Source organism: Pseudomonas sp. 14P_8.1_Bac3, assembly GCF_025466085.1.
Classification (GTDB): Bacteria; Pseudomonadota; Gammaproteobacteria; order Pseudomonadales; family Pseudomonadaceae; genus Aquipseudomonas.
In genome coordinates this window covers 115,344-229,319 of record NZ_JANLOD010000074.1, presented here as the reverse complement: position 1 = coordinate 229,319, position 113,976 = coordinate 115,344, and the positions used below count along the sequence as shown (strand labels likewise).

Sequence of the window (113,976 nt, the reverse complement as noted above, 5' to 3'; positions counted from 1 at the left end):
ATATCCGGTGGATGCAAAAGATGATTCTGACTTGCGTCATGCGGCGCAGTCCCGAACGGACTGCGACCTTAAATCGAGGGCAAAAAAAAATCCGGAAATCCTCACTTGCGTGGGCCTTCCAGACTTTTAAAACTGCTACAAAAATGGTGGGTCGTGTGGGATTCGAACCTACGACCAATTGGTTAAAAGCCAACTGCTCTACCAACTGAGCTAACGACCCGCTGTGTGGTGGCGCGTATAATACTGATTTTTAAAGGTTATTCAACACCTTATTTGAAATAAATCAGAAATAAGGCGTTGGATCGCTGATTCCGGCCGTCGCGAAGCCTTCCGCGCGCAATCTGCAGCTGTCGCATTTACCGCATGCGCGGCCATTATCGTCGGCCTGATAGCAGGACACGGTCAGACCGTAATCAACGCCCAGCTTCACCCCCGCCTGGACGATTTGCGCCTTGCTCAGGTTTTGCAAAGGCGCCTGGATACGGAAACCATTACCCTCTACGCCGGCCTTGGTCGCCAGGTTGGCCATGCGCTCGAAGGACTCGATGAACTCGGGGCGGCAGTCCGGGTAGCCGGAGTAATCCACTGCGTTCACCCCGATGAAGATGTCACGTGCGCCAAGGACTTCGGCCCAACCCAGTGCCAGGGACAGAAAAACGGTGTTTCGAGCAGGTACGTAGGTCACCGGAATGCCTTCGCCCGCCTCCTCCGGCACGTCGATGCTGCTGTCGGTCAGTGCCGAACCACCGATGCCGTTCAGGTTCAATCCAATCACCTTGTGCTCGACCACACCCAGGTCCCGGGCCACACGCTCGGCGGCGTACAACTCGGCGTGAGAGCGCTGACCGTAATCGAAGCTCATGGTGTAGCAGCGATAGCCTTCGGCCCGAGCCATGGCGACCACCGTCGCCGAGTCGAGGCCGCCGGACAGCAGGATGACCGCACGTTTTTCGGCAGTGTTCAGTTGATCAGTCATATCAGCGCCCCGGTTCGTCATTCCAAAGATATTTATGCAGCTGCAATTGCAAACGCACTGGCAGGTTGTCCGCCACCACCCAGTCAGCCAGGTCCCGAGCATTCAGGTCATGGTGACTTGGCGAGAACAACACTTCGCCGGCGCGCCGGTCCAGACCGTATTGAATCAGCTTGGACACCGCCCAGTCGTAGTCTTCCCGCGAGCAGATGACAAACTTCACCTGATCGTTGGGCGTGAGCAATTCGATATTTTCGTAGCGATTGCGCTGCGCTTCCTTCGAACCCGGAGTTTTCAGGTCGACCACGCGACTGACCCGGGAATCTACCGCCGAGATATCGAGCGCACCACTGGTTTCCAGTGACACTTCGTAACCGGCGTCGCACAACTGCTTGAGCAAAGGGATGGCATTAGGCTGCGCCAACGGCTCACCGCCGGTAACGCAGACATAACGCGGGCGGAAGCCGGCCACTTGTTCGAGAATGTCGTCGAGTGTGCGGACCGTGCCGCCAGAGAACGCGTAGGCGCTGTCGCAGTATTGGCAACGCAATGGGCAACCGGTCAGGCGCACAAAAACAGTGGGCAGCCCGGCAGTCCGCGTTTCACCCTGCAACGAGTAAAAAACTTCGGTGATTCTCAATGTGTCTTGCATAGTCGCCACGGGCGTAACAGCTAAACAGGCTGTCCGCCTCCGTCAGGCACTTCAAGGAACCCCGCCAACGCGCAGATCCCAAAAAGCGTGTTTCATAAAAAGGGCGTGAATTCTAACGAAAAAACCCGCGACAAGCGCGGGTTTCTTCGAAACGGGTCAAACAGGCTTACATTTTTTGCAGATCGCGTTGGGCCAACTGAGCGGCGGACGTGCCCGGATATTGGGACACAACCTGTTGCAGAATTCCTTTGACCTTGTCGAGATGACCGAGGCGGCGTTCTACATCAGCCAGCTTGTACAGCGAATCAGGCACTTTGTTGTGCTTGGGGTACAGCTGCGAAACCTTGGCGAATGCCTGACCTGCACCTTGCAGATCGCCTTTGGCCAGGTTCACTTCGCCCAGCCAGTACTGAGCGTTGCCCGCGTACTGACTGTTCGGGTATTTACGCAGGAAAGCGGTAAAAGCCTGGCTGGCCTTATCGAAATCCTTGGCTTTGATCAGGTCGAAGGCTGCATCGTAATACAGCTTTTCCTTCGCCGGATCAGCCGGTTCGCTACCCGCGGCCGGGGCTTGAGCGGCGGTGGCCGCACCTGCACCCGCTGCTGCGCCGGGGGCGTTGAGATCGCCACCGGTGGAAGAATTCTCGGAAGTCGCGGCTGGTGCAACGCCGGATCCTATGCGCCGATCAAGATCCTGGTATCGCTCCAGGTTTTCCTGCTTCATGCGCGCTACGTCGTTTTGCAGAACTTCGATGATGCCTTGTTGGCGCGAGATCTGCTCCTGCATCGATTGCAGTTGGTTGAACAGCTCGCCCTGTGCCGAGACAGGGGCCGAAACCCCTCCCCCGGCATAGGCGCCGTTCGTACCGTAACCTGCAGGCGGATAGCTGCTCCCGCTATTGTCATAGCCGGAGTTGTTCTCGACCACAGGAACCGCAGCCCACACCGCAAGCGGTGCGAGACTGAGAGCCAAAACAGTTACAGCACGACGGCACGTTCGCATGGCGAATTACTTACGCAGTTCGACGCGACGGTTTTGAGCCCAGGACTGCTCGTCGTTGCCGGTAGCAACTGGACGCTCTTCGCCGTAGGAAACCAGTTCCAGCTGAGCTGGGGAAACACCTTGCAGTACCAGGTAGCGCTGAACGGCTTTCGCACGACGCTCGCCCAGTGCCATGTTGTACTCACGAGTACCACGTTCGTCGGTGTTGCCTTCCAGAACAACGCGAGCGCCGTTTGCTTTCAGGTCTTTGGCGTGAACGTCCAGAGCGCGCATGGCTTCTGGCTTCAGGTCCGAGCTGTCGTATTCGAAGTAGAAGGTGGTGATTGCGCGCAGAGCAGCTTCTTCGCTCAGGGAGCCATCAACAGCACCAGTGTTTGCGCCGTAACCAGCGTTTGGATCAACAGCGCCTTCACCGGCATTGTCGCCGCCTTTGGACGAGCAACCTACAGCTACAGCCATGGCCAGAGCCAGCGCAGCAAATTTACCAAACTTCAGCATTTCCATCGTGAAACTCCTAATGAACCCCAGTGTGTTAAGTAAAACGTATAGCGCCGCGTCAGTTCAGGTAAGGGGACCAGGAAGGTTCTCTGACTTCGCCTTGTGCGGTAGGAAGCGGGAGCCTTACGCGTCCATTAATGGACACGAGCATCAAGACTCCCCGGCCCTGCTGGCGGGTGGCGTAGATTACCATGGTGCCGTTGGGCGCAACAGTAGGCGACTCGTCCAGAGTGCTATCAGTGAGGATTTTTACGCTACCGCGCTGCAAATCCTGGGCCGCCACCTTGAAATTAGTGAAACCGTCCTGGCGGTGAATCATTACCAGGGTCTTTTCATCAGCCGACAGCTTGGGGTTGGCGTTGTAGTTACCGATAAAGGTCACACGCTCCGCACCGCCACCGCCCACGCTGGTTTTGTAGATCTGAGGCTTGCCGCCACGGTCCGAAGTGAAGTAGATGGTCGAACCATCCTTGCCCCAGAACGGTTCGGTGTTGATGCCGGGACCGTTGGTAACGCGCGTGATCTGACGCGAACCCAGGTTCATCACATAAATGTCCGGGTTGCCGTCTTTCGACAATACGAACGCCAGGCGATTGCCATCCGGCGACCAGGCAGGCGCGCCATTCAGGCCTTCGAAGTTTGTGATTTGCTCACGGCGACCGGTGTCGATGTTCTGCATGAAGATACGCGGACGCTTCTGCTCGAACGACACATAAGCGATGCGCTTGCCGTCCGGTGCAAAACGCGGCGACAGGATCGGCTCGCGCGATTGCAGCAGGGTCACGGCGCGGGCACCGTCATAGTCGGAACGTTGCAGCGTGTAGCGCGTGTTCTTCTCGGAGAAACGCTCTGCCGTCACGTACAGCAGACGAGTCGAGAACGCACCTTTGATACCGGTGAGTTTTTCGAACGACTGGTCAGAGATGTAATGCGCCATGTCGCGCAACTGATCGACACTGCCCGACACGCTGCCGGTCAGCACTTGCTGCTCGGTGGCGACGTTGAACAAAGCGTATTGAACCTGCAGGCGACCGCCCGCTGGAGCAATGCTGCCGACCATGACGTACTGGGCGCCCAGCGCCTTGAAGTCGCGGTAGATGATTTCGCTGGCCTGGCTCGGCTGGCTGATCATGTTCTGCTTTGGAATCGGCGAGTAGTAACCCGAGTTGCGCAGGTCGTTACCGATGATTTCGGCCATGTCGTCCGGCAGCACGCTACCGCCCTGGTTGCCGAACGGCACAACGGCAATCGGGGTGGCCCGATCGCTGCCGCTGGTGACCAGAATGTTCTTTTCATCTGCCGCCGCTATCCCTGCCATGCAGCAGATCACGACCAGCATTCCTCGAAGAAGGTTTCTCACAAGGCTAGATCCTCAGGTGTGAATGTCATCTTGAATGAACGATACGGAGCGAAATCGCTCGGCTTCATTCCCTGCATTTCTGTCAAACGTCCAATATTCTTGACCGCGGCAACTGCCGATGCGTCAAACGGACCGTCACCACTGGACTTGGAAACGCTGACCGAAGTCACCGTACCGTCCGGCAACATGCCGATTTGCAGAACGACCGTCATGCCTTTGCGTGCCGAAGGAGGGCGAGCCCAGCCTTCTGCTGCACGAGCACGAATCAGGTCATCGAAACTGCCCGCGACTTCGTCACCCTGCTCATCCGCCAAGGCCTGCTGACGCTGCGGCGTGTCGGAAAGCAAATCTGCCAGGGCCTGGGCCTTTTTCTCTTCGGCGGATTTACGTGCCGCATCCTGCGATTTCTTCTTCGCAGCATCGGCAGCAGCTTTCTTCTTCGCGTCTTCGGCGACTTTCTTCTTCGCCTCTTCAGCCTCAGATTTCTTCTTGGCGTCTTCCGCGGCTTTCTTCTTCGCGTCTTCGACGATCTTTTTCTTCGCTTCTTCAGCGGCCGCTTTTTTGGCCTCTTCTTCAGCAGCCTTCTTGGCTTCTTCTTCAGATTTCTTCTTGGCTATATCAGCCAATTGTTTCTCTTCTGCCTTCTTGGCTTCGGCGGTCTTCTTGGCTTCATCGGCTTTCTTGGCTTCATCAGCCTTTTTCGCCTCTTCCGCTTTCTTGGTCTCGTCGGCTTTCTTGGATTCTTCGGCTTTTTGAGCCGCGTCTTCCTTCTTTTGTTCCGCGGCTTTGATCGCTTCCTGCTCGATCAACTTCTGCTCCATCTGCTCGACTTCGGTCTGGCGCGCGGCGGATTTCTTCGCCTCACCCGCAATCTTCTGATTGGTCTGGGTGGTCGCCTGACTTTTCGACTTCAGTTGGTACAGGGTCGCCTGGACAATCGGCTTGGCCGGCGGCAGCTCCGGTGTGAAGGCAAAACTGACGAACAGCATGCCGAACACCAGCACGTGCAAGACAATCGCCCAGACACTAGGCCAGAAGTAGCTTTCCGAGGCTGTTGGCTCTCGCTGTTGCTGCATCAGGGCGCCTCGGTAATCAGGCCAACGTTACCGACGCCGGCTTTTTGCAGCCCGCCCATCGCGCCCATGACGGAACCGTAGTCGACGGTCTTGTCACCGCGGATGAATACCTGGGTGCGCTTGCCGCCTTCAGTGCCGGCGCGAATGATCTTGGTCACGGCGTCAGTCATCTGCGGCAAGGTCATTGCCTTGTCCTGCTGCTTTTGCGTGTCGACTTCGCTGCCAAGGTTCCAGTAGTAGGTCTTGTCAGCCTTGATCGAAATGGTCAGGACCTGAGTGTTGTTGTCCTGCGGCAAGGCTTCGCTGGAAACCTTGGGCAGATCAACTTTCACGCCCTGATTGAGCATCGGCGCGGTCACCATGAAAATGACCAGCAGTACCAGCATCACGTCGATGTAAGGCACCACGTTCATCTCGGCGACCGGCTTGCGCTTTTTGCGAGCTCGAGCGATTAAAGCCATTGGAAATTACCTGCTTATTCTTCGCTGGTGTGCACTTTGCGGTGCAGGATCGCCTGGAATTCATCGGCGAAGGTGTAGTAGCGGCCGATCAGCGTTTCGCTGCGAGCGGCAAAACGGTTGTAAGCGATAACGGCCGGGATGGCGGCGAACAGACCGATCGCGGTAGCAATCAGGGCCTCGGCAATACCCGGTGCCACGGTGGCGAGGGTCGCTTGCTGGGCAGTGGCCAGACCGCGGAAGGAGTTCATGATCCCCCAGACCGTACCGAACAGACCGATGTACGGGCTGACGGAACCGACGGTGGCAAGGAACGGCAGGCTCTGCTCGAGCTTTTCTTCTTCGCGGGAGATGGCGACGCGCATGGCGCGGGCCACGCCCTCCATGACCGCTTCCGGGTCAACGCCTGGCTGCTGGCGCAGACGGGAGAATTCCTTGAAACCGGCGCGGAAGATCTGCTCGACGCCCGAATCAGGATCAGGGTTGCTGCCGGCCTGACGGTAGAGTTTGGACAGGTCGATACCGGACCAGAAGCGCTCTTCAAAGCTCTCCAGGGCACGTCGACCGGCACGCAGCAAGTTGCTGCGCTGAAAGATCATGATCCATGAGGTCACCGATGCGGCTACCAGGATCAGCATTACCAGTTGCACCACGATACTGGCATTGCTGACCAGGCTCCACATGGAGGAATGGTCGACGACGTTAGCTTCCACGCTTTATCTCCTGCTTTGAGTGTGTACCCGCGCCGCTCACGTCGGCAAAGGCCGCACGTAAAGCTTCGGGAATGGCCCGGGGTTTCAAACTGTTAGTGCGCACACAGGCCACCAGAAACTGCCCTTCACAGAGCAGCACATTATCCGTGGCTCGCCTGACCTGCTGCTTAAAGCGCAGGCTGACCCGGTTCAATTCGATTACTTCAGCGCTTACCAGCAGTTCGTCGTCCAGTCGCGCCGGCGCGTGGTAACGCGCTTCGCTGGAATGCACGACAAACAACAGGTCCTCTCCTGCCAGCTGGGATTGGGCAAAGCCCAGCTCCCGGAGCCGCTCGGTTCGAGCCCGTTCCATAAACTTGAGGTAATTAACGTAATACACGATGCCGCCCGCATCGGTGTCCTCGTAATAAACGCGACAACGATGTGCGAACGGCTCAAGCCCGTTTTGCGCGCGCATACTCTAGTGCTTACTCCTCAGGTTGCCAATCCGCCCAGGCAACTGTTTTTCATGGTTCTGCGGCTTTACTCGTGAAAGCACGGTCCTAGGACAGCACAATGCCCGAAAAATCAGCGCGCAAAAGTTAATTAATCGTCCACGGCATCGAGGAACTCGTCTACCACGGGCATCTCGCCCAATCGTGACGGAATATTTAAGCCAAAATGCAGGTAAGCATGCCGGGTGACGACCCGCCCCCGCGGGGTGCGCATGATGTAACCCTGCTGGATCAGGTACGGCTCCAGCACGTCTTCGATGGTGTGACGCTCTTCGCTGATCGCCGCGGCCAGGCTGTCGACGCCGACCGGCCCACCGTCGAACTTCTCGATCATCGTCAGCAGCAAGCGCCGGTCCTGATGATCGAAGCCACGCTCGTCGACATCCAGCAGGTTCAATGCCAGGTCGGCAATCGGTTTGGTGATGTGCCCCTTGGCGCGCACTTCGGCGAAATCACGCACCCGACGCAACAATCGGTTGGCGATCCGCGGCGTGCCACGGGCACGGCGGGCGATTTCGAAAGCGCCTTCCGGGTCCAGCGGCAAGCCGAGGATGGTCGCCGAACGACTGACGATCGTCGCCAGGTCGGCGGTGCTGTAAAACTCCAGGCGCTGGACGATGCCGAAGCGATCACGCAACGGGTTGGTCAGCATCCCGGCTCGCGTCGTCGCCCCCACCAGCGTGAACGGCGGCAAATCCAGCTTGATCGACCGTGCGGCCGGCCCTTCGCCGATCATGATGTCGAGCTGGAAATCTTCCATGGCCGGGTACAGCACTTCTTCGACAATCGGCGACAACCGATGGATTTCGTCGATGAACAGCACGTCGTGCGGCTCAAGATTGGTCAGCAGCGCGGCCAGGTCACCGGGGCGTTCAAGAACCGGGCCCGAGGTGCTTTTGATCGACACGCCCATTTCCTGGGCGATGATGTTGGCCAGGGTGGTCTTACCCAGACCCGGCGGGCCAAAGATCAGCGTGTGGTCCAGGGATTCGCTACGCCCGCGGGCGGCCTGGATGAACAACTCCATTTGCTCGCGAACGGTCGGCTGGCCAATGTACTCCGCCAGGCTGACAGGACGAATCGCCCGGTCCTGAACTTCCTCGCGGTCGCGAGGGCCAGGCGTGGCGGTTATCAGACGATCAGCTTCAATCACTTAGATCATTCCCTTCAGGGCACGACGAATCATGTCTTCACTGCTCAAACCTTTCTCCTTGATCGCGGAAATCGCCTTGCTGGCTTCCTGGGGCTTGTAACCCAGGGAAATCAGCGCGCTGACCGCGTCATTTTCGGCGGTGGCCACCGGTGCGATATCCGGGCCTCCCGGCTGGTTCGGCACCAGGGCGAACATCGCCGGCACGGTTTCCCAGGCCTTGAAACGATCCTTGAGTTCCACCAGCAACCGCTCCGCCGTCTTCTTGCCCACGCCCGGCACCTTGGTCAGTGCCGAGGTGTCCTGGGACTGCACGCAACGGACCAGTTCATCGACTTCCAGGCTCGACATCAGGGCCAGCGCCAGTTTCGGTCCCACACCATTGAGACGGATCAACTCGCGAAAAAAGTCTCGCTCCCGCTTGCTGGCGAAACCATAGAGTAACTGCGCGTCTTCGCGTACGACCAAATGGGTGTGCAACGTCAGCGGTTCACCGACCGACGGCAAGCGATACAGCGTGGTCATGGGCACTTCCAGCTCATACCCCAGACCGTTTACATCCAGAATCAGGTGCGGCGGCTGTTTTTCAGCCAGAGTGCCGCGCAAGCGTCCAATCACGTTTCAGATCCTTGAGCGTTGGCCAGAGCGGTACTGGCGACTGACAGAACAAGGGTTTTGCGCCGACAACACAGGCGCAAAACCCTCATTCCGTAAAAATGATTGCTGATGCTATCAGAGACGCAGGCGTCCGCCACGACTGCGTGCCGTGCCCAAGCCATGAGGCAGCAGACTGGAACGGGTATGAGCATGGCAAATGGCAATGGCCAGGGCGTCCGAGGCGTCGATTTGCGGTTTGCTGGTCAGTTTCAGCATGTGCATGACCATCATCTGCACCTGCTCTTTATTGGCCGCGCCGGTACCGGTCACGGCCTGCTTGACCTGAGTGGCGGTATATTCGGCGATTTCCAGGTTTTCTTCGGCGCCGGCGACGATGGCTGCGCCACGGGCCTGACCGAGCTTCAACGCCGAGTCGGCGTTGCGGGCCATGAAGACCTTTTCGATGCCCATGGTGACTGGCCCATAGGTCTGGATGACTTCACGCACGCTGCGGTAGACGATTTGCAAACGCTCGTGCAGCTCGCCGGAGCCGGTCCGGATACAACCCGACGCCACGTAGACGCAGCCACGCCCGGTATCGCTTACCACGCCGTAACCGGTGATGCGCGAACCGGGGTCGATACCAAGAATTAATGTCATAACACCTGCGGGCTATAAAGGTAGGAGCAAGCTTGCTCGCGATGGACGTTAACGATAACGCGGACTACCTGAATCAACGCAGCGCTCTCGGGCTCATCGCGAGCAAGCTCGCTCCTACAGGGGAAGTGCCCTCAACCGAGCTGGGCAGCCACCGACTCCGGAATATCCGCGTTGGAATAAACGTTCTGCACGTCATCCAGATCTTCAAGCATGTCGATCAGCTTGAGGACTTTCTCCGCACCTTCCAGATCAAGCTCGGCGCTGGTGGTCGGCAGCATGACGATTTCTGCGTCATCACCTTTGAAACCGGCGGCTTCCAGCGCGTTACGCACGGAATAGAAACCGGCAAACGAGGTGAACACGTCGATTGAGCCGTCTTCATGGGTGACCACGTCGTCAGCGTCGGCTTCCATGGCCGCTTCGATCAGAGCGTCTTCATCAACGCCCGGCGCGAAGGAGATCTGGCCCTTGCGTTCGAACAGATAGGCCACGGAACCGTCGGTGCCGAGGTTACCGCCGCACTTGCTGAAGGCATGGCGAACAGCTGCAGCGGTACGGTTGCGGTTGTCGGTCATGCACTCGACCATCACCGCCACGCCACCCGGACCGTAGCCTTCGTAAGTCAGCTCGACCATGTCGTCGGTGTCGGCCGCACCGGCACCGCGGGCAACCGCACGATCAATGATGTCGCGGCTCATGTTCGCACCCAGCGCCTTGTCCAACGCTAGGCGCAGACGCGGGTTGGAGCCCGGATCACCGCCACCCTGCCGGGCGGCGACGGTCAGCTCACGAATCCACTTGGTGAAAATCTTGCCCTTCTTGGCATCCTGACGTTCTTTGCGGTGCTTGATGTTCGCCCACTTGGAATGACCCGCCATATATCGCTCCGAATTTTCTTTGAAACGTTGCCCGCCGCGCACCATGCGCCCGCCAGCAATACAAAATCTCGACCTAAACAAAAGGCGCACCCGGAGGATGCGCCTTTAGGGTCAGCCTTACTCGGCCTTAGGCGTTTCGCGCAGACGAATGTGCAGTTCGCGCAATGCCTTGGCATCGACCACGCCCGGTGCTTGCGTCATCACGTCGGCAGCACTCTGGGTTTTCGGGAAGGCAATCACTTCGCGGATCGACTGGGCACCGGTCATCAGCATCACCAGACGGTCCAGGCCGAAGGCCAGGCCACCGTGCGGCGGCGCGCCGTATTTCAGGGCGTCGAGCAGGAAGCCGAATTTTTCTTCCTGTTCCTCTGCGGTAATGCCCAACAGACGGAACACGGTCTGTTGCATTTCCTTGCGGTGGATACGGATCGAACCGCCGCCCAGCTCGGTGCCGTTCAGGACCATGTCATAGGCACGGGACAGAGCGGTCGCCGGGTTGGCTTCCAGTTCTTCCGGGGTGCACTTCGGCGCGGTGAACGGGTGGTGCAAGGCACTGAAGCTGCCGTCGTCGTTTTCTTCGAACATCGGGAAGTCGACGACCCACATCGGCGCCCACTTGCAGGTCAGCAGGTCGAGGTCGTGACCGAGCTTGATGCGCAGCGCACCCAGGGCTTCGCTGACGATCTTGGCTTTGTCGGCACCGAAGAACACGATGTCGCCGTCAACCGCGCCAACGCGATCAAGGATCGTGTTGAGCTTGTCTTCAGGGATGTTCTTGACGATTGGCGACTGCAGGCCTTCGACGCCTTTGGCGCGCTCGTTGACCTTGATGTACGCCAGGCCCTTGGCACCGTAGATGCCGACGAACTTGGTGTAGTCGTCGATCTGCTTGCGCGGCATGCTCGCCCCGCCTGGAACGCGCAGCGCGGCAATGCGGCATTTCGGGTCGTTGGCCGGGCCGCTGAACACCTTGAAGTCGACTTCTTTCAGTTGATCGGCAACGTCCACCAGTTCCAGCGGGTTACGCAGGTCCGGCTTGTCGGAACCGTAACGGCGCATGGCTTCTTCGAAGGTCATGTGCGGGAAGTCGCCGAACTCCAGATCCAGCACTTCCTTGAACAGGTTGCGGATCATGCCTTCGGTGAGGCCCATGATGTCTTTTTCATCGAGGAAGCTGGTTTCGATGTCGATCTGGGTGAATTCAGGCTGACGGTCGGCACGCAGGTCTTCGTCGCGGAAGCACTTGGCGATCTGGTAGTAACGGTCGAAGCCGGCCACCATCAGCAGTTGCTTGAACAGCTGCGGCGACTGCGGCAACGCAAAGAACGAACCGGCGTGGGTACGACTCGGCACCAGGTAATCGCGAGCGCCTTCAGGGGTCGCACGGGTCAGGATCGGCGTCTCTACGTCGAGGAAGCCGTTCTCGTCCAGGTAGCGGCGGATACTGGTGGTCATGCGCGAACGCAGACGCAGCTTCTCGGCCATCTCCGGGCGACGCAGGTCAAGGAAGCGATAGCGCAGGCGGGTTTCTTCGCCGACGTCAGAGAATTCGTTCAGTGGGAACGGCGGCGTTTCCGACTCGTTCAGCACTTCCAGTTCGTAGCCCAGCACTTCGATCATGCCCGACGCCATGTTGGCGTTGGTGGCACCGGCCGGACGCAGGCGGACCTTGCCGGTGATCTTGACCACGTATTCGCTGCGCACGCGGTCGGCGGCGGCGAAGGTTTCAGCGCGGTCCGGATCGAACACCACCTGGGCCAGACCGTCACGATCACGGATATCGAGGAAAATCACCCCACCGTGGTCACGGCGACGGTGAACCCATCCGCAAAGGGTAATTTCCTGGCCGTCCAGGCTTTCGTTCAGTTGGCCGCAATAATGGCTGCGCATCATGGTCGTGGTTTCACTTCTCGTAATTCGAAATTCGGTTGGAGGCCCTGCACACTGGATGATGCAAGAGCTCGCACGTGTCGTTCAACTCAGGTTCCAGACCCTAGTCGGCTTTGTCGCCACCGGCCAGATTCTTCTTGGAGCCGGTCTTGAAATCGGTTTCGTACCAGCCGGTGCCGCTCAGGCGAAAGCCCGGCATGGACAGCATCTTCTTCAGCTCTGGCGCCTGGCAGGCAGGGCAGTCGACCAGCGGTGCTGCGCTGATCTTTTGAATGGCTTCCAACTGATGACCACAGGAAGCACATTGATAGTCGTACATCGGCATGGGGGTTGTCTCGGCGATCAGATTGCTACCGCACACGCTGGGTCTTGCGGCAAAGAGCGGGATTATATCCATTAAATGCGGCCTGTGCAGCCGTAAGACTGCACAGGCCGACACTCGTTGGCGCTACGCCATGACGCTGGCGCGCTCTTCCTTCAGGCTGTGCACAACGCAGACAACCCGTACCAGTCCGCTGAAATTCTTTACCCCGCCGTGGCGCAGGTGCACTTCACGATCCACGTGGGACAGCAGGGCACTGACCGAACAGCAGTTGACCCTCGCCATTTCCCCTAAAATATTCCAATACACCTGCTCGAGTCGCAAACAGGTGGCAAAGCCGTTCAAACGTACCGATCGTGATAATGGCCGGGCCAGGCCCATATCGAATTCACTGACAAACGGATCGACCCTTACATCCTTTAGCGGACCCGCCCTCCCTTCATTTAACCTGCCTTCATAAACCATACCGCTGACACTCCTTTGCCATACTGGTTTCTATAAGAGCCATGTTGCGGGCTTTATAAAAGCGCAGGCGCAAAGTTATATCCAGATGACTTTATGACCATCAACGTAGGATAAGCCAACAACTTGCGGCGGATCGTGGAGCCCGTCCTAGTCAGGACAATTTCCTACAGCACGGGCTGCAAATTCTTTCGAGGAACAGTCACTGACTCGATAGAGCACGAACAACGCCTGATCAGCGTCGTCCGTGCAACGAAACGCTATCAATCCAGCAGTGCACGCAGCATCCACGCCGTTTTCTCGTGGACCTGCATGCGTTGCGTCAGCAAATCAGCCGTAGGCTCGTCACTGACTTTGTCGAGCAAGGGGAAAATGCCCCGCGCTGTCCGCGTGACGGCTTCCTGACCGTCGACAAGTTGCCTGATCATGTCTTCCGCACTGGGCACTCCCGCTTCCTCCTTGATGGAGGACAGGCGCGCATAAATGGAATAGGCACCTGGCGCCGGAAAACCGAGGGCACGAATGCGCTCGGCAATGGAATCGACCGCCAGGGCCAACTCGTTATATTGCTCCTCGAACATCAGGTGCAGCGTCCGAAACATCGGACCGGTGACGTTCCAGTGGAAGTTATGGGTTTTCAAATAAAGTACATAAGTGTCCGACAACAGACGTGAAAGTCCGTCGACGATGGACTTGCGATCCTCTTCACTGATACCGATATCGATTGCCATGTTTTTCCCCTAAAGGTGATGAACAGGTGATGAATTTCATCCGACAAGTGCAGGACCACTCTAGCAAGCCTGCCGCGCCACCGCAGCCCGGATAGCCTCTGCGACCTGCGACAAATCGCCCCCGATGCACCGCTGGACTCCCTGATTTGAGTAGCCGCAAGCTTTGCTGTTAAATAGACAGCGTGTCGCCAGCGCCTATTTTTCCGGGCGCTGCGCATAGGCTGATACCGGGTGCGTGCTCAACGCCTCTTATTGTTCCGAAGCGAACCGTGCCCGATCAGCTCTTCCTTGTGATCCGTCTTAACGTGAGTTAATCAAAATGTTGAAAATCGTCCACCTGCTAATGGGCGCAGCGGCCCTGCTGCTGTCCGTCATCCCTAGCCTGCGATCCGAAGCTGTTCCTTACCTGCAACAACCCGATGCGCTGTACCTGGCCTTTTTCGGCCTGCTCAACCTTACCCTCGCTCCGGTCATCCCTCACTGGAACAAAGGTCCACGTCATCAACTGCAAAACCTGGTGAGCGCCCTGCTGGTGCTGGCTGTTGTTCTGCAAACCTTGACGCTGCTGGCGCCGATGCCTGTCATCGCCGGTCAACCTGCCGTTCTGTTCAGCCTGGTGGCTGCGCTGATTGCCGTTCTTCTGCATTTGGCCATCAGTTTCTACAAATCTTCCCCGGCCACCGCTTCGCCAAGCTACGACATGAGCAACCGCGATACCGGCACCGTCAAGTGGTTCAACACCTCCAAAGGCTTCGGGTTCATTTCCCGTGATTCCGGTGATGATATTTTCGTGCATTTCCGGGCCATTCGTGGCGAAGGTCACCGTGTTCTGGTCGAAGGCCAGCGCGTGGAGTTCTCCGTCATGAATCGTGACAAGGGCCTGCAAGCCGAAGACGTGATCGCCGCGCTGCCGCGACGCTGATCCAAGGCAAAAAAAAACCGCGAGCAGCCTGGCTGTTCGCGGTTTTTTTTGCCTGCTCTTTTAGTAATGGGGCGGCGGCGCTTCTTCTTCAAAGGTTTCGAACTGACCGGCCATTTCTTCCTGGCGCTTGAGCAACGCGGCCATTTGCAGTTGCAGACGCTCGACGGCGCGCTGCTGCGTGGCCAGCACGTCACTCAATGCCTGGATGGTGTCATCCTGAAACGCCAGCTGGCTCTCCAGATCGGTAACGCGCTCTTCCAGGCTCATGCTTCAACCCTCCAGAAACGTGAAGTCATCGGTCAATACCAGCCGCAGCCGTTCGCGTATCGCTGCGATCTGCCCGGCCGTGTACGGTTTGGCTGGATGCTTGCCCCACACCGGGGCTGGCCAGGCGGCGTCTTCGCGTTTGCGCACGATGACATGCATGTGCAACTGACTGACGACGTTACCCAGGGCCGCGACATTCAACTTGTCCGCGTCGAACGAATCCTTGAGCAGCTCCGCCAACGCAGTCGTTTCCTGCCACAGCTGCTGCTGGTCGGCGACATCCAACTGAAATATCTCGCTGATATCGTCGCGGCGCGGCACCAGGATGAACCAGGGGTAGTTCGAATCGTTGGACAACAGCAACCGGCTGAGCGGGAAATCCCCGATCGGTAGCGTGTCTTGTTGAAGTCGTGGATCTAAAGCGAACACTGCGCGCACTCCCGGCTGCTCATCATTTTCAGCTTAGCGCCCATCCCGAGGGACGGCGTACCAAGCGACAGGACGGCAGCATACCTGCGAACGTCGCCGGCTTCACGACGAACCGTCGGAGCATAATCATCATCGACAACCCACCGTGCGCATGCTCCGGCATGAAACATTTTTCCTCCGGGCGCACCATTACAGAACCGCCAGCGACGGCAGAAACACCGAAGTGACCGGCAAACCGAGGCCTGTTCACATTCTGCAACAGGCACCACTGTATGAATTCAGCACAGCATTTAAGATTTTTTGCACCAAAACCGCACAGTAGGTCTACGCTCAGTGCGTCGGGCATCCGCCATTTACTCACTGACGGGGTGAACCGGTAACGTTTTTGGTTGTCGCGCAGTCGACCAGTGAGGTGCAACACGATGCAAACCATGGCGTCAAGCCCCTTCAAAAGGTGCTTGTAACCCCCGGTTTTATGAGGTTTTTACGGTAACAGCCAGGCGTTCAGAAAAAAAAACAGCGAATTGCTGATTTGTGCACGCTTGTTGCATTCCCACTCACATCGCCTTCAGAGCGTCCGCGGGAAGTGGAAGCCTCAAGGCAATAAAAACAGCGGCAGGGTTGCCCGATGGAGATTCAAACGTTTTGCCAAGGACTCTTTTTACCGATGCTCAAGCCCTGGAAAACAGCGATGAAGTTGTCATTCCGATTGCATTGGGGCTGTAAATTTGCGACATCTACCAAGCCATTTGCGACAGGGTCGTAAAGAAGCTGAAAGGTTAGATACGCAAGTATCGCCAACATGGTCGGCGTGATATAAGTTTGCGCCGACACAAAAAGAAAGAGCCGCCCAGATAATAAAACAGGTGGGACGGCAGTACTCTTCTAAAACCAAAGGAGCAAATCACGATGCGCGTGATGAAGTGGAGCATGATCGCACTGGCAGTTGCAGCAGCAGCCAGTACTCAAGTGGCTACGGCCGCACCTTTCGTAAGTGACCAGGCTGAAGCCAAAGGTTTTGTTGAAGACAGCACGCTGAACTTGCTGGTTCGCAACTACTACTTCAACCGTGACAACAAGAATGGCAACAACGACCAGAAAGACTGGACCCAGGGTATCTGGGGCAACTACAGCTCCGGTTACACCGCTGGTACCGTAGGCGTCGGCGTTGATGCTTTCGGTTACCTGGCCATTAAACTGGACGGTGGCGACGGCACTGGCGGCACCGGCAACATGAGCCGTGACGCTGATGGCCACGTTAACGATAGCCAAGGCAAAGCCGGCGCAGCCATTAAATTCCGCGTATCGAAAACCGAGCTGAAAGTCGGCGACATGCAGCCAAGCACTGCTCCAGTGTTCGCTGTTGGCGGCTCCCGGATCCTTCCGCAAACTGCCAGCGGTTTCCAACTGCAGAGCAGCGAAGTCAAGAACCTTGACCTCGAAGCCGGTCACTTCTACTCGTCGACCAGCCAGGACCGTAACGCACGTGACGGCGATCTGTGGTCGCAATACGGCAACGTGAGCGCCAAGTCCATCGACTACTTCGGTGGCAAGTACGGCATCAATGACAACCTGAGCGTATCGCTGTACGGCGCAAAACTGGAAGACATCTGGAACCAGTACTACGCCAACGTGAACCTCACCACTCCAATCAGTGGTGACACGTCGCTGAACACTGACTTCAACATCTACCGCACCACCGATACCGGTGATTCGCGTGCCGGTGATATCAGCAACACCACGTTCTCCCTGGCGACCGCGCTCTCGTTCCTGAAAGCACACACCATTACCCTGGCCTTCCAGAAAGTTAACGGCGATACCCCGTTCGACTACATCGGTGTGGGCAAGAACAACCGCGGCGGCGACTCGATCTTCCTCGCCAACTCCATCCAGTACTCTGACTTCAACGGCCCGGAAGAGAAATCTGCCCAGATCCGTTACGATCTGAAAATGGCTGAGTACGGCGTTCCAGGTCTGAGCTTCATGACCCGTTACGTATCTGGCTGGGGAATCGACGGCACCAAAATGGACGCCACCAGCCCTTATCGCGGTTACGGCTACGGCGAAGACGGCAAGCACCACGAAACCAACTTCGAGGCCAAGTACGTAGTTCAGTCTGGCCCGGCAAAAGACCTGTCCTTCCGCATTCGTCAAGCTTGGCACGTTGCCAACGCTGACCAGGCCGAAGGCGACGTGAAAGAGTTCCGTCTGATCGTCGACTACCCGCTGTCGATCTTGTAATCGCATCCAGTTAGTTTGCGATAACAAATAAAAAGGCCCATCTTCGGATGGGCCTTTTTCGTTGCCTGTTTATGGCTTACTGCACGGCGGATTCCTGAACCACGCGAATCACCCGCTGTGGAAACGGAATATCGATACCGGCTGTCTTCAAGCGGTCGCGGGACTGTTCGTTGAACATGAACATCACATCCCAGTAATCCGCCGTCTTCACCCACACTCGCAAGGAAACAGTGATCGAACTGTCGCCCAAGGTGGAAATGACCGCCTGCGGAGCCGGTTCGGCCAGAATGCGATCGTCTTTGGCCAGGTCCAGCAACACTTCACGGGCTTTCTGCAGGTCCGCCTCGTAATCCACGCCCACATCGAACACAACCTTGCGTGTCGGCTGACGGTTGGTGTTGGTGATGATGCCGTTCGACAAGTTACCGTTAGGCACGATGATGGTTTTGTTATCGCCTGTGCGCAGCACAGTGTGGAAGATCTGAATGCTGTCAACGGTCCCGGCAACGCCTTGGGCTTCGATCCAGTCACCAATACGGAACGGACGGAACAGCAGAATCAGCACGCCACCGGCGAAATTCGCCAGGCTGCCCTGCAATGCCAGGCCAATGGCCAGGCCCGCGGCACCGATCGCGGCAACGAACGACGTGGTTTCCACCCCGATCATCGAGGCCACGCTGACGATCAGCAACACCTTGAGAATAATGTTCGCCAGGCTGCTGATGAAGCCTTGCAGCGCCAGGTCCGCGTTACGCAGCGCGAGCAGACCGCCCAGCTTTTGCGTCACTTTGTTGATCAGCCACCAGCCGATGGCCAGGGTGATGATCGCCAGCAGCACACGGCTGCCGTATTCCATGATCATTGGAATCCAGGCTTGGGAGGCCTTGACCAGGTTGTCCACTTCAGCATTCAAGTCCATCTACATTCTCCTGATTTCCGGCCATCCGGCGCTCGAAACAATAAGCGGCAGAAAGGATGCTCCCGTCAGGGGGCAGCCTTTCCGCCGCTGCTTGGGCCTCGGACGCCGAAAGCGCCGAGAGGTTCCCGCTTGAAAGGTCAGTCGCGGAAGTTGTTGAACTGCAGCGGCATATCAAAGGTCTTGGCGCGCAGGGCCGCGATGGCTTCCTGCAAATCGTCGCGTTTCTTGCCGGTGATACGTACCTGCTCGCCCTGAATGGCCGCCTGAACCTTCAATTTGGCATCCTTGACGTGAGCGACGATTTTCTTCGCCAGCTCTTTGTCGATGCCTTCCTTGAGCACGGCTTCCTGCTTCATCAGCTTGCCCGACGCATAGGCGTCCTTGACTTCAAGGCACTGCACGTCGATCTTGCGCTTGACCAGCGCCAGCTTGAGGATCTCAATCATCGCTTCGAGCTGGAAATCGGCTTCAGCGGTCAGGTTGACGGTCAGGTCTTTTTCCTTGAACTCGAAGCTGCCCTTTCCTTTCAGGTCATAACGACGATCGAGTTCCTTGACGGCGTTCTCGACCGCGTTGGTGACTTCGTGTTTGTCCAGTTCGGATACCACGTCGAACGACGGCATGTAATCTCTCCAATAAAGGGCGCGCTCGATCGAGATGGAGCACGCCTGGCTTGCGGTTAAAATCCGCGCTGATTATAACGGGTCTTTCCCATCATTCACTGCGAGCCTCCGATGCACGCCTCAAACAGAGCAAAAAGCTGATGTCCACCACCTGGCATGTTCTCGGCGTCGGCAGCCTCGGCACCTTATGGGCCACACGCCTGGCGCGGGCCGGGGTGCCGGTTCGGCTGCTGGTGCGGGATGCCACGCGTCTAGAGGCTTATCAAGCGGCGGGCGGTCTGACGCTGGTGGAACACGGCGAAGCGACAACCTGGGACATCCCCGGTGAGACCGCCGACGGCAATGAGCCGATCAACCGCCTGTTGGTAGCCTGCAAAGCCTACGACGCCGAGCAAGCCGTCGCCCGACTGGCACCGCGCCTGGCCCCGAGCGCCGAGCTGATTTTGTTACAGAACGGCCTGGGCAGTCAGGACGCCGTCGCTGCCCAAGTGCCGCAGGCACGCTGCATTTATGCATCGAGCACCGAAGGCGCGTTTCGCGATGGCGACTGGCGCGTGGTGTTCGCCGGCCACGGTTACACCTGGCTGGGCGATGCCGGCCATCCCGTGGCGCCCATCTGGCTCGATGACCTGAGCGCCGCCGGCATTCCCCACGAGTGGAGCACCGACATTCTTACCCGGCTGTGGCGAAAACTCGCGCTCAACTGTGCGATCAATCCGCTGACGGTACTGCACGACTGCCGCAACGGCGGGCTACAGGATCATCATTGCGAAGTCGCCACCCTGTGCGGCGAACTGACCGAATTGCTCGAACGCTGCGGTCAACCGGCCGCCGCCGAGGCTCTTCAGCATGAAGTCGAACGAGTGATCCATGCGACGGCCGCCAATTATTCCTCGATGTACCAGGACGTCGCCAATCAGCGCCGGACCGAAATCAGTTACCTGCTGGGCTATGCCTGCAAAGTGGCCACGCGCCACCAATTGAACCTGCCTCACCTCAATCAGTTACAAGCACGGCTGATCGCCCATCTGCACAGCCTTGGATTGCCCAGCGACTGAGCAGCGGCTACGCTGGCCACTTGTTCCTTTGTAGCGATATCACTGATGCCATTGCGCCAGCGCCTTGAAAACCTACCGGTCGGCCAGAAACTACTGGCCGCCCTGCTGGTGTTGTTGACCACCGTTCTACTGGTCGCCAACCTGACGTTCATTAGCGCCGCGTATTACATTTCCCAGGAAAGCATGGCGCCCCAGGCCCTGCAGACCATCGGCCGACTGGTGTCCAACCCGAGCCTGGTGTCCGAAGCGTTGCAATCGCCGCAAAGCGCCGAACGCCTGCTCAATGAACTCAACAGTTATTCACCGCTACGCGCCGCAGCGTTGTATGACGGCAAGGGCGAGCGCCTGGCGCAGTTGCAACATGGCGACAAACTGAAGTTGCCCGACCGCTACCGGCACATCGAATCCTGGCAAGCCACCGAATTCCGCAGCAATCAGCTAATCACCCTGCCCCGCCCCGGCACCGCGCCTGGCCACTTGTTGCTGGTCGCCAGCAGCGAGTTGCCGGTGGCGTTCTACACCGGGACCCTGACCGCCAGCCTCGGCATCCTGATCTTCAGTGTGCTGTTATGGCTGGTGATCGCCCGGCAGATCAAACGGCTCATTACGCGGCCAATCCATCAGCTCGAAGAGCTGTCCCGGCAAGTGACCCGGGAAGAGAACTATGCCCTGCGCGCTTCCCGCGGCAATCACGACGAAATCGGCAGCCTGGCCGAAGCCTTCAACACCATGCTGTCGCGGATCGAGGCACGGGAACAGCAACTGAAACGGGCGCGGGATGACTCTCAGGCCGCATATGACCAGGCCCAGGGGCTGGCCGAGGAAACCCGGCACACCAACCGCAAACTGGAACTCGAAGTCCAGGTGCGCAGCAAGATCGAAAAGAAACTCACCGGGTTTCAGAATTACCTCAACAGCATCATCGATTCCATGCCGTCGGCGCTGATCGCCCTCGACGAGCAGCTCTACGTGACGCAGTGGAACCAGGAGGCCAGCGCCCTCTCCGGCACGCGCCTCGACGAAGCACTGAATCAGCCGATCTTCCTCGCTTTCGAACCGCTCAAGCCATTCCTGCCGCAGCTCAAGCAAACCGTCGAGCAGCACACGGTGGCGAAGATCGAGCGCGTGACCTGGCTGAAGGATGACGAGCCGAAACACTACGCCTTGACCTTTTATCCGCTGATGGGGGGTGCCGGGCGTGGCGTAGTAATCCGCATCGATGACATCACCCAGCGCCTGTCCCTGGAAGAAATGATGGTGCAGTCGGAAAAAATGCTCTCGGTCGGTGGCCTCGCCGCCGGCATGGCCCACGAGATCAACAACCCGTTGGGCGCGATCCTGCACAACGTGCAGAACATCCGTCGACGCCTGTCCCCGGAACTGCCGAAAAACCTCGAACAGGCCGAGCAGGTCGGCATCGAGCTGGACACCGTCAACCAATACCTGAAGGCACGCGAGGTGCCGCAATTGCTGGACGGCATCCAGCAGGCGGGCGCCCGGGCGGCGAAAATCGTCACCCATATGCTCAGCTTCAGCCGCCGCAGCACCCGGCAAATGGCCCCGTGCGACCTGCCGGCACTGATCGATCAGGCCGTGGAAATCGCCGGCAACGATTTCGACTTGGCGATCGGCTTCGACTTCAAGGGCCAGGCGATCATTCGTCAGTTCGATCCGGCGCTGGGCCCGGTGCCCGGCACCGCCAACGAACTCGAGCAAGTGCTGCTCAACCTGCTGAAAAACGCCGCGCAGGCCATTCACCAGCGCGAAGACGACCGCGAGCCGGGGCGCATCATCCTGCGCACCAAACTCAATCCGCCTTGGGCGGAAATCCAGGTCGAGGACAACGGCATCGGCATGAGCGAAAGCGTGCGCAAACGCACCTTCGAACCGTTCTTCACCACCAAGGAAATCGGCCAGGGCACCGGCCTTGGCCTGTCAGTCTCGTACTTCATCATCACCAACAACCACAAGGGTCAGATGGAAGTGCAATCGACCCTGGGCCAGGGCACCTGCTTCACCTTGCGCCTGCCATTGGCGAGCACTCCGCTCGTTTCTCAAGAATTCAATCAGCTATCGAGGTAACCATGGGCTTTCGCTTGTCGAAGATCTACACCCGCACCGGCGACAAAGGCGAAACCGGACTCGGCGACGGCCGCCGCGTGCCCAAGGACCACCCACGGATCGAAGCGATTGGCGAAGTCGACACATTGAACAGTCAGTTGGGCGTGCTGCTCGCCGGACTGGAGAAGGCGGGAATGGACGAAGTGATCGCGGTGCTGGCGCCCTGTCAGCATCGGTTGTTCGACCTGGGTGGCGAATTGGCGATGCCGGAATACCAGGCGCTGAACGTCGCGGAAATCGAACGCCTGGAAGCGGCGATCGATGTGTGGAATGAAGAGTTGGGGCCGCTGGAGAATTTCATTCTGCCCGGTGGTTCGCTGCTGATTGCCCAGGCCCATGTATGCCGCAGCCTGGCGCGCAGCGCCGAGCGACGGTGTCAGCAGTTGAATGCGCTCGAACCCCTGGCCGGAGTCGGGCTCGCCTATATCAATCGGCTGTCGGACCTGTTGTTCGTGGTGGCGCGGGTGATTGCCCGGCGCCAGGGGGTGGCGGAGATTTTGTGGCAGCCGGCGGCGAAGCCCGAGCATTAAGTGGCGCCGGCCACGCCCCCATTGCGAGCAGGCTCGCGCCCACAATGGGGCCGGCCGCTAAACCAATGAATCCGGCCAGAACGCCCGAATCCCCGCGACACCCTGAGCGCCCACCGCCCAAGCCTTCTGCTGCTCTGCCGGCCCGACACCGCCGAGCAAGAACACCGGTTTGCTGAAACCTTCGATCAACACCGAAGCCTGCTCCCACCCCAGCGCCGGAGCTCCCGGATGCGTCAAGGTCGGCTGCACCGGCGACAGGGTCACGAAGTCCACGCCCATCTGCTCGGCCAGCGCCAGCTCTTCAGCGTTGTGACAGGACGCCGCGAGCCAGCGTGACGCCGGCAGCGGGCGGCCAGCCGCCGCGTACTTGCGCAACTGGGCCGAGGTGATGTGCCAACCGGCGGACGGGAAATCCCCCAGCCATTCGAACGGCCCCTTGATCATCAACTGCGCCTTGCCGGCGCACAGCCCTGCCGCGTCCACCGCCAGATCGCGGTATTTCGGGTCGTAGCCGTTGGGTGCTCGCAACTGGATCAGCTTGATGCCGCTCGCGATGGCTTTCTGGATCCCGCGCAGCAAGGCCGGGGTTTCCAGATCTTCGGGGGTAATCAGGTACTGCGCCGGCAACCGTGCTGCCGCAACGATCGGCTGGTTGGCGGCCGGAAATTCGTAGGACAAAAGATCCCGCGGCGCTACCCACTCCAACGGCTGGCCTTCGGCGCCGTGAGGCTCGCCACCGAAGTCCGAGACTTCCCAGACATCCAGCAACACCTGCTTGTCCGGATAATCATGGCGAACCTTGATCAGCGGTCGTGCGGCATTGACCACAATGCCCAGCTCTTCATGAAGCTCGCGGGCCAACGCCGTCTCGACGGATTCGTCCGCCTCGACCTTGCCCCCGGGAAACTCCCACAGACCGCCCTGGTGCTGAGTGTCGGCACGGCGGGCGATGAGGATCCTGCCGCTGTGATCGCGTATCACCGCAGCGGCCACGTGTACTCGTTTCACTGCCCGACCTCCTCCAGACCTGCCTTTTGCCAGGCCTTGAACGCTGGCCATTGGTAGATCGTTTCAACATACGCCTCGTCTGCCGCCGGCAGTTTCACCTGATAAGTGCGCAAACGAACGGCAATCGGTGCGAAGAACGCATCGGCGAGGGTCGCACGGCCAAACAGAAAAGGGCCGGATTCTGTCGCGGCGGCGCGACACTCGGCCCACAAGGCCAGCATGCGCTCGATCTCCGCCTGGACGTCGGCCGGGTTCGGCGACAGCTGTGCGTCGCGACTCAGGTCGAACGGCATGTTGCCGCGCATGGCGAAGAAACCAGCATGCATCTGCGCACACGCCGAGCGTGCCTGGGCGCGAGCGGCGACATCCTTGGGCCAAAGGCCGGCGTCGGGGAATTGTTCGGCCAGGTATTCGGCAATCGCCAGAGAATCGGCGATGGTGCCGTGTGCTGTTTTCAGCAGCGGGACTTTACCGGTCGGCGAATGCTTGAGAAGACGTTCGCGGGTGTCCGGTTGGTTCAGCTTGATGAGTTCTTCGGTGTACGGGGCGCCGGTCAGGTCGAGGGCCAGAGCGCCGCGCAGGGACCAGGAGGAATACAGTTTGTCGCCGATGATCAGGTGCAGGCTCATGTTCGGGACCTTCAGATATAGGGACAAGCCAGTCTAGTGGGTGACTGATAATCCGCCATCGCGAGCAGTCTCGCTCCCACAAGGGCAACGCAAAAACCTGTGGGAGCGGGCTTGCCCGCGATGGGGTCGACTCGGTCTTAAGTACGGTACTCGGCGTTGATTTTCACGTACTCGTGGGACAGGTCGGTGGTCCAGATGGTTTCGCTGCAATCGCCGCGACCCAGTTCGATACGAATGGTGATCTCTTCCTGCTGCATCACCGCGGCGCCCTGGGCTTCGGTGTAGGTCGATGCGCGCGCACCACGACTGGCGATGCACACGTCGCCGAGGAACACGTCGATCTTGCTCACGTCCAGATTTGGCACACCGGCACGGCCAACGGCGGCGAGGATGCGGCCCCAGTTCGGATCGGAAGCGAACAGCGCAGTCTTGATCAGCGGCGAGTGAGCCACGGTGTAACCGACGTCCAGGCACTCCTGGTGATTGCCGCCGCCGTTGACTTCGACGGTAACGAATTTGGTGGCGCCTTCGCCATCGCGAACGATGGCCTGAGCGACGTCCATGCACACTTCAAACACAGCCTGCTTGAGCTTGGCGAACAGCTCACCGTTCGCGGAGGTAATTTCCGGCAAGGCGGCCTGACCGGTGGCGATCAGCATGCAGCAGTCGTTGGTCGAGGTGTCGCCATCGATAGTGATGCGGTTGAACGATTTGTTGGCGCCGTCCAGCAGCAGGTTTTGCAGCACGTCGCGGGAGACTTTGGCGTCGGTGGCGATGTAGCCGAGCATGGTCGCCATGTTCGGACGGATCATGCCCGCGCCTTTGCTGATCCCGGTGACGGTGATGGTCACGCCGTCATGCTGGAACTGGCGGCTCGCGCCTTTGGGCAGGGTGTCGGTGGTCATGATGCCGGTGGCGGCGGCTTCCCAGTTGTTGACCGACAGGTCGTCGAGGGCGGCTTGCAGCGCGCCTTCGATTTTCTCGACCGGCAGCGGCTCGCCGATCACACCGGTGGAGTACGGCAGCACCAGGCTGGCATCGACGCCGGTCAATTCAGCCAGCTTCGCGCAGGTGCGCTCGGCGGCGGCCAGGCCAGGTTCGCCGGTCCCGGCGTTGGCGTTGCCGGTGTTGGTCAGCAGGTAACGCACCGGGCCTTGCACACGCTGCTTGGCCAGGATCACCGGCGCGGCGCAAAAGGCGTTCAGGGTGAACACGCCGGCGACCGTGGAACCTTCGGCACAGCGCATGACCACGACATCCTTGCGCCCCGGACGCTTGATGCCGGCCGAGGCGATACCGAGTTCAAAACCGGCAACCGGGTGCAACGTTGGCAAAGGACCAAGACCAACAGCCATGAATGCGCTCCTTAATAAATGATGTCAGCACCGCTTTCAGGAAGAACGGTGGTGTAAATGGCAAAACGCCGCGACGGCTGATGCCGGTCGCGGCGCGGGTATTTCAGCGATTGAAACGGGTTTTACTGGATCTGCCCGTGGCAATGCTTGAATTTCTTGCCCGAACCGCAGTAGCACAGCTCGTTACGGCCCAGCTTCTGTTCGTTGCGGACCGGCGCGGTGGCGAGGGCAACATCGACCTCTTCACCGAGCAGTTCCGGCTGTTCCAGACCTGGCGCTTCGTCGTGCTGGAACTGCATGCGCGCGGCCAGTGCCTCGGCTTCCTGACGCAGGCGTTGCTCTTCTTCGATCGGGTCTTCGCGGCGAACCTGAACGTGCGACAGCACACGGATCGAGTCGCGCTTGATCGAATCCAGCAACTCGGAGAACAGCGTAAACGACTCGCGCTTGTACTCTTGCTTCGGGTTCTTCTGGGCGTAGCCACGCAGGTGGATACCATGACGCAGGTGGTCCATGGTCTGCAGGTGGTCTTTCCACAGGTCATCCAGCACACGCAGAACGATTTGCTTCTCGAAGGTGCGCAGCGCTTCGGCGCCGGCCTGGTCTTCTTTCTCGTTGTACGCCGCGATGAGCTCCTGCATCAGCTTCTCGCGCAGGGTTTCTTCATACAGGTGATCGTCTTCGTCGAGCCATTGCTGGATCGGCAGCGAAACACCGAAGTCACTCTGCAACGCTGACTCCAGACCGGCCACGTCCCACTGCTCAGGCAACGACTGCGGTGGAATGTGCGCGCTCACGGTGGCGTTGAGCACGTCCTGACGGAAGTCGGCGATGGTTTCACCGATGTTGTCGGCGGCCAGCAACGTGTTACGCATGTGATAGATCACTTTACGCTGTTCGTTGTTGACGTCGTCGAACTCCAGCAGTTGCTTGCGAATGTCGAAGTTGCGGCCTTCAACCTTGCGCTGGGCCTTCTCGATGGCGTTGGTCACCATGCGGTGCTCGATCGCTTCACCGGACTGCATGCCCAGGGCTTTCATGAAGTTCTTCACCCGGTCAGAGGCGAAGATGCGCATCAGGCTGTCTTCCAGCGACAGGTAGAACCGGCTGGAACCGGCGTCGCCCTGACGACCGGCACGACCACGCAACTGGTTGTCGATACGGCGCGATTCGTGACGCTCGGACGCGATCACCTGCAAACCACCCGACTCGAGCACTTGCTGGTGACGCTTCTGCCAGTCGGCCTTGATCTGCGCGATCTGCTCCGGCGTTGGCTCTTCCAGCGAGGCGACTTCCACTTCCCAGTTACCGCCCAACAGGATGTCGGTACCACGACCGGCCATGTTGGTGGCGATGGTCAGTGCACCCGGACGACCGGCCTGGGCAATGATCTCGGCTTCTTTTTCGTGGAACTTGGCGTTGAGAACCTTGTGCTCGATCCCTTCCTTCTGCAGCAGCGCAGACATGTGCTCGGAGGTTTCGATGGTTGCAGTACCTACCAGCACCGGACGGCCCTGGGTCATGCACTCCTTGATGTCGTTGATGATCGCCGCGTATTTCTCTTCGGCGGTCAGGAACACCAGGTCGTTGTAGTCTTTACGCGCCAACGGCTTGTTCGGCGGGATCACCATGACCTGCAGGCCATAGATCTGATGGAATTCGAACGCTTCGGTGTCGGCAGTACCGGTCATGCCGGACAGCTTGTTGTACAGACGGAAGTAGTTCTGGAACGTGGTCGAGGCCAGGGTCTGGCTTTCGGCCTGGATGTTCAGGTTCTCTTTGGCTTCGATCGCCTGGTGCAGACCTTCGGACAAACGGCGACCCGGCATGGTACGACCGGTGTGCTCGTCGACCAGGACAACCTGACCGTCCTGCACGATGTATTCAACGTTACGGTTGAACAGCTTGTGCGCGCGCAGACCGGCATACACGTGGGTCAGCAGGCCCAGGTTATGCGCCGAGTACAGGCTCTCGCCCTCAGCCAGCAGGCCGACACGGGTCAGCATGTCTTCGATGAACTGGTGACCGGCTTCGTTGAGTTCGACCTGACGGGTCTTCTCGTCAACCGTGTAATGGCCGGCCTTGGTGACTTCGCCTTCAACTTCTTCAACGTGCAATTGCAGTTGCGGGATCAGTTTGTTGATCTCGATGTACAGCTTGGAGCTGTCCTCGGCCTGACCGGAAATGATCAGCGGGGTACGGGCTTCGTCGATGAGGATGGAGTCGACTTCGTCGATCACGGCAAAATTGAGTTCGCGCTGGAATTTTTCTTCCATGCTGAACGCCATGTTGTCGCGCAGGTAGTCGAAACCGAATTCGTTGTTGGTGCCGTAGGTAATGTCGGCGGCGTAGGCCAGACGCTTCTCTTCCGGCGGCTGGAATGGCGTGACCACACCGACCGTCATGCCGAGGAATTCGTAGAGCGGACGCATCCAGTTGGCGTCACGGCGGGCCAGGTAGTCGTTCACCGTCACAACGTGCACGCCCTTGCCGGACAGCGCGTTGAGGTAAACACCCAGTGTCGCCACCAGGGTCTTGCCTTCACCGGTACGCATTTCCGCGATCATGCCTTCATGCAAGGTCATGCCGCCGATCAGCTGTACATCGAAGTGACGCATACCCATGACGCGCTTGCCGGCTTCGCGGGCGACCGCAAAGGCTTCTGGCAGCAGCTTGTCGAGGGTTTCCCCTTTGGCGATGCGGGCCTTGAACTCATCAGTCTTGGCACGCAATTGATCGTCCGAAAGGGCTACCATTTGCTCTTCGAAGGCATTGACGAGTTGCACCGTCTTGAGCATGCGTTTGACTTCACGCTCGTTCTTGCTTCCAAAAAGTTTCTTTAACAAAGGCGCAAACATATCGGCAGGATCTTCCACACTAAAGGGATGGAGGGCGGCCCCGTGAGTCGCCCGTGCAGCCCTCATGGCCGCATGCGAACGAGCATTCTACCCGGAAACGATGGTGAGGAAAGTGGCGTTGTTCCACGATGCATGCACTGCGCTTTGACGGGGCTCACTTAAAATAGGGGCGTTTTGCTGAACTTCAAGCCGCTGACGGCAGAAGTTACTTGTTGATTTAATGGGTAAAGCGCGCGCAAAGCAATGGGTCGGGTGCAACCAGTGCTTTCTGCTAACATGGCGGCTCTGTTACTTCAGGTGTCTGATCATGGCATTTCGCCCTCTTACGGCCAGAGCACCCGCCGTTCTGCTTCGCGAAGCCAAACCGCTCAAAGCCCTTTTCGGCCACGCTCAACGCCTGGGTCATCTGCAGCGCCTGCTCGAAAGCCAGTTACAACCGGCCGCCCGGGAGCATTGCCATGTGGCGTCGTGGCGCGAAGGCAGTTTGTTGCTGATTGTCACCGATGGCCATTGGGCCACCCGTCTGCGTTATCAACAGAAGCGTCTGCAACGGCAGTTACAAATGTTTGACGAGTTTGCCAGCCTGACCCGGATCCTCTTCAAGGTGCAGCCGCCGACCGTCCAGCAAGGTGCGGCCGGGCACACGATGGACCTGTCGACCGATGCGGCGGCGACCATTCAGGCCACGGCGGACGGGATTACTGATCCGAACCTGAGGGCGGCGCTGGAGCGATTGGCGGCACACGCCAAGCCCAAGACCTGACGCTCCCACACTTTTAATGGTGCCCGCTTGTCAGCGGCGTTTGCTGCCGCCCAGCAACGAGCCCATCAACCCACGCACCAACTGCCGCCCCAATTGATTCGCCGCCTGTCGCATCGCCGATTTCAGCGCCTGCCCCGCCGCCGTCCCGAGAAATTCCCCGGCCTTGTCGGTGAAGCTTGGTTCCTCCGGCGCAGGCTTGCCCGGCATCGCTTCCGCACCTGGCGCCAGACCCTTGCGGCCCATCAACACCTCATAAGCCGACTCGCGGTCCACCGGCTTGTCATAGCGGCCCTTGAACGGCGAACCGGCAATCAATACCGTACGCTCGGTTTCGCTCAGCGGCCCGATCCGCGATTGCGGCGGTGCGACCAGCACACGCTGGACCATTTCGGGCGTCCCCTTTTCCGCCAGCGTGCCGACCAGCGCCTCGCCTATCCCCAGTTCAGTCAACACCGACAAGGCATCGAACGCCGGGTTCGGGCGGAAACCGTCAGCCACCGCGCGCAGGGACTTCTGTTCCTTGGCGGTGAACGCGCGCAAGCCATGCTGGATACGCAGACCGAGTTGCGCCAGCACGTCGTCCGGCAGGTCGCCCGGCGATTGGGTGATGAAATACACGCCCACCCCTTTCGAGCGGATCAGCCGCACCACTTGCTCCAGACGCTCCTGTAACGCCTTGGGGGTATCGGCGAACAGCAAATGAGCCTCGTCGAAAAACAGCGCCAGCAACGGTTTCTCGGCATCCCCGCGCTCCGGCAGTTGCTCGAACAGTTCGGCCAGCAGCCACAACAGGAACGTCGCGTAGACCTTCGGCGCCTCGTGCACCAGACGGCTGGCATCGAGTAAATGAATGCGCCCGCGGCCATCGGCGGCCGGCTGCAGAATGTCTTCGAGTTGCAGCGCCGGCTCGCCGAACAGTGCTTCGGCGCCCTGTTGTTCCAGGGTCGCCAGGCGCCGCAACAGCGCCTGACTCGATCCGGTGGTCATCAACGCCGCGTCGTCACCGAGCAATTCCGGGTGGTCGCGCAGGTGATTGAGCAGCGCCTTCAAGTCCTTCAGATCCAGCAGCAGCAAGCCTTCGCGGTCGGCCACCTTGAACGCGGCGTAGAGCGCCGATTGCTGACTGTCGGTCAGCTCCAGCAGCGCGCCAATCAGTAGCGGGCCCATTTCGCTCAAGGTGGTGCGCAATGGATGACCGGACTGACCGTGAATGTCCCACAGGGTGACCGGGTAGGCCTGCGGCGTGTAATCCAGCCAGGGCATGCCGGCGATGCGCTCGGCCACCTTGCCTTGGGGATTGCCCGCCGCACCGAGGCCGCGCAGATCGCCTTTGATATCCGCAGCAAATACGGCCACACCGGCATCACTGAACGCTTCGGCCAAGCGTTGCAAGGTGACGGTCTTGCCGGTCCCGGTGGCGCCGGCGACCAGACCGTGACGGTTCGCCAGGCGCATGGCCTGGGCAATGGGCTGCCCGGCAGGGTCGGCACCGATAACGAGTTGCGAAGAATCGTGCATTTTGCCACCTATGGTTCATCTTTGATCGATTACGGCCGATAACAAGACTGTACGCGTTGATAATCCGCTAGGGCGAGGTCGGAATTATCAACTTGATCTCAACCTTGCCCGTGCTGCATGTCTTTATAAAAGCACGCCGTGGGCATTAAGACCTTATCGGAAGCCCAAGCCATGAATAAAAATATGCGCTTTAGCCATAAGATCCTGCTTGCCGCCGCCCTCATCGTTACTGCCGCTTTCGCTACATTTACGTTCTACAACGATGCGTTGCAACGTCATGCGATCCGCAGTGACCTGGACAACTCCCTTCAGCAAATGGGCAGCGTCACTGCCAACAATATCCAGACCTGGCTGAATGGCCGCAGCCTGCTGGTGGAAAACCTCTCACAAACCATCGCGCTGAACGCGGATGTCAGCAACATCACCCTCCTGTTCGAGCAGAAAGCAATGATGGCGGCCTTCGTGGCCGTGTTTCTGGGCAGCGCCGATGGGCTGTTCATCATCCGTCCGGAGGTCAAAATGCCAGAGGGCTTTGATCCCCGCGTGCGGGATTGGTACAAAAGCGCCCAAAGCACCCGCGGCCCCGTATTGACCGAACCCTACATTGATATCGGCACCGGCCAACTGGTCGTGTCCATCGTCCAGGGTGTGGCCAACGACGGTCGAAACATCGGCGTGGTCGGCGGTGACCTGAGCCTGCAGATGATCATCGACACCCTGAACGCACTCGACTTCGGCGGCATGGGTCACGCCTTTCTGGTCAGCGCCGACGGCAAAATCCTGGTGCACCCGGACAAAGAGCTGGTCATGAAAGCCTTGGTCGAGGCCTACCCGGAAAACACGCCGCGCATCAGCACGGACTTCAGTGAAGTCGAGGTCGATGGTAAAACGCGCATCGTCACCTTCACCCCGATCAAAGGATTGTCTTCGGTCAACTGGTACATCGGTCTGTCGGTGGATAAAGACAAAGCCTACGCGATGCTCAGCCAATTCCGCACCTCGGCGGTCATTGCGACCGTAATCGCCGTGGCCATCATCATCGCCCTGCTGGGCCTGTTGATCCGCCTGCTGATCCAGCCGCTGAACGTCATGACCCGCGCCATGGAAGACATCGCTGACGGCGAAGGCGATCTGACCAAACGCCTGACCGTGCAGAATCACGACGAATTCGGCCTGCTCGGCACTGCATTCAACCGTTTCGTGGAGCGCATTCACGGGTCGATCCGCGAAGTGTCGTCGGCCACCGGGCAAGTCAACGAGGTGGCTTTGCGCGTGGTCGCAGCCTCCAACTCGTCGATGTTCAACTCCGACCAGCAGGCCTCGCGTACCAGCAGCGTCGCCGCCGCCATCAACCAGCTCGGCGCCGCCGCCCAGGAAATAGCGCGCAACGCGGCCCAGGCCTCAAGCCAGGCCAGCGACGCGCGCAGCCTGGCCGAAGACGGCCAGCAAGTGGTGGATCGCAGCATTGTCGCGATGAATCAACTGTCGAGCCTGCTCAGCACCTCAAGCAGTCACATCGAATCGCTGAACAGCAAGACCGTGAACATCGGGCAGATTCTCGAAGTGATCACCAGCATCTCCCAGCAGACCAACCTGCTGGCGCTCAACGCCGCGATCGAAGCGGCCCGCGCCGGTGAGGCCGGGCGTGGTTTTGCGGTGGTCGCCGATGAAGTGCGCAACCTGGCGCACCGCACGCAGGAGTCGGCGCAACAGGTGCAGGGCATGATCGAGGAACTGCAAATCGGCGCTCGCGGGTCCGTCAGCACCATGAACGACAGTCAACGTCACAGCCAGGACAGCGTGGAGATCGCCAATCTGGCGGGCGAGCGACTGAACAGCGTGACCGTGCGCATGGGCGAGATCGACGGGATGAACCAGTCGGTGGCCACGGCGACCGAGGAGCAGACGGCGGTGGTCGAGGCAATCCATGTCGACATTACCGAGATCAATACCCTGAATCAGGAAGGGGTGGAGAACTTGCAGTCGACGTTACGGGCGTGTGCGGATCTGGAGCAGCAGGCGGCGCGGCTTAAACAGTTGGTGGGTAGTTTCCGGATTTAATGTCTGAAAGGGCCTCTTCGCGGGCAAGTCGATTCGACTTGCCCGCGAAAGCATTCGCACACTCACCACCTCCCTGACTGACACACCGCCACAAAACCTCAACCGAACATCTATCCTTCATAAAGGTCAACCAAGGGAGAACAACGGACCGGAGGGATGTTCATCGTGCATATCGCTGACATAACCATGTTCTACGCCCCTGCCAGCGGTGGCGTGCGCACTTATCTGGATGCGAAACACCGGCGCCTGGGGATCAAGCCAGGCATTCGCCACAGCCTGCTGATACCGGGTTCGCACCTGAGTGAAGAAGATGGCGTCTACACGGTTCCGGCCCCCGCCCTGCCCTTCGGCAAGGGTTATCGTTTCCCCCTCCGTCTTGCCCCTTGGCGCAATGTCCTGCATGACCTGCAACCCGACCTGATCGAGGTCGGCGACCCGTACCTCACGGCTTGGGCGGCGCTCGATGCCCGCCGCCAACTCGATGTCCCGGTGATCGGCTTCTACCACTCGGACCTGCCGCTGCTGGTCAGTAACCGCATGGGCAACTGGGTCACGCCTAATGTCGAGGCGTATGTCAGCAAGCTCTATGGCAACTTCGACCGGGTGCTGGCGCCGAGCCAGATCATGGCCGACAAATTGACCGGCCTGGGCGTGAGGAACGTGTTCGTCCAGCCGCTGGGTGTCGACCTGCAGACCTTCCATCCGGACGCCCGAGACCCGGAGCTGCGGGCCGAGCTGGGCATTGATGAACAAACGCACCTGCTGATTTTCGCCGGGCGCGGTTCCAAGGAAAAAAACCTGCCGGTGCTGCTCGATTGCATGAAACGCCTGGGCCGGCGCTATCACCTGCTGCTGGTGGGTTCGTCGATGCCGGCGGTGGTGCCGGACAACGTCACCGTGGTCGACGAGTTCTGCCCTGCGGCACACGTGGCGAGGCTGATGGCGAGCGCCGATGCGCTGTTGCATGCCGGCGATCAGGAGACCTTCGGCCTGGTGATCCTGGAAGCCATGGCCTGCGGGATTCCGGTGGTGGCCGTCGCAGCGGGGGCCTTTAAGGAAATCATCACCGCAGACTGTGGCGTCCTGTGTGCCCCGAACAACCCGTTGGCCATGGCCAATGCCGTGCGGGAGGTATTGGGTTTCGGCAGTACCGTACTGGGCCAACAGGCCCGCCGTCATGTCGAACAGCATTACTCGTGGGACACGGTGGTCAACAGTCTGTTGGGCCATTACCACGCCGTCCTCGGCAACCAATGGCCGTTGATCGTCAATGGCTGAGCCCATGAACGCCCCCAGCCTGCTATTGGTGCTGCACGATGTCGCGCCGCAAACCTGGGCCGATTACCAACCTTTTGTCGACGCCGTTGACGCCTTGGGCGACGTGCCAATGACCTGGCTGGTGGTGCCGGATTTTCACGGATACAACGATCTGGAAGCCCATCCGGCGTTTCGACGGATGCTCACCGGGCGGGTAGCCCGAGGTGACGAACTGGCGTTGCACGGCTACTTTCATTGTGATGAAAGCCCGACGCCCATTACGCCACGAGACTGGTTCATGCGCCGCATTTATACCCACGAAGGCGAGTTCTACAGCCTGTCCCGTGAAGCCGCCCTCGCCCGCCTGCGGGCCGGCATCGCAGTGTTCCATCGCAACAACTGGCCGCTGGAGGGCTTTGTCGCTCCCGCCTGGCTGATGAGCGAAGGGACGCGTCAGGCATTACGCCAGTTGCCGCTGAGTTACACCAGTGACCCGCAGCATTTGTATCGGCTGCCGGATTTCACCCCGATCGAAGCGCCGGGCCTGGTCTGGAGTGCGCGCAGTGCCTGGCGGCGGGGTGTGTCGAAGCTGGTCAGCGATCAGCGTGAACAACGCTGGCGTCAGGCGCCGGTGATTCGCCTGGGCTTGCACCCCGTGGACATGCGTCACGAATTCTCACGCAATTACTGGCTGCAAACCCTCAAGCGCCTGCTCGATGAGGGCCGCGTGCCGCTGACCAAGGCACGCTGGCTGGCGCAGCACAACGACCGTACCGGTCGCGCCGCATGAGCCGGGGGATCCTGCTGCTCGTCGCATTGCTGGTTGCGGTGCTGATTCCGCTGTTGCTGGGCGGTAACCAGACCTGGGCGCGGCTGCAGAGTTTTCCGCTGAACTGGCTACTGATCATGTTCGGCATGATCCTGCTGTGCTGGGTGGTGAACACCCTGCGCTTGCGTCTGCTGCTGGGCGATCAGCGCGATAAGGTCAGCCCGGTCAAAAGCCTTGGCGTGGTGATGGCCGCGGAGTTTGCCTACTGCGCCACACCGGGCGGCAGCGGCGGGCCGCTGACGATCATGGCGCTGCTGGCCCGCAACGGTGTTCGCCCGGCACGGGGCAGTGCGGTGTTTGCCATGGATCAGTTGAGCGACCTGCTGTTCTTCCTTTGCGCGCTGAGCGGGATTCTGATTTATGCGCTGTTCCAACACCTCAGCGAACGCATGGAGTGGTTGCTGACGGTCAGTGCCATATCGATGTTCGGCGGCTTGCTCAGTTGTGTGGTGATCGCGCGCTACCATCGATTGTTGATTCGCCTGAGCGGACGGCTATTGGTTCGCCTCAATGTCAAAGGCACCACGCGCATGCGCTGGGCGCGAAAACTCCTGCATTTTCTGGCGGCGTTCACCGACACGCTGAAGCTGCCCTTTCAGACATTGATCAAGGTGTTTGCCCTGACCTGTGTGCATTGGGTCCTGCGCTACAGCGTGCTGTACCTGGCGTTGCGCGGGCTGGGAGCGGATTTGCAGTGGGCGTGGAGCTTTTTGATTCAGATGCTTTCACTGAGTGCCGGGCAGTTCAGCTTGTTGCCGGGAGGCGCCGGTGCAGCGGAATTGACCTCCGCCGCGTTGCTGGCGCCTATGGTGGGGAAATCCACCGCGGCGGCGGCGATTCTGATTTGGCGGGCGGTGACTTATTACTTCTACCTGGTGGTGGGCGGGCCGGTGTTTTTGCTGATGCTGGGACGACCGCTGTTGAAGAAGTTGATGAGGGTCAAACAGGCATAGACGGGGCGCGGATCACCCGAAAACGTGTAGGAGCGAGTCTGCTCGCGAAAAACCCCGAGAACGCCGCGGGGTGTCTGGTTTCCCGCATTATCGTTGACGTCCATCGCCAGCGCTCAAGTCCGCTTACCCGGCGAGCCAGTCCCTACCGCGCCAGGCTCAGCCTCGGACGGATGCAACGCCTCCCACAACTCCGCCGCTCCAGGAAATTCCGTCCCATCCTCGGCACTCAAATCGTCCGGATCATAACGGCTCAGACACCCCTCCCCCAACGTGGCGGGCGCCTTGGAAACAGCCTTGTCCAGTGGATCAGCCATGCTCATGTCCTCAGTGCAGAAACGGCGAAGGGCCTGAAGCGATTGAACGCCCAGACCCTTCGAATTTCAACCGTGTCGTGCAGCTATCAGAACACCACGGTCTTGTTGCCATGCACCAGCACACGATCTTCCAAGTGATAACGCAGACCACGCGCCAACACCATCTTCTCGACATCACGGCCGAAACGCACCATGTCTTCGATGCTGTCGCTGTGGCTGACACGCACAACGTCCTGCTCGATGATCGGGCCGGCATCCAGCTCTTCCGTCACGTAGTGACACGTTGCGCCGATCAACTTCACCCCACGCAGGGACGCCTGGTGATACGGCTTGGCGCCGACGAACGACGGCAGGAAGCTGTGGTGAATGTTGATGACCTTGTGCGCATATTCACTGCACAACTCCGGCGGCAGGATTTGCATGTAACGGGCAAGTACCACCACTTCGGCATCGTGCTGTTTGACCAGGCGCGAGACTTCGGCGAACGCCGGCTCCTTATCCTGAGGATTGACCGGCACGTGGTAGTAAGGAATACCGTGCCACTCGACCATACTGCGCAGATCGTCATGGTTGGAAATCACGCAAGAGATTTCGCAGTCCAGTTCATCGCTGTGCCAGCGGTGCAGCAGGTCGGCCAGGCAATGAGACTCGCGGCTGGCCATCAACACCACGCGCTTTTTCTGCGCGGTATCGGTGATACGCCAGTTCATCGAGAACTCTTCGGCAATTGGCGCAAACGCTTCGCGGAAAGCCTCGATGCCGAAAGGCAGCGAATCGGCCCGAATTTCGTGACGCATGAAAAACCAGCCACTCAGATTGTCCGAGTGGTGGCTCGCTTCAGTGATCCAGCCGTTATGTGACGCCAGAAAGTTACTGACTTTAGCAACGATACCGACGCGGTCCGGGCAAGCGATCACCAGCCGAAAAGTGCGCATGAGGGGGAAACTCCAGAACTTCGCAAAGGCCGCCATTCTAGCGGCTGTGTAGCAAAACTGCAGTATTGATGACGCCTTGCGTCGCGCTTCAGTGAGGGCACCCGCGCTGCGCCCGCATTGAAAGTGCCCGCTCACCCGCGCAATGGTGATTTTGTCGGCCATCTTCAAGTGCAGATTTGTGAGTATCTGTGATACCTGCATCACACTATTTAACTGCACAACCAGTCTGCGGCCTAATCCCCACAACTAATTTAAATAAACCCCGGTTTAATGTTTACTTGATGAAACAGCCTGACTATTATTGCCGCACTGTCCCCTGCCACCCAGCGCCCTAACATAAGGTAGTCCTCATGTCCTTGATCAACGAATATCGTGCCACCGAAGAAGCTATCAAAGAGCTGCAAGCCCGTTTGAAGAACCTGTCCCAAGACGACAAATTGCAAACCGAGCTGGAATTCGAAGGCAAACTGCGCACCTTGATGGGCGAATACTCCAAGTCCCTGCGTGACATCATCGCGCTGCTGGATCCAGAATCCAAATCCAAAGCACCACGCGGCGGCGCAGTAAAAACTACTGGTACCAAGCGCGCTCGCAAAGTTAAACAATACAAAAACCCGCACAACGGCGAAGTCATCGAAACCAAAGGTGGCAACCATAAAACTCTGAAAGAGTGGAAAGCCAAGTGGGGCGGTGACGTGGTTGAAGGCTGGGCGACCCTGCTGGGCTAAGCCGCAACACTTTAAGCCGCGACAAAAAAACGCCAGCAAATCGCTGGCGTTTTTTTATGCCCGACATTCAGCGCCGGGTATTTTCATTTTCAAAGATTCAAACGTTTGCGTAATGCCTGGACATAATTGTTCCACTCGCCGAGCACCTCTTGCTGAAACGGCGTCGCAGTAACATGCAACTGGGCCGCGGCCTCTACAAAAGTTTCCAGGGTATTGGGCGCCCCCCATACCGGGTCTGACAAACGTTGCTGACAGAATATTCGCCAACGTTCTTGCTCTTCTAAACTCAACGTGTCGGGAAAGTTACGTGCGCGATATCGAAACAATAATTCAGGCAAACGTTCATCATCGAAAGGCCATTGTTGCTGCGCTAATTGCGCCGGCTCCGCCATTCTGACTTGCTCGCAAAGACGCCGGTCCCGATCACCGATAAAACCATCGTATAACTGCTGCTCAGGATCCTGGCTCTGGGTGAAATCTTCGCGGGCATAAATAGCCTGGACTTTATCTTGCCAAACTTGCTGTGCGTCACTTAGCCGCAGCGTGCGCGCCTCATAAAGCGCCATGTCCAGCCCCAGCCGCTGCTGATCATCGGGACGCAGGACCGACAACGGCGCGACCACCGGGCATTTGTTGATATGGACAAGCTTGAGCGGCACCGGCAATTCGCCTTCGGCCAAGTCTTCCCGACGGGTGTACAGACGCTGGCGCAGGGTCTCGGCGTCCAGATCGAGCAAGCCCTGTGGATCGAGGTGCAGGTCACAGACAATCAATGCGTTCTTGTTACGCGGGTGCCAGGCCAGCGGCAGCACCACGCCGACATAACTGCGGGCCGCCGAAAAGCGCCCGGAAATGTGCACCATCGGCTGTAACAGTCGAATCTGATCCATCACCTTTTGCTTGCTGCGCAACTGAAACAACCAGTCATACAGCCTCGGCTGCTTCTCTCGAATCAAACGGGCCAGGGCGATGGTAGCGCGAACGTCCGACAACGCTTCGTGGGCATTGCCGTGATCAATGCCATTGGCCGCGGTCAGGCGTTCCAGCTTGAGCGTCACCCGCCCTTCGTCATCCGTTGGCCAGACCAGGCCATCCGGGCGCAAGGCATACGCCGCGCGGACCACATCGATCAGGTCCCAGCGGCTGTTACCGCCCTGCCATTCCCGCGCGTAGGGGTCGAAAAAGTTGCGATACAGGCTGTAGCGGGTCATTTCGTCGTCGAAACGCAACGTGTTGTAACCCGCGCCACAGGTGCCGGGCGCTGCCAGTTGGGCATGCACCCGGGTCATGAAGTCAGCTTCGCTCAAACCGAGCCCGGCCAATTGGCCTGGCGTGATGCCAGTGATCGCGCAGGCCGCCGGGTGCGGCAGGATATCTTCGCTGGGCTGGCAGTACAGATTGACCGGCTCGTCTATGACATTGAGATCGAAATCAGTGCGCAGCCCGGCTACCTGCAGCGGCCGGTCGCAACGGGGGTTGATGCCAGTGGTTTCATAGTCGTACCAGAAGATGGAGGTCACAGGCTGTTCCTGAACGGATGATCGGCGAAGTCTAGGCGTTTGCATCCCGAACCGGCCAGCGATCTTGCATTCAAACATTTCCGACTACGCAACGTGCAATACATAGTTATGTCGTTTTCCCCCAAGAGACTGCTAGCATCGGTCGCACACAGAATCCCGATCAGGCCACATCATCAGGTAGCCCATGCTCGAGACCGCAGCACTGCCAAGGAAAGCGACGCTGTCCCCGCCACTGGATACGCGGTATCAGGTTGAAACGCCGGAAGGCATCGACCTGCCACTGCGCCCGGCCGGGTTGATGGTTCGTGCGCTGGCGTTCTCCATCGACCTCGGGCTGCGCGGGCTGATTCTCGGCCTGCTGTTCGTCGTCCTGGCCTTTCTCGGCAAACTCGGTGCCGGGCTGGGCTCGATCCTGTTGTTCGCCGTGAGCTGGTGGTACATGGTGCTGTTCGAGGTGCTCAATCAGGGCCGTTCGCCGGGCAAGCAGTGGATGGGCCTGCGGGTGGTGCAGGACGATGGTACGCCGATCGGCTGGTCCGCCTCGCTGTTGCGCAACCTGCTGCGCTTTGTCGATTTGTTGCCGTTCGGCTATTTCCTCGGCGCCCTCAGTTGCCTGCAACACCCCAATTTCAAACGCCTCGGCGACATCGCCGCCGGCACGCTGGTGATTTACCGCGAGCCACCGCTGACCCGGCCGCAACTGCCCGACATCGAACCGCGGCGCCCGCCCTTCGCCCTGACGCTGACTGAGCAACGCGCCGTCCTCGGCTTTGCCGAACGCCAGGGCGAACTCTCCGAAGCGCGAACCCGCGAACTCGCCGCCATCCTCGCGCAACCGTTGCAGGTGCCGGGGCCACGGGCGCTGGCGGAACTCAACGGCATCGCCCGCGGATTGTTGGGCCCCGCATGAAGCAAAGTCTTTTCGAAAATCGCCACCAGGCTGAATGGGTACAGTTTTCCCTCCTGCTCGACCGGCTGGAACGGAACAAGGACACCTCGCGGATCGCCAGTTTCCCAAAGGATTACCGAAGGCTTTGCCAGCACCTGGCGCTGGCTCGGGAGCGCGGTTACAGCAGTTTCCTCATCGATTCGTTGCAACAGCAGGTCCTGCGCGGGCATCAACAGTTGTATCGGCATCGCAGCCGCCTGGGCGCCAATGTACTGGGGTTCATCCTCGCCGATTTCCCGCGGCTGGTGCGTGAGCAGTGGCGTTTCGTGCTGGCCTCGAGCCTGCTGTTCTTTGGCAGCCTGATCGGTTTTGCGTTGCTGGTGTACCTGTTCCCGGACCTGATCTACAACCTGATCCCGGCCGAACAGGTCAGCGACATGCAAGGCATGTACGACCCGGTCGCCGGGCACCTCGGGCGCTCGGCGGAACGGGCGGCCAGCGAAGACTGGGTGATGTTCGGTTTCTACATCATGCACAACATCGGCATCGCCTTTCAGACCTTCGCCAGCGGTTTGCTGTTTGGGCTGGGCAGCGCATTTTTCCTGCTCTTCAACGGCTTGATGATCGGCGCGGTGGCCGGGCACCTGACGCAGATTGGCTACGGACAAACCTTCTGGTCGTTCGTGATCGGCCATGGAGCCTTCGAGCTCAGCGCGATTGCCCTCGCGGGTGCCGCTGGCCTGCAACTGGGCTGGGCACTGATCGCACCGGGTCGACTGCCCCGCGCCGAGGCCTTGCGCATCGCTGCGCGCAAGAGCGTGCTACTGATTTGCGGGGTCATGCTGTTTCTGTTGATTGCCGCGTTTATCGAAGCTTACTGGTCATCAATGACCAGCCCCGCGCCGCTGACCAAGTATCTGGTCGGCGCAGCGCTGTGGTGCCTGGTGGCGATGTACCTGCTGTTGGCCGGAAGGACCCGTCATGCGCCTGAGTGACGCAACCGTGGTGATCCGCCCGCGCAACACCTGGGAAGCCATGGACCTGGGCGTATTGCTGAGCCAGCGCCACCGCCGCCTGCTGATGAGCAGTTGGGCCGTCGTGACCCTGCCGCTGTTTGCGCTGCTCACCGTGCTGTTGTGGGATTCGCCCTCACTCGTCGTGCTCATCCTCTGGTGGCTGAAACCGGCGTTCGAGCGCCTGCCACTGTACATCCTGTCCAAAGCCATGTTCGGTGAAACGCCGACACTGACACAGGCACTGCGCCAATGGCCACGGTTATTAAAGCCACAATTGCTGGCCAGCCTGACCTGGCGACGCTTGAGCTTGAGTCGCAGCTTCCTCATGCCGGTGGTGCAACTTGAAGGTTTGAGTGGCCAGGCACGCCAACAGCGCCTGGCGGTGCTGGTACAACGTGGCGGCGGCGCCGCGCGATGGCTGACGATCATCGGCGCACATCTGGAAAGCGCCTTGTGGATTGGCCTGATGGTGCTGTTCTATCTGCTGCTGCCGCAGCAGGTCGAACGCGATTGGGGCTGGCAGACGTTGTTGTCCGCCGCCACCCACGAATGGCGCTGGCTGGAACACCTGACCAATGGGTTTTACATGCTGGTGCTGCTGGTATGGGAACCGATCTACGTGGCCTGCGGTTTCAGCCTTTACCTGAACCGGCGCACGGTGCTGGAAGCCTGGGACATCGAACTGGTATTCCGCCGCCTGCGCCAGCGTCTGAGCAGCGTCGCCATCACCCTGCTGCTGACGGCGTTTTCGCTGATGCCGACCGGGCAAAACGTCTGGGCTGCCGAGCCCACTGTTTCTCCCGACAGCCAGCGGCTGCTGGAGCAGCCGCTGACCAGCCAGGCGTCCCGGAACAGCATCAAGGCGATCCTCGATCAGCCGCCGTTCAAGAACAAGGAAACGGTCACCCGCTATCGTTTTGGCGAGGAAAAACCCAAGCGCGAAACCGCGGACGATGACAAGGAACCCGACTGGCTGAAGGCCCTGCTCAGGCTGCTGGAGAAGCAACGCTTCGGCGCCTTGGCGAGCGTGATTGAAGTGCTGCTGTGGGGCGCGGTGATCGGTGCGATCGGTCTGCTGCTCTGGCGTTACCGTGACTGGTTGCAGGCGTTCGTCAGCCGTCGACCTGCGCGGAAAGCCAAGCTCGGGCGGCCGGTGCCGCAACAGGCCTTCGGTCTGGACCTCAACCGAGAAACCCTGCCCGCCGATATCGCCGCCAGCGCCGAAAACCTCTGGCAATCCAACCCCCGCGAGGCCCTCGGTCTGCTCTATCGCGCCCTGCTCAGCCACTTGCTGCACGATTACAACATGGCGTTGAAACCCGCCGACACAGAAGGCCAGGTGCTACAGCGCGTCGAACAGTTGCAACAACCCGAGTTGCTGGCCTTCAGCAAAAACCTGACCGGACACTGGCAAAACATGGCCTATGGGCATCGGTTGCCCCCCGCACATTTGCAGCAGGAGTTGTGTGACCGCTGGCGAACCCTGTTCGGTCCGGGAGCGGCGCGTTGAACCGGCGGTTATGGCTCGTCGCCGGCGCGTGCATTGCGGTGCTGCTCGGCGCACTGAGTTTTTATCTGTACAGCAAGGCGACGCCATATTCGGCGGAGATCGATCACGGCCCTTCGCCGGAAGCCCAGGCCAACCCGTACCTGGCCGCTGAACACTTCCTGCGCAAGCAAGGCCTGAGTGTCAGCCACGCCAACGGCCTCGATGTCCTGCCCACCCTGGAACCGCGGCAACACAGCCTGCTATTGCTCGGCGACCGCTCCGGCATGACCCCGCGCCAGATCGATCAACTGCTGAACTGGACCCGTGCCGGTGGACGCCTGCTGTTTGTCGCCGAATCCATCTGGGATGAAAAACTCGGTCAGAGCCATGACCTGCTGCTCGACCGGGTGCAGATCCACCAGTTACTGAGTCAGGACCTCAAGGACTTGCCGCCGGATGCGGGAAAGGACCCTTACCCCAACCTGACCAAGCTCTATCTCGAGGACGAAAACGCGCCGGCTTACGCCACCTTCGATACCGCCTTCCACCTCGAAGACCCAAAGAACCTGGCACAAGCCTGGGCCAATAGCGGCAAGGCCACGCACATGATGCAGCTGAACCATGGGCTTGGTTCGATCATCGTGGTCACTGATGCCGACCTGTGGAAAAACCCGGCCATCGATCAGTACGACAACGCCTGGCTGCTCTGGTATCTGAGTGCCGACACGAACGTGACCCTGCTGTTCAACACCGATCACGACAACCTGCTGACGTTGTTGCTGCGGTATTTCCCCCAGGCGTTGGTCGCCCTCGTTGCCCTGATCCTGCTGGGTCTCTGGCATGTCGGCGTGCGTCAGGGGCCATTGATTGCGCCGGCGCCGAGCGCCCGTCGACAGCTTCAGGAGCACCTGCGTGCCAGCGCCGATTTCATGTGGCGCCGCACCGGGCAAGCCAGCCTGCTGCAAGCCTTGCAGCAAGACATTTTGCGGCGAGTGCGACGCCGTCATCCCGGTTTTGATCAACTCGGCGTTGCCGAACAATGGCTGGTGCTCGCACGCCTGACCGGCCACCCCACACGTGCTATCAGTCAGGCCATGGGCCCGCGACCCAAGCAACGGCTGTCCAGCGTTGAATTCAGCCGTCAGGTCGCCCACCTGCAATCCTTGAGGAATGCCATATGAGTGAAGAGATCGAGCCCGGCGCACCGAGCCACGCCGAGCAGCAACGCCAGCGCGCCAGCCAGCTGTCCCAGGCGATCAGGGCCGAACTGCAAAAAGCCGTGATCGGCCAGGACACGGTGATCAACGATGTGCTCACCGCGCTGATCGCCGGCGGCCACGTGCTGCTCGAAGGTGTGCCGGGACTCGGCAAAACCTTATTGGTGCGCGCCCTCGCCCGCTGCTTCGGCGGTGAGTTCGCACGCATCCAGTTCACCCCGGACCTGATGCCCAGCGACGTCACCGGGCACGCGGTGTACGACTTGCAGACCGAGCAATTCAAACTGCGCAAAGGGCCGCTGTTCACCCACCTGTTGCTGGCCGACGAAATCAACCGCGCCCCGGCGAAAACCCAGGCGGCGCTGCTCGAAGCCATGCAGGAACGCCAGGTCACCCTTGAAGGCCGAGCGCTGCCCATCGCGCAGCCGTTCATGGTGCTCGCCACGCAAAACCCCATCGAACAGGAAGGCACTTATCCCCTGCCGGAAGCCGAGCTCGACCGCTTCATGCTCAAGGTGCGCATGGACTACCCCGATGCAGAGCAAGAGTTGGACATGGTGCGGCAGGTCAGCCGTTCGACCCGGGCCGACATGCTCGACGTGCAGCCGCTGCGCACCGTGTTGCAGGCCAAGGATGTGCTGGCCTTGCAGCGCATCGCCAGCGATCTGCCGCTGGACGATCAGGTCCTCGACTACGCGGTACGCCTGGCCCGCGCCACCCGCACCTGGCCCGGCCTGACCCTCGGCGCCGGCCCTCGGGCGTCTATCGCGCTGGTACGCTGCGCACGGGCCCGGGCCTTGTTGCGTGGTGGCGAGTTCGTGATTCCGGATGACATCAAAGGCTGTGCGCTGGCGGTGTTGCGCCATCGGGTGCGGATTGCGCCGGAGCTGGATATCGAAGGGCTGGAGGTCGACCAGGTGTTGCGTCAGCTACTCGATCAAGTGCCGGCGCCGCGCTTGTGAAACCCTCGCGCCTGCTGCTGGTCTGGCTGGCGTTGCTGCTGGTCATCGGCATTGTGCTGGGCACCTGTCGGGCGTTGGATATCGCCGTACCGTCCACGCTGGTGTCGATTCACTGGGGATTGTTGCTGGCGTTGCTCGCCCTGGCGGTGCTCGATGCTGTGCGGGTCAAACGCCTGCCATCGCCGCGAATCCAACGCCACATGCCCGGCAGCCTGGCGCTCGGGCGCTGGAGCGACGTGCGACTCGAGGTCGAGCATGACGTTTCCCAGCCATTGATCATTGAGGTGTTCGACCATGTCCCCGACGGCCTGAGCTTCGAACATCTACCGCTGTCCGTCGAGCTGCAACCCGGCCAGCAAAGCCAGATCGGCTACCGCGTGCGTCCGCTCAACCGCGGCCACTTCACTTTCGAACACTGCGAAATCAACTTGCCCAGTCCGATGGGGCTGTGGACAGACAAGCGCCTGTCCAACGTCTCCGACAACACCCGCGTTTATCCCGACTTCGCCCGCCTCTATGGCGGACAACTGTTGGCGGTGGATAACTGGCTCAGCCAACTGGGCGTGCGTCAGCGGCATCGGCGCGGGCTGGGACTGGAGTTTCATCAGCTGCGGGAATTTCGCGAAGGCGACAGCCTGCGTCAGATCGACTGGAAGGCCACCGCCCGCCAGCGCACGCCGATTGCCCGCGAATACCAGGACGAACGCGACCAGCAGATCCTGTTCATGCTCGATTGTGGCCGACGCATGCGCAGCCAGGACGGCGAGCTGACGCATTTCGACCACGCGCTCAATGCCTGCCTGTTGCTGAGCTATGTCGCCCTGCGCCAGGGCGATGCGGTGGGACTTGGCACGTTTGCGGCCGAACCACCGCGCTACCTCGCGCCGGTGAAGGGGGCCGGACAACTCAACGTCCTGCTCAACAGCGTCTATGACCTGAACAGCACTCAACGCAGCGCCGACTATCAAGCTGCGGCGACGCAACTGTTGGCCCGACAAAAGCGCCGCTCGCTGGTGGTCCTGGTGACCAACCTGCGGGACGAGGACGACGATGAACTGCTCACCGCCGTCAAACGCCTGAGCCAGCAGCATCGGGTACTGGTGGCGAGCTTGCGCGAAACGGTTCTCGACAGTTTGCGTCAGACACCGGTGCAAACCTTGTCGGAAGCGTTGACCTATTGCGGGACGGTGGATTATCTCAACGTGCGCAACGAACTGCATGAACGGTTGAACGCGCACGGCGTGCCGGTGCTGGATGCAAACCCCCACGAGCTGGGCGCCGCGCTGGTCACCCGCTACCTGGAATGGAAGAAGGCCGGCGTCTTCTGACACCCCGGACCTGTAGGAGCGAGCTTGCTCGCGATGGTAGCCCAGACAACGCTGGCATCCAGACACCCGCGCGTCACCGTTGACGTCCATCGCGAGCAAGCTCGCTCCTACAGGGGTTGCGGTTTTGCCTACAGATCAACCAGAATCCGCCGACTTGTGCGCCTGTTGGACGCCACGTAACTTGATCCGCATCGCTGATTCCAGCGATCGGGTTTAGTCGCCCGTCGGATATATGGATGTGCACAAGTGTCATGAAGTCAGGTACTCCCCATCCCTGACGTTTATGGCGGCTGTGCGCAGGGCGCCCTCGGGCGCGCCGGTTTTCCATATTCCCCGGTCGACTAACCTGCGTTCAGCCGCCACCCTTCGTTTAGTCGCGAGGGGGTGACAGCTTCATTAGAGGTAATGAATATGCCCAAGCACACCCCCAATCCCCCCGAACGCGGCATGTCGATGTTCACCGTCGATCCCGATGCCGACCCCGGATCCATCGCCATCCAGGCCTTCGAAACCTTCTGCTCCGTCAACGACCTGCTGCTCGACCTGGCCGACAGCCTCGACGACAAAGCCCGCCACATGGCCATGGCGATTTATCAACTGAGTGAGCTGGGATTGATGCTGGTAGAGAAATCCCTGGAAACCGGGCAGCCGAGTACCGCGGTCTAGCGTTTGGCACATTCAGAGAGGTCGTATGGGCGGACGCCTTCGCGAGCAAGCCCGCTCCCACACTGGATCTGCGTCGGACACAAATCCGTTCACAAGGAGATCGAGTGTGGGAGCGGGCTTGCTCGCGAAGGCGTCGCTTCAGACAACGCTGTTTCAGGCAGACGCAGGCATCGGCTGAAAACTGAAGTACTGTTTCAACGCCTCCACCAGATCCGCATACTCCGGCGGCGCCCGCTGCAGGCTGAACCCGGCGTCGTAATGGTGGGGAGTGGCGTCTTCATGGCACCACAGACAACAAGCCCTGAAGTCGATGACTTGCTGGCAGCCATCGGCCATGGGGATCTTCAGGCGCAACTCGAAATCCGCACCGATCATCATCGGTAACTGACTGATGAGCATCAGCCCGTCTTCGGAGACGTTGCCCAGAAACCCTATCGGCTTGTCGGTGACGCTATTGAACACTTTCAGAAAATACGGCAGTTGATGCCGCTCGATCCGGCGGTCAGTGAACATGCTGAATTCGCTACGCAAGGCCCTTAAGCAGAGCCGCACTAATGCTTCGGAACGGGCCTGCCTGTACGGGCATGGGCGCGCTCTCCCCGTTCTCGGTGCGACAGTCGGTACTTCGCTGTCACTGACTTCTGCCGATCACAGGTGTTGCCTCGGTTCAGAGGCGAGGCTCTGGCACCGGTCTATTCGACTATAGCTCACCGTCACGGGTGAGCCAGCCTTTGTATGACAAGTGCAATCAGAAGCGCGTCGGGCGCACGGCCGCCGCTGTGCTACGCAGCGGGTAGTGGCCCAGGGACTGCAAGGTTTCCAGGCGGGCCTGGGCGCGGTAGGCGTATTCGCTCTGCGGGTACGACGCGATAATGAACTGGTAGGTCTGCGCCGCATCGACGAACAGTTTCTGCCGTTCCAGGCACAAACCGCGCAGCATCGACACTTCCGGCCACACATAAGGCCGCGCGCGGCTGTCGCGTTCGACTTTCGACAGTTCGAGGGTCACCTGCTCGCAATTGCCCCGATCGTATGCTTTGTAGGCATTGTTCAAATGATGGTTCATCGCAAAACGGGTGCAGCCCACAACACTGAGGGCAAGGACGGCTATGAGCGCAAATCGCATGAGGGTTCTCCTGTCTTGAGCTCTTTATCGACCCGTTGGCGGAAATCTTCAGGCTGCCTGTCGCCAAAAGTATTCATTAAAGAAAGAAGCTAATAAGTAGTGCACATGAACAATGACTACAACTGGAGAGCATAGTAGCCTCACTCAGCGCTTGAACTCAGGAGTCTTTGCATGTCCGTCCGTCGTACCAAAATCGTCGCTACCCTTGGCCCGGCCAGTAACTCGCCGGAAGTTCTCGAACAGCTGATTCTGGCTGGCCTGGACGTCGCCCGCCTGAACTTTTCCCACGGCACGCCCGACGAGCACAAGGCTCGCGCGAAGCTGGTGCGTGACCTCGCCGCCAAGCACGGCCGCTTCGTCGCCCTGCTGGGTGACCTGCAAGGCCCGAAAATCCGCATCGCCAAATTCGCCAACAAGAAGATCGAGCTGAAGATCGGTGATCAATTCACCTTCTCCACCAGCCATCCTCTGACCGAAGGCAACCAGCAAGTGGTCGGCATCGACTACCCGGACCTGGTCAAGGACTGCGGCGTGGGCGACGAGCTGCTGCTCGACGACGGCCGCGTGGTGATGCGCGTCGAAACCGCGACCGCCACCGAACTGAACTGCGTCGTGACCATTGGCGGCCCGCTGTCCGACCACAAAGGCATCAACCGTCGCGGTGGCGGTCTGACCGCGCCGGCCCTGACCGAGAAAGACAAGGCGGACATCAAGCTCGCTGCGGAAATGGAAGTCGACTACCTCGCCGTGTCCTTCCCGCGTGACGCCGCCGACATGAACTACGCCCGCCAGCTGCGCGACGAAGCCGGCGGCACCGCCTGGCTGGTGGCGAAGATCGAGCGCGCCGAAGCCGTGGCCGACGACGAAACCCTTGATGGCCTGATCCAGGCTTCCGACGCCGTGATGGTGGCCCGAGGTGACCTGGGCGTGGAAATCGGCGACGCCGAGCTGGTGGGCATTCAGAAGAAAATCATTCTGCACGCACGCCGCCACAACAAGGCGGTGATCGTCGCGACGCAGATGATGGAGTCGATGATCCAGAACCCGATGCCGACCCGCGCCGAAGTGTCCGACGTGGCCAACGCCGTGCTCGACTACACCGACGCCGTGATGTTGTCCGCCGAGTCTGCTGCCGGTCTGTATCCGCTTGAAGCCGTGCAGGCGATGGCGCGCATCTGCGTCGGCGCTGAAAAGCACCCGACTGGCAAGACCTCCAGCCACCGCATCGGCAAGGAATTCACCCGCTGCGACGAAAGCATTGCGCTGGCAACCATGTACACCGCCAACCACTTCCCGGGTGTGAAGGCGATCATTGCGTTGACCGAAAGCGGCTACACCCCGCTGATCATGTCGCGTATCCGTTCTTCGGTGCCGATCTACGCGTACTCGCCGCACCGCGAAACCCAGGCGCGCGCCGCGATGTTCCGTGGCGTGTACACCATTCCGTTCGACCCGGCCTCGCTGGAGCCGCACGAAGTCAGCCAGAAAGCGATCGACGAACTGGTCAAGCGCGGCGTCGTGGAAAAAGGCGACTGGGTCATCCTGACCAAGGGCGACAGCTACCACACGACCGGCGGCACCAACGGGATGAAAATCCTGCACGTGGGTGACCCACAGGTCTGAGTGACCGGTTGCTGAAAGACAAAAGCCCCGCCATGTGAATGGCGGGGCTTTTTGCTTTCTGATCCTGATGGTGTGTTGGCTGTGCCGTCCCTTTCGCGAGCAAGCCCGCTCCCACAGGAGTTGGGCGGTGTACGCAGATCGACCGTGGGAGCGGGCTTGCTCGCGAAGAGGCCGGCAAGGTCAATAAAGACTTAATGCCGGTTGATGAACCCCGACAACGCCGCCACCGCCTCCGGCGAGCGCAACCGTTGAACGAACAACGCGCCCTCTTCCTCGATCACCTTGCGCAACTGCTCACGGTCCGGAGCCTTCATCAGTTGCTTGCTGATGCGCACCGCTTCCGGGGGTAGCGACTCGAAGCGCAACGCCACCTCCCGCGCCTTGGCCAGCGCCGCTTCGCCACTGCCCAGGGCTTCGGTGGCGATGCCCCAAGTGGCCGCTTGCTCTCCGCTGAAACCTTCGCCCAGCAGCAACAATTCTGCCGCTTTGGCGTGCCCGAGCAAACGTGGCAGGAGCAGACTGGAGGCAAACTCGGGGCATAAGCCGAGGTTGACGAACGGCATGCGCAATCGCGCGTCACGGCTGACATACACCAGGTCGCAGTGCAGCAGCAACGTCGTGCCGATGCCCACGGCAGCGCCGGCCACCGCGGCGATCACCGGTTTGCGGCAGTCGAGCAGGGTCAGCATGAACTGGAACACCGGGCTGTCGAGGCCGCTTGGCGGCTCCTGCAAGAAGTCGGCGATGTCGTTGCCGGCGGTGAAGCAGTCGCTCGATCCGGTGATCAGGACGGCGTTGACTTCCGGGTCGGCGTCCGCCTGTTTCAGCGCTTCGGCCAGGCGGCTGTACATGGCGCGGGTCAGGGCGTTTTTCTTGTCGGGGCGGTTCAAACGCAGGGTCAGCAGGCCGCGTTCTTGTTCAATCTGGATCGCATCGGTCATGGAAGGTCTCGCGTCTGAATAGTCAGCGCTCAACCGCGAGGCAGGAAGACGTCGGCCAGCAGTTGATTGCGCGGCAGTCCCGCCAGGTAAAGGCGCCGGGCAAAGGCGTCGACGCTGTCGGGGGACCCGCAGAGTAAGGCCTGGGTTTGCCGGGAAACAAGCCTCAGTTGCGCCAAAGCCGCAGGCAACTCGGTCGGCGTCCACAGTTCGACACTGAGATTCGGTCGGCTCGCGGCCATGGCCTGCAAGGGTTTGGCCAGATAATGCTCATCGGCATCATGGGCCAGGTGAATCACGCGGATCGCGCCCTGATGATCCTGGCGCAGAGCCTCGCGCAGGACCCCGAACAGCGGGCCGAGCCCGGTGCCTGCGGCCATCAGCCAGAGTGGCCGGGCGTGCCAGTCCGGGTCGTAATGCAAGCCCCCGCCGCGTAACTCACCGAGCCGCAGCCCATCGCCGATCTTCAACTGACGGGCGGCGTCACTGAATTCGCCGGGTTGGCGGCAGTCGAGGTGAAATTCCAGAAAGCGGTCTTCTTCCGGCAGGCTGGCCAGCGAATAGGGGCGCGCCACGTGGCCCGCCCACAACACCAGGTGCTGCCCGGCGCTGTAGCGCAACGGCCGTTGCGGGGTCAGGCGCAGGCGCAAAACATGGCGACTCAACCAATCGACGGCGGCGACCTCGGCCGGGCGGCCATCCTGCAGCGGATCGAAGGTGTGCACCTGTAAATCCTCGATCACCTGACACTGGCAGGCCAGGCGCCAGCCTTGCTGACGCTGCTCGGCGCTCAAGGCATCGGGCCGGGTGTCGCTCGGCAACCCGTCCGTGCACTGCACCAGACAGGCGTGACAACTGCCGGCGCGGCAGCTGTAGGGAACGGCCACGCCGTTCTGGTTCAAGGCATCGAGCAAGTTGCTGCCAGACGCCACCGACCAACGACGGTCGCCGACCCGTAACTCAGGCACCGACGTTCTCCCACGCCGCCGCGCAACGGTTGCGACCGCCGCGTTTGGCGCGATACAGCGCCTGATCGGCGCGCTGCAAGGCGTCGTCGAGATCGTCGCCCAGTTCGAGCAAGGTCATGCCCGCCGACAGGCTGAGATTGCCCACTTTCAGGCCGATCAATTCGACGTCTGTGAAGGCGATGCGCAGTCGCTCGCAACAGGACGTCAGGCGCTCGGTGCTGCAATCAGGCAACAGCAACACGAACTCTTCGCCGCCATAACGGGCCAGCACGTCACCCTCGCGCAAGCAGGCGCTGGCGACACCAGCGAAGGCTTGCAGCACCTGGTCACCGGCCGCGTGGCCGTGCACATCGTTGATGCGTTTGAAGTGGTCGAGGTCGATCAGCGCCAGGCCATGGACAATGCCGGGCTCCATGGCGTTGAGCTCACGAGTGGCCAGGCGCAGGAAATGCCGGCGGTTGAACAGCCCGGTCAATTCGTCGGTGGCCACCAGGTCTTCGAGCTGGCGCATCATCCCGCGCAGGGTGTCCTGATGCGCCTGCAAGGCGAACCGGCGCTGACGCATCCGCTGGCGGGAGGCCTGGACGTAGCGGGCATAAAGCTCCAGCCAGACCAGGACGATAAACAGCACGCACACCTGCAACGCCGCCAGCGCCGGGTCGGCCAGTTCGAAATGGTAGCCCTCCCACAGCGTGATCGCGCTGAAACTGAAGAACACCAGCAGCGCACACCGCGCAAAGGCCCGGCGTGACAGGTGAAACAGCCCGAACAGCAGGATCAGCACATAGAACACCAGGAACGCGCCACGGGCCTCATCCAGATTGGCGATCAGCCAGGATTGCCAGCCCAGCCCGAGCAGCACTTGCGCTTCGGTCAGGCTGGGATCGCTGAAGCGCAGGTTCCAGCCGCTGTAGAACACGGCGAACAGGGTTGCCTGGGAGATGACCACCAAGGCACTGCCGACGGTGACATTGGCCAGGGACTGATCGTAATGGCCGGTGAAAAACGCCAGCCACAGCAGCAGTAAAGCCAGGGCATAGGTGCCGGCTGCGAGGGCAAAGCGTTTGAGCAAAAGGCGCTGGATGGCGTTATGGGTCAATCGTTGACTCACCGTGCGAAAGGAGGCTGACCGAGTGTCCTACTCTACAGACCGAATGCCACTTTAGTGGCGAGCCGGATAAATGACCATTCAATTTTCGGGCTAAAAACTGGCGTCAAGGGCATGACTTTAGATCCTCCCCCCATTTATGCAGACACCCCGACCTGTAGGAGCCGAGCTTGCTGGCGATAGCGATCTGATATTCAACATTTATCTCGGCTGTTACACCGCTATCGCCAGCAAGCTCCGACACCTACAGGTGAGTGCGCGTTCGCCAGCTTGGTCCGTACGACCAACGATTGACTGCCGGCGCGTGTACCCGCCAGCGAGGCGCGCTATACTGCCGCGCCTTTTTAGCGTCGCGCCAGCATGCCGGCGTGCCTTGAAAGGTGCTTGCAACCGACCGATGCACCCAAGCTGCAAGCACCTTATTGAATGTTCCCGTCTTTTAGAGGAGCGCGACTCATGACCGTGATCAAGCAAGACGACCTGATTCAGAGCGTTGCCGACGCCCTGCAATTCATTTCCTATTACCACCCCGTTGACTTCATCCAGGCGATGCACGAAGCCTACCTGCGCGAAGAATCGCCAGCAGCCCGCGATTCGATGGCGCAGATCCTGATCAACTCGCGCATGTGCGCCACCGGCCACCGTCCGATCTGCCAGGACACCGGCATCGTCACCGTGTTTGTCCGTGTCGGCATGGACGTGCGTTGGGATGGCGCCACCATGGGCCTGGACGACATGATCAACGAAGGCGTGCGCCGGGCCTACAACCTGCCGGAAAACGTCTTGCGTGCCTCGATCCTCGCCGACCCGGCGGGCGCTCGCAAAAACACCAAGGACAACACCCCGGCCGTGATCCACTACTCCATCGTTCCGGGTAACACCGTGGAAGTGGACGTGGCAGCCAAGGGCGGCGGCTCCGAGAACAAGTCGAAGATGGCCATGCTCAACCCGTCCGACTCGATCGTCGACTGGGTACTGAAGACCGTTCCGACCATGGGTGCCGGCTGGTGCCCACCGGGCATGCTGGGCATCGGCATCGGCGGCACGGCCGAGAAAGCCGCGGTGATGGCCAAGGAAGTGTTGATGGAATCCATCGACATCCACGAGCTGAAAAAGCGCGGCCCGTCCAACCGTATCGAAGAGATGCGCCTGGAGCTGTTCGAGAAGGTCAACCAGCTGGGCATCGGCGCCCAGGGCCTGGGTGGCCTGACCACCGTGCTCGACGTGAAGATCATGGACTACCCGACCCACGCCGCCTCCCTGCCGGTGTGCATGATCCCGAACTGCGCCGCTACCCGTCACGCGCACTTCGTGCTCGACGGTTCCGGCCCGGCTTCGCTGGAAGCGCCACCGCTGGACGCCTACCCGGAAATCGTCTGGGAAGCCGGCCCGTCGGCCCGTCGCGTCAACCTCGACACCCTGACCCCGGAAGAAGTGCAAAGCTGGAAGCCGGGCGAAACCGTCCTGCTCAACGGCAAGATGCTCACTGGTCGCGACGCCGCGCACAAGCGCATGGTCGAGATGCTGAACAAGGGTGAAACCCTGCCGGTGGACCTCAAGGGTCGCTTCATCTATTACGTGGGCCCGGTTGATCCGGTGCGCGAAGAAGTGGTGGGGCCTGCCGGTCCGACCACCGCAACGCGGATGGACAAGTTCACCCGTCAGATCCTCGAGCAAACCGGCCTGCTGGGCATGATCGGCAAATCCGAACGCGGCCCGACCGCCATCGACGCGATCAAGGACCACAAGGCGGTTTACTTGATGGCAGTGGGCGGCGCGGCTTACCTGGTGGCGCAAGCGATCAAGAAATCCCGCGTGGTCGCCTTCGCCGAACTGGGCATGGAAGCGATCTACGAGTTCGACGTCAAAGACATGCCGGTGACCGTTGCGGTCGACAGCAAGGGCGAGTCGGTACACATCACCGGTCCTGCCATCTGGCAGAAAAAGATCAGTGAAAGCCTGGCAGTGGAAGTGCAGTAAGCGCTTCGACTGACAGGAAAAGGCGACCGGAGCATGCTCCCGTCGCCTTTTTTTTGCCGACGCATCCCCTGTCGGAGCGAGCTCCTACAGGGGAAAGCGTGTGCATGGTATGGTGCGCCCCCTCCGTAAACAGTGTGTAACGCCCAGCATGTTCGAGTCCTCTCGCCCCTTGCGCCTGACGCTCTATACCGTGGTGATCCTCGCCGGCACCGTCCTGGCCGCGACCCTGGCCACGCGCCACGCCGAGCGCCAGGCACTGGTGGAAGACGCGGCCCGTGCCAATCAGCAACTGGGCCTGTACGCCACCTCCCTGCACACCCTGATCGAACGTTACCGCGCGCTGCCCGCGGTGCTGGCGCTGGACCCGGAGTTGCGCTCGGCGCTCAACGGCCCGGTCACGCCCGAACAGCAGGACGCGCTGAATCGCAAACTGGAAAAGATCAACGGCGCGGCCGACTCCTCGACCCTGGAACTGCTCGATCACACCGGCCTCGCCGTGGCGGCGAGCAACTGGCGCCTGCCCAGCAGCTACGTCGGTCACAATTACGGCTTCCGTCCGTATTTCAGCCAGACCCGCACCCAAGGCACCGGGCGTTTTTACGCGGTGGGCGTGACCAGCGGCATTCCCGGTTATTTCCTGTCCAGCGCGGTGACCGCGGACGATGGCCGGTTCCTCGGCGCCATGGTGGTGAAACTCGAGTTTCCCGAACTGGAACGCGAATGGCGCCAGGGCAGCGACACCCTGCTGGTCAGCGACGCCCGAGGCATTGTCTTCATCGCCAACCAGCCGGGCTGGCGCTATCGCCTGCTGAAACCGCTCGATGACAGTGATCACGCCGAACTCAAGGCCACCCGTCAATACGACAAACAACCGCTGACGTTGCTGGACTATCAGTCCCTGCGCCGCTTCGACGACAACAGCGAACTGGCGCGGGTCGATGGTCCGGACGGTAACGCGGATTACCTGTGGGAATCCCTGCCGCTCGCCGCCGAAGGCTGGACCCTGCACCTGCTGCGCCGGCCGCAGGTGGCGTTCGAGGACACTCGCAACGCCGCGCTCGCCGCCGCCGGCCTGTGGCTGACCCTGGTGTTTCTGCTGCTGTTCCTCAACCAGCGCTGGCGCCTGGCGAAAATGCGCCAGCGCAGCCGTGAAGAACTCGAACAACTGGTGGAAGAACGCACCCGTGACCTGCGCACCGCCCAGGACGGCCTGGTGCAATCGGCCAAACTCGCGGCGCTCGGGCAGATGTCGGCGGCGCTGGCCCACGAGATCAATCAGCCACTGACCGCGCAGCGCATGCAACTGGCGACCTTGCGCCTGTTGCTCGATCACGGCCGGGTGGACGACGCCTACAAGGCGCTGAAACCGGTGGATGACATGCTGACGCGCATGGCGGCCCTTACCGGCCACCTGAAAACCTTCGCCCGCAAAAGCCCCAGCGGCCTGCGCGAACGCCTTGACCTCGCGGCGGTGGTTGACCAATCGCTGCAACTGCTCGACACCCGTCTGCGCGATGAACAGGTCAGCACCGTGCTGCACCTGACCCGCCCGGCGTGGGTGCGCGGTGATGCGATTCGCCTGGAACAAGTGCTGATCAATCTGCTGCGCAACGCCCTGGACGCGATGCAGGACAAACCCTGCAAACGCCTGGAAATCCGCCTCGAAGCCGACGAACAGCTGTGGCGCCTGAGCGTCATCGATAACGGCAGCGGCATTGCGGATGAAAACCTCGCGAAGGTCTTCGACCCGTTTTTCACCACCAAACCGGTGGGCGATGGCCTGGGCATCGGTCTGGCCGTATCCTTTGCCATCGTTCACGAATCCGGCGGACGCCTGAGCGCCAACAATCACGCCAACGGCGCGGTGTTCACCGTCACCCTGCCCATCGATCCGGAGGTCGCTGGCCCATGCTGAGTTCCGTGATGGTAGTCGACGACGAAAGCAGCATCCGCAGCGCCGTCGAACAATGGCTGAGCCTGTCGGGGTTCGAGGTGCAGCTGTTCAGCCGTGCCGATGAATGCCTGGCGCAATTGCCCAGGCATTTTCCCGGCGTGATCCTCAGCGACGTGCGCATGCCCGGCATGACGGGCCTGGAATTGCTGGCCGAGGTGCAGCGGCGCGACGCCGATCTGCCGGTGATCCTGCTGACCGGCCACGGCGATGTGCCGATGGCGGTCGACGCCATGCGCGATGGCGCCTACGACTTCCTCGAAAAACCCTTCAGCCCGGAAACCCTGCTTGGCAGTTTGCGCCGTGCATTGGACAAGCGCCGGCTGGTCCTGGAAAACCGTGCCCTGCACGAGCAGGCGGACAATCGCGCCAAACTCGACGCGACATTGCTTGGCGTCTCCCGTGGTTTGCAAACCCTGCGCCGGCAAGTGCTGGACCTCGCAGCGCTGCCGGTCAACGTGTTGATCCGCGGCGAAACCGGCAGCGGCAAGGAATTGGTCGCCCGTTGCCTGCATGACTTCGGCCCACGCGCCGACAAGCCGTTTGTTGCGCTCAATTGCGCGGCGATTCCCGAGCAGTTGTTCGAAGCCGAGTTGTTCGGCCACGAGAGCGGCGCGTTTACCGGTGCCCAGGGTAAACGTATCGGCAAGCTCGAATACGCCGATGGCGGCACGCTGTTTCTCGATGAGATCGAAAGCATGCCGCTGGCCCAGCAAGTCAAATTGCTGCGGGTGTTGCAGGAACAGAAGCTGGAACGCCTGGGTTCCAATCAGAGCATTCGCGTGGATTTGCGGATCATCGCCGCGACCAAACCCGATCTTCTGGACGAGGCGCGGGCCGGGCGCTTTCGCGAGGACCTGGCGTATCGTCTGAACGTTGCCGAGCTGCGCTTGCCACCGTTGCGCGATCGCCGTGAAGATATCCCGCTGCTGTTCGAGTCGTTTGCGCAGAGCGCTGCCGAGCGTTTGGGCCGTACCCTTCCACCGCTGAGCGGGCCACAGCTGAGCCATCTGCTCAGCCACGACTGGCCGGGCAATGTGCGGGAACTGGCGAACGTCGCAGAGCGCCAGGTACTGGGGCTGGGCGAGCCGGAGCCGGTCGGCGTCGAGCCGGGACAATCGCTGGCGGCCCAGCAGGAAGCGTTCGAGGCCCAATGTCTGCGCGCGGCGTTGACCCGGCACAAGGGCGATGTGAAGGCGGTGCTGGAAGAGTTGCAACTGCCGCGCCGGACGTTCAATGAAAAGATGCAGCGACATGGGCTCAATCGCGAGATGTTTGTGCCAGGCAGTTGAATGTTCAGTGTCTGGACTGGCCTCTTCGCGGGCAAGCCCGCTCCCACATTTGGACGCTGTACAGCGGACCATTGTGGGAGCGGGCTTGCCCGCGAAGAGGCCGGCACAGGCAACCTCAATCTTCGAGCCGTGTAAGCAGTTTTCCGCTCAACCCTCCTCCTCAATAAGCGGATTTCCGCTCACTCCGCCGGCAAACCCCCTCTAGACCGGCCCTCCTTCAATTGGCACACCTCCTGCTATAGCCCCCGCAGGCTGCGTTTCAACGCGCTCCACAAAAACAATTAAACGAAGGATCCTTCAATGGATAACTCCAATACCCTGCCCCTTGGGTCGGCTGCCGCGCCGGCTAAAGCAAGAACCACCTCCAGCCGGATCAAATCGATCTTCAGCGGTTCGGTCGGCAACATGGTCGAGTGGTACGACTGGTACGTCTACGCCGCCTTCTCCTTGTACTTCGCCAAGGCCTTTTTCCCGAAAGGCGACACTACCGCCCAACTGCTCAACACCGCCGCGATCTTTGCCGTGGGCTTCCTGATGCGCCCGATCGGCGGCTGGGTGATGGGCCTGTACGCCGACAAGGTCGGACGCAAAAAGGCCCTGATGGCCTCGGTCTACCTGATGTGCTTCGGCTCGCTGCTGATTGCCCTGAGCCCGGGCTATGAAACCATCGGCATCGGCGCACCGATCCTGCTGGTGTTCGCCCGCCTGCTGCAGGGCCTGTCGGTCGGCGGCGAGTACGGCACCTCGGCCACCTACCTCAGCGAGATGGCGACCAGGGAACGTCGCGGCTTCTTCTCCAGCTTCCAGTACGTGACCCTGATCTCCGGTCAGCTCATCGCGCTGGGCGTGCTGATCGTGCTGCAGAACATCCTCACCACTGAAGAGCTGTACGCCTGGGGCTGGCGCATCCCGTTCGCCATCGGCGCGCTGTGTGCGGTGGTGGCGTTGTACCTGCGTCGCGGCATGGAAGAGACCGAGTCGTTCAACAAGGTCGAAAAAGCGAAAAAAGAAAGCGCCATGCGCACCTTGCTGCGCCATCCGAAGGAACTGATGACCGTGGTCGGCCTGACCATGGGCGGCACGCTGGCGTTCTACACCTACACCACCTACATGCAGAAATACCTGGTGAACACGGTCGGCATGAGCATCTCCGACTCCACCACGATTTCCGCGGCCACGCTGTTCCTGTTCATGTGCCTGCAACCGATCATCGGCGGGCTGTCGGATAAAGTCGGTCGCCGGCCGATCCTGATCGCCTTCGGCATTCTGGGCACGCTGTTCACCGTGCCGATCCTGACCACCCTGCACACCATCCAGTCCTGGTGGGGCGCGTTCTTCCTGATCATGGCAGCGCTGATCATCGTCAGCGGCTACACCTCGATCAACGCGGTGGTGAAGGCCGAACTGTTCCCGACCGAAATCCGTGCACTGGGCGTGGGCCTGCCGTACGCGCTGACCGTGTCGATCTTCGGCGGCACCGCCGAATACATCGCGCTATGGTTCAAGAGCATCGGCATGGAAACCGGTTACTACTGGTATGTCACCGCCTGTATTGCCGTGTCGTTGCTGGTGTACATCACCATGAAAGACACGCGCAAACATTCGCGGATCGAAACGGACTGACAGCAACAGAGAGGCCGGTCATCCCGGCCTCTTCGCGGTATCAGGTTAACTCGGCAACCGGCTGTTTCCCGTACCTGTTCTGCGCATAGGAAGCGCCCGCGATCAACACCACCAGAATCCCCGCCAACACTAACGACGAACCAATCGTGCCGAAATCCAGCCCGCCCTTTTCATGGGGTTTGGTCAGGAAGTCACCCAGCGTCGCGCCGAACGGTCGAGTCAGGACGAACGCCACCCAGAACAGCACCACCGACGAAATCTTCGTCAGGTATTTCAGCAACACCACGAACGCAATGGTCGAACCGATCAGCAACGCACCGCCGGCAAAACCCAGGCCCGAATCGTCGGCCAGGTAATCGCCCAGCGCAGTGCCCAGGGTGTTGGAAAACAGAATCGCCATCCAGTAGAACATCTCACCGCGAAAGGTCTGGACCTTGGTGACGTTCAGCGAGTCGCCGCTCAAGCGCCACGCCGCGAAAATCCCCGCCAGTATCGCAATCAGAATCATCGAACCCGTGGCATAGCCCAGGCCAAGGGTACGGTCCATGAAATCGGACATGGTCGTGCCCGCCGTGCTGGTCGACAGAATCACGATCCAGTAGAGCAACGGCCTGTAGGTTTTCGCGATCAGTTGCGCGACCAGTGTCAGCACGAACACGCTGATCAGAATCAGCGAGCTGATGGCGTAACCGACGTTGAGGGTCATCGACAGCAAATCGCCTGCGGTTTCCCCCAGGGTCGTCGCGCAGATTTTCATCACCCAGAACGCCAGGGTGATTTGTGGAAGTTTGTTCATCGGGGTGTTAGCTCCAGTGTGCGAGGCAACCTTTTTAAAGTTGCGCAGACTGGGGGCAACACGGTGAAAAACAGGTGAGTGCTTGATGAAAATTCTGTCGTAACCGCAATCACTCCCTTTGCTTGAGCGAGCTTGCTCGCGCTGGGCGACAACGATAACGTGGACCACCTGAATAAACACATTGCCCGTACGCTTTTCGTCGGAACGTCGCCCGGAGCAAGCTCGCTCCTTCACGCCCCCCAACAACGTCCCAGGAATTCACCATGCCCGACGACATCCACTTCTACGAACCCGCCCACGGCCACGGGCTTCCGCACGATCCGTTCAACGCCATCGTCGGCCCGCGCCCCATCGGCTGGATTTCGTCCCAGGATGCCCAGGGTCGCCTGAACCTGGCGCCCTACAGCTTCTTCAACGCCTTCAACTACATTCCGCCGATCATCGGGTTCTCCAGCGTCGGGCGCAAAGACAGCCTGAACAACATCGAGCAGACCGGCGAATTCGCCTGGAACCTGGCGACCCGTCCGCTGGCCGAGCAAATGAACCAGAGCTGCGCGATGGTCGCGCCGGAGGTCAACGAGTTCGAGTTGGCCGGGTTGACGCCCGTGGCGTCGAAAATCATTCAGGTGCCGCGAGTCGCCGAAAGTCCGGTGTCCTTCGAGTGCAAGGTGACCCAGATCATCCAGTTGCAGCGCGCTGACGGCAACGTGGTGCCGAGCTGGCTGATCCTCGGCGAAGTGGTGGCCGTGCACATCGCCAAGTGGCTGCTGAAGGACGGGGTGTACGACACCGCCGCGGCAGAACCGATTCTGCGCGGCGGCGGGCCAGCGGATTACTTTCAGCTGGGACCGGAGGCATTGTTCAAGATGTTCCGCCCAGGGGCGGTCAAGTAATTACCAGATCAGCTCGCCGTCTTCGCCGACGCCCTTGAGGCGGGTCAGTTCCAGCGCGGCCGCTTCGTCCGCGTCTTTGGCGGTCTTGAAGGTCTGGTCTTCCAGCAACTTGTTGAAGCGTGGTGCACCGGAGCCACCGATCGGCTTGGTGGCAATCGCCGCGAAGTAACCGCCTTCACGGGGCACTACGGCGGATACGGCTTCGAAGGTGTCAAAGGCTTTACGTGCCATGTCGCGGATCCTGGCTGATGGTAAGTGCAGCCATTAAACCCTCAACCTGCCATTTTGTGTACCCAGGACTGGGACTGGCCCAAAGCCTGGACGGCGGACACCTCTTTGAAGGTATGAAAATCCAGGCTGTTGACCACCAGCTCCTGCACCAGCTCGGCAAAAATCTCCATGGCCGGCGTACTGAAATAGGCGGTCATGGCTTGCTGATGGGTCCAGAAACCGGACACCAGCCACAACTCCGGATCGCATTGCGAATGCTGCAGGGAAAAACTCAGGCAGCCAGGCGCGGTGCGCGAGGGTTCGATCAAGGCGCTGAGACGCGCACCGAGTTCCGCCGAACGCCCGACGCGAGCGCGGACAAAGGCCATATGACTGACGGGGATTTGCGTAGACATGTTCAACCCTCCCAGGTACTCGAGTGGCAGCCGTGGGACGGGCTGCGACAGGATCAAAGGTTAAGCGCCCGCGCGCCGCGCCGTTAGTCGATTCCTGCCGCCTTGTTGCACGATCCTGCGAAGCTGTCTCCAGCACCTGTAACAACATGTGAAACCTGTCACGCCGCTGAAACACGAGGTTCGAGCAAGTTTTCCCCGCGCCAAACGGCCCTGACCCGCCACCGCTGCAACCCCGTGCAGAATCAGGCAAGCTTTTCGCAGGATGTGTCTACCGTTGTGCCTTGCACAAATTTAAGCTCAGCCCATTCTTACCGTTTCACCGAGGATGCCCTGTATGTCGTCGCTCGATCACTTTCACGCCCCGCTGGACGCCGATATGGAGAAGCAGCGCGCCGAACTGGCGGCCATCATCCGTCGCAACACCCTGGAAGATGGCAATTATGCGACGGCCGTCGGCTCGCTGTTCATGTCCAGGCACAGCCAGTCTCACGACTTCGCCCCGGTGCTGGCGCAACCGGCGTTGTGCATCATGGCCCAGGGGCGCAAAGAGGTGCGGCTGGCGGATGAAACCTTCAATTACGACCCGCTGAATTACCTGGTGGTTTCGGTCTCGATGCCCTTGAGTGGACGGGTGGTGAACGTCACGTCGGAGGAACCGATCCTCGCGGTGCGCCTGGACATCGACCCGGCGGAAATCACTGCGCTGATCGCCGACGCCGGCCCGCTGGGCGTACCGACCCGCCCTACCGGTCGCGGTTTGTATGTCGAACGGATCGACACGGCGATGCTCGACGCGGTGTTGCGCCTGGCCCGTTTGCTGGACACGCCGAAAGACATCGCCATGCTCGCGCCGCTGATCCGCCGGGAGATTCTCTATCGCTTGCTGCGCAGCCAGCAGGGCCATCGGCTGTACGAAATCGCCATCGCCAACAGCCAGAGCCACCGCATCAGCCAGGCGATCAAATGGCTCAACGGCAATTATGAGCAACCGCTGCGCATCGATGACCTGGCGAAGGAAGTGAACCTGAGCGTGTCGACCCTGCATCACCGCTTCAAGGCGATGACGGCGATGAGTCCGCTGCAGTATCAGAAGCAGCTGCGCTTGCAGGAAGCGCGGCGCTTGATGCTGGCCGAAGGGCTGGAAGCCTCGGCGGCAGGGTATCGCGTCGGCTATGAAAGCCCGTCGCAGTTCAGCCGCGAATACAGCCGGCTGTTCGGCGCACCGCCGCTCCGGGATTTGGCGCGGTTGCGGTTGTCGGTCTGATTCGGGATTTGTTGTTTGGCTGCTGGCCTCATCGCTGGCAGGCCAGCTCCCACAGGGATTATCGGTGATCACAAAATGGGGTGACTACCGCAGAACCTTGTGGGAGCTGGCCTGCCAGCGATGAGGTCAGCATAAAAACGCTGGATCAGGCGCCAAGCACCCGACATGCCTCAGCCGGCAGTGTCACCGACACCGGATTGCCAATGCTCAACCCAAACCCCTGACACGGCGTGCTCAGCGCGGTAAACGACACGCCCGAACACTCCACGGTGGTCTCGATCGTCGCGCCGATATCGCGCACGAACGTCACCTTGCCCAACAAGCGGTTCCCCGCCGTTGCCTGCGGCTGCGACAGTTGCAGGTCTTCGGGACGAATCAACATCTTGACCTTCTCCCCCGCCGCGATGCTCGTGCAGATCGGCACTTGCAGCGCATCACCACCGGGCAGGCTGACCTTGCCGTTACCCAACGCGGTCGCCGGGAAGATGTTGCCCGAACCGATAAAGTCCGCGACGAACTCGTTGGCCGGGTGCCGGTAGATCTCGATCGGCGTGCCCACCTGCTGCACCCGGTTCTGCCCCAGCACCACGACGATATCGGCCATGGTCATCGCCTCGCGCTGATCGTGGGTGACCATGATGGTGGTGATGTTCAGGCGCTGTTGCAGCTGACGGATTTCCACCTGCATCGACTCACGCAGCTTGGCGTCCAGCGCCGACAGCGGTTCGTCGAGCAAGAGGATTTTCGGGTGGTTGGCGATCGCACGGGCAATCGCCACGCGCTGGCGTTGACCGCCGGACAGCTTGGCCACCGGGCGATCGATCATCTCGCGCAGCTGAATCAGTTCCAGCAACTCTACCACCCGCGCCTGCTGGTCGGCCTTGCTGACCCCGCGCAGTTTCAGCGGATAGGCGATGTTCTCCCCCACGGTCATGTGCGGAAACAACGCCAGGGACTGAAAGACCATGCCGAAGTTACGCTGATGCGCCGGCGTGTGGCCGATGTCTTCACCGTCCAGGCGAATCTCGCCGCCGGTCAGGGTTTCGAGCCCGGCGATCATCCGCAGCAGCGTGGTCTTGCCGCAACCCGACGGGCCGAGAAAACACACCAGTTTGCCTTCCGGCAAATGCAGGTTCACATCCTTTACCGCGCAGGCCGAGCCGTAATGTTTCTCGACGTTTTCCAGAATCAGACCAGACATAAATCACCTCAAGAAATCAGAACGAAACGCCACCTTCACCGACCAGCTTCTCCAGCGCCCAGATGAGGACGAAGTCGATCAGCACAATCAGCACGGCAAACGAAAATACAGTGGGGTCGAGCGACGACACGGTGCGGCTGTACATCCAGATCGGCACGGTCATCACGTCGATGGTGTAGAGGAAATAGGTCACGGTGAACTCGTTGAACGAGACGATGAACGCCAGCAACATGCCCGCGAGAATCCCCGATTTCATCAACGGCACCACCACATCGATAATCGCCCGCAGCGGTGAAGCGCCGAGCATTTGCGCGGCCTCCTCGACTTCGCTGCCGATGGAGAGCATCGCCGCGGTGCAGTTCTTCACCACGAACGGCAGCGCCAGGATCACGTGGGCGATTACCAGCCGCGAGGTGGTCATCTGGAACGGCAGGCTGTCGAACACCAGCAGCAACGCCAGGCCCAGCACCACCATCGGAAACACCAGCGGCAGCGACATCAGTTGCAGCGCCACGGCCTTGCCGCGGAATTCGCAACGGGTCAGGGCGTAGGCCGCCGGCACCGCGATGATCGTGGCGAACACCATGGTCAGGCACGCGACCATCAGGCTGGTGGTCATGGCTTTGCCGAGGCTCAGCACGTCGCTGGCGTCCGGCGAGACGAACGTGTGCCAGGCAGCCTTGTACCATTGCAGGCTGTAGCTGCTCGGCGGGAAATCGAGGTTCGACGAACCGCTGAACGACATGACGATCATGGTCAGGATCGGCAGCACCGCCAGCAGCAGGATGAAGCCCGAAAGGATGCCGGCGAACTTGCCGGTATCGCCGGGCAACAGCGAGTGACGCTTCTTGATCACAGAGCTCATTGCGAAGCCTCCAGCATGCGCCGACGACGGCCGGTGATGTATTCGGACAAGGTCATGATCGCCAGCGTGGTGACGATCAGCACCACACCGGCGGCGGACGCGGCAGGCCAGTTCATCAATGGGGCGATCTGGTCATGCACCATCACCGCCAGCATTGGCACGCGACGACCGCCGAGCAGCAATGGCACCACGAAGCTGCTGGCGTTGTAGGCGAACACCAGCGTCGCGCCGGTGATGATCCCCGGCAAACTCATGGGTAACACCACCTGGCGGAACACCTGCAAGCGACTGGCGCCCAGGGTCGCGGCCGCCTCTTCATAGGTGCGTGCGACGCCGCGCATCGCGCTGGCAATCGGCAGCACGGCCAGCGGGAAAGCGGTTTGCACCAGGCCCATCAACACGCCGTTCTGGTTGTACAGGAGCATGATCGGACGCTTTATCAGACCGAGGCCCATCAAGGCCTGGTTGAGCATGCCGCCCGGGCCGAGGATCACCAGCCAGCCGTAGCTTTGCAGCAGCAGGTTGACCAGCAATGGCAGCAACACGGCGGCAAGGAAAATCCGTCGCACGAACGGCGAGGTCAGGCGCGACATGGTGTACGCCACCGGGATCGCCAGGACCACGGCGATCACTGCGCTGATCAGTGCCAGGCGCAGGGTCAGCAGCAAGGATTTGAGGTAATACGGTTCCAGCAATTGGGCATAGCTGGCCAGGCTGAACCCGGTCCACTCCGCGCCTTTGGTGCCTACGCTCATGCGCAGCACCAGCAGGCTGGCGGCAATCAGCACGCCCAGAAACAGCATCGACGGCGAAAGGAAAAACCAGGCGCGGGTCGTCGGCGAAACACCCCGACGGGCGCGCGTCGGAGCGGCACTTACCGGATGGGTCAGAGGTTGGTGTTCCATAGCAAGGGTCTCGTCAATGGAAAGCAGCTGGCGTACAGCAGACTCGAAAACTCATTGGCCCCTTGTGGGAGCGAGCCTGCTCGCGAAAGCGGTGTATCAGTCAGCTTCAATGTTGAATGACTGTCAGCATTCGCGAGCAGGCTCGCTCCCACAGGGAATCTTCGTCGGTTGAAGCGTCTATGTTCGCCACTCGATCAGGAAGAAAAGATTTCCGTGTAACGACGAATCCATTGGTCATGCACGGTGGCCAGGAAGGCGTTGTCGTGCATGATCGCCTTCTCGGCAATCTGCTCCGGCGTGAGGATGTACGGGCTCTTGCGCGCTTCGGCGGAGATGATCGCCTTGGCGTTGACCGGACCGTTGTAGATGTCCTCGGCCATCTTGCCCTGCACCAGCGGGTCCAGGGAGTGGTTGATGAAGGCGTAGGCCAGGTCGGTGTCGCCCGGACGATTCTTCGGCATGACCGAGAGCATCAGGTCGGTGTAGAAGCCTTCTTTCATGCCGAACGTCGCGCCTAGGCCGTATGCCGGATCGCGGATTTGTTTCGGGAAGAACGCCGGTGCATACAGGCCACCCATGTCCAGCGAACCGGTGCGGAACAGTTCGGCGATCTGGTTCGGGTTTTCACCCAGGGTCACCACGCGATCCTTCAGCTCGGCGAGTTTCTTGAAGCCGGGTTCGATGTTGTGCTCGTCACCACCGGCCAGTTTGGCGGCGATGATGATCAGGTCCATGGCCTCGGTCCAGTTCGGCGGCGGCAGGAAGATGTTCGGCGACAGTTCGGCGTCCCACAGGGCGGCGTAACTGTCCGGGGCTTCCTTGATGGTACGGGTGCTGTAGACCAGGCTGTTGCACCAGAGCAGATAACCGATGCCGTGGCCATTGGCGCCGGTGCGGTATTTCTCCGGCACATCCACCAGGTTGGGAATGCGGTTGAGGTCGGGTTTTTCCAGCAGGTTGGCGGCGGCCAGACCTTCGGCGCCGACGCCGGCCAGGGTGATGATGTCGTATTGCGGACGATCACCGCCGGCCTTGAGTTTGGCGACCATTTCCGAGGTACTGCCGGTGCGGTCAGCGATAACCTTGCAACCGTACTTGTCTTCAAAGGTCGCCGCGATGTTGCGCAACGCGGCCAGGCCGGTGTCGTCGGACCAGGTCAGCAAGCGCAGGGTCTTGCCCTGGAAGCGCGTGTCGCTGGCACTGGCCTTGATGAACGGCATGCTCATGGCCGCCGCGGCTACCGAGGCTACGCCTACGGTCTTGATGAATTGACGTCTGTTCAGATCATGCTCGCCCATTACGGACTCCCTTTGTTTTTGTAGGTATAAGGCAGGTCGAAACTGTTGCATCCGCGCGGCCGGACCAGCGCTGGCCCTCGTATTTTCGGGGGCTTGGCTGAACCAGTGAGTTCATCCTGAGGTCGTGCAAAACACCTGACTATCGATAAAAATTCATTGAAGCCATGACATCGGCGCATGCCTCGCCATGAGGCATGCAATGCCCTCTGCAGGAGCGAGCTTGCTCGCGAAAAACGCACGGGCGGCGCGCTCATTCAGGTGCCCCGCGTTATCGTTGACGTCCATCGCGAGCAGGCTCGCTCTCACAAAGGCGGCCGTCAGACGGCGCGGATCACGTGTTTGATTTCCTGAAAGGCCTGCAAGCCCCACGGCCCCAATTCGCGGCCGATGCTGCTCTGCTTGTAACCACCCCACGCGGTCTGCGGGAAGATCACCTGCGGCGCGTTGATCCACACCAGCCCCGCCTGCAAGGCGTTGGCGACCCGGTCGGCGGCCGCAGCGTCGCGCGTCACCACGCTCGCCACCAGGCCGAACTGGCTGTCGTTGGCCAGGGCAATCGCTTCGGCTTCGGAATCGAAACTGCGCACACAGATCACCGGGCCGAAAATCTCCTCACGCCACAACGCACTGTCGAGGGGCACTTCGGTGAAAATCGTCGGCTGCAAAAAATAACCGCGCGGCAGGTCTGCGGGACGATTACCGCCGCAAATCAGCTTGGCCCCGGCGCTCAAACCGCGATCGATGTGACCGAGCACGCGCTGGTATTGCGCCTGATTGACCAGCGCGCCCATTTCCACGTTGGGGTCGAACGGATCGGCCACGCGAATGGCTTCGGCGCGCGCCTTCAGGCGCAGGAGGAATTCGTCGGCCAACTCATCGGCGACCAGCACACGGCTGGTGGCGGAACACATCTGCCCGGCGTTGAAGAAACCACCGCCGCAGGCGACTTCCACCGCCAGTTGGAGGTCGGCGTCCTTGAGCACCAGCAGCGAGGATTTGCCACCCAGTTCCAGGCTCACGCCCTTCACGGTTTCAGCGGCGCGTTGCATCACCTGCACGCCCACCGCATTGCTGCCGGTGAAGGAAATCTTGGCGATGCGCGGGTCCGCCGAGAGCGGCGCTCCGACGGCAAGCCCCGTCCCGCATACCACGTTGAATACGCCTTTCGGCAGTCCGGCGTCAGCGATGATCGCGGCCAGTTCCAGCTCCGGCAACGGCGTCACTTCCGAAGGCTTGAGCACCACGCAGCAACCGGCGGCCAGGGCCGGGGCGAGTTTCCACGCGGTGGTGACCATCGGGAAATTCCACGGCACGATCAGGCCGACCACACCGCAGGGCTCGCGACGCACGCGGGCGCTGAAGTCATCAGTGGGCAGTTCGACGTTGCCGTCCTGCCGGGCGTCGAGAGCTTCGGCCAGACCGGCGTAATACTCGAACGTGGCGATCACGTCATCGACGTCGATGGCCGCTTCGAACAGCGGCTTACCGTTGTTGCTCGACTGCAACTGCATCAACTGCTCGCGACCGGCCTGCACGCCTGCGGCGATTTTGCGCAGGATCGCGCCGCGCTCGGCGCCGGTGGTCTGCGACCAGCCGTTAAACGCTTCTGTCGCCGCACTGACGGCTTGATCAACCGAGTGCGCATCGCCACCGTTCACGGTGGTCAGCAACGCTTCGGTGGCCGGGTTGATCACGCGCAGATGTTCACTGCCGGCCGACCACCGGCCATTGATGAACAGACCCTCGAGGGTAGTAGGAAAGGTCATTTCGACACCGCCTTCATCCACTGGGTCTGGTCGATTTCGATCAAGGTCGGGCCCTGGCGATCGGAAGCGGCGCGCAGTGCACTGCGCAATTGATCGACACCGTTGACCGCTTCAGCCGCGCAGCCCAGGGCCTTGGCGACACCGATGAAGTCCGGGGTGTAGATGTCCACGCCCACCGGCTCGATGGCGCGGTTGACCATGTACTTCTTGATCTCTTCGTAGCCCTGGTTATTCCACAGCAACACGATCACCGGGGTGCGCGCTTCCACGGCGCTGGCCAGTTCCGGCAAGGTGAATTGCAGGCCGCCGTCACCGATCAGGCACACCACCGGCGGACGTGCGCCGTGCTCGACGCTGCCGCCGAGCCAAGCGCCAATCGCCGCCGGCAGGGCGTAACCGAGCGTGCCGTAACCGGTGGACGAGTTGAACCAGCGGCGCGGGCGTTCCGGGTTGAAGGTCAGGTTGCCGGTGTACACCGGTTGGGTGGAATCGCCGACGAATACGGCGTCCGGCAATTCGTGCAGGACGGTCTCGAGGAAACGGGTCTGGGCCAGCGTCGGCGCGTCCCAGGTGGCGGCGAGGTCTTCGCGCAGACGGGCGGCGCGGACCTGGCCCCAATCGTTGCGGCGCTCGGCCAGAGCGTGATGGGACAACTCGCCGAGCAAGGCTTGCGCGGCGTTGCGCGAATCGGCCACCAGGGCGACTTTCGGCGGGTAGTTGCGCACCGTCTGGTCCGGATCGATGTCCACCCGCAGCAGCACGCCGGGAATCTCGAAACCGCCGGCGAAGGTCACGTCGTAATCGGTCTCGGCCAGTTCGGTGCCGATCGCCAGCACCACGTCGGCTTCGGCCACCAGGGCGCGGGTCGCCACCAGGCTTTGAGTCGAGCCGATCAGCAGCGGGTGACTGGATTCGAGCATGCCCTTGGCGTTGATGGTCAGCGCGACCGGCGCGTCGAGCAGCTCGGCCAGTTCAGTCAACTCGGCCGCGGCGTCGATGGCACCGCCACCGGCCAGAATCAATGGGCGTTTGGCGCCGGCGAGCAGCTCGGTCATGCGGCCGATGGCGCTCGGCGAAGCACCGGCGCGGTCAATGTGCACCGGCAGGCTGGCGAGCAGGTCATCGGCTTCTTCGACCAGCACGTCCAGCGGAATCTCGATGTGCACCGGACGCGGACGACCGGCCTGGAACAGCGCAAAGGCGCGGGCCAGCACACCCGGCAGTTCGGATGCCGACATCAGCGTGTGGGAAAACGCCGCCACACCGCCGACCAGTGCGCTCTGGTTCGGCAGCTCATGCAGCTTGCCGCGACCGCCGCCCAACTGGTTGCGGGTTTGCACGCTGGAGATCACCAGCATCGGGATCGAATCGGCGTAGGCCTGGCCCATGGCGGTGGTGATGTTGGTCATGCCCGGGCCGGTGATGATGAAGCACACGCCTGGCTTGCCGCTGGTGCGTGCATAGCCGTCGGCCATGAAGCCGGCGCCCTGTTCGTGACGCGGCGTGACGTGGTTGATGCTCGAACGGGCCAGCCCGCGATACAGCTCCACGGTATGAACCCCGGGGATGCCGAACACCTGCTCGACCCCGTAATCCTCGAGTAACTTGACCAATACTTCGCCGCACGTCGCCATGTGTTTGCCCTTCTTGTTCGTTTGAGACGCCGGGTGTGGGCGCGGGCTTGCTCGCGAAAGCGTTGTGTCATACAACGTTGATGTGTGCCGACACTCCGCTTTCGCGAGCAAGCCCGCTCCCACATAACCCAGGGATGGCCTCATTGGAACGGGCGACACGTAGCCGCAACAATGGATAAAAAGTCATACTAGCCATGTCCTCACGTCATACCTTGGATCCCAATGAAACGATTGCCTCCCCTGCCGGCGCTGCACACTTTTCTGATTACCGCGCAGTGCTGCAACTTCACCCGTGCGGCCGAACAGCTGTTCATCACCCAGGGCGCGGTGAGTCGGCAGATCGCCGGGCTGGAAGAACATTTGGGTTATGAGTTGTTCATCCGCCAGGCCCGCGGCCTGGATTTGACGGCGGAAGGACGCGAGTGGCTGCCACGGGTGCAGCAGATTTTCGGCTTGATCGACGAGGCGGTGGAACAGATCGGCGAGAAGCGCGAAACCCTGCAACTCAAGGCCCCGACCTGCGTGATGCGCTGGTTGTTGCCGCGCCTGCTGCAGTGGCAGAAGGAGCGTCCGGATGTGCCGGTTGAGTTGACCACCACGGTCAAGCACGGGGTGGATTTCCATCGCGAGCAATTCGACGCGGCGGTGATGTACGGCGCCCCGCCGGACCGCGCGTTGACTTCGTATCTGCTATTCGATGAACAACTGACGCCGGTGTGTTCACGGCCGATGCTGGAAGGGCCGCTGCCGTTGCAGGCGCCGGCAGATCTGCAACAGCACTTGCTGCTGCATCCGACCCGGGATGAGCGTGACTGGAATGCCTGGTTGAAAGCGGCGAACCTGCACTTGAGCAATGTCAGCAAGGGCCAGCATTTCGAGACGCTGGACCTGGCGATGTCGATGGCGTCCCAGGGGACAGGGGTGGCGATTGGCGACTGGTCGCTGATCGGCGACGACCTCAGCGCCGGGCGGCTGGTCATGCCGTTTGAATTGAAGGTGAAGACCGGGTTGGCGTATTACCTGGTGTTCCCGGAAAAACCTGCACCGTCGCCGAAGTTGCGTGAGTTGATGGGGTGGTTGGTCGAGCAGGCCCAATCCCGCTAATCGGTCTCTTGTAGTGGCGAGGGGGGCGCCTAGCCTTTGCTCGCGATGGTGGTCAACGATGACCGTTGGCTGCCCGACACCCCGCGGTGCCCTGCCTTCCATCGCGAGCAGGGGCTAGGCGCCCCCCTCGCTCCTACAGAGAGTCAGTACCCGACCGTGAATCGCTGGCGGGAGTGCTTCGGCGTTTCGACTTCATCGATCAACGCAATCGCATAATCGGCGAAGGTAATCCAGCTGCGCCCTGCCCCGCTCACCAGCAAATCATCCTGGCCGAGCCGGAACGAACCGGTGCGCTCACCTTCGACAAACTCCGCCGACGGTGAAACAAACGTCCAGTCCAGTTCCTTTTCCTGACGCAGATTGTCCAGAAACACAGCCCCGGCGCTGGCTTCAGCCTTGTACGCCTGCGGGAAACCTTCGCTGTCGATCACGCGAGTGCCGTCGGGCAGCAACAGCGAACCCGCACCGCCAACCACCAGCAAGCGTTTCACCCCGGCCTTTTTCACCGGCCCCACCACCGCCGAGGCAGGGATTGTGGCGAAATGAGCCGCGCTGATCACCACATCATGCCCCGCGACGGCGTCTTGCAAGGCGCCGGCATCCAGCACGTCGACATTCTTGCTCACCACCCCGGCACGCTGGCCGATCTTCGACGTATCGCGGGCAATGGCCGTGACGCTATGACCACGACGCAGGGCTTCTTCCAACAGTTGGCTGCCGGCACGGCCGGTGGCACCAATGATTGCGATCTTGCTCATGACGTTCTCCAGTGTGGATCAGTGTGAGTGGGTGAATCGGTGAATCGGGTTACCACTTCATCTCGCCTTTGGCGACTTTGGCGCTCAGCTCCAGGGAGCTTTCTTCGCCCAGGTTCGGGTAGCGTTTTTTCATGGCGACGATCAGCGCGCTGGCGTCCTTGGCCTTGGCGGTTTCTTCGTCGAACGCCTTGATGTAGTCGGCGGTGAACCGCACGGCGGATAGGGAACCGGCGCTCTCGCCGAGGTAGTGACCCGGCACGAGGATGTTCGGTTTCAAGGTTTCGATTGAATGCAGCGTAGCCAACCAGTCGGCGTGTGATTGCGCGGTCTGGGTGTCGGCCATCCACACGTGGATGTTTTCCGCCACCACCACGCCACCGACCACGGCCTTGATCGACGGGATCCACACGAAGGTACGATCCGGCTGCGGGCCCTCAAGCCCGACCACCTGCAGTTTCTGCCCCTCAAGGATCAGGCTGTCACCCTTGAGCACCCCCGGCACGATGGTTTTGGCAGGCACATCGGCGCCCATTTTCGGGCCCCAGAACGCCAGTTTGCCGTCCACGGTTTTCTGGATGTGCTCCACGGTGGGCTGCGAGGCCAGTACCTTGGCGTTGGGGAACGCCGCGGTCAGGGTGTCGAGGCCGAAGTAGTAATCCGGGTCACCGTGGCTGATGTAGATGGTGGTCAGTTTTTTGCCGCTGGCGCGGATTTTTTCCACCACCTGCTCGGCCTGGGATTTGCCGAATTGCGCGTCCACCAGAATCGCCTCTTTCTCGCCGCTGACCAGCACCGAGGTCACCGGGAAAATCGCCTTGTCGCCGGGGTTGTAGACGTCCAGGGTCAATGTCGATGCGCTGGCGTGGGCGACGAAACCGAGGGCTGAGGCCAGTAAAACGCGCTTGAGTGAGGTGAAGCCAATCATTTGAAACTCCCTACAGGGAACGGCAGAAGAGCAGAGCTTAGTTGCCTGATGCAGTACAAAAAATGCGATGCTGGGACATAGTTTGTTTCTGAAATCGGGCAAATCATGGATCGTCTACAAGCAATGCGCGTGTTCGTCACGGTGGTCGACCTCGGCAGCCAGTCAGCCGCCGCCGATCACCTGGAGCTGTCACGGCCGGTGGTTTCGCGATATCTGGCGGAACTGGAAGACTGGGTCGGCGCGCGCCTGATGCACCGCACCACGCGCAAGTTGAGCCTCACCGCCGCCGGCAACGAGACGCTGCCGCGCTGCCGACAAATGCTCGACCTGTCTTCGGACATGCAGGCCGCCGTCAGCGAACCCGACGACGCGCCGCGCGGGCTGCTGCGGATCAGCGTCAGTACCTCGTTTGGCCAGGCGCAACTGGCCGATGCCGTGGCGGCCTACGTCAAACGCTATCCGGGGGTCAGCATCGAACTGCAGATGCTCGATCGCACGGTCAACCTGGTGGATGAGCGCATTGACCTGGCGATTCGCACCAGCAATGACCTGGACCCAAACCTCATCGCGCGGCGGCTGACGGTCTGCCGCTCGGTGATCTGCGCCGCCCCCGCTTACCTGCTAGAGCACCCGACGCCGCGGCGGGTCGAAGACCTGAGCCAGCATAACTGCCTGACCCACTCGTATTTCGGCAAAAGCCTGTGGCATTTCGAGCAGGACGGTGAACCGGTGTCGATCCCGGTGCAGGGCAACATCAGCGCCAATGAAGCCAGTACGCTGCTGCGCGCGACGATGGCCGGCGCCGGGGTGGCGATGCTCCCGAGTTATCAGGCCGGCGTGCATATCCACAGTGGCGAACTGATCCGTCTGTTGCCCGACGCCAAACCGCGGCAGATGGACATCTACGCGGTGTATGCCTCGCGCAAGCACATGCCGGCGGCGTTGCGCACTTTGCTGGATTTCCTGGTGTCGAGATTTCCGGAAGAACCGGCGTGGGATGTCGGCCTGTAAACCTCGTCCCCGAGGTATGAAGTTCCGCGACTGGCAACTCACCACCGCTGGCCTATGCTGAAGGTAGTACCCATGGGTATTCGTTCAGAGGTCAACGCCGTGGACATCAAAACAAGAAGATACCTCGCGATTTTCCTTACCTGCGCGGCCACGCTGGCGCTGTATGGCACTGCCGCCTGGCGCGTCGAGCAATTGCGGCAATTGCCCCGCGAATATGCGAGTTGCAACTTCGAGCGCTGCATCCCGCACAACGCGACCCTCAACGCCCTTCGCTAACGAAGAGGATCAGGCCTCGTTGTCCTGATCGGCCTTCAAACGGTCGCGAAACGCCTTGGGCGAAATCCCCACCCGGCGTCGGAACAGCCGTGTGAAATTGGTCGGATCGGAAAACCCCAACACGTCGGACATTTCGTAAATGGTCATGCTGGTGTAGGTCAGCAAGCGCTTGGCCTCCAGCAATTGCCGCTCGTGCATGATCTGCAACGCCGGTTGTCCCGCCAGCTCCCGGCAGGTGCCGTTGAGGTGGGACACGGATATACCCAGGCGGTGCGCCAGGTCCTCGACTTTGACGTGCTGGCGATAGGTCTCTTCCACCAGTTGAATGAAGCCGTTGAGGTATTCCCGCGCCCGCTGCGGACGCTGGCTGGCGGAGCGACGCTGCAGCGCCTGGCGGCTGACCCACACCATGATCACGCTGACCAGCGAATGCATGAGCATTTCCCGGGCCGGTTGGTGGCCGGTGTATTCGGCCTGCAACGCGTTGAACAGGCTATTGAGGTACTCACCGTCCGCCCCGGCCGGGTAACTGTCGGCCTGGGCCAAGGCATTTACCGAGTGGCCCAGTTGCGCCTGAAGATGGGCGACCAGCGGCGCCGCCAACGTCAGGACAAATCCTTCGACGTCCTCGGAAAACCGGTAACCGTGCACCGATAATGGCGGTAAGACCAGAATGGTCGGTTCGCTCAGTTGCGTGCGTTTACCGTCGATTTCAAGCTCTGCCTGACCTTTGAATACGAAAAGCAACTGGCACAAGTCGGCGTGGCGATGGGGTTTGATTTCCCATTGATGTTCGCGGCTGCGTTTGGAAATGGTCTCGCAGTGCAGCAAGTCCGGGGTCGGCCAGTCGAGGCTTTCACCGTAGAGCTTGAACACCGGTATCGAAGGCAGGGCAGGCTTGTTCATCACGTCAATCCAGGCCTCGGTTGGTAGCGGGCGGTAATCGCACCGATTGGCAAAATGTACAGCTATTGGCTCAGTTTTCACCTTCAATTGACGGGCCCGCAAGTGAAAAATGCAAGCACTCGATCCATAAAAATAATTCACCGACCCTGGTCGCGTGGCGCTTGCGAGTCCTGAAAACAATGAGAACGCTGAAAACCCAAATCGCCATTATCGGCGCCGGTCCCTCCGGTTTGCTCCTCGGCCAATTGCTGCACAACGCCGGTATCGACACCGTCATCCTTGAACGTCAGACCCCGGACTATGTCCTCGGTCGGATCCGCGCCGGCGTCCTCGAACAAGGCATGGTACAGCTGCTGCGCCAGGCCGGCGTCGGCCAGCGCATGGATGCCGAAGGGTTGGTCCACGGCGGCTTCGAACTGGCCCTCGACGGGCGGCGGGTGCACATTGACCTGCAGGCCCTGACCGGCGGCAAAACCGTGATGATCTACGGCCAGACCGAGGTGACCCGCGATCTGATGGCCGCTCGTCGGGAGGCCGGTGCGACGACGATTTATCAGGCCAGCAACGTCGTGCCCCACGGCATGAAAACCGATGAAACGTTCGTGACCTTCGAGAAGGACGGCGAAACCTGGCGACTGGATTGCGATTACATCGCCGGTTGCGACGGTTTCCACGGCGTGGCCCGGCAATCGATTCCCACCGAGCATCTGAAGGTGTTCGAGCGGGTGTATCCGTTTGGCTGGCTGGGGATTCTCGCCGACACGCCACCGGTTCACGATGAACTGGTCTACGCCCGTCACGAACGTGGCTTCGCCTTGTGCAGCATGCGCTCGGCGACCCGGACCCGTTATTACCTGCAGGTTCCGGCGACGGATCAGGTCGAGGACTGGTCCGATCAGCGCTTCTGGGAGGAACTCAAATCGCGCTTGCCAGAAGCTTTGGCAGAACAACTCGTGACCGGACCGTCCATCGAAAAAAGCATCGCGCCGCTGCGCAGTTTCGTGGTCGAACCGATGCAGTACGGCCGGATGTTCCTGGTCGGCGACGCCGCCCACATCGTGCCGCCCACTGGCGCCAAGGGCCTGAACCTGGCGGCCAGCGACGTCAGCACGCTGTTCAACATCCTGCTGAAGGTTTACCGCGAGGGCCGCGTCGATTACCTGGAGAAATACTCCGAAATTTGCCTGCGCCGGGTCTGGAAAGCCGAGCGGTTTTCCTGGTGGATGACCTCGATGCTGCACAGGTTTGACGATCACGACGCCTTCAGCCAGCGGATCAGCGCGTCGGAGCTGGACTACTTTGTCAGCTCCGAAGCAGGTCAAAAAACCATTGCAGAAAATTACGTCGGGCTTCCGTACGAGGCTATCGAATAGCCTGCTACCGACTTACACTGGCGAGTATCCCGCTCGCCTAACGCTGCGGGCCCCTCACTGCCCGCAGGTTTCACCCGTGACTAATCTGAACCAGCCTGATACGCCCAAACCGGCCATTCGCAGCGTGCTGATCGCCCTGATGCTGGCGATCTTCCTCGGCGCACTGGACCAGACCATCGTCGCCGTCTCGATGCCGGCCATTTCCGCACAGTTCAAGGATGTCAGCCTGCTGGCCTGGGTGATTTCCGGGTACATGGTGGCGATGACCGTGGCGGTGCCGATCTACGGCAAACTGGGCGACCTGTACGGCAGGCGCAAGTTGATGCTGTTCGGCATGGGGCTGTTCACGATTGCTTCGTTTTTCTGTGGCATGGCCCAAAGCATGGAACAGCTGGTGCTGGCGCGCATTCTCCAGGGCATCGGTGCCGGCGGGATGATTTCGGTCAGTCAGGCGATCATCGGCGACATCGTGCCGCCCCGCGAGCGCGGTCGCTATCAAGGCTATTTCAGCAGCATGTACGCGGTGGCGAGCGTGGCCGGCCCGGTGCTCGGCGGCTACATGACCGAATACCTGTCGTGGCGCTGGGTGTTCCTGATCAACCTGCCGCTGGGCCTGGGCGCGTGGCTGGTGGCACATCACACGCTGGTCGGGCTGCCGGTGCCGCAACGCAAACCGGTCATCGACTACCTCGGCACGCTGCTGATGATCATTGGCCTGACGGCCCTGTTGCTCGGCATCACCCAGGTCGGGCAGGGTCATTCGTGGCGCAGTGTTGAAGTGTTGGGTCTGATGGGCTGTGCGGTGGTGGTCCTCGCGTTGTTTGTAGGGCATGAGCGCCGTGCGCGGGAACCGTTGTTGCCCATGCACCTGTTCGCCAACCGCAGTGCGATCCTGTGCTGGTGCACGATTTTCTTTACCAGCTTCCAGGCGATCTCCCTGATCGTGCTGATGCCGTTGCGCTTCCAGAGCGTGACCGGCGCCGGGGCCGACAGTGCCGCACTGCACCTGCTGCCGCTGGCCATGGGCTTGCCGATCGGGGCCTACTTCGCCGGACGCCGGACCTCGGTGACCGGGCGCTATAAACCGATGATCCTCGGCGGCGCCCTGCTCATGCCGATCTCGATCGTTGGCATGGCGTTCAGCCCGCCTCAGGCATTGCTGTTGAGCAGTCTGTTCATGTTGCTCAGCGGCATCGCCGGTGGCATGCAATTCCCCACGTCGCTGGTCGGAACGCAAAACGCGGTGGAACAGCGGGACATCGGCGTCGCCACCAGCACCACCAACCTGTTCCGCTCTCTGGGCGGTGCGGTGGGCGTGGCGTTGATGTCGGCGCTGTTGCTGGCGTTGCTGCAGGATTCAAGTTTCGCCCACCTCGCCGGCTCGACGCTGATTGCCGAGGGCCAATCGGGGAATGTCTTGCTCGATGGCCTGAACGCCGCGCCCGGGGATACGCAGAACGCCTTGCGCGCTGAACTGCTGCTGACCTTTCGGCATTTGCTGATGGTCAGTGCTGCAGTGTCGTTGCTGGGGCTGGCAGCGGCGATTGCCATGCCGAACCGGTTGCTGCGGGGGCGGGAGGACAAGGTTCGGTAGGAAGACCGAGTCGTCTTCATTCGCGAGCCCGCTCCCACAGCGTTCAACCGAAAACCACTGTGGGAGCGGGTTTGCTCGCGAAGGCGATGTGTCATTCAGCGATATTCAAGGGCTGTAATACCCCACCGCCACCAGAAAATGCCCGACTTTCTTCAGGTAGGCGTGCTTGTCCTCGACCTTGCCGGTCACCGGGTTTTTCCAGCGATATTCGTAATCGCCGTAATCCTGCCTGGCGATCAACGCCAGGATCGGCTCACCCACCGGCTTGCCTTCAGGGTCCTTGATCTTGGCAAAATCGCTATTGATCAGCCGCAGGTTGGTGCCATGGGCGACATAGCGCCGGGTGTCCAGGTCGACGACGAACACATACAGGTCGTCCTGCAAGTAGCCGCCTTTTAGCGAGTTGATGGCCGATAGCGTGCCCTTCTCGTCCTTGGCCAGATCGGCCGCCGCTTTGTTCAGCAATGCCATCGCCTGCTCCGCCGACGCCCGTGGCAAGTAATAACCCACCGCCAGAATCCGCTGGCCGATCCGTTGATAGTACACATGCTTGCGCTCGACCTTGCCGTCGGACCAGTTCTGCCAACGGTATTCCGCCTGCTGAACGCCATTGCCTTCCGGCACTTTCAACGCGTCCTTGAAGGCTTTCTGCAAGTCAGGCCCGAGCACGTCGGACACATCCCGTCCGATCAACGCTGAGGAAGGCCCGCCGCTGGCGAGCATCACGCCATTGGTATCGACCACGAACACGTAACGATCCTTGTCGACGAACTCACCCTGGCGACTGAACGCCGCAAACGCCTTGTCACCATTGTCGTGGTAATAGGCCAGGGCTTTTTCCAGCAAGGCGATAGCGGCCTTGCTGTCATCCTTTTCGCTCCCGGCGGCTTGAACCTGCCCCATGCACAGCAACAGCATCCCGCCCAGCAGGGCCAACCTATGCAAAAACCCCATTGCGCATCCCCTCGTTCTTGTTGGTGTTTCAAGAGCGTAGACGGCAATGGGGCAGGTATGGATATTCAGCAACCGGCAAGGGTAATGCCCGGTCGTTATGGCCTGGCGCGCAGCTGCTGCTGCAGGTTCTGAATCTGTGCCTGGAGCGTGTTGATGTTGCGGGTGACCGAGCTGCGGAAGGCGTCAAACTCGGCGGTGTTGGACGAGGCAGGTGCGGCGGCCGGGCGGTTGTCCTGCTCGCTTTTGAGCACGATCATGTCCTGTTCCAGGCGCTCGATGGCGGCGCTCGGGTTGCCTTGCTTTTTCAGCGCGGCAATGTCGGCGCTCAGGCTTTTCAGCTGGGCGTCGATCTTGTCGGTGGCCGCCGGGGCGCTTTTCAGGGCCGCCAGTTCACCGCTCAAGGCTTTGACCTGGGCCTGCAATTGCGTGTTGGCGGTCTGCTGCTCAGTGCCCTGCGCGCTGACTTGCGCCAGACGCTTGTCCAGATCGCTGGTTTGCGCGGTCATTTGCGCCAGTCGCTTGTCCAGCTCAGAGGTCTGGCCGACCACGCCTTGTTGTTGCGTGCTCTGGTCCTGGAGTCTGCTTTCCAGCTGCTTGATCTGCAGTTTCAGCGCTTCGCTGTCGCTGCTGACGTTGGTCTGACTGGCGACGACCTTGCCGGAAATGTCTTGTAAGCGCCCCGCCGCTTCTTCACTGATGCGCGCGAAACTTTCCTGGGTGGCGACCAACTGCTGTTCCATCAGGGAAATCTGCTGAAAGCTCCACCAGGCCAGGCCGGCAAACGCAAAGAACAAGGCGCCGACCAGTGCCCACAACGGGCCGGTGCTTGGCGCCTTGACCTTGACCACTGGCGGCGTGCGCGAGTGCACCGAGGTGCGCGCGGTGGTCGGAAAATCATCGTCGTCGAGGACGTCGGCACGCAGGCTTGGTACATCGTCGAAGTCGTCGTTGGCATCGTTACGCATGGACATTGAGTCAACCTTTGTGAAACGCGGTGATGGCTTGATGCGGCGAAGTATAAACCCGTCGGCCGCCTCGATTGACCCTGGATTCCCCGGCCCGGTTCAGAAACGGACCTGTCTGTGTGTCAGCGAATGTCCTGGGCTTTCCACCAGCCGCAGAATTCATCGAGAGCGGTCCAGAGGCTGACCTTCGGATCGTAGTCCAGATAATGCCGCGCGCGGCTGATGTCCAGGGTGAAATTTTTGTTCATCACCTGCATGCCCAGGCGTGACAGCGTGGGCTCGGGACGACCGGGCCACAGTTTGCACGCGCCCTCGTTGAGCGCCGCCACGCTGTAGGCCAGGCCGTAGGAACGGTAGCGGGTCACTTGTGGGACATCCATCTTGCGCATGACGTAATTGACCACGTCCCACAACGGAATCGGCGTTCCGTTGCTGATGTTGTAGGCCTTGCCCAACGCCGATCCGCTGGCCAGCAAACTGCTGAGCAACGCTTCGTTGAGGTTCTGCACGCTGGTGAAATCGACCTTGTTCAAACCATTGCCGACGATAGCCAGGCGCCCTTTGCGCTGCATCTTCAACAACCGCGGAAAAATGCTCATGTCGCCGGCTCCGGTGACGAAGCGCGGGCGCAGGGCCAGGGTTTCCAGGCCGAATTCCTGGGCGCCGAAGACCTTCTGCTCGGCCAGGTATTTGGTCGCGGCGTAGTGATGTTTGAAGCGTTTGGGCACCTGTTCTTCGGTCAGCCCGAGGTGATCGCGGCCATCGAAGTAGATCGATGGCGAAGACAGGTGCACCAGGCGCCGGACACGTTGCTTGAGGCACGCCTCGACCACATTTTCGGTGACCTGCACGTTGCCCTGATGAAAGTCCTGATAACGCCCCCATAAACCGACCGCCCCGGCGCAGTGCACCACGGCCTCGACATCGGCACACAGCTCGCGCGCCAGTTCCGGGTCGCTCAAGTCGCCCTGGATGAATTCGGCGCCGCGGCGCACCAGGTGTTCGACGCTTTCGGCCCGGCGCCCGTTGACCCGCACGTCCAGGCCCTGCTCCAGGGCGAAACGCGCAAAGCGCCCGCCAATGAAGCCGCTTGCGCCGGTGACCAGAATCTTCATGTAGTGCTCCGAATATTTCGTTTTGCGTAGTGCGTGAGGTCTTGACGCTGCGGCTCAGTCCAACGGCACCAGCCATTGCTTCGACGAGCGCACCAATTGATCGGTGAGCAACCCCAGCAACTGACCGCCATTGCGCCAATGATGCCAGTACAGCGGCACATCGATAGGCTTATCTGGCAACAGCTCGCACAAAACCCCGCGTTCCAGTTGCTCGCGGACCTGCAGTTCCGGCACCAGTCCCCAGCCAAGACCGGCTTCGGTCAGGCGAATGAAGCCTTCGGAGGACGGGCACAGATGGTGTTCGAATCCGCCGTCCACGCCCAGGGATGCGAGGTAGCGATGTTGCAGGAAATCGTCCGGACCGAAGACCAGGGCCGGCGTTTTCGACAACTGATCGGCGCGCACGCCTTGGGGAAAGTGCCGGGCAATGAAGGCCGGGCTGGCCAGGGCGCGATAACGCATCGCCCCCAGCAAGACGCTGCGTGCACCGGCCACCGGGCGTTCGCTGGCGCAGACGCACGCGGCCACTTCGCCTGCGCGCATGCGCTTGAGGCCGACGGTCTGGTCTTCGACCACCAGGTCCAGCAGCAAGTGTTGCTCGGCGCAGAATTCACCGACTGCCTCGGCCCACCACGTGGCCAGGCTGTCGGCGTTGAGCGCGATGCGCAGGCGTTCCGGCAGGCCTTCTTCGTCCAGCGCCGGGACCAGGGTTTGCAGATCCCGTTCGAGCAGGCGCACCTGCTGCACGTGGTTGAGCAAACGTCGACCGATGTCGGTCGGCGCCGGCGGCGTGACACGCACCAGCACCGGTTGGCCGACCCGCGCTTCCAGTAATTTGATGCGCTGGGAGATTGCCGATTGCGACAACCCCAACACCTGCGCCGCCCGTTCAAAACCGGCCTGCTCGACCACCGCGGCCAGGGCAGAAAGCAATTTATAGTCGAACATCAGTTTTCCTAATGAGCAATCAGCATGATTGGTTTTTCTTATACAGCCGATCACCGGAGAATGGCCAGCAAGAACTCTTGAACAAGGAACACCGACATGGCTGGCGAAACTTCATTGGCAACACTCTTGCGCAGCATGAGCCCGCACCTCAATGCCGGCGAGTACGTGTTCTGCACCTTGCGCGACGGTCAGTTGCCGGCGGGCATCGACATCATCGGCAGCTTTCGCGAGCAAGAGGGTCTGACGGTGATTCTGGAACGTTCCCACGCTGAACGCGCAGGTTTCAGCTTCGACTACGTTGCCGCCTGGATCACCCTGAACGTGCATTCGGCGCTGGAAGCCGTCGGCCTGACCGCCGCCTTCGCCAGCGCACTGGGCCGGGCCGGCATCAGTTGCAACGTGATCGCCGGTTACTACCACGACCATTTGTTCGTCGGCCAGGCCGATGCCGAGCGCGCCCTGCAGGTGTTGCGCGACCTGGCAGCGAACGCGGAGTGAACCCTATGTGGCAAAGCTATGTGAACGGCCTGCTGGTGGCCGCCGGGCTGATCATGGCGATCGGCACTCAAAACGCCTTTGTGCTGGCACAGAGCCTGCGCCGCGAACATCACCTGCCGGTAGCGGCGCTCTGCGTCGTCTGCGATGCGCTGCTGGTGGCCGCCGGGGTTTTCGGTCTGGCGACCGTGCTGGCGCACAACCCGACATTGCTGGCGGTGGCCCGTTGGGGCGGCGCGGTTTTTCTGATCGGGTACGGCAGCCTCGCGCTGCGTCGGGCGTGCTCGAAGCAAAGTTTGCAGCAGGGGGAACACCAGACCGTCCGTTCACTGCGCGCGGTGCTGCTCAGCGCCCTGGCGGTGACCCTGCTCAACCCGCACGTTTATCTGGATACGGTGTTGCTGATCGGCTCCCTTGGTGCTCAACAGACCGAACCCGGCGCCTACGTGGTCGGCGCGGCCAGTGCGTCATTACTGTGGTTCTTTACCCTGGCGCTCGGCGCCGCGTGGCTCGCGCCCTGGCTGGCTCGGCCGGGCACCTGGCGGATTCTGGATCTGCTGGTCGCCGCGATGATGTTCACGGTGGCCTTTCAATTAATCACGGCTGCCTGAATATTCCAAAAGGCTCTGGAACCTCTATTCCACACAGTTGTTGCGTGGTTATGCCGCACCCCCGGTGCTATGATCCGGTCGATGCGCCGCAAAGAGTACAAACTCCCCGGCGCTTGTCTGGCCGCCCGTGATCGGCCTTGCGACCACCGCAACTGACCTGATTAGGAGAATCATCATGGCTTTCGAATTGCCGCCGCTGCCCTACGCACACGATGCCCTGCAGCCGCACATTTCCAAGGAAACTCTGGAATACCACCACGACAAGCACCACAACACCTACGTCGTGAACCTGAACAACCTGGTGCCTGGCACCGAGTTCGAAGGCAAGACCCTGGAAGAAATCGTCAAATCTTCCTCGGGTGGCATCTTCAACAACGCCGCTCAAGTCTGGAACCACACCTTCTATTGGAACTGCCTGGCACCCAATGCCGGCGGTCAACCAACCGGCGCACTGGCTGACGCGATCAACGCTTCCTTCGGTTCGTTCGACAAGTTCAAAGAAGAATTCAGCAAAACCTCCATCGGCACCTTCGGTTCCGGTTGGGGCTGGCTGGTGAAAAAAGCTGACGGTTCCCTGGCCCTGGCCAGCACCATCGGCGCCGGCAACCCGCTGACCAACGGCGACACCCCGCTGCTGACCTGCGACGTCTGGGAACACGCTTACTACATCGACTACCGCAACGTTCGTCCGAAGTACGTCGAAGCGTTCTGGAACCTGGTCAACTGGAAATTCGTGGCTGAGCAGTTCGAAGGCAAAACCTTCACCGCTTAAGATCGTTTGCCAGTCAAGAAACCCGGCTTATATGCCGGGTTTTTTTATGGGTGTGGGAAGTACACCTGATAGTTTGAGGCGGGTGACAGGCCGCCTTCGCTGGCAGGCCAGCTCCCACAGGGATCGAGTTTATCTATGAAATCAGATCCAACCTCCACCGATACCCCCTGTAGGAGCGAGCATGCTCGCGAAGAACGCCCAGCCAACACGGGCATCCAGACAACCAGCGTCATCGTTCACGACCATCGTCGGAACGCCGCCCGGAGCCTGCTCGCTCCTACAGTAGAGCGAGAGCGCCGCACACCACCCAACCACGAGGTCGAGCGTTAGCTCGCCTGGCGCTTTTGATCTTGCTTTTGATTTTGATCCACCCGCCCCTTCGGGAGGCTGAGTGGAGGTGTTCATCCGGGGAGTGGCGCGCAGCGCCGTTCGACGCAGTCGAACACGCTGCATGCAGGTCGTCGCGAAGCAGACCGGAGGGCAGTGTCCCCGGATGAATACCGCAGCGAAGGAACGCCGAGCCCCAGCGAGGGGCCGGACGCTCGGGGCGAGCCTTTTTTGCTTACTTTTTTGGCGTTTGAAAAAAAGTGAGTCGCCGTCAGGGCGAAACCCCAAGCAGCCGTTACCGCAGCAATGGATATGTACACCCCTCCAAAACCCGGTCGGCTATAAGGCCGCCATCGCCAGCAAACCAGCTCCTACAGGCGAACGGCGCCCATCAGACGATGGCCGATTTCCCACAATGAAACCAGCCTTCAACCCCTTGCCCCAACGCCATAGCCGTCTAACATCAACCAAAAGGAAAATAAGTCCAAATCCCCCTCAAGTTGAAGGACTCGACTACCGACACAGTACTAATCGCACAAACACCCCAGGCAATAGCATTTCGGCCAACCCCACAGGCAAACTCCCCTGTGTTCGATTGTCCCTTTGACTGCCATCACCGGATTGCCAATACTCATGGCAACTTGATGCTACCTGCACGGAACAAGGAATGACTCTTTGAAGCTGGAACTCAAGAACAGCTTGTCGGTGAAGTTGCTCCGGGTCGTGCTCCTGTCGGCATTGATCGTCGGCGTGGTCTTGAGCTGCGCGCAGATCGTTTTCGATGCCTATAAAACACGCCAGGCCGTGGCCAGCGATGCCCAGCGCATCCTCGACATGTTCCGCGATCCCTCAACACAGGCCGTCTACAGCCTGGACCGGGAGATGGGCATGCAGGTCATCGAAGGCCTGTTCCAGGACGACGCCGTGCGCAAGGCCTCCATCGGCCACCCCAATGAAGCGATGCTCGCGCAAAAGTCCCGCGACTTGCAGCACTCCAACAGTCGCTGGCTTACCGACCTGATCCTGGGCAAGGAACGTACCTTTACCACCCAACTGGTGGGACGTGGTCCCTACAGTGAATATTACGGTGACCTGAGCATCACCCTCGACACCGCCACCTATGGGCAAGGGTTCATCGTCAGTTCCGTGATCATTTTCATATCCGGTGTACTACGCGCCCTGGCCATGGGGCTGGTGCTGTACCTGGTCTATCACTGGCTGCTGACCAAGCCGCTGTCGCGAATCATCGAGCACCTGACCGAAATCAACCCGGACCGCCCCAGCGAACACAAGATTCCGCAACTCAAGGGCCACGAAAAAAACGAACTGGGCATCTGGATCAACACGGCCAACCAGTTACTCGAATCCATCGAACGCAACACCCACCTGCGCCACGAAGCGGAAAACAGTCTGCTGCGCATGGCCCAGTACGATTTCCTCACCGGTCTGCCGAACCGCCAGCAATTGCAGCAGCAACTGGACAAGATTCTCGTCGACGCCGGCAAGCTGCAGCGTCGGGTCGCAGTGCTATGCGTGGGCCTCGATGACTTCAAAGGCATCAATGAGCAATTCAGTTATCAGACCGGCGACCAATTGCTGCTGGCATTGGCCGATCGTCTGCGGGCCCACAGTGGTCGCCTGGGCGCCCTCGCCCGCCTGGGCGGCGATCAGTTCGCCCTGGTTCAAGCCGATATCGAACAGCCCTATGAAGCAGCCGAACTGGCGCAAAGCATTCTCGATGACCTGGAGGCGGCCTTTGCCCTCGATCATCAGGAGATTCGCCTGCGGGCCACCATCGGCATCACGCTGTTCCCCGAGGACGGTGACAGCACCGAGAAGTTGCTGCAAAAGGCCGAGCAGACCATGACCCTGGCCAAGACCCGCTCGCGCAACCGATATCAGTTTTATATCGCCAGCGTCGACACCGAGATGCGCCGCCGTCGCGAGCTGGAAAAAGACCTGCGCGATGCCCTGATCCGGGATCAGTTCTACCTCGTCTACCAGCCGCAGATCAGCTACCGCGATCACCGGGTGGTGGGCGTCGAGGCGCTGATTCGCTGGCAACATCCCGAGCACGGCCTCGTGCCACCGGACCTGTTCATTCCGCTGGCCGAGCAGAACGGCACGATCATCGCCATCGGCGAATGGGTGCTGGATCAGGCTTGCAAACAACTGCGCGACTGGCACGACCAGGGGTTCATCGACCTGCGCATGGCCGTGAACCTGTCCACCGTCCAACTGCACCACGCCGAGCTGCCGCGGGTGGTCAACAACCTGCTGCAGATGTACCGCCTGCCACCGCGCAGCCTGGAGCTGGAAGTCACCGAAACCGGCCTGATGGAAGACATCAGCACCGCCGCCCAGCACCTGCTGAGCCTGCGTCGTTCCGGCGCGCTGATCGCCATCGACGACTTCGGCACCGGCTACTCGTCGCTGAGCTATCTGAAAAGCCTGCCGCTGGACAAGATCAAGATCGACAAGAGTTTCGTTCAGGACCTGCTCGATGACGACGACGATGCCACCATCGTTCGGGCCATCATCCAGCTGGGCAAGAGCCTGGGCATGCAGGTCATTGCCGAAGGCGTGGAAACCGCCGAGCAGGAGGCCTATATCATCTCCGAAGGCTGTCATGAAGGTCAGGGCTACTTCTACAGCAAGCCGTTGCCGGCGCGGGAACTGGGCGCCTACCTCAAGCAGGCCCAGCGCAGCAACGCCGCTATCCTGTAATCACACGACCCCCTGTAGGAGCGAGCTAGCTCGCGATGGTCGTCAACGATGACGATGGAAACCTGACACCCCGCGTCGTTCCCAGGCTCATCGTCGAAACGCCGCCCGGAGCAAGCTCGCTCCTACAGGAAACGAGCCGCGATCGTTCCTACCTGTCACAACCAATCCGTGAATAAGAAATATTTACAACCACAACCCTTTACACATAATGCGAAAGATTTGCATTATGTCGCAGTTTTGCGCGCGTGCTGCGCCATTCCACCCCCTCTCGAAGCAGGATGTTCGCCATGATTCGTATGCCTCTGGCTACCGCCAGTCTGTTGGCCATCGCTATTTCCCTCGCCGGTTGTGGCGAAGGCAAAGACAAAGCCGCCGCTCCGGCACCGACCCCAGCCGCTACCACCACGGCCCCGGCTGCTGCACCAGCGCCGGCCGCCGCTGACGGCAAAGTCGATGAAGCCGCCGCCAAAGCCGTTGTCGCGCATTACGCCGACATGGTCTTCGCCGTTTACAGCGATGCCGAATCCACCGCGAAAACCCTGCAAACCGCCATCGACGCCTTCCTCGCGAAGCCGAACGCCGACACCCTGAAAGCCGCCAGGGCTGCATGGGTCGCTGCACGCGTTCCTTACCTGCAGAGCGAAGTGTTCCGTTTCGGCAACACCATCATCGACGACTGGGAAGGTCAGGTGAACGCCTGGCCACTGGACGAAGGCCTGATCGACTACGTCGACAAATCCTACGAGCACGCACTGGGTAACCCGGGCGCCACGGCCAATATCATTGCCAACACCGAAGTCCAGGTCGGCGAAGACAAGATCGACGTGAAAGACCTCACTCCGGAAAAACTCGCCAGCCTGAACGAGCTGGGTGGTGCCGAGGCCAACGTCGCCACCGGCTACCACGCCATCGAATTCCTGCTCTGGGGCCAGGACCTGAACGGCACCGGCCCTGGCGCCGGCAACCGTCCAGCCTCGGACTACCTGGAAGGCGCCGGCGCGACCGGTGGTCACAACGATCGTCGTCGTGCTTACCTGAAATCCGTGACCCAGCTGCTGGTCAGCGACCTGGAAGAAATGGTCGGTAACTGGAAGCCGAACGTGGCCGACAACTACCGCGCCACCCTGGAAGCCGAACCGGCTGAATCCGGCCTGCGCAAAATGCTGTTCGGCATGGGCAGCCTGTCCCTCGGCGAACTGGCGGGCGAGCGCATGAAGGTGTCCCTGGAAGCCAACTCTCCGGAAGACGAACACGACTGCTTCAGCGACAACACCCACAACTCGCAGTTCTACGATGCCAAAGGCATTCGTAACGTGTACCTGGGCGAATACACCCGCGTCGACGGCACCAAACTGACCGGCGCCAGCCTGTCGTCCCTGGTGGCCAAGGCCGACCCGGCTGCCGATACCGCGCTGAAAGCCGACCTGGCTGCCACCGAAGCGAAGATGCAGGTCATCGTTGATCACGCCAACAAGGGTGAGCACTACGACCAGTTGATCGCGGCGGGCAACACCGCTGGCAACCAGATCGTCCGCGACGCCATCACGTCCCTGGTCAAGCAGACCGGTTCGATCGAAGCCGCCGCCGGCAAGCTGGGCATCAGCGATTTGAACCCGGACAACGCCGACCACGAGTTCTGATCCACACCGATCAGTCACGCGTCATGAAAAAGCCCCGATTGTTCGGGGCTTTTTCATGCGGCCAAATCAGGCTCAAACCCGAATGACAAAAACCTCCACCGCCGCGCCCGCGACCGGTATACGCACACCGCCCACCAACGACACAAACTGATTGGCGGCCTGAGCCTGGGTCACCAGCGTGCGCGTTGCGTCATCCATCAACTCGGATCGTGGTGCCACGTACTGGCTGCCATCGACCAGATCACCAAGCACCCTGCGCGATGTCAGCCAAAACAATTGCGCTCGTCCCGGACGCTTGAATAACAGTTCCGAACCGAGACGATAGCCCGGGATTATCTCGTAGCCACTGCTGACCAGCCGTTCGCTCAGCAGCGCGCGCAGGGAGTCTTCCGTTCCAGAGCGCATCACTCCGTGCAGCAAGGTTTCGATTCCGTCGGTTCTCAGCCGCAACCGATTGAACGGGCCGGAATAGCTCTCCAGCAGCCACTGGCCTGCCGCGTTCTTGGGCGTCACGGGCAACAACGACAGCGGGTCACCCAGCGACCCCGATTCCAATGAACGTCCGCGCCAGGACTTCAACGTCCGAAAGATGATGGCCAGTCCCGATGCGGTCACACCATTCGGATTCGCCTGGCCAAACAGCGTTTGAGCCACCTGCTGTCGGCTGACGGAGCTGAAGGTCGGAAACGCATCGCCTACGTAGCTGGTGATCGTTTTATTGAAGGACAGATTGAACGAGTTGACCCAGCGTTTATCGACAGGGGCGAAATACACCGGCCGCGGCTGACTGAACATATCCGTCGAAATCAGGTGTTCAAACTGGGCGAAATGGTTGATGTCGATCCGGTTGTCGAAGATGAAGGCCAGATCGGGCGACGCGTATTCGCCCGAAGGCAGGATCGGGTAGTAGTGGTCATCAATCTTGATGTAGTCAGGTCCTGTCGGACGCTGATCAACAGCCTTGCGCTTATAAATGCCCAACTCGGCATTGACTTGTTCGAGGTCGCCCGCCTCGATACGCTGTCCCCAGTCGAGGAATTTTTCCTGGGGCGGCCGAATGCGAACGGGTGGTAAAGGCGCGGGCGGGCGTGGCTGGCTCGGACCACCCCCGGACACAACCGGTGCAGTCGGCTCATGCGCCACCCTCCCACCGGAAAAACCTGCCGGTGCACTGTGCCCCAGCAGTCGCATGCGCAGGATCTGGTCACTGACCCGCATGTATTGAGCGAACGCCAAGGTCGCCGTGCCGGAACGCAGGTGCTCGACAAAACTCAGCCCCAGTTCGACTTCACGCCCCCGCGGAAAATTGAAGGCCTCGAACACCCGACGGGCCTGGTGCTCGTCGAGGAACGGATACAGGTTGCGCAGCGCATCCTGCGGCGAAATACCGCCCAGCGCCGGCGCATCGGGATGCGTGCCGATTTCCCATTGTCCTTGGTCCGTGCGGCGGATCGGCGAGTAATGCTTCTGGAACGGCTTGCGCGCATCCCTGATCCGCCAGGCCTCTTCAAAACCCTCGTCAATGATCGAATACCAGTGCTTGCGGTCATTCAGAAAATAGCGCTTGGCGTTGTCGCCCTTCGCGCGCTTGTAGTAGATACCCTTGCCTTCCCAACCCTTGAGCTCGATCAGCCCGTCAGGCTTTTTGCCGAGGGCCATTTGCGGATTCAGATTTCGCCCGCCCGCATCGACGCGGGTCGCGCCAGGGATGGCGCCACGTAGAACCGCCGCGCCCATTACCCCGTCGATCAACACGCCGGTAAATTCGGCCAGCGCCCGGACGATGTGCTGCGCGGCACCGGCACGATCACCGATCTGCCCCGCCTCCACCGCGTTGAAAATGGAAATCAGGCTGCGGGCAATGCCGAGGGGCAGCGTGACATGCACCGGCAAGACCATGGTCAACACATCGATCACCGTGGTGGTGATGAGCAGGCCCGTCTCGACATTGGTCTGGTGCGTAGTCGTGACCTGAGCCGCTGCGTCGTTGATCGCAAAATTGGCCTCGACCTCGTAGGCGTCCTCGAACACATTGTTGGCGATGCTGGTCATGTTGACCGTCGAGACATCGCCACGGCCCTTCAAGGTGGCCTGAACCTGAGCCTGGAACGCCCGATCCACACGCCCCACCAGATAGTCACGCCAGGAACTGTTATGGACGAAGTCGACCATCAGGCGCTCTTTCGGATACTCATGAAACGCCCGGCCGCCCGGCGCGCCTGGCGTATACACAACGATCGAGCCCGTACCGGCCGACGCGGTGGCAAACAACAGCACGCCACGCACTCTCTGCCCGCGCAGTTGCAGGTATTGAACGGTGACCCGGTGGCCTTCCACGGTTTTGCGCTGATCGCTGTCCGTCGGCGCATCGAGCACCGCTTGCACCCAATGGAAACCACGTTCCAGCCGGTCGGGCAGGAAATCGCCATTGATCTTGGCTTCCAGGGCATCCAGCCGCAGTTGCCGCTCGACGAGGCCGGCGAAGGACTGCTTGCGTGCCAGCGCCGCCGGTGAAGTGACCAGGCTCGCCTTCAGGAAATCCTGATGGGCCTGACCGACGTTAGTCGTGCGGATCAAGTTCTTGACTTGCTCAACAGTCAAATCGTCGTAGGCCGTCAGCGCTTCGGCTGCCGGCGGCTTGGACGGACCGGTTTTTTTCGGCTCGCCGACGACGGCGGTTTTCAGGCTCAGTTTTGCGTATCGAGTGAAGTTGTGATCAATACCGGAAATGTTATCCAGCGCCAGCTCGGTCAACGTCCGCTGACGATGCTTGTAGCGAAATTCGCCGGGCTCGCGAATGGAGGTGCCCGGTGCGCCCGAAGGAATCGCATTGATCGGCAGTTCGGGCTCTTTGGTGTGCACGACGACGTCGTCCGGGTTCACGGTCAAGCCATGCTCCGCTTCAAGGGCGACGCGTAGTTGCCGGTTGCTGTAGGCCAGCAGTTCGCGGCGGTCACTGAACTGCTCCAGTGACGGCAAGCCTTCGTACTCCGGCAGACTGCTCAGCGCCTCGGCGTAGTTTTTGAACGCAACCGCCCAGGCCTGCTTATCCGAAGAAGTCGCGTCCTTCAGAAAAGCGATCAACCGCGCCTTGCACTGCTTCCTGAGCCGCGCCTCCATGATCGGCTGGATATCGAAGGCGCGGCGCAGATCGGTTACCCGGTCGATGGCGGCAGGCAGGTTCGCCATGTCCGCGTGCACACCCTGCTTCACATACCTGGCGAGGGTCGAGTCGAGGTTTGCCCGGATCAACCGGCATTGCGACTCGATGCCGTAGTCGAAGGGCGAATCCAGGCGTTCGAGGTATTTCACCTGATCACGCTCGGGGGCTTTGCCCTGAAGGGTGATCACGCGCGCCTGGTCCTGGTCAGCGACCAGCGCGATCAACGCGGCGAACTCGATGGCGTGGCTCAGACGGCGATGCAACTCGCGATCAAGGCTGGCCAGGGATTCGAATTCTTCCAGGCCATTGTTCGGCGTGAACAGCAACACCGTGCCGACATTGGCATTCGGCTCGACGGGCCGGACCACCGGTGCGGTGACCTCGCTTTCCCAGCGCACTTCGGCGTCCTGCGGGTCCCGCGCGGTGAGGATGAACGCGCCGTGCAGCGTGATCACATCCGCCGCGCTGTCGCGCAGGGCAATCGCATACACGCACGGGCGATAATCCTCCAACGCCTGCCGGGCCTGCGCATCGGGGTAGCGCAAGACCTTTTCGAACAGGCCGACCGCGCTGACACTGAGCAGCCCGTCGTTCTTGAGCAGGGCGACTTCGGCCTTCAGCTGCTTGATGCGGGTGTCCACCAGCCACTGCTTGTACGTGCGCGGGTCCGTCGGGCTGCAGGTTTGCGTCCAGTAGCGCTGCAGGTACCGGGTGTATTGCGCCGGCACTCCGACAGCCATCTGGTCGAGAAAGGTGTCGAACGCCTCGGGGGTGAGCGCGGTGTACGGCAACGCTTCGCCACCGCTATCGCTCGCGCAATGGAAACTGGCTTTGCGCTGCGCATAATCCGAGGCCTGCCCGCTGACGATGCGCCGCACGACGGCGTCCATCAGGCTCGGCGGTATCGTTTGCAGGTCGGCTTTCTGCGCCGGGTCATCGACCTGGATGAAGCAGCGCAGCAAATCGGCGGCCGGCTTCAGCATGGGGAAGTGTTTGGCGAACGCCTGCCTGACGAACTCATGAAAATGTGGCCTGGGCGCAAACCGTTCCGCCATCTGAATATCAAGCGCAGCGAGTGAGTCTTGCAGGCGGGTCTGGACAGGACTGACTCGGGCGCTCGACAACGCGGTCCGCGCGGAAGATTGAACATCATGTTGCATGGGGCAAACTCCGGATAAAAGACAACCGGCATGCTGCCGCTGCACCGTGGGCCCCGTGCGGTACATATCTATCGGTCGGGATCGCTGACGTGCTCCCGATCAAGTAAACGATAATTCCTCTTATTCAATCTCCCCTGCCCTGTTAGACTTTGCGCCCTTGTTTTGCTCGTCTTGCAGGATGTCTGATGCCTTCGCTGCTTCTTCGCTTGTCCGCACTGTTGCTGGCCCTGGGCCTGAGTGCCTGCGATGACGCCCCGCGTTTTACCAAGGCCGAACCCGGTGAAGCCCGGTCCGGTGGCAGCGCAACCGTGCGCAAGACCGATCAGAACGCTTTCTCCCTGCCTTCCGCCAACCTGCCGCCCTCGCGGCGGGTGGACTTCAGCGTCGGCAACAGTTTCTTCCGCAATCCCTGGGTGATCGCCCCGTCGACCACCACCGCCCGGGACGGCCTCGGTCCGTTGTTCAACACCAACGCCTGCCAGAATTGCCACATCAAGGACGGCCGCGGGCATCCGCCACCACCGGATGCCACGAATGCCGTGTCGATGCTGGTGCGCCTGTCGATCCCCGATGCGCCGGCCTACGCCAAAGTCATCGAACAGCTCGGCGTGGTCCCGGAGCCGGTCTACGGCGGGCAATTCCAGGACATGGCGATCCCTGGGGTGACCCCGGAAGGCAAGGTACGGGTCGATTACACGCCGGTCTCGGTGCGTTTCAAGGACGGCACCGAAGTCGAGTTGCGCCAACCACGCCTGAACATCACCCAGCTGGGCTACGGCCCGATGCATCCCGACACCCGTTTTTCGGCCCGAATCGCGCCGCCGATGATCGGCCTCGGCCTGCTCGAAGCGATCCCCGACGAGGCGATCCTGGCCAACGCCGAGGCGCAGGCCAAAGAAAACAACGGCATCGCCGGCCGGCCGAACCGGGTCTGGGACGACGCCCAGCAGAAAACCGTGCTCGGGCGCTTTGGCTGGAAGGCCGGGCAACCCAACCTCAATCAACAAAACGTTCACGCGTTCTCTGGTGATATGGGCCTCACCACCCGCCTGAGACCGTTCGATGACTGCACCGCCGCGCAAACCGCTTGCCAGCAGGCGCCCAACGGCAACGGCCCGGAGGGCGAGCCGGAAGTCAGCGACAACATCCTGCGCCTGGTGCTGTTCTACAGCCGCAACCTCGCCGTACCGGCCCGCCGCGATGTTGGCACGCCGCAAGTGCTGGCCGGCAAGAATCTGTTTTTCCAGGCCGGTTGCCAGTCCTGTCATACGCCGAAATACACGACCGCCGCCAACGCCGCCGAACCTGAACTGGCCAATCAAGTGATTCGCCCGTACAGCGATCTGCTGCTGCACGACATGGGCGACGGCCTGGCCGACAACCGCACCGAGTTCCAGGCCGGTGGCCGCGACTGGCGCACCCCGCCGTTGTGGGGCATCGGCCTGACGCAGGCGGTCAGTGGCCACACCCAGTTCCTTCATGACGGCCGCGCCCGCAATCTGCTCGAAGCCGTGCTTTGGCATGGCGGCGAGGCGAAAGCGGCGCAGCAACAGGTCTTGTCTTTCAACGCCGAGCAGCGTGCTGCGTTGCTGGCGTTTTTGAATTCTCTTTAAACACTAATAAAGAATCGGGAGCCCGACATGTTCCGCCCCAAATTGTTGTTCACCAGCCTCGCCGCCCTCGCCCTCGGCGCCTGTTCACCGCAGGATCCGCAGGCCGTCACCTCGGCGGCCATTGCCAAGTCGGTGATCCTGCCGACCTACACCCGCTGGGTCGAGGCCGATCGCCAGTTGGCGGTCAGCGCCCTGGCCTACTGCGAAGGCAAGGAAAACCTCGACACCGCCCGCGCCGACTTCCTGCACGCGCAGAAAGCCTGGGCCGAGCTGCAACCGCTGCTGATCGGTCCGCTGGCCGAAGGCAATCGCGCCTGGCAGGTGCAGTTCTGGCCGGACAAGAAAAACCTCGTCGGCCGTCAGGTCGAGCAACTGGTCAGCGCCCAGCCGCAGATCGATGCCGAAGCGCTGGCCAAGTCCAGCGTGGTGGTGCAAGGCTTGTCCGCCTATGAATACATCCTGTTCGACAGCAAGCCGGACGTCGCCAACGACGCGCAGAAAGCCAAGTATTGCCCGTTGCTGAAAGCGATTGGCGAGCGCCAGAAACTGCTGGCCGAAGACATTCTGAAAAGCTGGAACAACACCGACGGCATGCTCGCGCAGATGAGCAAGTTTCCGAACCAGCGCTACGCCGATTCCCACGAAGCCATTGCCGATCTCCTGCGCGTGCAGGTCACCGCGCTCGACAGCCTGAAGAAAAAACTCGGCACGCCGATGGGCCGCCAGAGCAAGGGCGTGCCGCAACCCTTCCAGGCCGATGCATGGCGCAGCCAGTCGTCCCTGGCCGGCCTCGAAGCCAGCCTCGCCGCGGCTAAAACCGTGTGGGAAGGCGTCGACAACAAGGGCCTGCGCGGTCTGCTGCCGAGCGAGCAGAAGCCGTTGGCCGACAAGATCGACGCGGCCTACGCCGCCTCTCTGAAACTGTTTGCCAGCAACCAGCGTTCGTTGACCGAAATGCTCAACGACGACGCCGGGCGCCAGCAACTCAACGATCTCTACGACAGCCTCAACGTCGTCCATCGCCTGCACGAAGGCGAGCTGGCCAAGGCGCTGGGCATCCAACTGGGCTTCAACGCCAACGACGGTGACTGATGAGGGCGAGTGCCATGCTGCGACGACAGGCTCTGACGTTAGGTAGCTTGCTGCTGGGAGCAGTGACCCTGGGCGGCTGGACGCTGTTCAAGCAAAAGGACAAGAGCCCGCTGCTGCTCTCGGCGCGGGACGATGGCGACGGCAAGCATTACGCCGTCGGTTATCGGCTGGACGGCACGCGGGTGTTCGCTACCGAGGTCGGCCAGCGCTGCCACGACATCATCAATCACCCGACGCTGCCGATTGCACTGTTTGTCGCCCGGCGTCCCGGCACCGAAAGCTACCTGATCGACCTGCGCGACGGCACGCTGCTGCAAACCGTGGTCTCTCGGAAGAACCGGCATTTCTACGGTCACGCGGTGATCCATAAAAGCGGCGACTGGCTGTACGCCACCGAGAACGACACGTCCGATCCGGGGCGTGGATTGCTCGGTGTGTATAAGTTCGAAGGCGAGCGCCTGGTGCACAGCGGCGAGATTTCCACCCATGGCATCGGTCCGCACCAGGTGTCGTGGATGCCCGATGGCGAAACCCTGGTGGTGGCCAACGGCGGCATTCGCACCGAGGCCGAGAGCCGGGTCGAGATGAACCTCAATGCCATGGAACCGAGCCTGGTATTGATGCAACGCGACGGCACGCTGCTGAGCAAGGAAACCCTCGCACAGCAGATGAACAGTGTTCGCCACCTGGGAATTGCCAGCGACGGCACCATCGTTGCCGGCCAGCAATTCATGGGCCCGTCCCATGAATCGTCGGAGCTGTTGGCGATCAAGCGTCCCGGCCAGCCGTTCATGGCGTTCCCGGTGCCCGAGCATCAGTTGCAGGCCATGGGGCATTACACCGCCAGCGTTGCGGTGCACAGTGACTTGCGCCTGGTGGCGTTGACCGCGCCCCGGGGTAACCGCTTTTTCATCTGGGACATGGACAGCGGCGAAGTGCGCCTCGACGCACCACTGCCCGATTGCGCCGGGGTCGGTGCGGTGGCCGACGGGTTTGTCGTGACCTCCGGGCAAGGTCGTTGCCGGTATTACGATTGCCGTCAGACAAAACTTGTTGCAAAACCACTGGAGCTGCCGGCAGGGCTGTGGGACAACCACCTCCACCTGATCTGAACATCAGCCCCCTGTAGGAGCGAGCTTGCTCGCGATGGTCGTGAACGATAACGCGGGGGGCCTGGATGCCTGCGGTGTCTGGACGTTCTTCGCGAGCAAGCTCGCTCCTACAGGGTCTGGCGTCGGCTGGTAAAAGTGCCAGCTGGAATACCCTTGGCACTCGCGGTAATGTGCCTCACTGTCTCACCTGATTTTCTCCAAGGAAGTGGAAATATGCTGCGTCGCCGCATGCTGATCATGTTGGGTGTTGTTCTGTTGATCGTGCTGGTCCTGGCCGGTTACAAAGCCTTCTCCATCTACACGATGATCCAGGGCTTCTCTGCGCCGAAACCGCCGATCAGCGTCGCCGTGGCCACGGCCAAGGAACAACCGTGGCAAGCACGCCTGCCCTCGGTCGGCACGCTGACAGCGCTGCAAGGTGTCGACTTGAGCCTGGAAGTCGCCGGCACCGTGACCGCCGTGCAGTTCGAGTCCGGACAGAAGGTCAAGGCCGGCCAGCCGATCGTGCAACTCGACACCGGCGTGGAAAGCGCCTTGCTGGAAACCGCGCAAGCCGACCTAGGCCTGGCCCAGGTGGATTACAGCCGTGGCAGTCAGCTGGTGGGCAGCCAGGCCATTTCCAAAGGTGAGTTCGACCGACTCTCGGCCGTGCTGAAAAAGAACAAGGCGACGGTCAACCAGCTCCAGGCATCCCTCGCCAAAAAACGCATCCTCGCGCCCTTCAGCGGCACCATTGGCATTCGTCAGGTCGACGTCGGCGACTACCTCGCCAGCGGCACCATGATCGCCACCCTGCAAGACCTCAGCAGCCTCTATGTGGATTTCTTCGTGCCTGAGCAATCGGTGCCGAAAATCGCCCTCGGCCAGCCGGTGCAGATCATTGTCTCGGCTTACCCGGCGCAAACCTTTCCCGGCACCCTCAGTGCGATCAACCCGAAAGTCGAAAACAGCACCCGCAACGTCCAGGTGCGCGCGACCCTGGCCAATCCCGATGGCAAATTGTTGCCCGGCATGTTCGCCAGCCTGCAGGTGATGTTGCCCGACCCGCAGCCGCGCATCGTCGTGCCGGAAAGCGCGATCACGTACACGCTGTACGGCAACTCCCTCTACGTCGTCGCGCAGAAGAAACGCGAAGACGGCACCGTGGAGAAAGACGACAAGGGTGAACCGATCCTGATCGCCGAGCGCCGCTTCATCGAAACCGGCGAACGCCGCGAGGGGGAGGTGATGATTACCAAGGGCGTGCAGAAAGGCGAAAAAGTGGTCACGGCCGGCCAGATCAAACTGGACAACGGCGCGCACATTGCCATCAGCGACGACAAGACTTTAGCCGAGAAGAACAGCCCGCCTCGCGTGGACTGATCAAGGAACCCCCATGGCTTTTACCGATCCGTTCATCCGCCGCCCGGTGCTCGCCTCCGTGGTCAGCCTGTTGATTGTGCTGCTGGGCTTCCAGGCCTGGAGCAAGCTGCCGCTGCGCCAGTATCCGCAAATGGAAAATGCCCTGATCACGGTGACCACCGCGTACCCCGGCGCCAACGCCGAGACCATCCAGGGCTACATCACCCAGCCGATGCAACAGAGCCTGGCGAGTGCCGAGGGCATCGACTACATGACCTCGGTCAGTCGGCAGAACTTCTCGATCATCTCGATCTACGCGCGCATCGGCTCCAACAGCGACCGTTTGTTCACCGAGTTGCTGGCCAAGGCCAACGAGGTGAAAAACCAGCTGCCCCAGGACGCCGAAGACCCGGTGCTGAGCAAAGAGGCCGCCGACGCCTCGGCGCTGATGTACATCAGTTTTTTCAGCAAGGAACTGAGCAACCCGCAGATCACCGACTATCTGTCGCGGGTCATCCAGCCGAAACTGGCGACGCTGCCGGGCATGGCCGAAGCCGAGATTCTCGGCAACCAGGTATTTGCCATGCGCCTGTGGCTGGACCCGGTGAAGCTCGCCGGTTTTGGCCTGAGCGCCAGCGACGTGACCAACGCGGTGCGCCAGTACAACTTCCTCTCCGCCGCTGGCGAAGTGAAAGGCGAGTACGTGGTCACCAGTATCAACGCCAACACCGAGCTGAAGTCCGCAGAAGCCTTCGCCGCGATCCCGCTCAAGGTCGACGGTGACAGCCGCGTGCTGCTCGGCGATGTCGCACGGGTGGAAATGGGCGCGGAAAACTACGACTCCATCAGTTCCTTCGGTGGCACGCCCTCGGTGTACATCGGCATCAAGGCCACCCCCGGCGCCAACCCGCTGGACGTGATCAAGGAAGTGCGCAAGATCATGCCGGACCTGGAGGCCCAGCTACCGCCGAACCTCAAGGGCGAAATCGCCTACGACGCCACGCTGTTCATCCAGGCCTCGATCGACGAGGTGGTGAAAACCCTGTTTGAAGCGGTGCTGATCGTGATCGTGGTGGTGTTCCTGTTCCTCGGCGCGCTGCGTTCGGTGGTGATCCCGGTGGTGACCATTCCGCTGTCGATGATCGGCGTGATGTTCTTCATGCAGATGATGGGCTACTCGATCAACCTGCTGACCCTGCTGGCCATGGTGTTGGCTATCGGCCTGGTGGTGGACGACGCCATCGTCGTGGTGGAAAACATCCACCGGCATATCGAGGAAGGCAAGACGCCGCTGGACGCCGCCATCGAGGGCGCCCGGGAAATCGCCATGCCGGTGGTGTCGATGACCATTACCCTGGCGGCGGTCTATGCGCCAATCGGCTTCCTGACCGGCCTCACCGGCGCGCTGTTCAAGGAGTTTGCCCTGACCCTGGCCGGCGCGGTGGTGATTTCCGGCATCGTCGCCCTGACCCTGTCGCCGATGATGTGCGCCTTGCTGCTGCGCCACGAGGAAAACCCCAGCGGCCTCGCCCATCGCCTCGATATGATTTTCGAGGGCCTCAAGCGCCGCTACCAACGCATGCTGCACGGCACACTCAATACGCGCCCGGTGGTGCTGGTGTTCGCGGCGATCGTGTTGTGCCTGATTCCGGCGCTGCTGACGTTCACCAAATCGGAACTGGCGCCTGACGAAGACCAGGGGATCATTTTCATGCTGGCCAACGCCCCGCAGCCGACCAACCTGGATTACCTGAGCACTTACACCGACGAGTTCATCGAGATCTTCAAGGCGTTCCCCGAGTACTACTCTTCGTTCCAGATCAATGGTTTCAACGGCGTGCAATCCGGCGTTGGCGGCTTCCTGCTGAAGCCGTGGAACGAACGCAACCGCACGCAGATGGCGATCCTGCCCGAGGTCCAGGCCAAGCTGGGGACTATTCCTGGCTTGCAGATTTTCGGCTTCAACCTGCCGTCCCTGCCGGGGACCGGCGAGGGGCTGCCGTTTCAATTCGTGGTCAACACCGCCAACGATTACGAGTCGTTGTTACAGGTGATGGACCGGGTGAAAAAACGCGCGATGGAGTCCGGCAAGTTTGCCTTCGTCGACGTCGACCTGGCGTTCGACAAGCCTGAAGTCGTGGTGGATATCGATCGCGCCAAGGCGGCGCAGATGGGCGTGTCGATGCAGGACCTCGGCGGAACGCTGGCGACGTTGCTGGGCGAAGCGGAAATCAACCGCTTCACCATTGAAGGCCGCAGCTATAAGGTTATCGCGCAGGTCGAACGGCCCTTCCGGGACAACCCTGACTGGCTGAACAACTATTACGTGAAAAACACCAAGGGCGAGCTGCTGGCCCTGTCGACCCTGATTACCGTCACTGACCGCGCGCGTCCCCGGCAGTTGAACCAGTTCCAGCAGCTCAACTCGGCGATCCTGTCAGGGGTTCCGCTGGTGAGCATGGGTGAGGCCCTGGCAGCCGTGCGGCAGATTGCCCGGGAAGAAGCGCCGGCGGGGTTCGCCGTCGACTACGCCGGGGCCTCGCGACAGTACGTGCAGGAAGGCAGTGCGTTGTGGGTGACGTTTGCCCTGGCGCTGGCGATCATTTTCCTGGTGTTGGCCGCCCAGTTCGAAAGCTTCCGCGATCCGCTGGTGATTCTGGTGACCGTGCCGCTGTCGATCTGCGGCGCATTGATTCCGCTGTTCCTCGGCTGGTCGAGCATGAATATTTACACCCAGGTGGGATTGGTGACGCTGATCGGACTGATCAGCAAGCACGGGATCCTGATCGTCGAGTTCGCCAACCAACTGCGCAAGGACAAGGGCCTGACGCCGCGTGAAGCGGTCGAAGAAGCCGCGGCCATTCGCCTGCGTCCGGTGTTGATGACCACCGCCGCGATGGTGTTCGGCATGGTGCCGCTGATCATCGCCACGGGCGCGGGGGCCGTCAGCCGGTTCGACATCGGTACGGTGATCGCCACGGGGATGTCGATCGGCACGTTGTTTACGTTGTTCGTGTTGCCGTGCGTGTACACGTTGCTGGCCAAACCCGACAAACGCCAGCCCCTGTAGGAGCGGGCACGCTCGCGAGGGTGGTCAACGATGACGTTGGCAGCCTGACACCCTGCGGAGCCTGCTCGCTGATCTTCCCAGCCCAAATAAAAGGCCTCGCATGAGCGAGGCCTTTTATTTGGGCTTCAATCTGGTCAACTCTGCGGCCTCAGTCCTTGAGAAAGTCCGAACATGAACAGCAATAAATCATGATCGGGTTGGGTTGCTACGGATGCCTTGGCAACCCGAGGCATCGGACAACGCGCGTCCCCGCTCACCGAGCTGAGGACTTGCGTGCGGGGCTGCTCCCATGCCGCCACCGCCAGCGAAGCAACTGCCAAGGCTCCTACCAAAAACAAACCTCGCGCAATTTCGAGTTTCATCGCTATAAACCCTTGATAGCGCTGCCAAACGCTGTCTCATAAAAGTAGACGAGTTTTTTCCAGTCCGCCGTACTGAACGACGAATGGCGGCGCAATTGCTTCATGTCATGGGAGGCGGCGCGATAAGCGGTCAAACGCTGACGGCATTTCTCCAGATCGATCAGGGCCACCTCAACCTGGGCCGCATCGCCCTCCCCGGTGACCCGGACGAAAACATGCTTGATGTAGATGCAGCTGTGCTGCCAGCGGCCTTTGTGCATGCGCGCCAGGTTATCCGCCAGGTCCTTCAGGACGCGATCATGCACCACCTCGCCGTAACGCTCGCGACCGCCGCCCGCGTACCAGTGCTGAATTTCCTCGAAACCGTCCAGAGACTTGGTCACCAGCAGTGCACGCCACGAATGGACCGGATCACGCTGCGCACCGCAGAACACGATTTCCGGAACACGAACGCCAATGCGCTTCAAGCCAATGAGTGCATCCTGCTCGCGCAATACCGTCGGCCGACCGAACGGGTGCAGCCAACTGCGGTAGACGTGCCCGGTCTGACGCTTGGCGTAGAACAGTTGCCCATCCTTGCCCTTGACCCGTTGCACGCCACTTTCACCACCGCGACGGACGTTGGGTTCTTCAACCCATTCACCGCGCTGATTCCAGAAATAGTCAAAGCGATCCCCGGAAGGCACTTCCGTTTCAGCCGCACATTGCACTGCCATCCTGTTACCTCTTGCGTAATACGTAAACCCGCCACATGGCATAGAGCGGTATGAAGTCCAATTGTTCCTGAATACGGAAACCCGCCTGCTCGAATTCTTTTTCTACCGTAGCAGCCGGTAACACAAATCTATTTTGGTAACCTTCCTGCTCACGCTTTTGCTCGGAGCGTTTGCGTTTCCAGGCCTTGAAATTGCCGTCCACCCACAGCGACAGGATCACGCTGTCGCGGCTGACACGCTCAAATTCACGCAGAATGGCCAGTCGATGCTCGGCTTCACCAATGTGGTGCATCAAGCGCATGCAAAAAATGCTGTCGACGGCGTTATCAGGCAAGGCAATGTCGAATGCAGAAGTGTGCAAGGGTTGTACCCGTTTCACCACGTCGGCCGGTTGCGCCTGCATGGCGATCTTGACCATCGACTCGGAATTGTCGGCGCCGATGATCACGCGGTTGGGTTTTTCCGCCAGCAATGGCCAGAAACGCCCGGCACCACAGGGCAGATCCAGGACCAGGCCAGGCTCGCCGGCCAGAGTCAGGGCTTTGCGCGCCAATTGCTCGTCACGCCAGTGAGACAACCGGCGCCCTACACCGTCCTGATGTTTGCGCAGGTATTTCTGCGCGTGTTGGTCGTCGTACTTTTCGGAAAAATCGAGCTTGATCGGATTGGTCATCACAAAGACTCCTGTAACTGCTGATGGCAACCACCTTAGGTAGCGCCATGTCAGCGTCAGGTCATGCCTTTGTGAAAAAATCGTCGTGTAAAACCCTGAACTATTTCAAGGTTTTACAACGCTACAGTGCTGGCGGAGGGCCATAATTGCCGGGTGATTCGATCAGCCTACAACCGATGAATCAAGTTCGACCTGAAAACGGCAGCCATTGGGCTCCATGGTGGTCAGGCTAACGCTCCATCCCTGGTTTTCGCAGATCCGCTGCACCAGCGACAGGCCCAGCCCCAAGCCTTCTCCCCGTTTCTCGCCACCGCGCACAAAGGGTTCGAACATCGCTTCGCGCTTTTCTTCAGGGATGCCCACTCCGCTGTCTTCAACCCGGAACCCCGTGGTCGTCAGGGTCAAACGGATGAAACCACGCTCGGTGTAATGCAGTGCGTTACGCAGCAAATTACCCATGACCGCGTGTAGCAAGGTTGCGTTGTAGCACGTAGTGGCCGGGTTGCCCGGCTCGAATATCAGCGTCAGGCCCTTGGTCTCGATCGGCTCGCGCCACAGGCCGAGCAAGCCGTCGGCGACCTGCGCCAACGACTGTTGCGGCCCTGCGCCAGCATCCTCACGCTGGGCCCGGGCCAGCATGAGGAACGTCTGCACCAGCTCGCGCATCTCTTCGCAGGCACGGGCGATACGCTCGACCTGAGCCCGACCGCGCTGGTCAATGCCGGGGTTTTCCAAGAGCAGTTCGCAGGAGCTGGCCAGCACCATCAGCGGAGTACGCAATTCGTGGCTGACGTCGCTGGTGAACAAGCGCTCCCGGGTCAAGGCCTGGCGCAGACGACCGAGGGTGGCGTCGAACGCCACGGCCAGCTCACCCACTTCATCGGCGGCATAGTCCGGAGCCAGCGGTGGCGCCAGCCCCAGCAACTGGTCGCGGTGGCGAACCTGGCGGGCCAGCCGCACCACGGGCGCCATCACTTTGCGCGCCAGGATCCAGCCGAGAAACACCGCCAACACCAGGCTCAGGACGAAGCCCACCAGCACCACCGCGAACAGCACGCGCTCGCGTTCTTCAAAATCGCTTTGGTCCTGCAACAACACATAGTGCCGGCCATCGACCACTTCAACCATCGCGTGGTACGACAGCTGCTCGCGGAACACTTCATGGAACCCCGGTTCGAGATGACGCAAATCCTTAGGCAGCTTGAAGTCGCCCGGCCCGCCGCTGAAATAGAACAGCTGGTCCGGCTCGGGCCGATGACTCCAGTCCGAGACACTGTCCATCAGCAGCAAGCGTTGCAAATCGCCGCCCAGGCCTGCCGAAATCAGTTTTTCTTCCACCAGGTGCACGGTCGCGACAATGCCCATGGCGAACGCCCCGGCGACCAGCGCGCTCATCAGCGCAAAGGCGATGATGATCCGCTGCGCAAGGCTCTGCTTAAACTCCATCACGGCCCTCGGCCAAGCGATAACCCACACCGTGCACGGTTTGCAACAACGGCTTGGCAAATGGCTTGTCGATCACCTGACGCAGTTGATGGACATGGCTGCGCAGACTGTCGCTGTCCGGACAATCATCGCCCCACAAGGCTTCTTCAAGGATTTCCCGGCGCAGGACGTGCGGGCTCTTCTGCATCAGCACCGCCAGCAACTTCAGGCCCACCGGGTTCAGCTTCAGCAAGCGCCCTTCGCGGGTGACCTCCAGCGTGTCGAGGTCATAACTCAGGTCGCCCACCTGCAAGGTGCGACGACCGCCGCCCTGCGCCCGGCGCATCACCGCTTCGATTCGCGCGGCCAGTTCAGACAGGGCGAAGGGTTTGATCAGGTAATCATCGGCACCGGACTTGAAGCCTTGCAGGCGATCGTCCAGTTGATCGCGGGCGGTGAGCATGATCACCGGCGTGTCGCGGCGAGCGTCTTCACGCAGGCGTTTGCACAGGGTGTAGCCGTCGATGCCGGGCAGCATGATGTCGAGCACGATCAGGTCGTAATGTTCGGTGGCCGCCAGGTGCAGGCCCGACAAGCCGTCCTGCGCGCAATCCACGGTATAGCCCTTGAGTCCCAGGTAATCGGCCAGATTGGCCAGGATATCGCGGTTGTCTTCAACCAATAGAATTCGCATGGGCACTCCTCCGTACACAGTAACGGCCGTCTTGGCCCGCGCAGCTTAAGGCCAAGTCGGACTCAGGGCTAGCACCGGCAATCATCGAAATCGATTCAGTCAATAAATGAAGGGGTTAACATGTTTTTCACTGTAGGTTCACACGCTGACTACAGTTCAAGCGCGAGACTCTCGCGCAATTGCGAATAAGGAATGTATACACATGGAGTTTTTAAAGACTGCACCGATGCGTCTTCTGCTGCTCGTCGCAGGCTCGTGGCTGGTGATCTTTCTACTCACCCGAACGCTTTTATTGCTCACTCATCTGGATGAGTCGGGCCATGCTTTCCTGTCGATTTTTGCCATTGGCCTGTTGTACGACCTGGGCTTTATCGCTTATGCCGTGCTACCGATGGGCATTTACCTTTTGCTATGCCCGCCGGGTTTGTGGAACCGCCATGGTCATCGCTGGTTTCTTCAGGCGATGTTGACGGTCAGCCTGTTTGCCATGCTGTTCGTCGCCGTGGCCGAGTGGCTGTTCTGGGACGAGTTTGGCGTGCGCTTCAACTTCATCGCCGTCGACTACCTGGTGTACTCCGACGAGGTGCTGAACAATCTGCTCGAATCCTATCCGATCGGCACGTTGCTGAGTGTGCTCGTCGTGCTGGCGGTGGCCTTGAGCCTCGCCTTGCGCAAACCCTTCAACGCCGCGCTGCGAGCCCCGCTGCCATCGGTGCGCGGGCGTCTGATGAATGCAGTGGCGCTTTTGATCCTGGCGGGATTGAACCTGCAACTGCTCACCCAGGATGCGCCTCGTTCCCAGGGAGGCAATGCCTACCAGAATGAGCTGGCAAGCAATGGTCCGTATCAGTTTTTCGCCGCCTTCCGGAACAACGAACTGGACTACCCACAGTTTTACAGCACCCTGCCACCTGCCGTCGTTGCGCAACAGATTCGAGCCGAGCTGAGTGAGCCCAATGCACGCTTTATCGGCGAAGACCCACAGGATATCCGTCGAGTGATCGATAATCCGGGCGAGCCGCGTAAACCCAACATCATTCTGGTGACCCTAGAAAGCTTCAGCGCGAAGTACCTGGGCAGCAACGGTGATCAGCGCAATTTGACGCCGAACCTCGATGCCTTGCGGAAACAAAGCCTGTACTTCAACAATTTTTACGCCACTGGCACCCGTACCGATCGCGGTCTGGAAGCCATCACCCTGGCGATCCCGCCCACACCGGGACGCTCGATCGTCAAACGTGTGGGCCGGGAAGGTGGATTTGCCAGCCTGGGCCAGCAACTCGGTGCCGTGGGGTACGACAGCGTATTCGTCTACGGCGGGCGCGGTTACTTCGACAACATGAATGCCTTCTTCAGCGGCAACGGCTACCGTGTCGTCGACCAGAGCAGCGTCGATGAATCAGACATTCACTTCAAAAACGCCTGGGGCATGGCAGACGAAGATCTCTACAGCCAGAGCCTGAAACTGGCCGACGCCGATTATGCGAAACAGCAGCCATTTCTGCTGCAGTTGATGACCACGTCCAATCATCGGCCCTATACGTACCCGGATAACCGCATCGATATCAGATCCGGTAATGGTCGCGATGGCGCGGTGAAGTACACGGACTACGCCATCGGCCAGTTTCTGGATCAGGCGCGTAAAAAGCCGTGGTTCGCCAATACGATTTTTGTGTTCGTCGCCGACCACACTGCTGGCAGCGCAGGGAAAGAAGACTTGCCGATCAGCAACTATCAAATTCCCTTGTTCATCTATTCGCCGGCGTTGATCGAGGCCCGTGAATCCGCGCAACTGGCCAGCCAGATCGACCTCGCGCCAACATTGCTCGGTTTGCTGAACCTCGATTATGAGTCGACATTTTTCGGGCGTAACCTGTTACAAGACAATCCGCTGCCGCCAAGAGTGGTGATTGGCAACTATCAACACCTGGGATTGTTCGACGGCAAGGACCTCGCGATTCTGAGTCCGCGCCAAGGGCTACGCCGGCACGATGAAGCGCTGACCGAAAGCCGGGAGTCAAAGGCGATCGTCAGCGACCCATTGATCACCCGCGCAATCACCTATTACCAATCGGCCAGTTATGGCTTTAAACAACAGCTGCTTGGCTGGAGGGCGCTCACGGAGGGCGCCGCACAAGTCAGCGAACGTTAACTGAATCGCCCCGGGCTGATGCCCCGGGGTTTGTTCCAAGCTCAGGATCCATCATGTCATCCACTTCTGCCCGCCCCGCCTCTCGCCCGCTCAATTTCTGGGTGTGCCTGGGTGTTCCCGTTGTTGCGGCGATCATTCTGCTGCTGCTCGAACTGACGTCCCTGGATATGGACCTGGCCACGCTGTTCTACGACCCGACGGCTGGAGACTTCATCGGGCGCCACAGTTATTTCCTCGAAGACATCCTGCATGACCGCGCCAAGCAACTGGTCATTGCCTTCTCGGTGTTCGCCATCCTGGGCTTCATCGGCGCCTTTTTCATCGCGCGGCTCAAACCGTTCAAACGCGAGCTGGGTTGCCTGGTGCTGTCCCTGGGCCTGGCCACGTCCTTTGTCACACCGGTCAAAGCGGTGACGGCGGTGCAATGCCCCTGGAGCCTGGAGCAGTTCGGCGGTCACGAAAAATACAGCGAACTGCTGAGCCCTCGCCCCGCCACCGACAAACCAGGGCGTTGCTGGCCCGGCGGTCATGCGGCGACTGGTTTTACCCTGTTTGCACTGTTCTTCGTGCTGCGGGATCGGCGTCCGCGTCTGGCCCGCAAGGCGTTCATCTTTGCGTTCGCGTTAGGCACGGTGTTTTCCGTGGGCCGGATGATGCAAGGCGCGCACTTCTTTTCGCACAACGTGTGGACGGCGATCTTCTGCTGGCTGATTTGCCTGGGGTCGTATTACTGGATTCTTTACCGTCCGGCTTCCAACGCCAGGAAGGTTGTCAACGCAGAAGCTGTCGGCGTCTGAACCTACGACTCCCACAGGTGACCGCGTTGTTCGGAAGGACGCGGTCTAATGTGGGACCGCGAAGTGGTCCGCGGAAAACCACACCATTTTATGATGGGCATTAAAAAACCCCGCCGGTTTATCACCGGCGGGGTTTTTATGTACGGGGTAAGGCTGGCTTACATCATGCCGCCCATGCCGCCCATACCGCCCATGTCTGGCATACCGCCGCCAGCTGGTGCGTCTTCCTTGATCTCGGCGATCATGGCTTCGGTGGTGATCATCAGGCTGGCAATCGACGAAGCCGCTTGCAGAGCCGAACGAGTCACTTTGGCCGGGTCCAGGATGCCCATCTCGATCATGTCGCCGTATTCGCCGGTGGCAGCGTTGTAACCGTAGTTACCCGAACCCTGCTTGACCTTGTCGACCACAACGCTTGGCTCGTCGCCGGAGTTGGCAACGATCTGGCGCAGTGGCGCTTCAACAGCGCGACGCAGCAACTGGATGCCAACGTTCTGGTCATCGTTGTCGCCTTTCAGCTCCGAGATTGCCTGCAGAGCGCGAACCAGTGCCACGCCGCCGCCAGGTACCACGCCTTCTTCAACGGCTGCACGGGTTGCGTGCAGAGCGTCTTCAACGCGGGCTTTCTTCTCTTTCATTTCAACTTCGGAACCAGCGCCAACCTTGATCACTGCAACGCCGCCGGACAGTTTGGCCAGACGCTCTTGCAGTTTTTCACGGTCGTAGTCGGACGAAGTATCAGCCACTTGCTGACGGATCTGCAGAACGCGAGCCTGGATGTCAGCCTCAACGCCGGCACCGTCGATCACGGTGGTGTTTTCTTTCGACAGGATCACGCGCTTGGCATTACCCAGGTGTTCCAGGGTAGTGCTTTCCAGGCTCAGGCCGATCTCTTCGGAGATAACGGTACCGCCAGTCAGAACGGCGATGTCCTGCAGCATGGCCTTGCGACGGTCGCCGAAGCCTGGAGCCTTGACGGCTGCAACCTTGACGATGCCACGCATGTTGTTCACAACCAGCGTCGCCAGGGCTTCGCCTTCAACGTCTTCGGCCACGATCAGCAGCGGACGGCCGGCTTTGGCAACGGCTTCCAGCACTGGCAGCATTTCGCGGATGTTCGAGATCTTTTTGTCGACCAGCAGGATCAGCGGACCGTCGAGCTCGGCAGTCATGGTCTCTGGCTTGTTGACGAAGTAAGGGGACAGGTAGCCACGGTCGAACTGCATGCCTTCAACAACCGACAGTTCGTTTTCCAGGCCCGAGCCTTCTTCAACGGTGATCACGCCTTCTTTACCGACTTTTTCCATGGCTTCGGCAATGATGTCGCCGATGGAGCTGTCGGAGTTGGCCGAGATGGTGCCGACCTGAGCGATTGCACGGGTGTCAGCGCAAGGCTTGGACAGGGCTTTCAGCTCTTTGACGATCGCGATGGTCGCTTTGTCGATACCGCGCTTCAGGTCCATCGGGTTCATGCCGGCAGCGACGGCTTTCAGGCCTTCGTTGACGATCGACTGAGCCAGAACGGTAGCGGTGGTGGTGCCGTCGCCTGCGTCATCGTTGGCACGGGAGGCAACGTCTTTGACCAGCTGCGCGCCCATGTTTTCGAAACGGTCTTTCAGTTCGATTTCTTTGGCAACGGACACGCCGTCCTTGGTGATGGTCGGAGCGCCGAAGCTCTTCTCGATGATCACGTTACGGCCTTTAGGGCCCAGGGTCGCTTTTACCGCGTCAGCCAGGACGTTGACACCGGCGAGCATTTTCTTGCGGGCGGAATCGCCGAATTTAACTTCTTTAGCAGCCATGATCGATATTCCTTAAATACTTTGTAGTAACGGGAAAATGAGCGAGGGAATCAGCCTTCGACAACAGCGAGGATTTCGCTCTCGCCGATCACCAGCAGGTCTTCGCCGTCAACTTTCACAGTGTTGCTGCCGGAGTAAGGGCCGAACACAACCTTGTCGCCTACTTTTACGGACAGCGCACGCACTTCACCGTTGTCCAGAACTTTGCCTGGGCCTACAGCGAGGACTTCGCCCTGGTTTGGCTTTTCAGCAGCCGAACCTGGCAGGACGATACCGCCAGCGGTTTTCTTTTCTTCTTCGCTGCGACGGACGACGACGCGGTCATGCAGAGGACGAAGCTTCATTGTCGATCTCTCCTAATTGTGGTTTTCATCGGCCGGTGTAGTCCCGGCGGGTTTAACAAATCCGGCAATGCCGGGTGCGGTTCGTCGAGCGAACCGCGGAAGTCTGTCTGGCATGATTGCCAGAAACCTTGCGGTGACCGTTACATAAGGGCGCGTAAGCCTATTACAAGGGCGGGGATCGAAATTTTTTACATCAATGCCCCGAAAAAGGACACGGCACCCGAAGGTGCCGTGCAGGTGAAACGTTTTACTTGGTATCGCGGTGTTCGAATTCGCCTTCGATCACATTGGGTTCGCGACCCAATGGTTCGCGCGGAACAGGGCCACCCCGCGACTGCAGGTCGTCGGCGAACGCACGCTGACGGATCGCCGCCTCTTCGGCGCGCTGGCGCATTTTATTGGCCAGCAGACGACGGGAGATCGGCAACAGCATGATCAGGCCGAGCACGTCAGTCACAAAGCCCGGCAGGATCAACAGCCCCCCCGCCAGGGCCAGCATCAGGCCTTCGAGCATGGTCTGGGCCGGCAGCTCACCGCGGTTCAGGCTTTCACGGGCGCGCAACGCCGTTGCCAGGCCGGCGATACGCAGCACGAACACGCCGAGCATCGAGCCGAGAATGACCAGCAGCAGGGCCGGGAAAAACCCGATCGCCCCGCTCACCTTGACGAATACGAACAGCTCCAACACCGGAAACAGTACAAAGAGCAATAAAAAAGGGCGCATCAAATGGTTCCTCAACGCAAGAATGCCTTGCCAGTCTCCTCTAGATGACGTCGCCGGTTCGTGAATTCAAGCGCCGGCCACTTCATTTTTCGGCCAATGCTCGGCGTGAGCCAGGAAAACCAAGGCTTCCCGGACTTGTGTCGGCGTATTACATGGCGCTGGGAACGGCAGCCAGTAGAGGCCCTGAGCGATGCGCAGGTGCATGCCTTCGCTATCGATCCCGGCCAGTTGTGCCGGTTCGGTTTTCGGCAGGCCGGTGAGCTCGACGTAGTGGGCGATGGCTTTGGCATGATCGGCATTCATGTGCTCGACCATGCTCGCTTCCGCCTTGCCCGCAAACGGATTGGCCAGGGTCAGGTGATCGACCCAGTGAATCGCGCCAAAACCGCCGATGTAACGATGACGCACCGGCTTGAGCACCCAGAAGTCGAAATCGTGGGCCTTGTGATAGTTCTGCGAATCCGGGAAGAAGCGGTAGTAACGCTCGGCAGCGGCGTCGATCGCCGCGACGTCCTGGAGCTGTTCCGCTTCGGCGAGGTAGGTAAGGCGCCCGACGGCCTGCACATCTTCGGCACCGCGCTCGCCGACGAACAGCGAGCATTTCGGGTCTTTTTGCAGATTGTGCGTGTGCTGGGCGATGCGGCTGATCAGGATCAGCGGCCGGCCCTGCTCGTCCAGGCAGTACGGAACCACGGAGCCAAAGGGAAAACCGGGCATCGCCTTGGAGTGCGTCGAAAGCACCCCGCGGTATTCCTTGAGAAGCAATTCTCGGGCATTCTTAGCCGCTTCAACGCTCAATTTTTGACTCCTTATATAGAATCCGTCGAAAAACGGACGGGCGCCTGGTCATCGTTCCAGTGCGTCATCGGGGCAATTCTCGTGTGCATGTCCGGTGCAGATCGAGAGGCCCTCAAAAAGGACGACCACTCCCACCTGCTTCCGGGGCATGCGAATGCAACTCACTGACAAAGTAATCATTATCACTGGCGGTTGCCAGGGTTTAGGCCGTTCGATGGCCGAGTATTTCGCCGGCAAGGGCGCCAGATTGGCACTGGTCGACCTGAACCAGGAAAAACTCGACGATGCCGTTGCTGCCTGCAAGGCCAAGGGTGTCGAGGCCCGCGCCTATCTGTGCAACGTCGCCAATGAAGAGCAAGTGACGCACATGGTCGCCCAGGTGGCCGAAGACTTTGGCGCGATCCATGGCCTGATCAACAATGCCGGGATCCTGCGCGACGGCCTGTTGCTCAAGGTCAAGGACGGCGAGATGACCAAGATGAGCCTGGCCCAATGGCAGGCCGTCATCGACGTCAACCTGACCGGCGTATTCCTGTGCACCCGTGAAGTTGCGGCGAAAATGGTCGAGCTGAAGAACAGCGGCGCGATTATCAATATCTCGTCGATCTCCCGCGCCGGCAATGTTGGCCAGACCAACTACTCCGCCGCCAAAGCCGGCGTCGCCGCGGCGACCGTGACCTGGGCGAAAGAGCTGGCGCGCTACGGCATTCGTGTGGCGGGGATTGCGCCGGGCTTCATCGAAACCGAAATGACCCTGGGCATGAAACCCGAAGCGCTGGAGAAAATGACCGCCGGTATTCCGTTGAAGCGCATGGGCAAGCCGGAAGAGATCGCGCATTCGGCGGCATACATCTTCGAGAACGACTATTACACCGGGCGGATTCTGGAAATGGATGGCGGGTTGCGGATCTAAAGCTACCCCGGAACAAATGTGGGAGCGAGCCTGCTCGCGATGACTGCCTGACATTCAACACATGAGCTGACTGTCCGGCCGCAATCGCGAGCAGGCTCGCTCCCACCGGGGGTTCAGCGCTTACAGATCAATCGTCGCTGATGGTGATGTTAGGCATTGCCTGCGAGACGGCCTCCTGCAACACGATCCGCGCGCCGACGTGACGCGCCAGTTCCTGGTAAACCATGGCGATAGGGCTGTCCGGCTCGGCGATCACCGTCGGTTTGCCACCATCGGCCTGCTCGCGAATGGCCATCGCCAGCGGCAGCGAAGCCAGCAGCTCGACGCCATACTGGCTGGCCAGTT

103 protein-coding genes, 1 tRNA gene and 2 pseudogenes (1 of these 106 cut by a window edge) are annotated in these 113,976 nt (G+C 60.7%); 44 read left to right on the top strand and 62 right to left on the bottom strand.

All coding sequences use genetic code 11. The features are described 5' to 3' along the window. Positions 1-144: 144 nt before the first annotated feature. The 18 genes from NTD84_RS27645 to NTD84_RS27560 form a co-directional block, all read right to left on the bottom strand. A tRNA-Lys gene (locus tag NTD84_RS27645) sits at positions 145-220 on the bottom strand. Between the two features lie 63 nt (positions 221-283). Further along, positions 284-976, bottom strand: a complete 693-nt coding sequence (queC, locus tag NTD84_RS27640; protein WP_262172232.1) for a 7-cyano-7-deazaguanine synthase QueC — start codon at positions 974-976, stop codon at positions 284-286. A gap of 1 nt (position 977) precedes the next feature. Further along, entirely contained in the window at positions 978-1,625 is a 648-nt protein-coding gene (gene queE / locus NTD84_RS27635) for a 7-carboxy-7-deazaguanine synthase QueE (RefSeq protein WP_262172231.1), read from the bottom strand. Positions 1,626-1,791: 166 nt separating this feature from the next. After that, positions 1,792-2,628, bottom strand: coding sequence for a tol-pal system protein YbgF (gene ybgF, locus NTD84_RS27630; protein WP_262172230.1), 837 nt, complete (start codon positions 2,626-2,628; stop codon positions 1,792-1,794). 6 nt (positions 2,629-2,634) lie between these two features. Then, on the bottom strand, positions 2,635-3,132 hold the full coding sequence (gene pal, locus NTD84_RS27625; protein WP_003178634.1) for a peptidoglycan-associated lipoprotein Pal: 498 nt from the start codon (positions 3,130-3,132) through the stop codon (positions 2,635-2,637). Between the two features lie 52 nt (positions 3,133-3,184). Next, positions 3,185-4,465: a Tol-Pal system beta propeller repeat protein TolB gene (gene tolB, locus NTD84_RS27620; protein WP_262172287.1), complete on the bottom strand. Its 1,281-nt coding sequence runs from the start codon at positions 4,463-4,465 to the stop codon at positions 3,185-3,187. A gap of 17 nt (positions 4,466-4,482) precedes the next feature. Then, positions 4,483-5,562, bottom strand: a complete 1,080-nt coding sequence (gene tolA / locus NTD84_RS27615; protein WP_262172229.1) for a cell envelope integrity protein TolA — start codon at positions 5,560-5,562, stop codon at positions 4,483-4,485. Beyond that, positions 5,562-6,014: a protein TolR gene (gene tolR / locus NTD84_RS27610; RefSeq protein ID WP_162491085.1), complete on the bottom strand. Its 453-nt coding sequence runs from the start codon at positions 6,012-6,014 to the stop codon at positions 5,562-5,564. Before tolR ends, tolA begins: the two co-directional genes overlap by 1 nt. A gap of 23 nt (positions 6,015-6,037) precedes the next feature. Beyond that, positions 6,038-6,733, bottom strand: a complete 696-nt coding sequence (gene tolQ, locus NTD84_RS27605) for a protein TolQ (RefSeq protein ID WP_008027789.1) — start codon at positions 6,731-6,733, stop codon at positions 6,038-6,040. Then, a complete protein-coding gene (gene ybgC, locus NTD84_RS27600; RefSeq protein ID WP_149657887.1) occupies positions 6,723-7,190 on the bottom strand; it encodes a tol-pal system-associated acyl-CoA thioesterase in 468 nt (155 codons plus the stop codon). Before ybgC ends, tolQ begins: the two co-directional genes overlap by 11 nt. 128 nt (positions 7,191-7,318) lie before the next feature. Continuing rightward, positions 7,319-8,380: a Holliday junction branch migration DNA helicase RuvB gene (gene ruvB / locus NTD84_RS27595; protein ID WP_262172228.1), complete on the bottom strand. Its 1,062-nt coding sequence runs from the start codon at positions 8,378-8,380 to the stop codon at positions 7,319-7,321. After that, on the bottom strand, positions 8,381-8,995 hold the full coding sequence (gene ruvA / locus NTD84_RS27590) for a Holliday junction branch migration protein RuvA (protein WP_008027783.1): 615 nt from the start codon (positions 8,993-8,995) through the stop codon (positions 8,381-8,383). It lies immediately after the preceding gene. Positions 8,996-9,109: 114 nt separating this feature from the next. Further along, entirely contained in the window at positions 9,110-9,634 is a 525-nt protein-coding gene (ruvC, locus tag NTD84_RS27585; RefSeq protein WP_262172227.1) for a crossover junction endodeoxyribonuclease RuvC, read from the bottom strand. Positions 9,635-9,765: 131 nt separating this feature from the next. After that, positions 9,766-10,512, bottom strand: coding sequence for a YebC/PmpR family DNA-binding transcriptional regulator (locus NTD84_RS27580; RefSeq protein ID WP_194692569.1), 747 nt, complete (start codon positions 10,510-10,512; stop codon positions 9,766-9,768). Positions 10,513-10,629: 117 nt separating this feature from the next. Then, a complete protein-coding gene (aspS, locus tag NTD84_RS27575; protein WP_262172226.1) occupies positions 10,630-12,405 on the bottom strand; it encodes an aspartate--tRNA ligase in 1,776 nt (591 codons plus the stop codon). A 100-nt stretch (positions 12,406-12,505) separates the two neighbouring features. Next, a complete protein-coding gene (locus tag NTD84_RS27570; RefSeq protein ID WP_010457489.1) occupies positions 12,506-12,727 on the bottom strand; it encodes an FmdB family zinc ribbon protein in 222 nt (73 codons plus the stop codon). Positions 12,728-12,850: 123 nt separating this feature from the next. Further along, positions 12,851-13,189, bottom strand: coding sequence for a ribbon-helix-helix domain-containing protein (locus NTD84_RS27565; RefSeq protein ID WP_262172225.1), 339 nt, complete (start codon positions 13,187-13,189; stop codon positions 12,851-12,853). Positions 13,190-13,449: 260 nt separating this feature from the next. Then, positions 13,450-13,917: a Dps family protein gene (locus NTD84_RS27560; protein ID WP_262172224.1), complete on the bottom strand. Its 468-nt coding sequence runs from the start codon at positions 13,915-13,917 to the stop codon at positions 13,450-13,452. A gap of 319 nt (positions 13,918-14,236) precedes the next feature. Between NTD84_RS27560 and NTD84_RS29930 the strand changes: the two genes are divergently transcribed. Continuing rightward, complete coding sequence (locus NTD84_RS29930) at positions 14,237-14,839, top strand: cold-shock protein (protein WP_315975579.1); 603 nt, start codon at positions 14,237-14,239, stop codon at positions 14,837-14,839. A 60-nt stretch (positions 14,840-14,899) separates the two neighbouring features. Here the strand turns inward: NTD84_RS29930 and NTD84_RS27550 are convergent, their stop codons facing one another. Together NTD84_RS27550 and NTD84_RS27545 are read right to left on the bottom strand one after the other, a co-directional pair. Beyond that, positions 14,900-15,106 (bottom strand): SlyX family protein, encoded by a 207-nt coding sequence (locus tag NTD84_RS27550; protein WP_008029236.1) that lies wholly within the window; start codon positions 15,104-15,106, stop codon positions 14,900-14,902. Between the two features lie 3 nt (positions 15,107-15,109). Next, positions 15,110-15,535, bottom strand: coding sequence for an HIT domain-containing protein (locus NTD84_RS27545; protein ID WP_262172223.1), 426 nt, complete (start codon positions 15,533-15,535; stop codon positions 15,110-15,112). A 909-nt stretch (positions 15,536-16,444) separates the two neighbouring features. Between NTD84_RS27545 and NTD84_RS27540 the strand changes: the two genes are divergently transcribed. Beyond that, on the top strand, positions 16,445-17,776 hold the full coding sequence (locus NTD84_RS27540; protein WP_262172222.1) for an OprD family porin: 1,332 nt from the start codon (positions 16,445-16,447) through the stop codon (positions 17,774-17,776). Between the two features lie 76 nt (positions 17,777-17,852). On the opposite strand, the gene NTD84_RS27535 is transcribed toward NTD84_RS27540, so the two are convergent. Together NTD84_RS27535 and NTD84_RS27530 are read right to left on the bottom strand one after the other, a co-directional pair. Next, positions 17,853-18,695: a mechanosensitive ion channel family protein gene (locus NTD84_RS27535; protein ID WP_262172221.1), complete on the bottom strand. Its 843-nt coding sequence runs from the start codon at positions 18,693-18,695 to the stop codon at positions 17,853-17,855. A 137-nt stretch (positions 18,696-18,832) separates the two neighbouring features. Continuing rightward, entirely contained in the window at positions 18,833-19,318 is a 486-nt protein-coding gene (locus NTD84_RS27530) for a YajQ family cyclic di-GMP-binding protein (RefSeq protein WP_018926510.1), read from the bottom strand. Positions 19,319-19,458: 140 nt separating this feature from the next. On the opposite strand from NTD84_RS27530, the gene NTD84_RS27525 reads away from it, so the two are divergent. The 3 genes from NTD84_RS27525 to NTD84_RS27515 are packed head-to-tail and all read left to right on the top strand — an operon-like array spanning position 19,459 to position 23,027. Further along, complete coding sequence (locus tag NTD84_RS27525) at positions 19,459-20,376, top strand: putative 2-dehydropantoate 2-reductase (protein ID WP_262172220.1); 918 nt, start codon at positions 19,459-19,461, stop codon at positions 20,374-20,376. 45 nt (positions 20,377-20,421) lie between these two features. Further along, the gene (locus tag NTD84_RS27520; RefSeq protein WP_262172219.1) at positions 20,422-22,458 is read left to right on the top strand and encodes an ATP-binding protein; all 2,037 of its coding nucleotides are present in this window, start codon (positions 20,422-20,424) and stop codon (positions 22,456-22,458) included. A 2-nt stretch (positions 22,459-22,460) separates the two neighbouring features. Beyond that, positions 22,461-23,027 (top strand): cob(I)yrinic acid a,c-diamide adenosyltransferase, encoded by a 567-nt coding sequence (locus NTD84_RS27515; protein ID WP_262172218.1) that lies wholly within the window; start codon positions 22,461-22,463, stop codon positions 23,025-23,027. Positions 23,028-23,084: 57 nt separating this feature from the next. Here NTD84_RS27515 and NTD84_RS27510 read toward each other — a convergent pair whose 3' ends face one another. The 4 genes from NTD84_RS27510 to secA all read right to left on the bottom strand — a co-directional run bounded on the left by NTD84_RS27510 (position 23,085) and on the right by secA (position 28,877). Continuing rightward, positions 23,085-24,035 (bottom strand): Nudix family hydrolase, encoded by a 951-nt coding sequence (locus NTD84_RS27510; protein ID WP_262172217.1) that lies wholly within the window; start codon positions 24,033-24,035, stop codon positions 23,085-23,087. Next, positions 24,032-24,664, bottom strand: a complete 633-nt coding sequence (locus NTD84_RS27505) for a glutathione S-transferase family protein (RefSeq protein WP_262172216.1) — start codon at positions 24,662-24,664, stop codon at positions 24,032-24,034. The genes NTD84_RS27510 and NTD84_RS27505 overlap by 4 nt, the downstream gene beginning before the upstream one ends. Positions 24,665-24,801: 137 nt before the next feature. After that, positions 24,802-26,019 carry a bifunctional glutamate N-acetyltransferase/amino-acid acetyltransferase ArgJ gene (gene argJ / locus NTD84_RS27500; RefSeq protein WP_262172215.1) on the bottom strand — a complete coding sequence of 406 codons (1,218 nt, stop codon included), beginning with the start codon at positions 26,017-26,019 and terminating at the stop codon, positions 24,802-24,804. 122 nt (positions 26,020-26,141) lie between these two features. Further along, positions 26,142-28,877: a preprotein translocase subunit SecA gene (gene secA, locus NTD84_RS27495; protein WP_262172214.1), complete on the bottom strand. Its 2,736-nt coding sequence runs from the start codon at positions 28,875-28,877 to the stop codon at positions 26,142-26,144. Positions 28,878-29,184: 307 nt separating this feature from the next. Between secA and NTD84_RS27490 the strand changes: the two genes are divergently transcribed. After that, on the top strand, positions 29,185-29,640 hold the full coding sequence (locus NTD84_RS27490; RefSeq protein ID WP_262172213.1) for a DUF721 domain-containing protein: 456 nt from the start codon (positions 29,185-29,187) through the stop codon (positions 29,638-29,640). A gap of 30 nt (positions 29,641-29,670) precedes the next feature. Here NTD84_RS27490 and NTD84_RS27485 read toward each other — a convergent pair whose 3' ends face one another. Beyond that, on the bottom strand, positions 29,671-31,158 hold the full coding sequence (locus tag NTD84_RS27485) for a DUF853 domain-containing protein (protein WP_262172212.1): 1,488 nt from the start codon (positions 31,156-31,158) through the stop codon (positions 29,671-29,673). Positions 31,159-31,329: 171 nt separating this feature from the next. On the opposite strand from NTD84_RS27485, the pseudogene NTD84_RS30175 reads away from it, so the two are divergent. The 5 genes and pseudogenes from NTD84_RS30175 to NTD84_RS27465 form a co-directional block, all read left to right on the top strand. Then, positions 31,330-32,361: pseudogene (locus NTD84_RS30175) on the top strand (cache domain-containing protein); the annotation flags it as partial. A 93-nt stretch (positions 32,362-32,454) separates the two neighbouring features. Further along, positions 32,455-33,219: a methyl-accepting chemotaxis protein gene (locus NTD84_RS30170; RefSeq protein ID WP_410017383.1), complete on the top strand. Its 765-nt coding sequence runs from the start codon at positions 32,455-32,457 to the stop codon at positions 33,217-33,219. Between the two features lie 156 nt (positions 33,220-33,375). Continuing rightward, entirely contained in the window at positions 33,376-34,497 is a 1,122-nt protein-coding gene (locus tag NTD84_RS27475; RefSeq protein ID WP_262172210.1) for a glycosyltransferase family 4 protein, read from the top strand. Further along, positions 34,490-35,266 (top strand): polysaccharide deacetylase family protein, encoded by a 777-nt coding sequence (locus NTD84_RS27470; RefSeq protein ID WP_262172209.1) that lies wholly within the window; start codon positions 34,490-34,492, stop codon positions 35,264-35,266. The genes NTD84_RS27475 and NTD84_RS27470 overlap by 8 nt, the downstream gene beginning before the upstream one ends. Beyond that, positions 35,263-36,258 carry a YbhN family protein gene (locus NTD84_RS27465; RefSeq protein WP_262172208.1) on the top strand — a complete coding sequence of 332 codons (996 nt, stop codon included), beginning with the start codon at positions 35,263-35,265 and terminating at the stop codon, positions 36,256-36,258. The genes NTD84_RS27470 and NTD84_RS27465 overlap by 4 nt, the downstream gene beginning before the upstream one ends. Before the next feature lie 113 nt (positions 36,259-36,371). On the opposite strand, the gene NTD84_RS27460 is transcribed toward NTD84_RS27465, so the two are convergent. Next, on the bottom strand, positions 36,372-36,572 hold the full coding sequence (locus NTD84_RS27460; protein WP_262172207.1) for a hypothetical protein: 201 nt from the start codon (positions 36,570-36,572) through the stop codon (positions 36,372-36,374). Between the two features lie 86 nt (positions 36,573-36,658). Continuing rightward, on the bottom strand, positions 36,659-37,507 hold the full coding sequence (purU, locus tag NTD84_RS27455) for a formyltetrahydrofolate deformylase (protein ID WP_262172206.1): 849 nt from the start codon (positions 37,505-37,507) through the stop codon (positions 36,659-36,661). A 350-nt stretch (positions 37,508-37,857) separates the two neighbouring features. On the opposite strand from purU, the gene mvaT reads away from it, so the two are divergent. Then, positions 37,858-38,235, top strand: a complete 378-nt coding sequence (gene mvaT / locus NTD84_RS27450; protein WP_007945872.1) for a histone-like nucleoid-structuring protein MvaT — start codon at positions 37,858-37,860, stop codon at positions 38,233-38,235. Between the two features lie 89 nt (positions 38,236-38,324). On the opposite strand, the gene sbcB is transcribed toward mvaT, so the two are convergent. Beyond that, entirely contained in the window at positions 38,325-39,755 is a 1,431-nt protein-coding gene (gene sbcB / locus NTD84_RS27445; RefSeq protein ID WP_262172205.1) for an exodeoxyribonuclease I, read from the bottom strand. Positions 39,756-39,939: 184 nt separating this feature from the next. On the opposite strand from sbcB, the gene NTD84_RS27440 reads away from it, so the two are divergent. The 7 genes and pseudogenes from NTD84_RS27440 to NTD84_RS27410 all read left to right on the top strand — a co-directional run. Then, positions 39,940-40,665: an RDD family protein gene (locus NTD84_RS27440; protein ID WP_262172204.1), complete on the top strand. Its 726-nt coding sequence runs from the start codon at positions 39,940-39,942 to the stop codon at positions 40,663-40,665. After that, a complete protein-coding gene (locus NTD84_RS27435) occupies positions 40,662-41,639 on the top strand; it encodes a stage II sporulation protein M (protein WP_262172203.1) in 978 nt (325 codons plus the stop codon). Before NTD84_RS27440 ends, NTD84_RS27435 begins: the two co-directional genes overlap by 4 nt. After that, complete coding sequence (locus tag NTD84_RS27430) at positions 41,626-43,170, top strand: DUF4129 domain-containing protein (RefSeq protein ID WP_262172202.1); 1,545 nt, start codon at positions 41,626-41,628, stop codon at positions 43,168-43,170. The genes NTD84_RS27435 and NTD84_RS27430 overlap by 14 nt, the downstream gene beginning before the upstream one ends. Further along, complete coding sequence (locus NTD84_RS27425) at positions 43,167-44,330, top strand: DUF4350 domain-containing protein (protein WP_262172201.1); 1,164 nt, start codon at positions 43,167-43,169, stop codon at positions 44,328-44,330. Before NTD84_RS27430 ends, NTD84_RS27425 begins: the two co-directional genes overlap by 4 nt. Beyond that, positions 44,327-45,328, top strand: a complete 1,002-nt coding sequence (locus tag NTD84_RS27420) for an AAA family ATPase (protein WP_262172200.1) — start codon at positions 44,327-44,329, stop codon at positions 45,326-45,328. The genes NTD84_RS27425 and NTD84_RS27420 overlap by 4 nt, the downstream gene beginning before the upstream one ends. Next, positions 45,325-46,656: a DUF58 domain-containing protein gene (locus tag NTD84_RS27415; protein ID WP_262172199.1), complete on the top strand. Its 1,332-nt coding sequence runs from the start codon at positions 45,325-45,327 to the stop codon at positions 46,654-46,656. The genes NTD84_RS27420 and NTD84_RS27415 overlap by 4 nt, the downstream gene beginning before the upstream one ends. A gap of 438 nt (positions 46,657-47,094) precedes the next feature. After that, positions 47,095-47,322, top strand: a pseudogene (locus NTD84_RS27410) (DUF6124 family protein); the annotation flags it as partial. Positions 47,323-47,475: 153 nt separating this feature from the next. Here NTD84_RS27410 and NTD84_RS27405 read toward each other — a convergent pair. Both NTD84_RS27405 and NTD84_RS27400 read right to left on the bottom strand, forming a co-directional pair. Continuing rightward, complete coding sequence (locus NTD84_RS27405; protein ID WP_262172198.1) at positions 47,476-47,835, bottom strand: PilZ domain-containing protein; 360 nt, start codon at positions 47,833-47,835, stop codon at positions 47,476-47,478. A gap of 235 nt (positions 47,836-48,070) precedes the next feature. Beyond that, entirely contained in the window at positions 48,071-48,448 is a 378-nt protein-coding gene (locus tag NTD84_RS27400; RefSeq protein ID WP_262172197.1) for a tetratricopeptide repeat protein, read from the bottom strand. Between the two features lie 171 nt (positions 48,449-48,619). Between NTD84_RS27400 and pyk the strand changes: the two genes are divergently transcribed. Next, entirely contained in the window at positions 48,620-50,071 is a 1,452-nt protein-coding gene (gene pyk, locus NTD84_RS27395) for a pyruvate kinase (protein WP_262172196.1), read from the top strand. Positions 50,072-50,262: 191 nt separating this feature from the next. On the opposite strand, the gene NTD84_RS27390 is transcribed toward pyk, so the two are convergent. The 3 genes from NTD84_RS27390 to NTD84_RS27380 are packed head-to-tail and all read right to left on the bottom strand — an operon-like array spanning position 50,263 to position 53,076. Further along, a complete protein-coding gene (locus NTD84_RS27390) occupies positions 50,263-51,012 on the bottom strand; it encodes an enoyl-CoA hydratase-related protein (RefSeq protein ID WP_262172195.1) in 750 nt (249 codons plus the stop codon). Between the two features lie 29 nt (positions 51,013-51,041). Continuing rightward, positions 51,042-51,977 carry an iron-sulfur-binding ferredoxin reductase gene (locus NTD84_RS27385; RefSeq protein WP_262172194.1) on the bottom strand — a complete coding sequence of 312 codons (936 nt, stop codon included), beginning with the start codon at positions 51,975-51,977 and terminating at the stop codon, positions 51,042-51,044. Further along, the gene (locus NTD84_RS27380) at positions 51,970-53,076 is read right to left on the bottom strand and encodes a GGDEF domain-containing protein (protein WP_262172193.1); all 1,107 of its coding nucleotides are present in this window, start codon (positions 53,074-53,076) and stop codon (positions 51,970-51,972) included. Before NTD84_RS27380 ends, NTD84_RS27385 begins: the two co-directional genes overlap by 8 nt. 465 nt (positions 53,077-53,541) lie before the next feature. On the opposite strand from NTD84_RS27380, the gene NTD84_RS27375 reads away from it, so the two are divergent. The 4 genes from NTD84_RS27375 to NTD84_RS27360 all read left to right on the top strand — a co-directional run bounded on the left by NTD84_RS27375 (position 53,542) and on the right by NTD84_RS27360 (position 59,931). Continuing rightward, on the top strand, positions 53,542-55,065 hold the full coding sequence (locus NTD84_RS27375; RefSeq protein ID WP_157713196.1) for a fumarate hydratase: 1,524 nt from the start codon (positions 53,542-53,544) through the stop codon (positions 55,063-55,065). 148 nt (positions 55,066-55,213) lie between these two features. Next, positions 55,214-56,980 carry an ATP-binding protein gene (locus NTD84_RS27370; protein WP_262172192.1) on the top strand — a complete coding sequence of 589 codons (1,767 nt, stop codon included), beginning with the start codon at positions 55,214-55,216 and terminating at the stop codon, positions 56,978-56,980. Then, positions 56,974-58,308 (top strand): sigma-54-dependent transcriptional regulator, encoded by a 1,335-nt coding sequence (locus tag NTD84_RS27365; RefSeq protein ID WP_262172191.1) that lies wholly within the window; start codon positions 56,974-56,976, stop codon positions 58,306-58,308. Before NTD84_RS27370 ends, NTD84_RS27365 begins: the two co-directional genes overlap by 7 nt. A 300-nt stretch (positions 58,309-58,608) precedes the next feature. Then, a complete protein-coding gene (locus NTD84_RS27360) occupies positions 58,609-59,931 on the top strand; it encodes an MFS transporter (RefSeq protein WP_262172190.1) in 1,323 nt (440 codons plus the stop codon). Positions 59,932-59,971: 40 nt separating this feature from the next. Here the strand turns inward: NTD84_RS27360 and NTD84_RS27355 are convergent, their stop codons facing one another. After that, a complete protein-coding gene (locus NTD84_RS27355) occupies positions 59,972-60,727 on the bottom strand; it encodes a hypothetical protein (protein WP_262172189.1) in 756 nt (251 codons plus the stop codon). 263 nt (positions 60,728-60,990) lie between these two features. On the opposite strand from NTD84_RS27355, the gene NTD84_RS27350 reads away from it, so the two are divergent. Then, a complete protein-coding gene (locus NTD84_RS27350) occupies positions 60,991-61,620 on the top strand; it encodes a flavin reductase family protein (RefSeq protein ID WP_262172188.1) in 630 nt (209 codons plus the stop codon). Here NTD84_RS27350 and NTD84_RS27345 read toward each other — a convergent pair whose 3' ends face one another. Together NTD84_RS27345 and NTD84_RS27340 are read right to left on the bottom strand one after the other, a co-directional pair. After that, complete coding sequence (locus tag NTD84_RS27345; protein ID WP_262172187.1) at positions 61,621-61,851, bottom strand: hypothetical protein; 231 nt, start codon at positions 61,849-61,851, stop codon at positions 61,621-61,623. It abuts the gene before it with no gap. A gap of 41 nt (positions 61,852-61,892) precedes the next feature. Further along, positions 61,893-62,246 carry a putative quinol monooxygenase gene (locus tag NTD84_RS27340; RefSeq protein ID WP_262172186.1) on the bottom strand — a complete coding sequence of 118 codons (354 nt, stop codon included), beginning with the start codon at positions 62,244-62,246 and terminating at the stop codon, positions 61,893-61,895. A gap of 334 nt (positions 62,247-62,580) precedes the next feature. Between NTD84_RS27340 and NTD84_RS27335 the strand changes: the two genes are divergently transcribed. Beyond that, a complete protein-coding gene (locus tag NTD84_RS27335; RefSeq protein WP_262172185.1) occupies positions 62,581-63,510 on the top strand; it encodes an AraC family transcriptional regulator in 930 nt (309 codons plus the stop codon). Positions 63,511-63,655: 145 nt separating this feature from the next. Here NTD84_RS27335 and NTD84_RS27330 read toward each other — a convergent pair whose 3' ends face one another. The 6 genes from NTD84_RS27330 to NTD84_RS27305 form a co-directional block, all read right to left on the bottom strand. Further along, complete coding sequence (locus tag NTD84_RS27330; protein ID WP_262172184.1) at positions 63,656-64,711, bottom strand: ABC transporter ATP-binding protein; 1,056 nt, start codon at positions 64,709-64,711, stop codon at positions 63,656-63,658. A gap of 16 nt (positions 64,712-64,727) precedes the next feature. Further along, the gene (locus NTD84_RS27325) at positions 64,728-65,576 is read right to left on the bottom strand and encodes an ABC transporter permease (RefSeq protein WP_262172183.1); all 849 of its coding nucleotides are present in this window, start codon (positions 65,574-65,576) and stop codon (positions 64,728-64,730) included. Then, positions 65,573-66,481, bottom strand: coding sequence for an ABC transporter permease (locus NTD84_RS27320; protein WP_262172182.1), 909 nt, complete (start codon positions 66,479-66,481; stop codon positions 65,573-65,575). The genes NTD84_RS27325 and NTD84_RS27320 overlap by 4 nt, the downstream gene beginning before the upstream one ends. A gap of 194 nt (positions 66,482-66,675) precedes the next feature. Then, positions 66,676-67,779, bottom strand: a complete 1,104-nt coding sequence (locus NTD84_RS27315; RefSeq protein ID WP_262172181.1) for an ABC transporter substrate-binding protein — start codon at positions 67,777-67,779, stop codon at positions 66,676-66,678. 317 nt (positions 67,780-68,096) lie between these two features. Next, a complete protein-coding gene (locus NTD84_RS27310; RefSeq protein WP_262172180.1) occupies positions 68,097-69,545 on the bottom strand; it encodes an aldehyde dehydrogenase family protein in 1,449 nt (482 codons plus the stop codon). Next, positions 69,542-71,179 (bottom strand): 5-guanidino-2-oxopentanoate decarboxylase, encoded by a 1,638-nt coding sequence (locus NTD84_RS27305; protein ID WP_262172179.1) that lies wholly within the window; start codon positions 71,177-71,179, stop codon positions 69,542-69,544. Before NTD84_RS27305 ends, NTD84_RS27310 begins: the two co-directional genes overlap by 4 nt. Positions 71,180-71,401: 222 nt before the next feature. Here NTD84_RS27305 and NTD84_RS27300 point away from each other — a divergent pair, with 222 nt between their 5' ends. Further along, entirely contained in the window at positions 71,402-72,283 is an 882-nt protein-coding gene (locus tag NTD84_RS27300; protein ID WP_262172178.1) for a LysR substrate-binding domain-containing protein, read from the top strand. Between the two features lie 143 nt (positions 72,284-72,426). Here the strand turns inward: NTD84_RS27300 and NTD84_RS27295 are convergent, their stop codons facing one another. Both NTD84_RS27295 and NTD84_RS27290 read right to left on the bottom strand, forming a co-directional pair. Beyond that, positions 72,427-73,041, bottom strand: coding sequence for an NAD(P)-dependent oxidoreductase (locus NTD84_RS27295; RefSeq protein ID WP_262172177.1), 615 nt, complete (start codon positions 73,039-73,041; stop codon positions 72,427-72,429). Between the two features lie 49 nt (positions 73,042-73,090). After that, positions 73,091-73,966, bottom strand: coding sequence for an MBL fold metallo-hydrolase (locus tag NTD84_RS27290; RefSeq protein ID WP_262172176.1), 876 nt, complete (start codon positions 73,964-73,966; stop codon positions 73,091-73,093). Positions 73,967-74,071: 105 nt separating this feature from the next. On the opposite strand from NTD84_RS27290, the gene NTD84_RS27285 reads away from it, so the two are divergent. After that, positions 74,072-74,977 carry a LysR family transcriptional regulator gene (locus NTD84_RS27285; protein ID WP_262172175.1) on the top strand — a complete coding sequence of 302 codons (906 nt, stop codon included), beginning with the start codon at positions 74,072-74,074 and terminating at the stop codon, positions 74,975-74,977. Between the two features lie 72 nt (positions 74,978-75,049). Beyond that, the gene (locus tag NTD84_RS27280) at positions 75,050-75,253 is read left to right on the top strand and encodes a hypothetical protein (protein WP_262172288.1); all 204 of its coding nucleotides are present in this window, start codon (positions 75,050-75,052) and stop codon (positions 75,251-75,253) included. A gap of 9 nt (positions 75,254-75,262) precedes the next feature. On the opposite strand, the gene NTD84_RS27275 is transcribed toward NTD84_RS27280, so the two are convergent. Continuing rightward, on the bottom strand, positions 75,263-76,159 hold the full coding sequence (locus NTD84_RS27275) for a helix-turn-helix domain-containing protein (protein WP_262172174.1): 897 nt from the start codon (positions 76,157-76,159) through the stop codon (positions 75,263-75,265). Positions 76,160-76,347: 188 nt separating this feature from the next. On the opposite strand from NTD84_RS27275, the gene pobA reads away from it, so the two are divergent. Next, positions 76,348-77,532 (top strand): 4-hydroxybenzoate 3-monooxygenase, encoded by a 1,185-nt coding sequence (gene pobA / locus NTD84_RS27270; RefSeq protein WP_262172286.1) that lies wholly within the window; start codon positions 76,348-76,350, stop codon positions 77,530-77,532. A gap of 76 nt (positions 77,533-77,608) precedes the next feature. Next, on the top strand, positions 77,609-79,126 hold the full coding sequence (locus NTD84_RS27265) for an MDR family MFS transporter (protein WP_262172173.1): 1,518 nt from the start codon (positions 77,609-77,611) through the stop codon (positions 79,124-79,126). Between the two features lie 105 nt (positions 79,127-79,231). Here NTD84_RS27265 and NTD84_RS27260 read toward each other — a convergent pair whose 3' ends face one another. The 4 genes from NTD84_RS27260 to NTD84_RS27245 all read right to left on the bottom strand — a co-directional run bounded on the left by NTD84_RS27260 (position 79,232) and on the right by NTD84_RS27245 (position 83,108). After that, on the bottom strand, positions 79,232-80,080 hold the full coding sequence (locus NTD84_RS27260) for a cache domain-containing protein (protein WP_262172172.1): 849 nt from the start codon (positions 80,078-80,080) through the stop codon (positions 79,232-79,234). A gap of 95 nt (positions 80,081-80,175) precedes the next feature. Then, positions 80,176-81,051, bottom strand: a complete 876-nt coding sequence (locus NTD84_RS27255) for an ATPase (protein WP_262172171.1) — start codon at positions 81,049-81,051, stop codon at positions 80,176-80,178. A gap of 116 nt (positions 81,052-81,167) precedes the next feature. Then, positions 81,168-82,160, bottom strand: a complete 993-nt coding sequence (locus tag NTD84_RS27250; protein WP_262172170.1) for an NAD-dependent epimerase/dehydratase family protein — start codon at positions 82,158-82,160, stop codon at positions 81,168-81,170. A 54-nt stretch (positions 82,161-82,214) separates the two neighbouring features. Further along, positions 82,215-83,108 carry a LysR family transcriptional regulator ArgP gene (locus tag NTD84_RS27245; RefSeq protein WP_262172169.1) on the bottom strand — a complete coding sequence of 298 codons (894 nt, stop codon included), beginning with the start codon at positions 83,106-83,108 and terminating at the stop codon, positions 82,215-82,217. Positions 83,109-83,204: 96 nt separating this feature from the next. Here NTD84_RS27245 and NTD84_RS27240 point away from each other — a divergent pair, with 96 nt between their 5' ends. The 5 genes from NTD84_RS27240 to NTD84_RS27220 all read left to right on the top strand — a co-directional run bounded on the left by NTD84_RS27240 (position 83,205) and on the right by NTD84_RS27220 (position 89,680). Beyond that, entirely contained in the window at positions 83,205-83,606 is a 402-nt protein-coding gene (locus tag NTD84_RS27240; RefSeq protein ID WP_262172168.1) for an ACT domain-containing protein, read from the top strand. A 5-nt stretch (positions 83,607-83,611) separates the two neighbouring features. Further along, positions 83,612-84,214, top strand: coding sequence for a LysE/ArgO family amino acid transporter (locus tag NTD84_RS27235; RefSeq protein WP_262172167.1), 603 nt, complete (start codon positions 83,612-83,614; stop codon positions 84,212-84,214). Between the two features lie 175 nt (positions 84,215-84,389). Continuing rightward, entirely contained in the window at positions 84,390-84,986 is a 597-nt protein-coding gene (locus NTD84_RS27230; protein ID WP_262172166.1) for a superoxide dismutase, read from the top strand. Between the two features lie 1,002 nt (positions 84,987-85,988). Continuing rightward, positions 85,989-88,040: a putative bifunctional diguanylate cyclase/phosphodiesterase gene (locus NTD84_RS27225; protein WP_262172165.1), complete on the top strand. Its 2,052-nt coding sequence runs from the start codon at positions 85,989-85,991 to the stop codon at positions 88,038-88,040. Between the two features lie 287 nt (positions 88,041-88,327). Beyond that, positions 88,328-89,680, top strand: coding sequence for an imelysin family protein (locus NTD84_RS27220; RefSeq protein WP_262172164.1), 1,353 nt, complete (start codon positions 88,328-88,330; stop codon positions 89,678-89,680). 72 nt (positions 89,681-89,752) lie between these two features. Here the strand turns inward: NTD84_RS27220 and NTD84_RS27215 are convergent, their stop codons facing one another. Beyond that, positions 89,753-94,003 (bottom strand): dermonecrotic toxin domain-containing protein, encoded by a 4,251-nt coding sequence (locus NTD84_RS27215; RefSeq protein WP_262172163.1) that lies wholly within the window; start codon positions 94,001-94,003, stop codon positions 89,753-89,755. A gap of 185 nt (positions 94,004-94,188) precedes the next feature. On the opposite strand from NTD84_RS27215, the gene NTD84_RS27210 reads away from it, so the two are divergent. The 5 genes from NTD84_RS27210 to NTD84_RS27190 all read left to right on the top strand — a co-directional run bounded on the left by NTD84_RS27210 (position 94,189) and on the right by NTD84_RS27190 (position 102,231). Next, on the top strand, positions 94,189-95,616 hold the full coding sequence (locus NTD84_RS27210; protein WP_262172162.1) for a di-heme oxidoredictase family protein: 1,428 nt from the start codon (positions 94,189-94,191) through the stop codon (positions 95,614-95,616). A gap of 27 nt (positions 95,617-95,643) precedes the next feature. Then, complete coding sequence (locus NTD84_RS27205) at positions 95,644-96,708, top strand: imelysin family protein (RefSeq protein WP_262172161.1); 1,065 nt, start codon at positions 95,644-95,646, stop codon at positions 96,706-96,708. Between the two features lie 14 nt (positions 96,709-96,722). Continuing rightward, complete coding sequence (locus NTD84_RS27200) at positions 96,723-97,820, top strand: DUF1513 domain-containing protein (RefSeq protein ID WP_262172160.1); 1,098 nt, start codon at positions 96,723-96,725, stop codon at positions 97,818-97,820. Between the two features lie 213 nt (positions 97,821-98,033). Continuing rightward, entirely contained in the window at positions 98,034-99,182 is a 1,149-nt protein-coding gene (locus tag NTD84_RS27195; protein ID WP_262172159.1) for an efflux RND transporter periplasmic adaptor subunit, read from the top strand. A 13-nt stretch (positions 99,183-99,195) separates the two neighbouring features. Next, a complete protein-coding gene (locus tag NTD84_RS27190) occupies positions 99,196-102,231 on the top strand; it encodes a multidrug efflux RND transporter permease subunit (RefSeq protein ID WP_262172158.1) in 3,036 nt (1,011 codons plus the stop codon). Between the two features lie 134 nt (positions 102,232-102,365). Here NTD84_RS27190 and NTD84_RS27185 read toward each other — a convergent pair whose 3' ends face one another. From NTD84_RS27185 to colR, 5 genes are all read right to left on the bottom strand, one after another. After that, the gene (locus NTD84_RS27185; protein ID WP_262172157.1) at positions 102,366-102,593 is read right to left on the bottom strand and encodes a hypothetical protein; all 228 of its coding nucleotides are present in this window, start codon (positions 102,591-102,593) and stop codon (positions 102,366-102,368) included. Positions 102,594-102,595: 2 nt separating this feature from the next. Next, complete coding sequence (locus tag NTD84_RS27180) at positions 102,596-103,309, bottom strand: lipopolysaccharide kinase InaA family protein (protein ID WP_262172156.1); 714 nt, start codon at positions 103,307-103,309, stop codon at positions 102,596-102,598. Between the two features lie 4 nt (positions 103,310-103,313). Continuing rightward, on the bottom strand, positions 103,314-103,982 hold the full coding sequence (locus tag NTD84_RS27175) for a class I SAM-dependent methyltransferase (RefSeq protein ID WP_262172155.1): 669 nt from the start codon (positions 103,980-103,982) through the stop codon (positions 103,314-103,316). A 162-nt stretch (positions 103,983-104,144) separates the two neighbouring features. Next, complete coding sequence (locus NTD84_RS27170; RefSeq protein WP_262172154.1) at positions 104,145-105,428, bottom strand: sensor histidine kinase; 1,284 nt, start codon at positions 105,426-105,428, stop codon at positions 104,145-104,147. Then, a complete protein-coding gene (gene colR, locus NTD84_RS27165) occupies positions 105,418-106,101 on the bottom strand; it encodes a two-component system response regulator ColR (protein WP_008032118.1) in 684 nt (227 codons plus the stop codon). The genes NTD84_RS27170 and colR overlap by 11 nt, the downstream gene beginning before the upstream one ends. Positions 106,102-106,303: 202 nt before the next feature. On the opposite strand from colR, the gene NTD84_RS27160 reads away from it, so the two are divergent. Together NTD84_RS27160 and NTD84_RS27155 are read left to right on the top strand one after the other, a co-directional pair. Further along, positions 106,304-108,253, top strand: a complete 1,950-nt coding sequence (locus tag NTD84_RS27160) for an LTA synthase family protein (RefSeq protein WP_262172153.1) — start codon at positions 106,304-106,306, stop codon at positions 108,251-108,253. A 53-nt stretch (positions 108,254-108,306) separates the two neighbouring features. After that, a complete protein-coding gene (locus NTD84_RS27155) occupies positions 108,307-109,050 on the top strand; it encodes a phosphatase PAP2 family protein (RefSeq protein ID WP_262172152.1) in 744 nt (247 codons plus the stop codon). A gap of 158 nt (positions 109,051-109,208) precedes the next feature. Here the strand turns inward: NTD84_RS27155 and groL are convergent, their stop codons facing one another. The 4 genes from groL to NTD84_RS27135 form a co-directional block, all read right to left on the bottom strand. Beyond that, the gene (gene groL, locus NTD84_RS27150) at positions 109,209-110,852 is read right to left on the bottom strand and encodes a chaperonin GroEL (protein ID WP_262172151.1); all 1,644 of its coding nucleotides are present in this window, start codon (positions 110,850-110,852) and stop codon (positions 109,209-109,211) included. A gap of 50 nt (positions 110,853-110,902) precedes the next feature. Continuing rightward, positions 110,903-111,196, bottom strand: a complete 294-nt coding sequence (locus NTD84_RS27145; RefSeq protein WP_007948593.1) for a co-chaperone GroES — start codon at positions 111,194-111,196, stop codon at positions 110,903-110,905. A 247-nt stretch (positions 111,197-111,443) separates the two neighbouring features. Further along, complete coding sequence (locus NTD84_RS27140; protein WP_262172150.1) at positions 111,444-111,920, bottom strand: FxsA family protein; 477 nt, start codon at positions 111,918-111,920, stop codon at positions 111,444-111,446. A gap of 66 nt (positions 111,921-111,986) precedes the next feature. Continuing rightward, a complete protein-coding gene (locus tag NTD84_RS27135; RefSeq protein WP_262172149.1) occupies positions 111,987-112,718 on the bottom strand; it encodes a HugZ family protein in 732 nt (243 codons plus the stop codon). A gap of 154 nt (positions 112,719-112,872) precedes the next feature. Between NTD84_RS27135 and NTD84_RS27130 the strand changes: the two genes are divergently transcribed. Continuing rightward, positions 112,873-113,631 (top strand): SDR family oxidoreductase, encoded by a 759-nt coding sequence (locus NTD84_RS27130; protein WP_262172148.1) that lies wholly within the window; start codon positions 112,873-112,875, stop codon positions 113,629-113,631. A gap of 127 nt (positions 113,632-113,758) precedes the next feature. On the opposite strand, the gene apbC is transcribed toward NTD84_RS27130, so the two are convergent. Then, a protein-coding gene (gene apbC, locus NTD84_RS27125; protein ID WP_262172147.1) for an iron-sulfur cluster carrier protein ApbC crosses the window boundary here: on the bottom strand, positions 113,759-113,976 show its final stretch. The gene runs 877 nt beyond the window's last position; only the last 218 of its 1,095 coding nucleotides appear in the window; its start codon lies beyond the right edge, outside the window — the gene reads right to left on this strand; it ends in the stop codon at positions 113,759-113,761.

What these genes read in the sequence shown, in the direction of transcription:
- NTD84_RS27390 (WP_262172195.1), bottom strand. Translation starts at nt 51,012, where the DNA reads ATGACCGATGCGATCCAGATTGAACAAGAACGCGGCCTGCTGACCCTG.
- NTD84_RS27485 (WP_262172212.1), bottom strand. Translation starts at nt 31,158, where the DNA reads ATGCACGATTCTTCGCAACTCGTTATCGGTGCCGACCCTGCCGGGCAG.
- NTD84_RS27405 (WP_262172198.1), bottom strand. Translation starts at nt 47,835, where the DNA reads ATGTTCACTGACCGCCGGATCGAGCGGCATCAACTGCCGTATTTTCTG.
- NTD84_RS27160 (WP_262172153.1), top strand. Translation starts at nt 106,304, where the DNA reads ATGGAGTTTTTAAAGACTGCACCGATGCGTCTTCTGCTGCTCGTCGCA.
- NTD84_RS27345 (WP_262172187.1), bottom strand. Translation starts at nt 61,851, where the DNA reads ATGGCACGTAAAGCCTTTGACACCTTCGAAGCCGTATCCGCCGTAGTG.
- NTD84_RS27520 (WP_262172219.1), top strand. Translation starts at nt 20,422, where the DNA reads ATGCCATTGCGCCAGCGCCTTGAAAACCTACCGGTCGGCCAGAAACTA.
- NTD84_RS27535 (WP_262172221.1), bottom strand. Translation starts at nt 18,695, where the DNA reads ATGGACTTGAATGCTGAAGTGGACAACCTGGTCAAGGCCTCCCAAGCC.
- NTD84_RS27340 (WP_262172186.1), bottom strand. Translation starts at nt 62,246, where the DNA reads ATGTCTACGCAAATCCCCGTCAGTCATATGGCCTTTGTCCGCGCTCGC.
- tolA (WP_262172229.1), bottom strand. Translation starts at nt 5,562, where the DNA reads ATGCAGCAACAGCGAGAGCCAACAGCCTCGGAAAGCTACTTCTGGCCT.
- secA (WP_262172214.1), bottom strand. Translation starts at nt 28,877, where the DNA reads ATGTTTGCGCCTTTGTTAAAGAAACTTTTTGGAAGCAAGAACGAGCGT.
- queE (WP_262172231.1), bottom strand. Translation starts at nt 1,625, where the DNA reads ATGCAAGACACATTGAGAATCACCGAAGTTTTTTACTCGTTGCAGGGT.
- NTD84_RS27330 (WP_262172184.1), bottom strand. Translation starts at nt 64,711, where the DNA reads ATGTCTGGTCTGATTCTGGAAAACGTCGAGAAACATTACGGCTCGGCC.
- NTD84_RS27235 (WP_262172167.1), top strand. Translation starts at nt 83,612, where the DNA reads ATGTGGCAAAGCTATGTGAACGGCCTGCTGGTGGCCGCCGGGCTGATC.
- tolB (WP_262172287.1), bottom strand. Translation starts at nt 4,465, where the DNA reads ATGCTGGTCGTGATCTGCTGCATGGCAGGGATAGCGGCGGCAGATGAA.
- NTD84_RS27140 (WP_262172150.1), bottom strand. Translation starts at nt 111,920, where the DNA reads ATGCGCCCTTTTTTATTGCTCTTTGTACTGTTTCCGGTGTTGGAGCTG.
- ybgF (WP_262172230.1), bottom strand. Translation starts at nt 2,628, where the DNA reads ATGCGAACGTGCCGTCGTGCTGTAACTGTTTTGGCTCTCAGTCTCGCA.
- NTD84_RS27550 (WP_008029236.1), bottom strand. Translation starts at nt 15,106, where the DNA reads ATGAGCCTGGAAGAGCGCGTTACCGATCTGGAGAGCCAGCTGGCGTTT.
- NTD84_RS27540 (WP_262172222.1), top strand. Translation starts at nt 16,445, where the DNA reads ATGCGCGTGATGAAGTGGAGCATGATCGCACTGGCAGTTGCAGCAGCA.
- NTD84_RS27200 (WP_262172160.1), top strand. Translation starts at nt 96,723, where the DNA reads ATGCTGCGACGACAGGCTCTGACGTTAGGTAGCTTGCTGCTGGGAGCA.
- NTD84_RS27400 (WP_262172197.1), bottom strand. Translation starts at nt 48,448, where the DNA reads ATGCGATTTGCGCTCATAGCCGTCCTTGCCCTCAGTGTTGTGGGCTGC.
- NTD84_RS27220 (WP_262172164.1), top strand. Translation starts at nt 88,328, where the DNA reads ATGATTCGTATGCCTCTGGCTACCGCCAGTCTGTTGGCCATCGCTATT.
- NTD84_RS27325 (WP_262172183.1), bottom strand. Translation starts at nt 65,576, where the DNA reads ATGAGCTCTGTGATCAAGAAGCGTCACTCGCTGTTGCCCGGCGATACC.
- NTD84_RS27465 (WP_262172208.1), top strand. Translation starts at nt 35,263, where the DNA reads ATGAGCCGGGGGATCCTGCTGCTCGTCGCATTGCTGGTTGCGGTGCTG.
- NTD84_RS27365 (WP_262172191.1), top strand. Translation starts at nt 56,974, where the DNA reads ATGCTGAGTTCCGTGATGGTAGTCGACGACGAAAGCAGCATCCGCAGC.
- queC (WP_262172232.1), bottom strand. Translation starts at nt 976, where the DNA reads ATGACTGATCAACTGAACACTGCCGAAAAACGTGCGGTCATCCTGCTG.
- pyk (WP_262172196.1), top strand. Translation starts at nt 48,620, where the DNA reads ATGTCCGTCCGTCGTACCAAAATCGTCGCTACCCTTGGCCCGGCCAGT.
- NTD84_RS27320 (WP_262172182.1), bottom strand. Translation starts at nt 66,481, where the DNA reads ATGGAACACCAACCTCTGACCCATCCGGTAAGTGCCGCTCCGACGCGC.
- NTD84_RS27580 (WP_194692569.1), bottom strand. Translation starts at nt 10,512, where the DNA reads ATGGCGGGTCATTCCAAGTGGGCGAACATCAAGCACCGCAAAGAACGT.
- NTD84_RS27145 (WP_007948593.1), bottom strand. Translation starts at nt 111,196, where the DNA reads ATGAAGCTTCGTCCTCTGCATGACCGCGTCGTCGTCCGTCGCAGCGAA.
- NTD84_RS27295 (WP_262172177.1), bottom strand. Translation starts at nt 73,041, where the DNA reads ATGAGCAAGATCGCAATCATTGGTGCCACCGGCCGTGCCGGCAGCCAA.
- NTD84_RS27290 (WP_262172176.1), bottom strand. Translation starts at nt 73,966, where the DNA reads ATGATTGGCTTCACCTCACTCAAGCGCGTTTTACTGGCCTCAGCCCTC.
- NTD84_RS27355 (WP_262172189.1), bottom strand. Translation starts at nt 60,727, where the DNA reads ATGAACAAACTTCCACAAATCACCCTGGCGTTCTGGGTGATGAAAATC.
- aspS (WP_262172226.1), bottom strand. Translation starts at nt 12,405, where the DNA reads ATGATGCGCAGCCATTATTGCGGCCAACTGAACGAAAGCCTGGACGGC.
- NTD84_RS27205 (WP_262172161.1), top strand. Translation starts at nt 95,644, where the DNA reads ATGTTCCGCCCCAAATTGTTGTTCACCAGCCTCGCCGCCCTCGCCCTC.
- NTD84_RS27250 (WP_262172170.1), bottom strand. Translation starts at nt 82,160, where the DNA reads ATGAAGATTCTGGTCACCGGCGCAAGCGGCTTCATTGGCGGGCGCTTT.
- NTD84_RS27210 (WP_262172162.1), top strand. Translation starts at nt 94,189, where the DNA reads ATGCCTTCGCTGCTTCTTCGCTTGTCCGCACTGTTGCTGGCCCTGGGC.
- NTD84_RS29930 (WP_315975579.1), top strand. Translation starts at nt 14,237, where the DNA reads ATGTTGAAAATCGTCCACCTGCTAATGGGCGCAGCGGCCCTGCTGCTG.
- NTD84_RS27230 (WP_262172166.1), top strand. Translation starts at nt 84,390, where the DNA reads ATGGCTTTCGAATTGCCGCCGCTGCCCTACGCACACGATGCCCTGCAG.
- NTD84_RS27370 (WP_262172192.1), top strand. Translation starts at nt 55,214, where the DNA reads ATGTTCGAGTCCTCTCGCCCCTTGCGCCTGACGCTCTATACCGTGGTG.
- NTD84_RS27470 (WP_262172209.1), top strand. Translation starts at nt 34,490, where the DNA reads ATGGCTGAGCCCATGAACGCCCCCAGCCTGCTATTGGTGCTGCACGAT.
- NTD84_RS27525 (WP_262172220.1), top strand. Translation starts at nt 19,459, where the DNA reads ATGTCCACCACCTGGCATGTTCTCGGCGTCGGCAGCCTCGGCACCTTA.
- NTD84_RS27215 (WP_262172163.1), bottom strand. Translation starts at nt 94,003, where the DNA reads ATGCAACATGATGTTCAATCTTCCGCGCGGACCGCGTTGTCGAGCGCC.
- NTD84_RS27300 (WP_262172178.1), top strand. Translation starts at nt 71,402, where the DNA reads ATGAAACGATTGCCTCCCCTGCCGGCGCTGCACACTTTTCTGATTACC.
- NTD84_RS27190 (WP_262172158.1), top strand. Translation starts at nt 99,196, where the DNA reads ATGGCTTTTACCGATCCGTTCATCCGCCGCCCGGTGCTCGCCTCCGTG.
- groL (WP_262172151.1), bottom strand. Translation starts at nt 110,852, where the DNA reads ATGGCTGCTAAAGAAGTTAAATTCGGCGATTCCGCCCGCAAGAAAATG.
- NTD84_RS27170 (WP_262172154.1), bottom strand. Translation starts at nt 105,428, where the DNA reads ATGGAGTTTAAGCAGAGCCTTGCGCAGCGGATCATCATCGCCTTTGCG.
- NTD84_RS27335 (WP_262172185.1), top strand. Translation starts at nt 62,581, where the DNA reads ATGTCGTCGCTCGATCACTTTCACGCCCCGCTGGACGCCGATATGGAG.
- NTD84_RS27155 (WP_262172152.1), top strand. Translation starts at nt 108,307, where the DNA reads ATGTCATCCACTTCTGCCCGCCCCGCCTCTCGCCCGCTCAATTTCTGG.
- NTD84_RS27180 (WP_262172156.1), bottom strand. Translation starts at nt 103,309, where the DNA reads ATGGCAGTGCAATGTGCGGCTGAAACGGAAGTGCCTTCCGGGGATCGC.
- NTD84_RS27570 (WP_010457489.1), bottom strand. Translation starts at nt 12,727, where the DNA reads ATGCCGATGTACGACTATCAATGTGCTTCCTGTGGTCATCAGTTGGAA.
- NTD84_RS27175 (WP_262172155.1), bottom strand. Translation starts at nt 103,982, where the DNA reads ATGACCAATCCGATCAAGCTCGATTTTTCCGAAAAGTACGACGACCAA.
- argJ (WP_262172215.1), bottom strand. Translation starts at nt 26,019, where the DNA reads ATGGCTGTTGGTCTTGGTCCTTTGCCAACGTTGCACCCGGTTGCCGGT.
- NTD84_RS27285 (WP_262172175.1), top strand. Translation starts at nt 74,072, where the DNA reads ATGGATCGTCTACAAGCAATGCGCGTGTTCGTCACGGTGGTCGACCTC.
- mvaT (WP_007945872.1), top strand. Translation starts at nt 37,858, where the DNA reads ATGTCCTTGATCAACGAATATCGTGCCACCGAAGAAGCTATCAAAGAG.
- NTD84_RS27435 (WP_262172203.1), top strand. Translation starts at nt 40,662, where the DNA reads ATGAAGCAAAGTCTTTTCGAAAATCGCCACCAGGCTGAATGGGTACAG.
- NTD84_RS27505 (WP_262172216.1), bottom strand. Translation starts at nt 24,664, where the DNA reads ATGAGCCTGCACCTGATCATCGGCGACAAACTGTATTCCTCCTGGTCC.
- NTD84_RS27130 (WP_262172148.1), top strand. Translation starts at nt 112,873, where the DNA reads ATGCAACTCACTGACAAAGTAATCATTATCACTGGCGGTTGCCAGGGT.
- NTD84_RS27185 (WP_262172157.1), bottom strand. Translation starts at nt 102,593, where the DNA reads ATGAAACTCGAAATTGCGCGAGGTTTGTTTTTGGTAGGAGCCTTGGCA.
- NTD84_RS27275 (WP_262172174.1), bottom strand. Translation starts at nt 76,159, where the DNA reads ATGAACAAGCCTGCCCTGCCTTCGATACCGGTGTTCAAGCTCTACGGT.
- NTD84_RS27245 (WP_262172169.1), bottom strand. Translation starts at nt 83,108, where the DNA reads ATGTTCGACTATAAATTGCTTTCTGCCCTGGCCGCGGTGGTCGAGCAG.
- purU (WP_262172206.1), bottom strand. Translation starts at nt 37,507, where the DNA reads ATGCGCACTTTTCGGCTGGTGATCGCTTGCCCGGACCGCGTCGGTATC.
- NTD84_RS27430 (WP_262172202.1), top strand. Translation starts at nt 41,626, where the DNA reads ATGCGCCTGAGTGACGCAACCGTGGTGATCCGCCCGCGCAACACCTGG.
- NTD84_RS27255 (WP_262172171.1), bottom strand. Translation starts at nt 81,051, where the DNA reads ATGTCCATGCGTAACGATGCCAACGACGACTTCGACGATGTACCAAGC.
- NTD84_RS27260 (WP_262172172.1), bottom strand. Translation starts at nt 80,080, where the DNA reads ATGGGGTTTTTGCATAGGTTGGCCCTGCTGGGCGGGATGCTGTTGCTG.
- colR (WP_008032118.1), bottom strand. Translation starts at nt 106,101, where the DNA reads ATGCGAATTCTATTGGTTGAAGACAACCGCGATATCCTGGCCAATCTG.
- ruvC (WP_262172227.1), bottom strand. Translation starts at nt 9,634, where the DNA reads ATGACATTAATTCTTGGTATCGACCCCGGTTCGCGCATCACCGGTTAC.
- NTD84_RS27280 (WP_262172288.1), top strand. Translation starts at nt 75,050, where the DNA reads ATGGGTATTCGTTCAGAGGTCAACGCCGTGGACATCAAAACAAGAAGA.
- NTD84_RS27240 (WP_262172168.1), top strand. Translation starts at nt 83,205, where the DNA reads ATGGCTGGCGAAACTTCATTGGCAACACTCTTGCGCAGCATGAGCCCG.
- NTD84_RS27565 (WP_262172225.1), bottom strand. Translation starts at nt 13,189, where the DNA reads ATGGTTTATGAAGGCAGGTTAAATGAAGGGAGGGCGGGTCCGCTAAAG.
- NTD84_RS27515 (WP_262172218.1), top strand. Translation starts at nt 22,461, where the DNA reads ATGGGCTTTCGCTTGTCGAAGATCTACACCCGCACCGGCGACAAAGGC.
- NTD84_RS27195 (WP_262172159.1), top strand. Translation starts at nt 98,034, where the DNA reads ATGCTGCGTCGCCGCATGCTGATCATGTTGGGTGTTGTTCTGTTGATC.
- pal (WP_003178634.1), bottom strand. Translation starts at nt 3,132, where the DNA reads ATGGAAATGCTGAAGTTTGGTAAATTTGCTGCGCTGGCTCTGGCCATG.
- NTD84_RS27475 (WP_262172210.1), top strand. Translation starts at nt 33,376, where the DNA reads ATGTTCATCGTGCATATCGCTGACATAACCATGTTCTACGCCCCTGCC.
- NTD84_RS27530 (WP_018926510.1), bottom strand. Translation starts at nt 19,318, where the DNA reads ATGCCGTCGTTCGACGTGGTATCCGAACTGGACAAACACGAAGTCACC.
- NTD84_RS27420 (WP_262172200.1), top strand. Translation starts at nt 44,327, where the DNA reads ATGAGTGAAGAGATCGAGCCCGGCGCACCGAGCCACGCCGAGCAGCAA.
- NTD84_RS27350 (WP_262172188.1), top strand. Translation starts at nt 60,991, where the DNA reads ATGCCCGACGACATCCACTTCTACGAACCCGCCCACGGCCACGGGCTT.
- NTD84_RS27440 (WP_262172204.1), top strand. Translation starts at nt 39,940, where the DNA reads ATGCTCGAGACCGCAGCACTGCCAAGGAAAGCGACGCTGTCCCCGCCA.
- NTD84_RS27560 (WP_262172224.1), bottom strand. Translation starts at nt 13,917, where the DNA reads ATGGCAATCGATATCGGTATCAGTGAAGAGGATCGCAAGTCCATCGTC.
- ybgC (WP_149657887.1), bottom strand. Translation starts at nt 7,190, where the DNA reads ATGCGCGCGCAAAACGGGCTTGAGCCGTTCGCACATCGTTGTCGCGTT.
- NTD84_RS27490 (WP_262172213.1), top strand. Translation starts at nt 29,185, where the DNA reads ATGGCATTTCGCCCTCTTACGGCCAGAGCACCCGCCGTTCTGCTTCGC.
- NTD84_RS27360 (WP_262172190.1), top strand. Translation starts at nt 58,609, where the DNA reads ATGGATAACTCCAATACCCTGCCCCTTGGGTCGGCTGCCGCGCCGGCT.
- NTD84_RS27305 (WP_262172179.1), bottom strand. Translation starts at nt 71,179, where the DNA reads ATGGCGACGTGCGGCGAAGTATTGGTCAAGTTACTCGAGGATTACGGG.
- NTD84_RS27310 (WP_262172180.1), bottom strand. Translation starts at nt 69,545, where the DNA reads ATGACCTTTCCTACTACCCTCGAGGGTCTGTTCATCAATGGCCGGTGG.
- NTD84_RS27460 (WP_262172207.1), bottom strand. Translation starts at nt 36,572, where the DNA reads ATGGCTGATCCACTGGACAAGGCTGTTTCCAAGGCGCCCGCCACGTTG.
- NTD84_RS27315 (WP_262172181.1), bottom strand. Translation starts at nt 67,779, where the DNA reads ATGGGCGAGCATGATCTGAACAGACGTCAATTCATCAAGACCGTAGGC.
- NTD84_RS27375 (WP_157713196.1), top strand. Translation starts at nt 53,542, where the DNA reads ATGACCGTGATCAAGCAAGACGACCTGATTCAGAGCGTTGCCGACGCC.
- NTD84_RS30170 (WP_410017383.1), top strand. Translation starts at nt 32,455, where the DNA reads ATGTTCAACTCCGACCAGCAGGCCTCGCGTACCAGCAGCGTCGCCGCC.